Below are 115,343 nucleotides of genomic sequence, written 5' to 3'. Positions count from 1 at the left end.
GTTAGCCAGGAGCTTTTTTTTCATTGCCGCCATCTGGGTTAAGGTAAACGACGGATCGGCGAAAGCGATGGATGCCCCATTGTCGGGTAGAATCATTATTTCCATGTAGTGTTCATGCTGATCGGCAGCCCGCAACATTACTTCACTCAATAACTCGGCATCGTGATTGGCCACCAGTGGGATAAATTTCATGAAGGAGGCAAAAAAATGATCATGGCCGGACTCAGCACCTGGAATAAAATCTTTCATCGACCAGGCGCGTACCGTGTTGGCATAGATTTCCGGATGCTGGCTTAATTCCCTGGCAGGAATACCGCGGCAGGCTTCCGTAGTTTTGCTGATGGCAAAGGTCGCGGTATCAAGACAATAGTCGTGTTTAGCAGCCACAGCCAACATCGCTTCCGGATAAGCGCCGCCAGCGAGGTGGTAATGCAGTTCGCCGCCTTTGGGCATTGCTTTGAAAAAGGCATAAAGCGAATTGGGATCGTGCTTGATTGCATCAACATACTGATTGACATGAGCGAAGCAGGATGATTGATAAACCAGAAAAGACAATAGGGCATGGCGTAAAGACAACATAGGCAAGGCTAAAAAGGGTCAAAAGGTAATTATCTCATATGGAGGACAGAATGGCTATGCGCCTGTCTGTAGTACTCATCACCAGATGGCAGTTTTATAGAAATGCGGTTGGAGAGGCTGCCTTCCCTGGCGGCAACGTGATTTTACTTAGTTTGTTGACATAATCCCGGCTTCGATTAAAAAAATCATCAGTAAATAATTCAACCAACCGGCCTGATTTCACAGGCTGATCACAGTCATCGTACCGTAGGCGCTTGAGGATTCCCACGTTCAGCTTCTTCAAGGAGTATCATGGAGTGTTGATAGTCAGGAGAGTGCGCATTGATTTCGTCAATGACAGTCAACAGCTGTTTAAGCAGCTCATCATATTTTTTCAATTGGTTTTCAATCGCTTCCTTTTTGCCAGGGTATTCTTTTTTTTGTTTTTCTGAATGGGCAATTGCCTTCCTGATGAGAATGGATTGATCAATCGCCTGTTCGCGTGTGACATCCACATTTTTCATGAACGTCTCCAGCGTCAGCCGTTTTTTTGTAATTATTCCATTTTCCATGTATGACTCCAAAATTTAAAAATTGTACAATAATCAAGACTTGTGTGGTAATTTATTCGGTGAAAAGTGCTCTTGTTTTTTAATTTCCTTTAATCGCTCGCCAAAATAGGTATTCGGGTCGGGTCGCTCTTCACTCTGCAAATTCGCTTCAGCGCGAGCCACTTTGTAGTCTTCTTCGACCTGCTCTTTCACGGAGGGATTAAGCTTATCCAGCGCTTCTCTGATTTCAGTAAGCAGCACCACCCCTTCCGACTTCTGTTGCGCCCAACGAGACTTGATGGCTTCTGTTTGTTCAGTCAGTTCCTTTAATTCCTTATCGTGATCCAGGGATTCGTCCAGTTCATAAAGTGACTCCATGGGGGCGTACATGGCGCCCGATTTCATATCCAGATTAAATTCGACCTCGACTGGCTTGTCATCAATCAGCGCATGAACTGTCAGTGTAAATCCAGGATTAAAAAGCGCGCAATCACCAAGCTCTATTTTTTTAAATTGAATGCGGGTGTCCTGCAATGATTTTTCCACGATGAATCGTTCAAGGTAGGCCATTAATTCCCTGTACGTTGACGCCTGGTTTACCTGGGTGAAAAACGGGTAATGCATCCCTTGATTGATCACCTGGGGATCCTTTGAAACAAACTCAATCGTCTGATTCGTGTACTTAAATTGCTTTGGAGGCAGCTGAAGTACCGGCGGTTTCTCATTGCCCGTCTGATTATGGAAAAAGGCGGTTCCGGCGTATGTTAACGCCTGGTATACCTCAATTGAACGCGGCCTGTTCAATGTGCTGGATTCTTCTCCCTGGTAAAAATAATAAACCAGTCGATTTCTTGCATAGCGGCAATACTCCTGCAAGGCCTGTAAATCCTCATCCTCCCCAGGGAGAGACGCAATGTACTCAAATAAATCAAGAAGCTGTTTATAAATGATGAGACTGTTCTTTTTATTGGACGGATTCACTGCGCGGTAAGCGGTTAAAAATTCTGATAATTTTTTAACCTTTTCTTTGCTTTGGGCAGGGAGTCGCTCATTATCAACATACGCTGCCAGCACATCCGCTACGGCATCAAACTCGGTTTTTCTATTGGCGTCAATCTCTTCAGGCGGCATGGCGGCGTGAATCCTGACTTCAAGCTCATTTAAATAGTTATACAAACGCCCGTTTGAACCGCTGCCTAAATGGCGTTTGTGCTTTATGTCATCGCTGAGCAATTGTGATTTTGCTTGGTGAATAGCCTGTAAAATCTCGGCAGCGCTTAACGTGTCGTTATTTAAATCGAGCAGAAGCTTTGTGACAATGTCTTTGCGATCGCCGCTAACCCAGCTGCGTTTCCACCAATGATCACGGTAAGAGGTCAGCCATTCAATGGCTTGACCACGCATATTGGAAGGAGACTCGGCCCACCAGTGCGCGAAGGAGTCTTTTTTCCATTTGCCCGTGGATTCGGGTAGGAGCCGGAGGTTTTCTGCCATTATCACGGGCAGATACAATGTTTTCTGCTTTTCATGCTCGCCGCGATGGGCGGTCAAAATGACAAAATGTTCTTGCTGAGCCTTGGCCACGGCTTCAATATACTGGTCTGACCTGCTCCAGATCATTTGATTGATAAATTCTTCGCAGGCGTTGCTGAATCTGGCATAGCCCACCGAGTTACCTGAACGATAAGCTTTATAACGGAGATAAAGCATGGCCGCCATGATTGTTTGAACTTTATCCTTTAACGGAGCAGCCGCGTCGAGCGTGAATTTGCCGGCTAACTGCTGTTGATAGGCCGGGGTACTGAGCCATTCCAATTGTCGCCGAATCACGGCAGTGATTGCCTGACTTCTGGCGTCCTCAGCCACAGTCTTCAATTCTGTTGTCGAGTCGGCCTCTATGTCCATCATATCGGCGTAAACCGCTGCGGGTGCAACAGGGAACAATTGACCGTGAAGCTGGGTTCGCTTCACGTAATGCGTACCCAGAGGCGCATGTCGGATGGTAATCTGATCGATCAAGCCGATGTCATCCAGCGTCCTTTCTTCGGGGAGGTCAATGGTAATTTTGTTGTGTGTTGCCCATTTGAGCAAATGGGCTCTCAGCATGCCGTCTTGTTGCGCATACTCATTCCATTCTCTTGCAGCAAATTCAGCAAGACGGGTAATTTTCGCGGTATTTTTCCCTTGCAGAGCCGGGTTATGCTCCAATGTTTCCCAATAATTATCGATGTTGCCAAGGAGTACATTCCATTGCCCCAGTAATTGATTGATAATCGCCTTTTTGCTGGCTTTCGTAGCGGAGGTGGCATGAATCTGGGTGATAAAATTGAAGAACTCCTGATAAATGAGATCCTTAATGCCATCAAACGATTCGCGCAAATCCCGGTCTTCTGAACGCGGCTTATTGCGGATGTTGTTCAACAGGGCAATGGCTCTTTCCACTTCCTGAATTGTTTCTTTAAGGTTACGCAGTTTTTTCGGCGAATCCGCATAGACTTCTTTAAATTCGCTGCGACGAAGAATCATGCGCGTAAAACCGGGTTGCCCTTTACGAGCCGGCCGGCCGGATTTTTGCTGTAAAGCCCGCTCTAAATCTTCGGTGGAATGAGGAGCGGTATCCGCGCTGGTTTGAATGGCGTAAAGGCCATTGGCGTGAGTCGGTTTAATGTCGGTGCCGCGATCAAAAACCGACGAAATAGTAATGACGCCATCCAGCCCCGCTTTATCCTTAAATAGTTTTTCTTCGTCGTTTCGCTCCTTGGCAGTGGGTTTTTCACTGCTGTAAAAACGCTGCAGGAAATCAGGGTTTAGCTTATGTTTGTATTTTTCAGGGGCGGCTTCAATGGCGTCATGCAGCGCCTGATAAATTTTCTCGCCCTGTGTTTTATCAGGACACTGAATTAATACAGGACCGCATAACCCATCGGGCTGACTGCGAATATACCGCAAAACGTCTTTGACGATGAGTTGAATGTGCTCCTGCTCCTCCGCCTCCGGATCATCAAGGTATTTAGCCTGGGTGAGCAGGGGGTCTAAATGCCGCAGATTGGATTTGGTGAATTTTGGAATCCCGGCAAAGCGAAAGCCGTATTTGGCGTATTGCTCAATGATTTCTTTCTTCGACCCTGCCGTTCCGGTCATCCCCAGGATCCGTTGATAAGTGCTCATTAACAAGCGACTGTTTAACGAGGTCACGTAGGTTTTTTCAGGCTCAACCAGAAAATCGGGCTTGGTGCCATCGTCTATGGCATCACGGTACTTTTGGCGCAGGCGAACATGCAGAAACTGCTGGATGCCATTACTGAATTCGGCATCAATATTAGGCCGTCCACCGGTCAGAATACAGGCTTTGGAGACCTGACCGAACTTCGGATGCGCGAGGGTCACGACTCTAAATTTGGTTTCTTCCTGGTCGATTAAGTGTTTGGTTTTTCCAGCGGCGATCAACCAGCCTTCTAGGCGTTTCTGGTAAAGTTCAGGTTGTTCTTCGAGTTTTTTCAACTGCTGCTTTTCTTCTTTGGATTTGGCCGCATTTCTGAGCCAGGCTTTGGCCAGCGCTTGAAGATCGGCATCACTTCGGGGGATGGTCTGTGCATCAGTAAAATTAATTAAGGCTTCATAAATCCAGGTGTAGGGGCTTTTATACGGATCAGTGCTGGCATCAAGCGTCGTGGCGTAACGATAACGGGTGCTGTCATCCAGGGTGGAAAAATCCACTTCATCGGCGATCAAGGCACAATTGTCGGGGAACACTTTACCTTCCAGCTGCATCTTGGAGCGGTAGAGCGCCACATCGGACATGCTGGAGTAGTGTATGGCATTGGCCTGGTAATCATCAAAGCCGGATTTGGCCGTGATGAGTTTCACCGGCATGCCCAAGTAGTTAAAGAATGCGTGGTTTTCTTCCAATCCTTCAGATGCCAGGAAGCTGTTCGCTGTACAAATATCAACGGTTTTGCCTTCGAGATTGGCCAAGGCAGCCGCTAAGGCGGCGGTCATGGACTTCCCTTCACCGGTTTTAATTTCCCCAACTAGATTCTGACTGGTCTGCATGGAAAGCAGCAGATACATGATTTGGGTTGGTCGTGGCATGTTGCCTGTGGCGCGATACATCACTTCACGCAGCAAGGCGATGACTTCCAGTCTGGCCTTAAGACGCTGGTCATCCGTCGCTCCGCTGCCTTCTTTTAACCGACTTTTATAATAATCCAGAAGGTCATGAATCTCTTTATGAGACATGTCCTTGACGGCTTTAAGTTGAGCGGAGGTTTTGCCATTTTCAATGATTGGAATACCGAAGTCTTTGCCAATACCGTTAATGTACAAAAACCACTTCTGCAGCTGTTGACGCTGGCTAAGCAGCATCGGACGACCGTAGTTCATGTCCTGGAGATTGTTGAGGTAATTGATCACTTCACTGGCATCAAAGTGCTCATCCAGGGTTTTCGCCGTGTCGCGTTTGCCAAAAGGATCCAGATCATATTTTCTCTTAAGCGCGTCCATATCAGGCGATACGGATAAGGTAATCTGGGCCAGTTCCGAGAGCCTCGGGTAAGTGGGGGTACTGTAAAGAGCGCCGAGCTGTTTAAGGGTTTCCGCATCGACCTGTTTTAGCTGGTTTACCGTATCCACAAGGAGTTTCTGATCATACTTCGAATCCAGTTCGCCCTGCTCTTTTTCGGCAGCCCGCAAGGCGATGCTCATGATCAGGGCCATTTTAACCTGATCCAGGTCGTTGGCGGCTTCGATAAAGGCGGAGAAGTCAGCGGCCTTACTTTGGGTGAAAAAGGAGAAAACGGATTGTGTCAAAGCCGGATTGTTCAATCCTTCAACAAGATTAATGTTCTTGATGAGTCCTTTTAGCCCGATATCCTGGTTAGCAGCGAGAATATGCAGTTTCTGGATAAATAACTCACTGTTGTTGCTGCGAAGTTCAAGGATGGCCGTCAAATAATTAAGGATGTTATCCGGTTTTCGATGGCAATAGGCAAGCCCCAACTCACAGACGGCCTGTTTCTCCTGATCACTCCATGTTTTCTGTTTGTCAGGGTCAAATACCGTGTCAATGAGCGCGGCTATCGCCTTCAATGTCTGCTCTGAGGGATCATTAAACGCAAGGAATTGGCGGAGTAAGTTGGTTGGGAAGGGATCATTGGGATTAAAACCCGATACGAGCGCACCCGTGATTTTAGCAAGGTATACCAGCGGGTACTCTTTCAGTGACGGGCTTTCATCAAACGCAGCAATGACGGATCTTAAGTCCGAAGGCCAGGTTTTATGAATGCGCTGCAAATCGCCGAGGAGCTTGCTTAAGCTATCCAATTCGCCGGCGTAAAGCCCGATAAAGGCGTCAAAATCCGCTTTTTTAACCGGATGATTCATTTTGTTATTGATGATTTTGGCGAGGCGCGCACGCGTGGCCTCGTCTCTGATACCGACATTGGCTATGCCGTCATTGATGACGGTGTTGTAGACATTGGTCATGACGCCGGTGATTTTGCCTTTGACGACATCGCCAAGAAAACCTGAGAACTTGCCCATTTTGTTAAGGCCTTTGATTAAGGCGTGAGGGCCTTCGGGAGTGGCAAGCATCTTAAAGAAGCCTTCACCCAGTTCATTCTCGATAAGCCCCTTAAAACTTGCCAGTTCATTGAGGATCTCGCTCATGTATTTGGCGATGATCGTCTGTAAATTGCCACCGCTTTCAACGGGCGCTGCGATGACTTGCTCCAATTGAATCGTGCAATCTTTGGGCAGAGCTGCCTTGACGGTTTGTTCAAGCGTGCTGTATTCCGGTTTTTCTTTCGCCGCGACATCCCTGACAATGGCAATGAGTTGATCGAGGCTCGGCAGCGCCTTTGATTTCACATCAATATGGCCCAGCAGTTCCAACAGATCATGGGTTGTCTGATCGCCGTGTGTATTCAGGCATTGAGTAACCGCTTCATAAAGTTCTCTGATTTTCTTATCGGCGTTTTCTTCATCGAGGCCTTCATTGGTACAGACAGCAATCAGTCGGGTTGTGCTTACGCGTAGACTGCGGTGATCGGTGAGAACCTGAGCCTTCGCATCGGCAATTTTTTTCAACTCTCTGTTGTTAAGGCCTTCCAGTTCGCGCATAACCTCTTGAAAAAGCGAGAGTTCTATTGCGCGCGGGTTTTGACAGAGGAGGGTCAGTGTTTCAATGTAATCCTGCGCATCCTCATCATACGCTGCAACCAATTCCTGGATCATGCTGATGACCTGGGCCGGTTGCTTCGTGTTTTGGGCTTGTTTGGAAATGGTCACGATCTCCGCCAGGGTGGGCCTTATCGGAGACATGCGCATCCCACGCCAGGCATTGACCATCACCCGAATGTTCATCAACTGGAATGAGTTTTCATCTTTGGAAGTGTCTTTGTACAGGTTTATCCAGTTCACCAGGGTTTTGATATCGCTTTTTTGAAACTGTTTGCCGCGTTTACCGGTGCCAAACACGGCGATGAGCAATAAAAGCGATTCTTTGCCGTTGAAATAATTATTGTTTTGAATATTATCATCAATCAGCTCAAAGGCTTCCTGATACCGTTTAACTGGCGCACGATGGTTAAACGTGGCGATGTAACGTAAAAAAATGGCCAGTTGTTTAGCGCTGTCATCACCGACGGCCCCATCGGCTAAATTAGCGCCAATGTTGACTTTATCACAGCGATAAACAAAGCCTTTTTCTGAAAAACGGACATCCAGTTTCGCTTTCCCGGTGAAACTGCCCAGGTTGAGCGTCATGGACGGAGTGACCAGTTTATATCCTTCGTATCGTGAGGCATAAAAAGGACCGAGGCCATTCAGGGATAAACCGGGTAATGCTTCATAAAACTGCTCATTGATATCATGGGCATTCGGGAGGATGACTGACAGCAATCGATCCAGTGCGACGCGCATGTCGGCCACGCCGGTGAGGAACGGGCAGTATTCGGTTAAATGAAGGCCCGGGCTTACCTCTTCCAGCTGGCCACAGAAGTAGGAAAATCCCTCAGCCAGTTCTGCCAGATTGGCCCAGCGGGCGCCGGGATGGCGTTCCTGCTTCACATGGGTAAACCCGTCTTCTTCTGCCTGTTTAGGGTCGGGAGAATAGCCAATGTTGCTGGTATGCTGCTCCGTTAACGCCAGCCACCAGGTGGCCTGGGCTGTGGAAAAGGCCATTAATTTCTGGATGGCGGCTAAATTGTTTTCCTGAAGCAACTCATTGAGGTTTTGTGATGAATCAATAAAGCAGGCTTTGAAACTGGCAAAAAAGGCATCGCCCTTGATGGCTTTGAGTTCCTGAAGGGTGCTCAGTAACTGAAGAAGGCCGGGAACGCCCTTGTCAAAAAAGACCTCACTGAGCGCGTTGATGTTTTTTTCGGTAAGCGTGTTGCCAAACACGCCTTGCAGGAGCGCCTGTAGTTTACCAGCGGCCTCAGGGTCCTGTGCGGAAATGAAAGCCTGCAAAATGGTCAAACGCTGTTGGATGGACAGTTTAACCGTGTCGTCTTTGAGGTAGAAAAAGTGGCGAATGCAGTCTTCAAGCGAGGGACGCGGCGCTTTCAGTTTGGCAATCACCGCATCGTATAAATGTTTAGCCTGTTCATGGTTGATGAACTGCAAGGCATTTCCCGCCCAGTCGTTGGGCAAAAGCGGCTTTGAAAACTGAATGGTTAAGGGCGATTCATTGGGATTGATTGCAGCATCAAACGCGGAATAGGCGAGCACGACGTTGCCGTCTGCGTCGTTTTGCAGTTCAAACCCGCGAGGCAGATTATCAGGGTGTAAACCGTATTGCACATCCTGCAGGTGTTCAATCAGCATTCTCGCGGCCGACACACTGATTTTTTTGATGCCGTATTTAAAAAGACCTGCCTCTTCGCCGGTAATCATGTCCCAACACTGTTCGGGACTAAGATGGGGATGGCGGGCTTTAATGAACTCCTCGAGCTTGCCAATGGTGCCTCGGGTTAGTAACTCGTCAGCCCCGGTATAGATACTGAATAATTCGTCCTCAACCTCGTCTTCTTCCGGCAGGTTGTTGTCATCCAAGGACGTTTGCACCTGTTGTTGAACTTGCTGTTGCTGCTGTTGTTGCACCTGAATTTCGGTGGAGAGGGTGCCTAAATCACCCTGAAAAATGGCCTTGCCGATTTTGCCTAAGGTGACGTTCGGCACGTCTGCTCGAGCAGTTGTTTTTTCATGTTCCCTGGAAGAGAGCCCCCTTTTCTGGTTTTTCAAGCCGGCATTTTCAAGTTCTTCCAGTTTGTCTGCGATTTTTGATGGCGTTCTGTCCGGTGCAGAAAAGGTAATGACGGTGGCATAAGGGCCTGCGCTGATTAAATCAATTAAGGCTTGAACCGTTTCTGGTTTCAATGGCGCGAGTGAGGAGCTGACGATTTCCAGTCGTTGAATGCCTTCAGGCGGCATGCGCCTTAGGATATCGCTCAGGACATCAAGCAACGCGTCCTGGTCAATATGACTTAGATCGGTAATGGCGAAACTGAATTGCCTGAACGGGAGAAACGGGGTGGCGGATTGCAAATGATCGCGTAAAGCCGTGAGCATGCCCAGATCGGTAATCACATAGCCTAAGGCCTGGGCGTCGCGCATGCTGAATGTGTGGTAATCGAAAGCCCCGTCTTCAAAACGGCTTTGATTATTAGCGATGTATTCTAGCAACTTCACAAAGCCGGGGGTACCGAGTTGGAGGGCGTTTTTATCCGCTAACGACAGTGAGCCCACAAACCATTCAAATCGCCCCTGGGTTGGTTTATCAGGCGTTTGAAATAACATCGCTTCAAACAGAGCATCCCAAGGGAGCTTTTGTGCGCTGGGTTTTATATTAAAATGGGCCAATAAGGCATTGCGAGTGTTCACCAGCATTAAGTAATCGCTTAAAACCGGATCCTCGGCAACGAGTTCAATGCCAAGGGTTAATTTATCGATATTGTCCTTTATAAACTGCTGATTAAGCTTCTCAGTACCGGTCAGTGTAATTTGTTTAAGCGCTGCGTTATTGCCAATGGTTTCGAAAAGAACATCAAGGACCAGCTCAGCATTTTCCTGATCAGTGAGGATTTCTTCCAAATTCAGCGTCAGGTTACCCTGGGATTGGGCAACGGCTTTTATGGCGGGCAAATCCTTCAGTCTGGCTTTGTCTGTATTCAAAACCACCAAGGCTTCAAGGTGCTTGCTGTCTAATTTTCCTTTGGGGACGGGTTGTCTGCCCCGATTCAGGGCAAACGCCAGCAATTGGCCTTCCACCAGGACCGGTTTGACCCTGTACTGATCCGCATCCTGTTCCTCAAAATCACTTTCCGAAACCAGTGAAGTTAAGGCGGTTCTCATTTCCTGACTGATGAGCTGTTGACCCAATAAGGAGCGGTAGACGAAGTCGCGAAGGCTTGAGGCATCCTTGCACTCGGTGAATTCCTGATAAATCCCATGATTTTGAATGACGCCTGCATCGATGAGATCCTGAATGATTCCTCGTAATGCGCGGTATCCACAGGTAAACCCGTCACGTTGCTCCTGGGTGCCGGTCACGGTAATCTCAGGGTCTGTGCAATCAGGGAAGGCGGTATAAAATTTTACTGTGTCTTTGCTGGCGTAGCTGCCAATCTGGTTATGGTATTTCAAGGCATTTTTTAACGTAGCGGCAATTTTTTTCTTGGACGCCTCATGCAGTTGCAGTTCATCTGTGTATTTCACCCTGATTTTTACAGGCTTGTCGGTAGGGTCGACCTCCACGAGGATACGAGCCCAATGGTTTCCGCGGGAATCAATGCGGCTATGGCCATCTTCCCCCAGGTTAACAATCAAAGGGATGACGTAAGGTGTGAGTGGCTCGTCATGTTGATGTTGTTCCCTGGCAAAATGCAGCGCCAAGCCGAGATCGTCTTCGGTGAACGGGATGATGTGGCAGTCGGGAGTACCTAAAATCTTTAACTGACGCTGAATGTCCACATCCGTCAGCCATTCATCCTTCCTTAACCTGCCGGCAAGGAATTTTTCAAACAGACCAGGGTAATCGGCGCGTTCAGCATTGAAGTTCATGCGAATCGGGCGTTCGCTTTTCCACTGAAGCCACCGGGTTCTCGCAGCCAGCGTATCCAGGGTCAGGTTGTACGTGTCCCCCAGGTCGCCGGGTATTTTGTTGCTTTGCATGTGTTGGATAAACACATCATAAAAAATAGCAAAATCCGACAGATGAATGGCCAATGTTTGCTCATTCTCGACGGCCAGGGGGCTTAAGGGCAAATAATCGGCGTGTTCGGTGTCAAAGCGTTTTAGGCCTTCAATCAGCTTTGCGTCGGCGTAAATCAGGCCCGGATCGGCTTGATTCAAGATCTCCAATAAGGTTTTAATGGCATTATCAAGGGGATTGGCTGTATCCAGTTTTTTTAAATCGCGTGTTTTTTTTTCCAGCGTAGCGGGTGATAAGCGGGCGATCGTTGCCAGCTCCTCAGGCGATATTTTATTTTGAGCAATGGCTTGCTGCAATTGCACCATTCTCGAAATTAACAGGTGAGTGCGACTTTCTGTATCAGGCGTATCAAAAAACATGGCTTGACCAACTGATTTAATATTATCTAGTTACAAAATAGCATAAATACCTTACTTAAATATTAACAAAGCCGTTTAATTGTGTGATTTATAAACAATTGCGATTGAAAAGGGGCATGCATGGTTCCCAAAAATAGTCTTATTGAATAAAATTTGAACTAATGGTATAATTTCAGAATTTACATGTCAACGAGGCTTAAATGAAACTAATCATTCGATTTGCGCTTGAAGGAAAGGAAGGCACTATCGAGACAACCATTCAAAATAAAGAAGGGCTTGAGGCACGCGCTCGTTCTTTAATCGCCGCCGAATTAGGTCTGGATGAAAATCAATGCCAATTCACCCGTCTGGTGGGTAAGGAGTCTCTGGGTTACCAAAACGCTCAAAACGACGAAGTGTTTTTAAATTATGCCGTTGTGAACCTGGGTAAACAGGAGGAGGAGACTGAATCGGTGGGCCTGCAATCCTCGGAATCTCAGGAGTCAAGAATCACTACCGGTGCCTGGACCGATGGCGCGCCTTTAATGTCCGTGGGTTCAGAACCGGGTACGATTGAAGCGTCTGAAAACCCCAAGGGGCTTTATCGTTCAAAATCCACCCCGCCTTTCTTTGCTGGCAGGGGGCGATCAGGTTCCCCTTCTCCGACGGAAGAGGAGTCAGAGGAGCAGGTTTCGAAACCACACCCTAAATAACCCTCTAAAACCCGCGTTAAGCGGGTTTTTTATTTAAGCGTTTGTGCACATCCGCTTGTTCTTCGCCATACAATAACACACCGCCTATCACTGCCGAAGGCATGGTCAGTAGATTGAATAGAGGAATGAAATTAAAGACATTGATCATCAAGCCAAAGCCCAGTGATTTCATACGATTGTGCTGTAAACGCTGCTTCATGGCGGTAAAGGTGAGTAGATTATTATCCATGACAAAATCCTGATACTGCATGCTGAGCATCCAGGCATTGAAGGTAAACCAGATAAACGGGTAAAAAGGCTGGATAAAGGGTACGAAAAAAAGCGCCGCTGTTAACAGAAAGCGAGGCAGAAAATAACGCAGAAACTGCCCTTGCCGTTTAATGCTGCGCTTGGCCATGACCATGAAAGGCTGTGAAGGGACCTCGCTTTGAAAAAAATGCGTTTGTGCTTTTTCGGCCAATAACCCGTTAAAGGGTGCCGCAATCAGGTTACAAAGGGCGGTGAACAGCATCAAAAACAGTAAAAAAAAGCTCAGCACGACCAGAATAAAAAACACGGTACTTAAAAAACTCAACCAGGAAGGCAGTTTGTCCAGGTAGTAGTCGGCATAGGGAAGAAGGTAATGATAAAGAAGATAAAACAAGCCGGCAAACAAGAGCACATTAAACAGAACCGGCAGCACAACAAATCGGCGCAAGCCCGGAGTGGATAGCCGTTTTAAGCCTGCAATGAAATAAAGCATGCCTTTGATGAAATTGCCCATGGTTTTCCTGTGGCGTGATGTTAAGGATAGTTTACCGCAGTTCCTATTTGGTTGCAGGTCATTGCGCAGCAGCAAATGGCTCGTAAACTGAGCGTAAATTTACCGATGTGTTATAATTTTGGTTACCTTGTCAGTGGAGTTGTTCCATGTCGTATACTAAAAAATCGGCGGAAAGGTTAAATAAAATTCAAAACGGTTGGTTTCATGTCGATGGTAACATCTCAGATAGCGAAGATCCCCAAAAAAAAGCGAACCCTTTTTGGCAGTTTCGAGTAGCAATTAAACCGACCCATGAGAATGCAATAAAGGCCGCTGAAGCCTTAGGAAGACTTCACCAGTTTCAAAAAAATCCTTAAGGTATTTATCCCCGGTGAGGATAACCAGTTGTCCAGCTGGGACGGTACTATTGAGGGTGCTGATCGGGATCAGCGCGGTAAGGAAATTTGTGTTTACATGGATTATTCACCGAATAACCCAGCTGATTTTTATGAAAACGGCTATCCGAAGGCCGATTATTTAAAAAATTTAATGCTGGATATTTGGCATGCCCTTGAACAGGCAGGCGTGGAAATGGCCTATATTGCTCCTGGCCCCGGCGAGAAACAAGTGCTGGTGGAGGATGGAACACTCACGCCCTTTTCGTATAGCAGTAACAAGCCCTGGAAAGGGCGGCACGGTATTCTGCATTCGTCCGAATACAATCCTTTGAAATTTGATGACCCTCTTCAGGGTGTTACTCTTCTTGCTTCTGATTTGACAGAACATAAGATAAAACCTTTAAAAGCAGAAAATCGCATCCAACGTCTGGTTTATCAGCAACAACATCATCAAGAAGGATTGGCTCGTGCCAAGGCTGATTTAAATACTCCCTTTGAGAAAGATGATGTTTATGCTTCCATTGTTCAAAGATTAACGGAGTTGGTTGGCAAGAAAGGGGCAGTGACAGCAGAGGAGATCAAGGGTTTTATCGAGGTGCTTAAAGAGCCTAATGATAAAAGCCTTTACCATGAAGCATTTTATGCTCTGGGTGATTGTGGTAATAGGATTTTCAAGGATGCAGCCGCCAATTTGTTGAATAACCCCGCTGAGGCGCAGAAAACGTTAAATTCGTTATTTGAAACAATCCATACCGAAAAGAAAACGGCAGTTGCTGAAATGATGGCTGTTCTCCCCGCTACCTCAAGTATCAACCAAGCCGAGTTGGAAGAAAGGTTTGATCGCAATCCGGTTGCGTTTCATCGTCTTTATCAACGGTTTGTTTTATTGGCTCAGGAAAACGATACAATCCAGAGGGAGCAGCAATCGCTTGAACAATTTATCCAAAAAACCTTTCCCGCTTCTTATTCGAAACTGGATCAAGACGACTCACTGATTGCCGCCCGAAATCTGTTAAACGATTACACCAAGAATAACTCCGGACTGAGTCGGGCATTTACTTTCCACTGGTTTCGCCATCATACCAATGAAGTCAATCAAATTGTGGAAAAAATTGACAGCGGCGTTATTTCCAGCATTGATCAGTTGATTGGGGAACTGAAAGAGATAAAGTTGGCCAATGCCAAAGGCTCATTGTCTCGACGTATAGACTTTATTGTATTCCGACATGCCGAAGCCCAGGCGAACATAGCCCAGGCTGATCAGGCGGAAATTCATAATGCAGAGGTGGAAGAGCCAATTGATATTGTAGAGGATACACAGGCGTTTAGAATCTGAGATCACTCAGGTTTCTCATCGTTCCGCGGTGGGTTATCCCGGTAGGGAAGTCCCCGCAGTTCGACGAGTGGACCTGTTTCAGGGGTTAATTTTTAGCGACAGCCAATCCTTTAAGAATCGTTAAAGCCGCGTACAGTTGATAATCTTCATACAACAGGGTTTGATCATCCTTGTGGGAATTATCGACTTTTTCACTGGAATTATTATTTTGATTCAGCAGATGCCCATTCAGTTCAGCTTCGCTGAAGCTGGTTAAATCTTTGGCTTTACTGGATTTGGGCACAGCAATTTCTTCAATAATAATGTCGGGTGTAATGCCTTTTGCCTGGATAGACACCCCGGATGGTGTGTAATAAAGGGCGGTTGTTAATTTAATGGCCCGTTTTTCGTCCAGAGGCAACACCGTTTGCACCGATCCCTTACCAAAGCTTCTTGTCCCGACAATGATCGCGCGCTTGTTATCCTTCAAGGCACCGGCCACAATTTCTGAAGCGGAAGCCGACCCATTATTGATGAGCACAATCAGCGGCGCATTCTGCAAAATATCGCCAGGGTTGGCGAGGGCCGTGAATTTGGAGCCGGGCAGTCTGCCTTGCGTGTAGACGATCATTTCTTCGCTGCCTTTCTTGTCATTATCAATGAACGCATCGGAGACCTGAATCGCTGAATCCAGTAAACCGCCGGGGTTGTTGCGCAAGTCAAGGATCAAGCCTTTGAGTTTACCGCCGGATTGCTGTTTTAACTGGGCAATGGCTTTTTCCATGTCCTGAGCGGTCATCGCCTGGAATTGGGTTAAACGCACATAGCCATAACTGTCATCCAGCAATTTACTTTTAACGCTCTTGATGAGAATTTTTTCGCGAATCAACGAGAAAGTGAGCGGTTTATTCACACCTTTGCGCAGAATGGTCAAATCAATGGTTGTTCCTTCCTTGCCGCGCATCATGTTCACTGCATCCTGAAGGGTGATACCCTGCACGGATTTGGCGCCCAGTTTAATGATGTAGTCTCCTGCCTTGATGCCTGCTTTAAAGGCCGGGGTGTCGACAAGGGGAGTAACCACTTTGACAATGCCGTCTTCCATGGTGACTTCAATTCCAAGACCGCCAAATTCGCCGCTGGTTGATGTCTGCAATTCCTTGAAAGAGTCTTCATCCAGGTAGGTGGAATGGGGATCAAGCCCGCTCAACATTCCGCGGATGGCATTATCAAATAATTCCTTGTCATCGACGGGTTTCACATAATATTTTTTAATTTGGCCAATGGCATTGGAAAAACGTTGTACATCTTCCAATGGAATTCGCTTGTTTGGTTCCTCCTCCGTCGCGGCGAATCCGGGTAAAGGCAGAAAAGCTGTTGTGACTAATGTAAGTAATGCACCAGATAACAGGTTGCCACGCATTGTATTCTCCTTGGATAGTTGTGAGGCGCGGCGGGCGCCCACCTCTTCCCGCTTTGTATGAAGCAAGCAATATAGATGCCAGGGGGCAAGTTAAGAGAGCCAATCAAGCGGAGGAACAGCTTTACCACGTTGCCTTACCTCGAAGTATAGTCCGTTTTGTTTTAGTCCGCCGCTGTGGCCAACGGCGGCAATGGTCTCTCCCTGCATGACGTAAGTACCCTTGTGTTTAAACAGGGATTGGTTGTGTGCGTAAAGGGTCATAAAGCCTTGGCCATGGTCAATAATCATGAGCAAGCCATAGCCGTTAAGCCAATCGCTGAAAACGATTTTGCCGGGGTAGACGGCATGAACCGGTGTCCCTTCGCCGGCAAAAAATGTCACCCCCTGATTGAGCCGCTGCACCGCATTGCGGGCAACCTGTACCGGCCTCGGCAATTTATGCCGCATCACCGTAAAGGGTTGTTTGGGGCGGGCAATGCTTTCCGTGGCCAGGGTTTTCAACAGGCGTGAGAGATTGTCCTTGTTGCGCTGGTATTCGGTGAGCGTGTGCTGTTTGCTTTGAATGTCCTGGTTAATGGTGCGGATTACTTCCGTATGATAGCGTTTGTTTTGTTCAAGTTGTTGCTGATGGGCATGCAGTTTATGTTGAAGTGATTCTTGTTCAGCCAGTTCGGTTTTTAAATTATCCTGATTGATGGTCAGGTTTTTCTTGGTGGAGGCGATTTCATCAATCATGGCTTGACGCGAATGAACCAGGTACTGATAAAAGGTCAGCAAGCGGCTGACGGTGTAAGGATCATCCTGATTTAAAAGCCATTTAAGAGGCTGATATTCTCCCATCTTGTATCGTGTTCGAACATGCTGAGCCAAAAGCTGTTGCTGAGCGGCCAACTGTTTGTTCAATTCATTCACATGCGTTTGCAAGGCATGGATGCGCTGTTGTTTACTGGCCATGTTATTCTGGATGCTGCGAAGGTGCCTGACGTTTTCGCCGATTTGTTTTTCAGTGCCTTCCAGTTCCCGGGTTAATGTGCCGCGTTTGTCATGGGCGGTGGCTAAGGTTTGTTTAAGCTTATTGATTTGATTATCCAGCTGCTTGAGCCGGGATTTGGTCTGGGTCACGCGCGCATTTTCCGCCGTGCTTGAAAAAACAGGCAATAAAGCCAGTAAGGCGATGGCAAGGCGGCCACCTGTCGAATTAATGCGAATTGACATCGTCTTCCACCAGAAGTGCGCAGCCTGTCATGTCGGCGGGTTTGTCAATGCCCAGCAGGGCCAGGATTGTGGGCGCCACGTCAATCAGACTGCCTTTGTTTTGTTTAAAATGCCAATCCGCACCCACGTATAAAAAGGGCACCGGTTCGCTGGTGTGCGCCGTGTGGGCCTGATTGGTTCTCTTGTCAAACATGCATTCCGCGTTGCCATGATCGGCGGTGATTAACAAGGCGCCGCCCACTTCGGCAAGAATCTGCCACACATTGTGCATGCATTGATCCAGGCATTCAATGGCGCGAACGGTGGCCTGGAAGTCGCCAGTATGACCGACCATGTCGGCATTGGCGTAATTGCAGATGATGACATCGTAGGCATCGCTTTTAATGGCATCGATGAGTGTGCGTGTTAATTCCGGTGCGCTCATCTCCGGCACCAAATCGTAAGTGGCGACGGGCGGGGAGGGGATAAGAATCCGATCCTCGTTGCTAAACACCTGCTCATTGCCGCCATTAAAAAAGAACGTCACATGGGCGTATTTTTCCGTTTCGGCAATGCGAAGTTGAGTTAAACCCTGGCGGGATAACACTTCCCCAAGGGTGTTACGCAACGTGAGGGGGGGAAAGGCCGTCTCCGTTAAAAAATGCTTGGCATAACGGGTCATGGTGACAAAATGGGTCAGGACCGATTGTTCCTGACGAATAAACCCATCAAAGTCGTCATCAATGAATGCTTGCGTCAATTGCCTGGCCCGGTCAGCGCGGAAATTAAAAAAGAAAATGGAGTCGCCCGATTCAATGGCGCGGCCTTCACCGATGACCGTGGGCGGTATGAATTCATCGGTTTTCTTTTCATCATAAAAGCTCTGGATGGCTTTTTCGGCGGTGGTGAAACGGTAACTGCTTTTCGCTTCTGTAAGCATGCGGTACACCGGGGCAATGCGTTCCCAGCGTTTGTCCCTGTCCATCGCAAAATAACGGCCGCAGAGAGAGGCGATGGTGGCTACCGGTGCCTGTTCAAGCTCAGCATTTAAGGCAGCCAGGCTTTGCAGTGCGCTTTGCGGGGGCGTGTCGCGGCCATCTAAAAACAAATGCAGGTAAACCTGATTGAACTGGTGCTCGTGACAGAGGCGCAGGAAGGCAAACAGATGCTGCTCATGGCTGTGCACGCCGCCGGGCGATAACAATCCCATGACATGCAGCGCTTTGTTTTGTGCTTTCATGTCGTTAATGACGTCAATAAAAAGGGGGTTGCTGGCAAATTCCCCGCTGGCAATGGCTTCGTTGATGCGGGTAAAATCCTGATAAATGACCCGTCCAGCGCCGATGTGCATATGCCCTACTTCGGAATTGCCCATTTGCTGGTCAGGAAGTCCTACCTCATGCCCGGAAGCCTCAAGCAGAACATGCGGTCGAGTATGCCACCATTCATCCCATTGCGGCGTATTGGCTGCAGCGATAGCATTGTGGGCGTTGTTTTTCTGATAGCCCCAGCCGTCAAGAATCATCAGGACGAGTGGTTTCCTAGGTTGCATTATGGCTCCGTAAAGCAAGTGTTTGGATTTAGACTGCAAGCGCTATTATTACATTTACCCGGCCGATTGACGAGACTGTCCCCTCAGAAAGAATTCGCCCCTCTCTCCGCCGCTGCGAAAAGGAAATCACCCACTAAAACCAAGACAGCATTCGGACTATTTTTTTGACCCAGGGAGAGAAAAGTTTGGGCGCATAAAATTGACCTGCCAGACGCTTGCTGAGTTCATTGCGGGTGGGGTAGGGGATGATCGTGTCGGTAAACAGGCGTAGGGAACGTTGTTCCCGTACAGCCAGAATCCAGGGAAAAATCAGTTCACCCGCGTCCTCAGTGCACAGACTGACCCCGGATACCGTTCCCTTTTTTGTAACAATGACTTTAAGAAGGCCCTGGGTTTTACCGTCGGTGTTGGCGCGATCATTGGCTTTGAAATCCAGTTTAAGGATGCGGTAATGGTCGGGGCGTTGCAGGGCGTCTTGTTCGCTTAGGCCGACATGGGCGAGTTCGGGGTAGGTGTAGGTGACCCAGGGGATGGCGTTTTCCTGCAGGCGCACAGGCAATTTAAAGGCAATTTGCTTGAGCACCAAACCCGCATGATCATTGGCGACATGGGTAAACTGCAGTCGACCGGCGGCATCGCCGATGGCAAAAACACGCCGGTTACTGGTTCGAAGCATTCGATTAACGGCAATATGCCGGCCATCGCAGCGTATCCCCGCCGCCTCAAGACCCAATTCATCCACTGGCGTTATTCTGCCGGCCGCAACCAGAAGATGACTGCCGTTAAGCTCCAGGCTTTTCTGGTGATGTTGTGCAGCGATGCGGATGCCGGTGGCCTCATGGGTAATCCGGTGAATCTCAACGCCCTCATACAGGTGCACGCCGGTGTTCTCCATGGACTGACGGACAATGGCCGCGCATTCGGCGTCATCGCGGTTTAAAATGACTTGACTTTCCAGCAGGGAGACGTGGCTGCCCAGCATGGCGAAAGCCTGCGCCAGTTCGCAACCAATGGGTCCGCCGCCAATGACCAGCAAATGCCTGGGAAGTTCCGTTAGCTTAAACAGGGTTTCGTTGGTTAAATAAGGGACCTCATCAAGGCCGGGTATGGGCGGTATGGCGGGTGAGGAGCCGGTAGCAATGACGATGCGTTTGGCCTTAATCGCGTAATCTCCCGCCAGAATTGTTTTTTTATCGATAAAACGGGCCTGAGCCTGAATGACGTTTACGCCTAAGGATTCAAAACGTGCCACGGAATCATGCACGGCTAAGGTGTCAATGGTTTCATGGACATGGCGCATCACCTGGTGAAAGTCCAGTTGTTCTTGCGGACTTGAAACATGAAGAAGCCCCAGCGATTGGCTATGGCGCGCCTGCCAGAAATTTTTGGCGCAGGCGATTAAGGCTTTGGAGGGGACGCAGCCGTAATTCAGGCAATCGCCACCCATGAGGCCTTTTTCAATAAGAATAACATTCAAGCCCAACTGGCTTAAGCCCGCGGCAAGACTTAAACCGGCCGCACCGGCGCCAATGATGGCGGTGTCGCAATGCAATGGATTCATGGTTTCCGTTTTGCGTTGGGATAATGCTTTACCTTAGTTCATGGCACAGCGGCGGGTCAATGCGCGACTTCCTTCAGACAGTACTTAAAATTTTTGTTCAAAGCGGTTAGACTATTGCCTCAATCGAAGTCGTAGGAAGAAATGGTTTGAAGAGTAAATTACCGCAGCATATCGCCATTGTGATGGACGGTAATGGGCGTTGGGCTGAAAGTCGCGGCATGCTTCGTTTTGAAGGTCATAAAGCAGGAATCGCTACAGTTAAAACAGTCATCCGAGCCTGCCTGGAACATCAAATCCCTGTTTTGAGCCTGTTTGCCTTCAGCAGTGAAAACTGGTCGCGCCCCGAAAGCGAGGTGGCGTTTTTAATGCAGCTCTTCCTGACCACGCTTCGGCATGAAGTCCAGGAGTTACACCAGAAGGCCATCTGCCTGCGTTTTACCGGCAACCGGCAAGGCCTGCCGCCGGCGATTTGTGCTGAAATGGAGATTGCTGAACGCTTAACCAAAGACAACCAGGGTCTTATTTTAAATCTGGTCTTGAATTACGGCGGCAAATGGGAGATAACTCAGGCGGCTATACGAATGGCTGAACAGGTCAGTACCGGCAAGCTTCGCCTGGATGAAATCAATGAAACCACGCTCAACCAGCAGTTATGCACCCACGATTTACCGGAGCCTGACCTTTTTATCCGCACCAGCGGCGAGCGGCGCATCAGCAACTTCTTCCTGTGGCAGTTAGCCTACACGGAATTGTATTTTACCGACACCCTCTGGCCGGATTTTACAGCGGTGGAATTTGAAGAGGCCTTGCTCAGTTTTAAGCAACGTGAGCGCCGTTATGGAAAAACGTCACAACAGGTAAGTGAGAAAGAGTATGTTTAAGCAGCGATTAGTAACCACCCTGATTTTAGTTCCCGCCGTACTGGCCGCTATTTATTATTCCAACTTCTGGGTGTTTGCTGCAGCGGTATTCGTGCTGGTCATGGCCTGCGGTCTGGAATGGTTGCCGCTTATCCCCGTTGTGCATCTGCCTGTCAGGTTGTTCATTCTTGCAGGGTTATTGGTTTGTGCCTTATTAATTCACCTGGTTATCGGGTATTGGCTTATCGCTGGCTTAGCCCTTTGGTTTTTATTGATTTTTGCTGTCCTGTTGTTTCCCGCATCGCAACGTGTCTGGGGAAATCGACCGGTGGTCACCGGCCTCTGTTTTGCCCTGTTGCCCCTTTTTGGTCAAAGTCTGCTGAGTATTTATGAGCTTGAGGGTGGCAAAGAACTGATTTTTTATCTATTGTTTTTTGTATGGGCTGCCGATATCGGTGCCTATCTTGCAGGAAAACAGTGGGGAAAACACAAGCTTATTCCAGTGGTCAGTCCGGGAAAAACCCTGGAAGGCTTAGCCGGCGGCGCTGTGTTAGCCTCCGTGGTTGCTGTTTCAGGTTATTGGTATTTTCAACCCCATGCGCCGTTAATGTGGGTTCTCATTAATGTCCTGGTGTTTTTTATCGCGCTTTTAGGCGATTTGTTCATCAGCATCCTGAAACGACGCCAGCATGTTAAAGACACGGGACACTTAATCCCGGGCCATGGCGGGGTGCTCGATCGTCTGGACAGTCTGATCGCTGCTGCTCCTGCCTTTTATTTTGGTCTTGAATACCTGGTTTCGGGGACACTCAAATGGCTTATACATTAGTTTTCTTTATTTTAGCACTGTTGCTTTTAGTGACAGTGCATGAGTTTGGGCATTTTATAGTGGCCCGTTTATGCGGCGTTAAGGTGCTTCGATTCTCGTTTGGTTTCGGCAAAGTGCTGTTTCGCTGGCACGACAGGCGAGGGACAGAGTACGCCTGGTCTCTGCTGCCTTTGGGCGGCTACGTCAAGATGCTGGATGAAGGCGAAGGGGAGGTGCCTGCAGAAGAGCGTCACCTCGCCTTTAATAATAAATCAGTCTGGGCAAGGATTGCCATTGTCGCCGCCGGCCCTTTGTTTAATCTGATTTTTGCCTTTCTCGCCCTGTGGCTGGTCCTGGTTATCGGTATTTATTCACTGGCGCCCATGATCGAAGCCGTCAAGCCGGGTAGCCTCGCTCACAAGGCGGGACTCAACGCCCAACAGGAAATCATTGAGCTGAATGGCGAGTCTGTTCGAAGCTGGCGTGATTTCCAGTACCTGCTTCTGCCGCTAGTGGGCAGCGATGAAACCGTGTCCATGACCGTGAAACCCATGGCCGGCGGCGAACAGAAGACAGTAATGCTCCCCTTGAGCGAATGGCAACTCGATCCGCAAAAGCCGGATCCCCTTGCCAGTCTGGGGATTACCCCGTTTATCCCTACCATTCCGCCGATTGTGGGGGAGGTGATGGAGGATTCACCGGCTGCAAAAGCAGGCCTGACCTTAAACGATACCATCCAAACCGTTGATGGCAAGCCGCTGTCCGATTGGCTTGATCTGGTGGAGATTGTTAGAAACAACCCGGATCGGGTGCTGATGCTTGGTATTCTCCGTGACGGCAAGAGTGAGACCCTGGCACTTCGTACGGGCAGTAAAGACGTTAATGGCAGCCAGGAAGGCTACATCGGTGTCCGTTCGAAGAAAGTGGATTGGCCGAAAGAATGGCTGCGCGTGCAGCGGGAAGGCCCGATTGCGGCGCTGGGCACGGCCTTGCGTCAAACCGTGGATTTAACGGCTACGACGTTTTCCCTGATTGGCCGATTTGCCACAGGCAAGCTGGCTTTAAAAACCATCAGCGGCCCTGTCGGAATTGCCCAGGGTGCGGGTGAGTCGGCGCGTAGCGGTATTGCTTATTATTTGTCTTTCCTGGCTTTAGTCAGCATCAGCCTTGGCGTACTGAATTTATTACCGATTCCTATGTTGGATGGCGGTCATCTGCTGTATTATTTCATCGAAATCATTATCCGTCGCCCATTATCTGAAGGGATAAGAGCCGCTGGATTGTATGTCGGATTGGCCTTCCTTATTGCGTTGACGGTTCTGGCATTAACCAATGATATTTCGCGATTAACCAGTTGACGGAGATAAGCCCTTGATTCTGGCATACTCTTCCATCAGCCGGTTTTTTTGTGTCTCAGGAAAGGAACAGAAACGGGATTTAACTTGATCCACTGTTTGCTTGACAGCGCTTGTCAGTTCCTATAAAAGGATTGCAAATTTGAATTATTCCCGCCGGTTTGAAACCCGGCATTCGTTTTAGTTGTAGTGCTGGACGTAAAATAATAATGAATAAAGTCAGTAAAAAAATTTTTCTGGGCGTATGCTGTTCATCCCTTCTTACCTGGACAGCCGCCGTTAACGCCGCGAATGGGTTTGTAGTTCGCGACATCAAAGTCACCGGCCTTCAGCGCGTCAGTGTGGGAACAGTGCTTAATTATTTACCTGTGCAGGTGGGTGAAGAAGTCAGCGCCGCAAGCACCGGACAAATTATCCGCGCCTTGTATGATACCGGTTTTTTCCAGTCGGTTTCACTTGAGCGTCAGGGAAACACCTTAATTGTCAACGTCATTGAACGGGCCACCATTGGGTCCATTAACCTGACAGGCAACAAGGAAATCCCTTCTGACAAATTAAAAGAATTACTGAAACAAATGGGACTGGCCAAAGGGCGCGTTTTCCAGCGTTCCGCCCTTGAGCGTCTTGAAAAAGAACTGAAGCAGGCTTACAACGCCCGCGGGAAATACAACGCCCGCATTGATACCAAGGTTACAGCACTCACCGAAAACCGGGTGGCCATCACGATTAATGTGTCAGAAGGTCGTGTGGCGCGAATTAAAGAGATTAAGTTCATCGGCAACCATGATTTTTCAAGCAATGAACTCATGCCGGAATTGTCGCTGTCCACCAGCGGTATCTTTACCTATTTCACTAAAAAAGATCAGTATTCCAAAACCGCCATGGATGCCTCGCTTGAGTCCCTGCGCTCTTTTTACCTGGATCGTGGGTATTTGAAATTTAATGTGGTGTCCTCGCAGGTGATGTTGTCGCCGGATAAAAAAGATGTCTTTATCAATATCCACATTGAAGAAGGGCCGCAGTACCGCTTTGCGGGCTACGCGGTGATGGGTAAAACCGTATTGCCAAAAGAAAAAATCGATTCATTGATTCAGGTTAAGAAAGGCGATGTGTTTTCCCGTAAGAAAGTCACTGAAAGCATTTCCGCCATTGGTCTTGCTTTAGGGGATGTAGGGTTTGGCTTCCCGGCGATCAATGCCGAGCCGCGCCTGGATGAAGAAAACAAAACCGTGTTCATCACCTTTGTGGTCGAACCCGGTCGGCATGTGTATGTCCGCCGCATTAATTTCCATGGCAATACCAAGACGGCGGATTATGTGTTACGCAATGTTATTCGTCAGGATGAAGGATCGCTGCTCTCGCTGCATAACATTAAAGAATCCGAACGCCAGTTGCGTTTATTAGGGTATTTAAAAGACATTAACGTCAAGACTACCCCTGTACCGGGTGCCAATAACCAGGTTGATCTGGATGTGAACGTCGAGGAAGCCCCTTCAGCCGAAGCCACCGCTTCCATCGGGTATGGTACTAACGGGCCCACGTTCAATACCGCCTTTAATCAGCATAACTTCATGGGGACTGGCCGCTCCATGGGTATTGGTTTTAATGCGAGCTACTGGGGTCAGGATTATTCCCTTAACTATTACAACCCGTTTTATACCAAAACCGGTATAGGGCGCGGCTTTAATCTGTATTATCAGGTGGTTGATCCGCAAAAACTCGATGTCAGTGCCTACTCGTCGGATCGTTGGGGCGGGGATATCAATTACAACGTGCTGCTCAGCGAGAAAAGCAGCCTGCAGTTTGGTTATGGTTATCAGGACCTGAACATTAAATCCGTCGGGTTCGTCCAGCAGATTCAGAATTTCGTCGACCTTCATGGGCGTCATTTCCAGGAAATCCGTTTATCGGCAGGCTGGAATAGAAACAGTTACGATCAACTGCCATTCCCAACCAGCGGAATGAACCAACAGGCGACGGCCATGGTGGCTTTACCGGCAACCTCCTCGTCACTGTCTTATTACAAAACCAGTTACATGGCACACTTGTACCAGCCGCTGTTTAAAGGGTTTATCTTTTCAGTCCTGGGCAATGTCGGCTATGGTAACCAATTCGATAATCAAGGGTTGCCCTTCTTTGAAAACTATTATGCCGGGGGTATCGCGCAACCGGGGCAGGTTCGAGGTTACAGCAGTTACTCCCTCGGCCCTCAGGACAACACCGGAAATGCCATTGGAGCCAACTTCCTGGTCAACGGTACCGCCGCTTTGATTTTCCCATACCCGTTAAGCCGGGACAATGTGCGTACTTCCGTGTTTGTTGACGCGGGTAACGTGTTTGTCCGCGGAACGCCTGCAAACCTGGCGGGTTCCGATGCCGGCCCTCTGCGTTATTCGGCGGGTGTTTCACTGGAATGGCGCTCACCGTTTGGCCCTCTGGCCTTCAGTGTGGCGAAACCTTTGAATAAACAACCGGGTGATGATGAACAGGTCTTCCAGTTTACATTGTCCTCCGGTTTCTAAAAAACGAATGCTGGCCTCTTTGAGGGGTTATGGCAAGACGGATATAAAACCCCGATAATTCTTGCCATTTGCGTTGCGCAATTGTCGCAACCGCCTTTGAATTATGCTAGCATCATAGCCTTTCAACCAGGAGATAAATCATGAAGTGTGTTAGCGGGTTTTTAATGGCGTTGGTTTTCAGCTTGGGTGCTGCTAATGCCTTTGCCGATTGGTCAAAAATTGGTGTGGTTGATTTGCAGAAAATCATGCAGACCTCAACCCAAATGAAAGCTATCCAGCAAAAACTGGAAAAGGAATTCAAACCTCGCCGTGATAAATTAGTGGCCATGGAAGAAAGCCTTAAAAAAGACATGGAAAAATTCAAGCGTGAAAGCACAGTGATGAGCCAGGCTCAAAAGAAAGAGCTTGAGAAAAAGATTGTTGCTGCGCAACAAAATTTCGAACGTCAAGGCCAGCAATACCAGCAGGAATTGAGCACGGCTCATAATGAAGCCATGGAAGAGTTATACGGCAAAATCCGTAAAGCCATTACCAAAGTGGCTGAAACTGAAAAATACGATCTGATTCTTCAGAAAGATGCTGCGCCTTTCAGCGACAACAAGTTGGATATTACTGCCAGTGTCATGAAAAACATCGATTGATTTCGTGACCACAGCATATACCCTCAGGGAATTGGCTGACCTCTTGAGCGGCAATCTGCACGGTGATGCAGCGTTGCTGATTCAAGGGGTTTCTTCATTACTGAGGGCTCAAAAAAATCAAATTGCCTGTTTCGACAATGCCGCTCAGTCGGATTTATTATTAAGAACCCGCGCGGGGGCAGTGCTTCTCGCACCACAACAGGTTAGAGACTTTCCTTTCAGTTGCATATCGGTGCCTAATCCTTGGGAATCAATCCATTTAGTGGCCAATCTGTTTAAAATTAATCCAATTCAAAGACAAGGCATTCATCAATCTGCTATTATTTCACCCACCGCAGAGTTGACTGAGCCTCTTTTTATCGATGCGCACGCCAGGATCGGCGAGCGTGTGGTGATAGCACCCGGTGTCTGTGTCGGTGCCCATTGCGTGATCGAAAACGATGTCTTTATCGGGGCGCAGACAGTCATTGAGCCCGGTGCGGTAATCGGAGCCGGAACGGTAATCGGTGCGCAAACCTGTGTCGGCAGCGGTGTGGTGATTGGTGCTAACCCCTTTAACAATCTCAAGGATAAAGGGTATTGGCACACAAGCCACGCCCTCGGCGGCACAGTCATCGGCGATCGAGTCCTGATTGGTGCAAATACAGTCATTGCCCGCGGCTCATTGAGTGATACCTGCATTGGTGAAAATGTTTGTATCGATAATTTGGTACATGTTGCGCATGATGTTACTATTGGCGCTCACACAGCCATTGCCGGCTGTGCGGTTATCGGGGCTTTTGTACGCATAGGCAGCCATTGCGTGATTGGCGGGGCGAGCTGTATTGCGGCAAATGTCCATCTTGCCAACGAAGTGGTTATTACCGGAATGTCCACCGTCAGCAAAAGCCTGCAAAAGGCCGGCGTGTATTCTTCGGGCACCTTGGTGAGCGAACATCAGCGCTGGCGGCGCAATGCGGCTCGTTTTCGACGCCTGGACGACTACGTGGCGCGTTTGGCGAAATTGGAAAAAAAGGGGCAGGACGACTCCATGAGTTGAGTTGGATAAGAAAAGGAATCCTGCGAACATGGATTTAAGCTTAATCAATGTTCGTCGTTAGGAATAGAATTGAGTGAGATGATGCATGAATGAACCAATTGACATTATAAGAATTCTGGAACTTTTGCCTCACCGGTACCCGTTTATTCTGGTGGACAGAGTGCTTGACTACAAAACACTGGATTACCTGGTTGCGACAAAGAATGTCACCATTAACGAACCGTTCTTTATGGGGCATTTTCCCGGCAATCCGATCATGCCTGGTGTATTGATGCTGGAGGCTTTGGCTCAAGCCAGCGCTATTTTATCCAATTTATCAAGAACCCCCAAAGAGGGACATGAGTTTCTGTATTATTTTGCCGGAATTGACAATGCGAAATTCAAGCATGTGGTGACACCGGGCGATCAGCTTCGGCTTGAAGTGAAATTAGTAGGGCAAAAACGTGATTTTTGGCGTATGCATGGCGAAGCCTTTGTTGGCGACACATTGGCCTGCTCCGCCGATTTAATGAGTGCATCGAAGGAAGTAAAAAAGTGATAGATGAACGCGCAATGATTCACCCCTCAGCCAAAATCGCAGAAGGGGTATCGATAGGGCCTGGCAGCGTGATTGGTGCTGACGTAGAAATTGGTGAAGGAACCTGGATCGGACCCTATGTCGTGATTGAGGGCCCAACCCGGATAGGGAAGAACAACAAAATTTTTCAATTCGCTTCGGTCGGCGACGAACCTCAGGATGTGACTTATCAAGGGGAGGCGACTCGTCTTGAGATTGGCGATAACAATGTCATCCGTGAATACTGCATGATAAGCCGCGGCACGGTAAAAGGCGGCGGGGTAACCCGCATCGGCAATCATAATTTTCTGATGGCTTATTCGCATATCGGTCATGATTGCATGGTGGGTAATCACACCATCATGGTGAATCATGCCGCGCTGTCAGGGCACGTGATTGTCAATGATTACGCGATTATCGGTCCTTACGCAGCCGTTCATCAATTCTGTCTGATTGGTGCTTATGCCTTTATAGCCAGGGCTACGTATGTGACTAAAGACGTGTTGCCGTACGTCATGATTGCGGGACATACCACCTCCGCCTGCGGCATCAACACCGTGGGATTAAGGCGGCGTGGTTTTTCGTCTTCGGCTATTGATCATTTACGCCGTGCCTATAAAATAATTTTCCGTAAGGGACTGACTGTGCAGCAGGCTGTCGCCGAACTGGAAATGATGCAAATGGACTGTCCGGAAGTCATTCCCATGATTGATGCGTTGAATCAATCCACTCGAGGCATTGTTAGATAAGGAAAGTATTATGTGGGCTGCAATTGGAACTGTGGCTTGCGGCGGGGCCCTGGGCGCTGTTTCCCGCTTTGGCTCTGTGGCACTGATGGCAAAACTTTTTGGCAGCCATTACCCGGTAGGAACCTGGTTCGTTAACTGGCTTGGATCCTTTCTGGCTGGATTAATCATGATCCTGCTTTTGGAGCGCTTTGCAGTCACCGATTACTGGCGTTTGTTTCTGGTGGTCGGTTTCTTAGGCGGCTTCACTACGTTTTCCAGCTATTCCTGGGAAACCTGGGTATTGTTCGAAGGGGGGGAACACGTGGCCGCTCTGCTCAACATGGCGCTGAATAACGTCTGCGCTCTGGGGATGGCCTTTGTAGGGATAATCGTCGGTCGATGGATAGGAGGGATGGTTTGATGCAAGTCAAAGTCGTGCGGTTTTATTTAAGTGAAGATTCACCTCACCTTAAGCAGATTTATGATTACCTTCATGATCAAAAAGTCATGGGTGCGACCATGTTTCGCGGCGTGAAGGGCTTTGGCAGTTCAGGCAAGATGCGTGAAGCAAGATTGCTGGACATTCATTTCGATCTGCCCATAGTGATTGAGTTTGTGGAAGAGCCGGCAAAAGCCGATGAAATTCTTAACCATTTCAGTACGCTGCTGGAAGGCAATCGCATTTTGTCCTGGACTGCGGAAATGGGTGTGAGCTAGACAATAGGTAATGGAAAAAAATTATGTTAGATCCCCAACTGTTACGTGACGATGCGTTTGCCGTGGCTGAACAACTGGCCAGACGCGGTTTCAAATTCGACGCCCAAGCGTATAGGCAACTGGAAGAGCAGCGCAAAGCCCTGCAGGTGGCAACCCAGTCATTGCAGAATGAGCGCAACACGCGTTCAAAAGAGATTGGCGCGGCGGTCGCACGTGGGGAAAATATTGATGCCATGCGTGCCGAAGTCAATGAGTTAGGCCGCGAACTGGAACAAAAAAAGCAGGAACTGGAAACCCTTCTCAGGCAGATTGAACACATTGCCCTGTCCTTGCCTAACTTGCCGCACGACTCCGTCCCCGTTGGTGAGGATGAGACCGGAAATGTGGAAATCCGCCGCTGGGGGGAGATCCCTGCGTTTGATTTTGCTGTCAAATCCCATGATGAATTGGGCGAAGCCTTGGGACAAATGGATTTCGCGCTCGCGGTTAAGATAACCGGCAGCCGTTTTGTCGTCATGAAAAACCAGATTGCCAAACTGCATCGTGCCTTAATCCAATTCATGCTTGATATCCATACCCTTGAGCATGGCTACGAAGAAATTTACGTTCCCTATATTGTCAATGCCGACAGTTTGCTTGGAACCGGCCAATTGCCGAAATTTGAAAATGATTTATTTAAATTAAAAGGCGAAGACAATTATTACCTCACCTCCACGGCCGAGATCCCTGTAACCAACACGGTCCGGGATACCATCATTGCGCATGAAGCCCTGCCTCTGCGTCATGTTTGCCACTCGCCCTGTTTTCGCAGCGAAGCGGGATCTTATGGCAAGGACACCAAGGGGATGATACGCCAGCACCAGTTTGAGAAAGTGGAGCTGGTCTGGATTACCCAACCGGAACATTCGTTTGAAGCCTTGGAAACGCTGACGCGCCATGCTGAAACCATCCTGCAACGTTTGCGGCTGCCTTATCGCGTCATGGCTTTGTGTACGGGCGATATGGGTGCGGGTTCTGCCAAGACTTACGATTTGGAAGTCTGGTTACCAAGTCAAAACACCTACCGGGAAATTTCTTCCTGTTCGAACATGACCTCTTTTCAGGCGCGCCGCATGAAAGCACGCTATCGTCACCCTGACACTCAGGAAACTCAATGGGTTCATACCCTCAATGGTTCAGGTCTTGCTGTAGGGCGCACACTGGTTGCCATTATGGAAAATTACCAGGACAAAGACGGGAATATCCGCATTCCAGACGCTTTAAAACCTTACATGGGCGATGTGTCGCTGATTACTCTGAATTAACAGGAACCCGCAGCCTGACGCTGTGCCGGGGGATAGGAGCACTTAAATCATGGGACGATTGCAGGGTAAAACGGCCTTGGTGACCGGCGCAACCAAATCCATTGGCTTAGCCATCGCCGAAGCGTTCTGCAATGAGGGCGCTCAGGTGATTATCACCGGCAGGCTCCCACGTGAACAGGGCCTTGAGAAAGCGAAAGCCATCGGCGCTGCAGACTACCTCTGCCTTGACGTCACCCAGGAAGACGATTGGCACCAGGCCCAGTCTTACATTGAAAAGCACTATCAGACGCTTGACATTCTGGTGAATAATGCCGGCATCGATACAGCGCCTGGCAGTAAAACCCCGCAAGACATCGAAAGCATTTCGCTCAAAGACTGGCACGCTGTTCTTGCGGTGAACCTTGATGGCTTGTTTTTGGGGTGCAAGGCCATGCTGCCTTTGCTTAAACAAAGCGACAATGCCTCGATTATCAATCTTGGTTCACGTTCTGGCCGGGTCGGGGTTCCTTCCAATATTGCCTATGGCGCCAGCAAGGGGGCGAGCGATAATTTCACTAAAACCCTGGCTCTGCACTGTGCAAAAAAGGGGTACAAAATCCGTTGCAATGAAATTGTGCCGGCCGCCATTTTAACGGACATGTGGGATTTGGAATTCGGTCATGACGAGCATCGTCAACAACGCATAACCGAATACAGCCAGTCTATCCCCCTGAGGCGAATGGGAAAAGCAGAGGACGTGGCCCAGATGGCGGTATTTCTCGCCTCTGATGAATCATCCTATGTGACCGGAGCTCCTTTCTTAATTGACGGCGGCATCATGGCTTCTGCCGCATCGTATGGTTCCAATCCTTCACCGATGAATACCAAACCTTCCACTTCAGACACTCAATCGCCGCTGCTCGCGAATACCGTCTTTAAGCCGTCTCAGGTATGGAATGAGGAAGCATCGAAAAACGCTGCCATGGTTTGTTCTATCCAATAAAATGGGTAGCATCCCGCGCTTGTACGGGTGGCAGAGTGCGTTGGATTCTTAAGTCGTTGCAATCCCTTGTTAATCGTTATTCCGCTGGCTAACTCTTATAAAACCTCAATTTATAATGATCATGGTGTTTTTTATATGGTCTGTCGGTCTAATGACCAGGGCGAAAGGGGTTTATGCGGGTAGAGCTTGTCACAAAAGTTTCTCACTGAAATTCAAAAAACATCACGGACCATCAGGCACATGACTGGCGGCCGTTTATTTTCGTAAAATAATTAATCTAATAGTAAATAAATAGTTAATTTAGAAAGGCAATGATGCGGTTGTGTTATAATTTGATCATATTGATTTTTACGCCGCCATTTGGGTGGCTGAGGCAATTATGTCTGCATCCAAAAACGCCATACGCAAAGAGTTAGAAACATTAATTGCTACACAGTACACCCTGCCCCCCAAACAATTCGCGAAAGAAGAACTGGCCGTTAAGCAAACCGTTGAAAAACTGGTCCTTGTCATGAGTCAGCCGACCAGGCAGAAATCGCTTCTCGCCGACATCCCCATTGATTCAATTGAAAACATGACCCGGCGCGGGCATCTGAGCGTCGTGGTTCAGAAGCTGGATGATCATTTTCTCGTGGCTATCGAAGAGATCCTTAAAAAGGATGACATTACGATGGAGTATGGCGGCGAGACAATTGCTTTGTCTGAATTGTACAAGGGGTGTAAAAAAGCGCTCACCAAACAGGGTAAGGAGCCAAATTTTGAAGACGTGCTGCTGAGAATGTATTCCGTTGAAAGCCCCTTCTACATGAAATTAAATGCCATTGTCTCAGGTTATAATAATCCGCGAAGTACGACAGATGACGAAAAGAAAATAGCCTTTTTAATGAATATGGCTATCCACAAAGCCGGGGTGCTGAAACGACAATTTGAAGTTCATAAAACACCGGACGTATTGTACCGTGGGCAAAGTTTTGGATTGCCAAATTTTATTACTAAATTTTTACGGGTGAAGGAATTCCATGCCCGTGGGGAATTGGCCTCCTTACCTCCTGATAAGCTGGTGGAAGTTAATATTGCCGATATTGTCTGCAAAAAGAATGTAAGCATGTCATCGGAGTTAAACAGCGCGAAGGTTTTTGCCACCGAGAAGGGCATCGTTTTGCATGTTCAAAATCCGGAGCAGCTGTCTGACTTTTATGCGATTGCCAATGTGTCCGCCCACCCCAATGAGGCGGAGTTTTTATCGAGAATGCCCGATGACATTGCCATGATCCCGGTTGATATTGGGGTGGATCCTGAGAATAAAACCACGCACATTTATGTGATGTGCATCCATTCACAAAGCACGCAGTTGACTCATTCCACGCGTCTTCATGACATTAAAAAGGCACTTAAAGACTTCCTGACCAGGGAATTGAACGAACGCTATGGTTTTTTTGCTTCCTATCTGTATTCAAGAGCCTATACCCCGCAGCAAAAAGTAGTGCTTGGGCAATTGATAGAGGCAATAGAAGACGTGGAAAGAAACCCTATTCTTGATCTTAAACGACAGGATGAGTTTTTAGAAACGACGATTAAACTGCTTAAAAAACTCTATGAAACTAACCCGACCGATTATCAGAAAAAAGGGTTTGACACCATCAATGCCCTTCTCCAGGATTACAGCGCCGCCGTTGCCGATTTAAGCGTTGTTCATCAATTAACGGATGTGAAAGCCATCATTGCGAGTGAGCAGAAAAAACTCGATAAAAATAGAGAGGGTAAGCGATTATGGCTTGCCGGCCTAACCGCCGATGCGGATAAAAAGCGGCTGGAGCCGTTAAACAAGGATCTGGAGGTGTTGCTGCGACCGGATATCAGTGCGGTTGACATGAGGCAGGCGGCGAATAATATACTCCATTTACTCAATGCTGATCCTACCATCGGCACCCATTTCAAACCGCTGGAAGAGGGCATAAAAAGCATACTCACCTCGCTGGACAAAATAGAGGAGCAGCAGCAGATTCTCATTAAAAACCCGTCCTTGCTATTCAAAGATTGCCTGCGCTGCCTTGGTGTTGACCCGGTTCCCGAGGGTAAGCAAGAACAAAGTGAGATTGATTTGCTCATCGGCAGTACGATACAAAAGTTCTTTTGAGTGAAAATGAAAGGATAGAGTCTAAGGGGGTTGGGTATCAATAACCCGAACCCTCTAGAATGAATGGTCGGAGTGACAGGAATTGAACCTGCGACCCCTTCCTCCCGAAAAATATTTAATAGGCTCCCAATAAATAATTTATAAAAAATATATTATTTCAATATCTTATAAATAGACGCCCAACGTTTTATCGATAGATTACAGTCCATGATTTTTCGTTCGTTTCGTTAATTTCGCAAAATTCGAATACAGTGTTATACTCAAAGTAAGACATCAAAAGGGTACTGAAATGAATAATTGCGCAATGGAAATTAAGCCACCCAGCAGACAGGATAGGGGAATAGCTAAAAAATCCTTTCAGCAAATTAAAGACATGAGTAGAATTTCCAAAAAAAATGCAATATTAAATTTAAATGGTTTACAGGTCGAATTGCCACCTTCAGCCGTTAAATTAGTGTTTGCAATACTTAGTGAGATGGCACAAGGAAATTCACTCACTTTAATACCCTCCCATGCCCATTTAACTACTCAAGAAGCCGCTGATATGTTAAACGTCTCACGTCCTTACTTTGTTAAATTATTAGAAGAAGGCAAAATTCCATTTGAGAAAGTTGGCACCCGTCGTCGAGTTCTTGCAAGTGATGTGATGGCATTTATCGATAAATCATCAAGAGAGCGTGAGAAAGCTCTTCAAGAACTGGTGGATCAAGCGCAATTATTGAATATGGGATATTGATGAATGGGGCATTTTACTGTTTTGTATGATGCAAATGTCCTTTATCCCGCCCCTCTTCGTGATATTTTAATACAGTTGGCAACAACCAGATTATATAGAGCAAAGTGGTCTAATCGAATTCATGAGGAATGGATTAGAAATGTTTTAAAGAATCGTTCGGATATCTCTAGGGAGCAATTGGAAAGAATAAAGAAACTAATGGATAGTTCAGTTTTAGATTGTCTTGTTGAAAATTATGAGGACATTGAGGGAGGACTACAGCTTCCTGATTCAAATGATAAGCATATTTTAGCCGCTGCAATTGTATCTAGCTGTGACGTAATTGTTACTTTTAACATTAAAGATTTCCCATCGGAAGAATTAGATAAGTATGCCATTGAAACTCAACATCCAGATGATTTTTTAATGCACCTTACTAATTTGGATCTTGGTAAATTTTGTGTAGCCATAAAGACAACGAGGATGCGCCTTAAAAATCCCCCCAAAAACATTACTGAGTATTTAGAAATTTTATCTAATCAAGGGTTAACAAAAACTGTTTTATTCTTAGAGGATCACCGTTCACTTTTATAATTAATGCATTGTCCATGTGAGTGTTCTGTCAATCAAACAATTACAAACCTGCAAAAAGAAGATAAAACGTTGGCGTGAGCATCGGTTGATAATAAAGCATAGATATAGCTATCGCGTTTGACGTTAAAAATTGGTCATGGACACATTTCGTAACCTATGGACGAATATGGTCGGAGTGACAGGAATTGAACCTGCGACCCCTGCCTCCCGAAGGCAGTGCTCTACCAGTCTGAGCTACACTCCGATTAATGTTGACGTTGAATGGCAAACAGCGCCAAATCCGTTAAAGCCTCTTTATAAATTGAATTAGGCAGAATATGCAGTGCACTCAGTGCCTGATCGATTTCCTGCGCGGCGTATTGCTGGGTGTATTCAATGGCTTTGGTGGCTTTAATGGCCTCCAGAATACCGTCGAGATTACTGAGGCTGCCCTCGCGCAGGCTCTTTTCGATGAGCTGCTTTTGCGCTGGCGTCCCTTGCTTTAAAGCGTGAATCAACGGCATGGTGGCTTTACCATCCGCCAAATCATCGCCAATGTTCTTGCCAATTGTGTTGGCATCTGAGCAGTAATCCAGCGCATCATCAATGAGCTGGAAGGCATTGCCAAGATGAAGACCATAGGCATACAGACTTTTTTCAATGGTATCGCCTGCACCGCTCAACAGCGCGCCAATGGCGGCGGCGGCCGCGAACAGCAGGGCGGTTTTGCCGCGAATCACATCGAGGTAATCCTCAATGGAAATGGCGGCATTGTGACGGTTGACCAATTGTTTGACTTCTCCGCAACTGATCTTGTGCGACGTGTCGGCTAAAAGCCGGATAACCGGCCAACTGTTGACACTGACCATGAGTTGCACGGATTGGGTAAACAGATAATCACCGACTAGAATACTGGCCTTACTGCCCCAGATTTCATTCGCTGTTTCGCGGCCGCGGCGAAGGGTCGATTCATCCACCACATCGTCATGCAACAGGGTTGCCGTATGGAAAAACTCAATCATGGCTGCCAGGGTGATGTGCTCACGACCCTCATAGCCGCAGGCATGACTGGCTAATAATACCAGCAGAGGACGTAAACGCTTCCCGCCGCTTTGAACAATATGGGTCGACAGATCATCGATTAACCCAATCTGGGATTGGATTTTATCAATAATCAGATCATTGACCGCATTAAAATCGTCATTAACCAGGGCTCGTAAACGGTTTACCGTCATTCTGTGTCCTCAAGCATGTGCTGCGAGAATGCTAAGGCGCGTCAGGATCATTGTCAAGGTAAATGGGACATTCACTGCTATAAAAAATCTCAGGACGGGGAATTACGCGTCTTTACAGGCCGACTTTCTAATGGAGTTGGTGATACGAAAGGCATTCCCGCCGGCTTTCTTTGCCTCATACATGGCCGCGTCGGCTCTGGCGACTAATTGATCCGAATTATGGGAATCCACCGGGAAGGTTGCAAGACCAATGCTGATGGTGCATCGAACATCCTGGGCATTGATCTGAAACGGGGTGCTGAACTCCTGTAAAATCCTCTGGGCAATGGCTTTGGGCGTTTTATCTTCCATGTGATGGATGATGATGGCGATGAATTCGTCACCTCCCAGACGGGCAATGAAATCGTTTTCACGGAAACAGGTTTGCAGGCGTTTGGCGGCCTGAAGCAGCAGCGCATCGCCAGTCTCATGGCCGTTACGGTCATTGACCCCTTTAAACCCATCCAAATCCATGAAAAAAACCGTTAAATAGTGATGGGGCGGCATGGTTTCAATGTAATTTTGCAGAGTCGATTGAAAGTAGGACCGGTTGGGCAGGTTAGTCAGGGTGTCATAACGGGCAAGGTAATGAAATTTTTCCTTGTCAGCCTGCAGCATAAAGTTTTTCTCATACAGGAGTTGTTCGTAGTAGGCATTTTCCTTAAGCATGTTGAATAAGATGGTGATGACGATGACCAGGGAAAAAAGGTAATTAATTGAATTTAAAACAAAGACTTCATTAGCCGGAACCATGTAAAGAGGGGCTGGCTCGACAAAGAAAAAGAACACCACCACCCCCAGCGTCAGGGTGGAATAAATCACCAGTCCCGACCAGCTTAACGTAATGGCAGCCAGAATTGGGACAATATTAAGCCAGATGAGATAGGAACTGCCTACGCCGCCGATGAGGTAATTGGCCACGGCTGAAGCCAGCAGCACATTGGCCGTCAAAATGTGTCCGCAAAGCAGAATATTCTGGGTACGGTATAAAAGCCAAAGGTTAAGAAAACCAATGACATCGATGAAACTGATTAAAATCACAATCATCCAGAGTTTGCAGACGGCGTAAACGTAAATAATCAGCGATCCTAGAATAATGAGTTCTATCTCGACAGTGCGGATAAGGCGGAATTGTCTGCGATGATTGATAAGTCCATCAACATCCTTCTTCAACCAGGTATGCAATAGATCGAATAACCCCATGCCTTTCCTTTTCACGTACGCATGATTGCGGCATTTTAATCAAGTATAGATTATAAATAACACAATTTGCTCAATTGGTCTACAATTGATGTAACGACACACCTTCCGATGTTTGGAGTATTTCGTTAATGAAACCACAAAAAACCATTTGGGTCATTGGCCAGAATATCCCTGATTTCTCACTTCCAGTTGACTTTAAACGCGTTGATTCCATTCACGAACTACCAAAACAGGACGTTTATGCCCTCGTGATTTCCAAAGCCGCGGGGCAAAGCTTTTTGCCCGAACTGGCACAGCTGCGCGCCATGCCGGCTTATCGCTTTTTGCCCATTTTTTATAATGGCATTCCTGGGCAGGAAATCAGCGAACTCTTCGATGGCGCCTTTGATGAGCAGGTGATGCAGAAGGCGGAGGGCATATACCAGCGTCTGGCCCTCATCACCGAAGCCAATCTTGACACGGAAAGCGAGGAGATCATTTTGCTGGTGTATTTGTTTTCTCGCCCGGATTTTAAGCTTAAAGGGTATGTCAATCATCAATCGACGCATATCTTTGATTACCCCCTGTTGACGTTGTTGTTTAACAAAGGCGCGGATTTTGATGCCTGGCGTTTTTTGCAGGATCTGGTGATGCCGGATCTGCTGGCACCGGGTGCATTACTGGATGAAATTCAGACCTGCAATGCCTGCGATTCAGGCCTGCTAAATATCAAGCATACCTGCCCAAGCTGTCATTCCATTAATATCAAGCCGCAGAAATTTGTGCATTGTTATACCTGCGGCAAAATAGGGCCTGTGCCTGAATTTTTAAGGCAGGAGCGCTTGGTCTGCAGCCGCTGCAACACCCGCCTGCGCACCCTGGGAGTCGATTACGACAAACCGCTTGAAGACAAATTGTGTAATGATTGCGGACACTATTTTGCCGAACCGGAGGTCAATCTGGTGTGTCTCGTTTGCCATCGCACCTCCTCAAGCCGTGAACTGGCTTCTCGCCGTCTGTACGAATACACCCTCACCCGACGCGGAGAGTACCTGATACGCGGCATTGAGAAAGGCATTTACCGTAATTTCAATCATTTCTTCAAGGTCATCGATTACGCGGCTTTCATGGCCATTGTCGCCTGGCAGGCCAAGCTGGCTGAACGTTACCCGTCCCTGTATTTCAGCGTCATGACCATGCAGATTACCAATGCCGATCAGTTGCTCGAGGAACAGGGGGTGGTGAATACCGAAAAGCTGTTGGGCGAATTGTTCACCAATTTAAGAAAAATATTCCGCGAAAGCGATCTTTCCTCCCGAATTGAAGGGACGATGCTGTTCTTTCTGCCCATGGCGGATGACGAAGGCTGTACTATCCTGGTCGATCGCATCAAACTGTTTGTGAATCAATTGGCGAAGAACAATAATAATCGTGGCCTGGCTGTTGGACTCAGCTACATTACGTCCACGGAGATGATTAATGCCCAGCTGGAAGGCGAACTGGTCATTAGCGAGTTGCATGCCCGAATCATTGAAAGCAACGTCTGTTTGATTGGTTGTAAAACCGATTGAAAACCTTCTATACTGGACGAATGGTCAATATCGGAGCAAACAATGCCCCTTGGCAGTACACAGTACGGTCAGGCTTTCCCTGTTAATCATCCGGTCAGCGAATCCACCTTTTCCCTCACCCATACCCCCTACGTCGACGCACTCTATCCTGAAAAATTAAAGCTGTCTGATGTCGCGCAGGGAGGACGTACCGGCGATTGTTATTTTCTGTCGGTCCTGAATGCTATTCTGGCGCTGCCTCACGGCGAGGAATGGATACGGCGGCGAATGTTTGAGAAGGATGGGCAGATCCATGCGCTCTTTTTTCGACATGAAAAACCGGAATGGGTGGTGATTGAAAAATCCCTACCTCATTCTTTGGGGTTGTTGAGCAGTGGACCTGCCTGGGTCAGGTTTTGGGAAAAAGCCTACGTGGCCTTTAGCGGCGGAAATTACAAGGTGTTAAGCAGCGGTGACAGCCGCCAGGTGCTGAGGGCGCTTCTGGGGGATATGTCGATGGCGATAGCGACCACTGTTCAGTCGCGAAAGCCGCTTGCCGAATTGTATCAGTCTTCGATAGACGGGTGCTCTGGCTGCGACATTTATACTCTGATGTTTCTGCTGCGCCCCTATGATGCCCAAACCAGCGTCGGCAATGTGGTCAAGCAGGTATTTCATGACGATAAAACCCTCCTTAAGGGCTGGTGGGCCTGGGTTGCCAGCAATAGGGATAAATGGCGGCAGTTGCTTGCAAAAGAGAGCATTCTTTATCACGAAACACTGATTGATTTTATTGAAAAAGAAAAACAACGATCCGGCAACCCGCCGGTCGACGCCATTAGCGCCGTAGAGAGCTGGCTGGCCGCCTGGTGCATTTTACCCCGTAAAATGGGCTACAGTCAGGATGAGTTGAGACTGTATGATGAATTAAAACAGGCTTTCGACGATGAGAGTCCTGTGGTGGTCAGTCCTGGAGCCAATCCGCCTTCTGGAATTATCATTGAGCATACTTATGCGGTTGTGGGTGTACGCCAAAGCGAGTTAAGCCACCGAAAATTCGTTGTTTTAAGAAATCCCTACGCTGAAAATCGCTCTTGGTTTTTTAAATTATTTGCAGCCGGCGGCCGCGCCGCGCGGGAATGGAAAAATTCAGAAACCGGTGCTGTCGAATTTAAGATCAGCACCACGGAGCATTGCACATTTGAAATGGAGCTGCATGATTTCGCCCATGCTTTTTTCTACATCGACAAGGGGTTGCCGCTCAAGAGCGCACTGGATTTGCAAAATGACTGCGACGTGATGTCCTATGGCTATTAACCCCTGAAGCCAGGGGTTACGGGTTATACATTAAAACGAAAATGCATGACGTCGCCGTCAGCGACAATGTAATCCTTGCCTTCCAATCGCAGTTTGCCTGCCTCTTTCGCGCCCTGTTCGCCGCGATGGGCAATGAAGGCGTCATACGCGATGACTTCCGCACGGATAAAGCCTTTCTCAAAGTCCGTATGAATCACGCCTGCTGCCTGAGGAGCCGTGGCGCCTTTACGAACAGTCCAGGCTCGGACTTCCTTCACGCCGGCGGTGAAATAGGTTTGCAGGCCCAGTAAATCATAGCCGGCACGAATGACGCGATGGAGTCCCGGCTCGTTTAGGCCCAAATCCGCCATGAATTCCTCACGATCCGCGTCGTCCAGTTCCACCAGTTCGGCTTCCGTGGCCGCGCACAGGGCAACGACGCTGGCTTTTTCTTCAGCAGCCAGTTGTTTGACCTTGTCCAGCAGGGGATTGTTTTCATAGCCGTCGTCATTGACATTGGCAATGTAGAGTACCGGTTTGGCGGTGAGCAGGAAAAAACGACGCAGGATTGACCATTCGTCTTCGGTCAGCGACAAGGTTCTTACCGGTAAACCGGCATCCAGTTGTGCTTTGGCTTTTTCGAGGACCTGCTTTTCAAACAGGGCTTCCTTATTGCCGCTTCTACTGTTCTTCAACACTTTAATTAATGCCTTGTCGACGGTATCCATGTCGGCCAACGCCAGCTCGGTATTAATGACTTCGATATCGCTTAAAGGGTCAACGCGGCCTTCCACATGAACCACATCCGTGTTTTCAAAACAGCGTACGACATGGGCAATGGCATCGGTTTCGCGGATGTTGGCTAAAAACTGGTTGCCTAAGCCTTCACCGCTGGACGCCCCTTTGACCAGCCCGGCGATATCAACAAACTGCATGGTGGCAGGGAGTGTTTGCTGCGGTTTAACAATGTCGCTTAAGGCGTCAAGGCGGGGGTCAGGAACGGTGACGATACCCACATTCGGTTCAATGGTGCAGAAAGGGTAATTGGCTGCTTCGATGCCCGCTTTGGTCAACGCATTAAACAAGGTTGATTTGCCGACGTTCGGTAAACCAACAATTCCACATTTAAATCCCATGGGACAACTCCTAACCTGTCAAATTCAAAAAATACAGCGTATTGCTAGCGGTGTAATAAATTCATGGCGGCGCCAAAATGGCCCTTCATAATAGCAGGGATGACGGCCACTGCCTGTTCAATTGCATCAAAAATTAATTGCCTGTCCTTAGGGCTTGGTTTACCTAACACGTAGTTAAGAACCATGTCCTTATGACCGGGATGCCCTATGCCAATGCGCAAACGATGAAAATCACCGCTGCCGAGCTGAGCAATCATGTCGCGCAAGCCATTATGGCCTCCTGACCCTCCGCCGGTTTTTAACTTGCTGCGCCCCGCAGGCAAGTCCAACTCATCATGCACCACCAGAATTTCCTGGGGGGCAATGCGATAAAACTGGCTGATTTCACGTGCAGGCAAACCGCTGTGATTCATAAATGTCAAAGGCAAGGCCAGCTTGCAGGGATGGTCACCGATTTCCACCTGTGCCAGTTCGCAATGAAGTTTTTTTTCTGACTTAAACGACGCATTGTGGCGATGCGCCAGCGCGTCGACAAACCAGGCACCGGCATTGTGCCGGGTGTATTCATAGGCGGAGCCTGGATTACGCAAACCAATAATTAATTTTATGGTCATGGAAGTCTTTAAGAGAGTGATAAACAGTCATGTCTGCAAACCGCATCAACGGCCATGCGCTGAGATTGTCAAACGTGTCGCAAAAGTTATTCAAGCCTCCGGGGACAAGAGCCCCCGGAAAAGGCATGGTACGGATTATTCCGCGCCTTCCTCGCCTTCAGCGGCAGAGGTTTCTTCGGTCGCGCCGCCTCTCGGGGCATGGACGCTGACAACAGGCAGGTTATGACTGCCGTCTTTTAAATCGACAGTGAGCTGAACCCCTTTGGGAAGCTTTAAGTCAGCCAGATGCACCACATCATCCAGACTCACTTCGGTCATGTCTACTTCGATGAATTCAGGCAAATCTTTCACTTTGCAGCGGATTTCAAGCTGAGTCATGCTGTGGTTGATGATACCGCCGGCTTTTACGCCTTTGCAGGTGTCTTCATGAATGAAGTGGATGGGAACGTTTTTAACCAGTACGTCTTTTGCCGAAACGCGTTGCAGATCCATGTGCAGGATAACAGGTTTGTAAGGGTGGCGTTGCAGGTCTTTTAAAATGACATGCTCGACTTTGCCATCAACAACCAGATCAAACACGCTGGAATAAATGCTTTCGCTTTCCAGGGCCTTGACGACTTTATTGTGCAATAAATGAATGGCTTGAGGCTTTTTATCGCCGCCATACAGAATACCCGGCACTTTGTTTTCCAGTCGACGCAGGCGGCGGCTCGCACCTTTCCCCATGTCGACTCTTGCTTGTGCTTCCAGAACGATAGATGACATATAAAACTCCAAATTAAAGTAAATTCCCCGCTTAACCCGCGACCAGGGTAAATCCTGAAAGTACAGGATGGGGTGGCGTAGTATACAATAATTTAAAATCAACTTGAAGTCGCAGCGTTAATTTCATAGAATATGCAACTTTGTTGAACTTGTGAAAGCCAAAGAGGCCAGTGGAGATATAGTTATGTATGCGGTAATCAAGACCGGCGGTAAGCAATACCGCGTCAAAGAGGGTGACATTCTTAAACTGGAAATGCTGCCTGGTGATGTAGGTAGCGAGATCAGCTTCGCTGACGTGTTAATGCTCGCAGACGGCGATAAGTTTACTTATGGCGCGCCACTGGTGAAAAAAGCCGTTGTTAAAGCGGAAGTGCTCGATCACGGTCGTCACAAAAAAGTAAAGATTATCAAGTTTCGTCGTCGTAAGCACCACATGAAACAAATGGGTCATCGACAATATTATACGCAGGTCAAAATTACTGCGATTAGCAAGTAAGAGGGGAAACTAATGGCTCATAAAAAAGCAGGCGGTAGTACACGTAACGGCCGCGACTCGAATCCTAAGTACCTTGGTGTCAAGCGTTATGGCGGACAGCTCGTCAATGCGGGTGAAATCCTGGTACGTCAACGCGGTACCCGTTTCCATGCCGGTGAAGGCGTAGGTTGTGGTCGTGACCATACCTTGTATGCCCTGGTTGGCGGACGCGTTGAATTCATTATTCGTGGCGCCAAAAACCGCAAATTTGTCAAAATCGTTGCGGTAGAAAATTAATCCTGCACAGCTCCGTACATCAGACCAACCCGTTGGTCTGACTACTGAAGTCGTGTTTTAAGCCCCGCTATAAGGGGCTTTTTTCGTTTAAGAGATGATGTCACCATGAAATTTGTCGACGAAGCAATCATTAAAGTAGAAGCAGGAAATGGCGGCCATGGTTGCTTAAGCTTCAGGCGCGAAAAATTCGTTCCCAAAGGCGGTCCTGACGGCGGTGACGGCGGTGACGGCGGCAGTGTGTTTCTTGAAGCAAGCTCTGATTTAAATACCCTGGTGGATTTTCGCTATCAGCGTCACTACAAGGCCCAGAATGGCCAACCGGGTATGGGAGGTAACTGTACCGGTAAAAAAGGGGATGATTTAATCATTAAGGTCCCGGTCGGCACCATGGTCTTTGACATCGATACGCAGGAATTAATCGGGGATATCAAACAGGCAGGCGATCGTTTGTTGATAGCCCAGGGCGGTTTCCATGGCTTGGGGAATACCCGCTTTAAAAGCAGTGTGAATCGCGCGCCAAGACAAACAACCCAGGGCACTCCGGGTGAAGCGCGCCATTTACGACTGGAGTTACGCGTTCTGGCCGATGTAGGCCTTTTGGGGTTGCCCAATGCCGGCAAATCCACCTTGATTCGCGCCGTATCCAGCGCCAAGCCCAAGGTGGCGGATTATCCGTTTACCACCCTGCATCCGGGCTTAGGCGTAGTGGATGTTTCTTCCCACAAAAGTTTTGTCATGGCGGATATCCCCGGTCTGATTGAGGGTGCGGCGGAAGGAGCGGGTCTTGGGCATCGCTTCTTAAAGCATTTGTCACGCACTTGCATTTTGCTTCATGTGGTGGATATTGCACCGCTGGATGGCAGTGATCCAGTCGTTTCTGCTAAAGCGATCATCAATGAGCTGGCAGAATACGATCCGGAACTGGTGCATAAACCCCGTTGGCTGGTCTTAAATAAAATGGACATGCTCCCTGACGAGGAGACACGGCAGCAGGCCATTGACCAAGTGGTTAAAGGCCTGAATTGGGAGGGCAAGGTGTATACTGTTTCAGCCATTAAAGGCGACGGCACCAAACAGCTATGTTACGACCTCATGCAACTCATTGATGAGATGAAAGAGGCGGAAACTCAGCCACTCCGCGGCGATGTGGACGACTAGCGGGCTGCGATAGGGCAATTCCCGGCCTTCCTGCCCCTGTTTTTTTGCTGACGTGTAGGCAATTCTGACTTCTGTGGTGGTACCCGTGTCCTGCTGGTGCCAGTATGCCTCTAAACCGGTGATGTGAAAATGCAGCGGTTGCGGTGTCTGGCTGTTGAATTTCAGTAAGGGGTAATTCTCAGGCTGCTGCAACAGGCGTTGTAAAACCCCACCCGTGGCGTCATCCTGAATGGAAAGGCGTACGCTCCGGGCGAGGATCAGATCACGCAAGGCTTCGGATGCTTTTTTCTCGGTGGTGGCAATGGTGTGCGGTGCGACGATGGGTTCGATGATTTCCCTGACCTTTGCAACCAGTGATTCGCGGCATCGGACTTTGCACTCCACATAAGGGGTTTCGAGGCGGTAGCCGGTTTCACAATCCAGCGCCTGGACAGCCTCATCAATCTGTTGAGCAATTTGACTCTCCGCCACACCAAAGACACGCCATTTTAACAGGGTTTTATCGGTGTGCGCTGAGGCCTGCAAAAGAGGCAGCACATGCTGGTTGAACATGGGCAGGCATTCCCGGGGCGGGCCAGGAAGCAGAACCAGTAATTTGTTTTGCCAATAACAATAGCAGCCCAGAGCCGTGCCATTGGGGTTAGGGAGCAAGGTAGCCCCTGGAGGAAAAAGAGCCTGCTGCTGATTGCCGGGGCTTAAACTTAACGCACTGTGGCGCAGCCGTGTCTGAATGTGCTCCAGCGCCTCAGGGAATTTTTCCAAACCGACTCCCATCAGGCGGGCAAGGGCGTAACGGGTACGATCATCCGACGTGGGGCCAAGACCGCCTGTTATTAAAATAATATCATGGTGACTGGCGAGGTAACTTAAGGATTGATAAATCTGCGTTTCATCGTCGCCGCAGGTCATGTGCAGACCCAGAGCGAGGCCGTCGGCATGCAGGGCGTGAGCAATTTGCTGGCCATTGGTGTTGAGCGTATCCCCAATGACAATTTCATCGCCAGTGGCAAGCAGGGCTGCGGTCATTGAGCTTACTCCTTTTCGACTTCAACCTGGTGGATGGTAACCTGTTGCACAGGCATTTCAATTCCCTGCTCATCAAAAACCTGTTTGATTTTTTCCTGCAGGCTGTTTTTTATGGTTTGCAAATCGCCATTTTTAGCCCAGACCATCAATTTTAACTGCACGGCGTAATCGGCAAAATGTTCAATAATGACCGTGGGTTCAGGCTCTTTCAGCACATTATCGCAGGCTTCAGCCACTTCTTTAAGCAGTCGTTTGACTTGCTCAATGTTGCATTGATAGCTTACTCCCAACAGCACGTCGATACGGCGGGTCAGAAAATAACTTAAGTTAAAGATTTCCGATTTCATCATCGATTCGTTAGGAATACGAACCAGCGTATTGTCCGCCGTGCGTAATTTGGATGAAAGCAGATCAATGGATTCCACGGTTCCTCGAATGGTTTTCACTTCAATGGTGTCGCCGACTTTAAAGGGTCTTTCAAAGAGTAGAAAAATACCACTGATTAAATTGGATGCGGCGGTTTGCGAAGCAAAACTCACGGCCACCGTGAAAACACCGGCTGCACCCAGCAGTACGCTTAGATTGAAGCCAAGATGCTGCAGGCCAGTGACAAAGAACATGATAAAAATAATGTAAAACGTGGCGCGACGGACCAGTTGCGCATGATGGCGCGAAAAGCGTTGAGCAATAGGGATGGCAACAAAATGGCTCACCTTTTTTGCCAGGAAATAACCAAAAACGAAAAGCCCCAGCGAATAGGCGAGGCTGATTAATTTGGCGGAATGGATAAACGTCATACTCTTTCTCTAAACGGGTATTGCCGCCGGGGCAGGCAATGGTGAAATGGAACGGGAATCCTTGCCGATACCGGGATGATGAAGCAGGAAGTGTTGTAAATCTTCCGGCGTTCCTAATCCCCACATGGCGTCCACTGCATAGGCTTTAAATTTCATGCCTTCCGCGATGCCTTCGTTATACACCGGCGCCACATAAAATTCATTATTGACGCGGATGTTCTTAGCAATCATCTGGCGGGCATGGCGAACATAGTCTTTGCCGCGGGTCCAATAATAAATGCCGACCGTGGCCTGATTGGAAATGACTTCCTTTTCCCGCAGTTGGGTGACATTGCCCAATTCATCCACTCGGATATAGCTCCACTTTGGGTGGGTGCTTTCGAACGTGAGTATACCACCATCGACATGCGGTGCGTTCATGGCATGGAAAAAGGCGCCGCTTTCCCATTCCACGTATTGATCTGAATTGGCAATCAACAGTGGGGCGTCATTGTTAATGTAATCGGTAGCCAGCAGGGTACTGCAGCAGGCGCCCTCAGTAATGCCGTCGGTGATAAGGATGCGGCATCCAGGCGCAATAATTTTAAGCAATGACTCCAGATGGTAGGTTTCATAATGGTCGCGCCGGACAATAAAAATAAAATTGGCCTGAACATTGAGATTTTCGACAGCCAACTGGATCATCGGTTTATCGCCAATGCTGATAAGCGGCTTTGGAAAAGTAAAGCCGGCATTGACAAAACGGCTACCGGCGCCGGACATGGGAATGACCACATTCAGGCTATCATCATGCCATTTGGCGGATTGCACGCGGCGTTGCATGTCCTGATAAATTTTGCTGATGCACACTTCCGCCGGGCTTTTCACCGCGCAAAGGTTAGCGCCGGATGACAACGCGGCGGTACGGCCAACGTAGGAATCTTCAACAATCAGGGTTTCCTTGGGCAGTACTTTTTCTTTCATCATTGCAAGCCAATACATTTCAGGATGTGGCTTGGCGGACAGTACATCCTGATTGGAAATGAAATAATCAACGTATTGCATAAGTCCCATTTTCAGCAGGACCAGTTTGATGGTTTCACGAATGGAATTGGAGCAGACATAAATTTTTAAGCCATCCGCTTTAAGCCGCTGGAACAAGGCCGTGATTTGCGGATCAGGTGCAAGCATTTCATCAATGACCTGAAAAGTGAGGGCTTGTTTTTTATGCCAGATGGACTGATGAAAACTGACATCAAGCCCGCGTTGCTCGCTCAATAATTCCAGTTTTCGCTGCGTGCTTAAGCCGTCAAACAATTGCAGGTGATCTTTTTTACTGATGACATAACGCTCGCCCACTTCAGCCAGGGCGCGATTTAAGGCGACAAAGTGATGCTCGCGGGAATCAACCAGCACGCCATCCAAATCAAAAATCACCAGTTTGATATTCATTCTTATTACTCCATTACGTCTTTTTGGCGATCAAGGTAGGGAATCAGCTCCCGACAATGTTTCATTATTTGTTCATGGATCGGCGGCAGCGTCAGGTAGTCGCCGTAGAGCTGAGTCAGTATGGCTTCCGCCTGATTAATAATGTTGAACTCGGCGGATTCAAAGCGTGCCCGTTTTAAGGGGTAGATCGCCGTTAACGGCAGCAGATTGCTGTTGACGCAATCAAAACCATAGCCTGAATAAGGGCTTTTGCTGGCATTGGCTTGGCGGATAATCCCCTGAAGCAGCGAGTCGAGCCAGTGTTTGGGAATCAACTGACCGAGTAGTTCATAAAGGCGTGGATGCCCTCCCAGCGGCAGAGGGCAGTATTTATGGCGGCTTAGGCGCACTGTTTTTTTTGCAAGCCATTTGTAGAGTTTTCGTTTAACCGGATTGGCGGGCATGTGATCATAGACAAACACATCGATGAATATCCCCTGATGGTAAGGTTCATTCCCTCGTTCATGCCATTCAATGAAACGGCTGTCTTTATCGCGAATCTTTAAAGGGACGGCGAGATTATAATAACCCGGGTCCGTTTGTGCTGTTTGCAGCCACAGGTGCTCAGGAAGCAGTGCGGGAGCCAGGCGAAGGAATTGGTCATAGCTTTCGCGGGGCATGGAAATGTCCATGTCGTCATCCCAGGGAATGAAGCCCTGATGACGCACTGCACCCAGCAGCGTTCCCCCTTCCAGCCAGTAATCCAGTTCATGCTGCTGGCAAATGTCATCGACGACTTTCAGCATCTCCAGCATTTTTAATTGTGCCTGCCGCAATCGGCCATCCTGCTGAGCATTGTCCGCAGCGGCAGAGAACGTGACCCCGGGTTGATGCAGCATGAAAGTTCCTTATTCGAGCAAAGAAAAGAGTATACCTGTTATCAGGATGTCTGGGTATAGAACCCGGTTACCGACGTTGCTCAAGCGATTCGGTCAACTGCCTTAATTCATCCGCCTTGTCGCCAAATGGCTCAAGGGAGGCGAAGGCTAAGGAATAATGGTGTTTAATTAATGACTGCAACTCCGTTTTGCTGTGCAGGGCCGCGAAGGTCATTTTCTCGTTTTCCAAGTCGGAAGCCCGCCCCTTGCCATGGGTTTTTTCCGCGTACTGATCCAGGTAGTCATCCTGCATTTGAAAAACCAGACCCAGATGGGCTGCGAATTCACGAATGGCTTGAGCAGCGTCTGGTTTGACATCCGTTGCAGCAGCAAGCGGCATGGTGGCGCAGGCAAGAATCAGTTGACCGGTTTTGAGCGAATGGATAAAACGCAGACGTTGCTCATCGATCCCAGGCTGGCTTAACTCGCTTAAGTCAAGGCATTGGCCGCTGACCATGCCCGAGACGCCAGTGGCTTTCGTCAGGGCATTTGCCACGGCAACCACTTGCGTGGCAGGCAGGTAAGCCGGCAGTTTATTCAAAAGAATTTCAACCGCCATGCCCTGCAGGCCATCGCCTGCCAGGATCGCGGTTGCTTCGTCAAAGGCTTTGTGGCAGCTTGGTTTTCCGCGACGCATGTCGTCATCATCCATGGCCGGTAAATCATCATGAATCAGGGAGTAGGCATGCGTCAACTCAATCGCAGCCGCCAGGATGTCCAGGCAGGCGAGGTCGATTTTCAGCAATTGACCAATGAGATAAACCAACACCGGCCGTAAACGTTTTCCCCCGGGAAACAGAGCATAGGTAATGGCCTCTTTCAGGCGCGGGGCTGCGATATCATAGTCAGCCAGCAACTGTTTTAAGTACTCATCATGCCGATGGGCGTGGCGTTCTATGATTTTATTGCTCATCAGTGGCATCATCGACAGAAATTAAATGGTGGCTGGTCAGCATTTCAATTTTCTGCTCAGCCTGAGTCAATACTTCCTGGCATTGACGGGCCAAGGCAATGCCTTTTTCAAATTGCTTAAGCGAGTCTTCCAGGGACAATTCGCCTTTTTCAAGCTGCTGGACGATGGCTTCCAGCTCGCTGATTGATTGTTCAAACTGAACGGGTTGGGTCATGAGCAAAACCTTTGAGCAAAAGAGGGAGTATAGCTTTTTAGTTTAAAGTTTCAACGGGTTCTGTGAGAATCCCTGGCTCACAGCCCCGTTTCCCGAAACAGGTAGAGAATACTCTTTTTTATAACAGGGTGCATGAGCTGTAAAGCGCTGCGATTAAGCCGGGTACTTAAACCAGGCGGGCAATACCTTGTTTAGGTACACCATGAATTTCCATAAGCCAACCTGCGATTCCACGCTGCCGTAAGGATCCGCCTTGTGCTCGGGAAAGGCGATGCCTAAGCCGAACAGGCCGGGACCAATAATGCCGACATGGGGATTGTAGGGGGCTTGCTCGTAATCGCCGATGACTAAATTTTTTCGCCGTGAAAAGCCAACGGCATAAATCACCTGATTGCATTCGGGCAGGTAGCGGGCAAGGTTGGGTTCGCTGGTGTTGTAGCGGACTAAGTTGGCAGGCAGGGTACCGTCAATGTTTTCCCGGGCCCAGGCCGCTGTCTCGCCTTTAAGGCCGGTGTTGTCAAAAAGAATCCAGTCACCCATTTCCACGGCATAGCGGCAGGGGGAGCGATAAAAGTTGATTATTTTTTTAACACCAAGTTCCACCAGATGGCGCACGACAATAATGGCTGAATGCGATGAGCCGAAAACGCCGTAAGTGTGTTCCCTGTTAACCGCGTCGGCGAGTTTTGGTTTATCAATGGCTGTCTCAAAGGGCATGACATCGACGCCCGCATGGTTAAGGCTCGAGGGCACAGCACCTGTGGCGAGAATCACATTGTTGGCTTTAAATGTGTCCTTGCCGCTGTCCAGGGACCAGGTTCGTCGGGTTAAGGCCATGGCATGAACAGTGGCCTTGACGCTGTGCACATCGCGGCGCAGATGATCGCTAATCCATTGCAGCGGCTCAACAATGTATTTCAGGGTACAGGTCGACTCCGGAGGCAATTGATTCAAGCGAAAGTCCGGTGCATCATTGTAGCGAAAGGAGGCGGCATCGTTTAAGAAATCAATAAATCGTTTAACGCTGGTATTGCTGGACACATTGGACCACAATTGCCCCAGATCACCCACCTTAAACTCGGGGTCCAACCATAAAATACTGGCCGGCTTAATGCCGTGATCCAGCAATTTGCCGACCGCGGCAATGCCCGCAGGCCCAGCGCCAACGACAGCCCATTCAAAACGTGTCTTGCTCATGGTTACTTTTCCCGATGACCTGATTTGCTAATTTACACCACTTGAGAAAGAATACAAAAAATTTAACACGTTCAGGTTTCTTTAAAAGCAATGAAAACAAAAACCCGATTTGTATGCAATCACTGTGGGGCGGTGTTCTCGCAATGGGCTGGGCAATGCGCCCAGTGCGGTGTCTGGAACGGGGTGACGGAAGAAAGCCTCGCCTCAGGGGGACGCACCAGCAGGCTGGGTCATTATGCCAACCAGCGTTCCGCCGTCACGGCCGTGGAGGAGGTGGTGATGCATACCGAAGTCCGCATGGATTGCGGTTTATCAGAATTGAATCGGGTCTTAGGTGGCGGATTGGTGGATGGTTCAGTGGTGTTAATCGGCGGCGATCCGGGCATTGGTAAATCCACCCTGCTCATTCAGACGCTGGCCAATTTGTCGCAGGAGCACAACGTCCTTTATGTAACCGGCGAGGAATCCCTGCAGCAGGTCGCCATGCGGGCACGGCGTCTGCAATTGCCTCTGGCCGGTTTACGTCTTCTGGCTGAAACCCAGGTGGAAACCATCATTGACCATGCCAGAAAGGAAATGCCCCGCATTCTGGTGGTGGATTCGGTGCAGACCATCTTTACTGATTCCATTACTTCCGCACCCGGGGGGGTAAGCCAGGTACGCGAATCAGCAGCGCAATTGGTGCGTTTTGCCAAAATGACCAATACCGCTGTTTTTCTGGTTGGGCATGTGACGAAAGAGGGAGCATTGGCCGGGCCTCGGGTTCTGGAGCACATGGTCGATACCGTGCTTTATTTTGAAGGGCAGAGCGACAGCCGTTTCCGTGTGATCCGCGCCATTAAAAACCGCTTTGGCGCTGTCAACGAACTGGGTATTTTTGCCATGACTGATCGCGGATTGAAAGAAGTGGCCAATCCCTCAGCCATTTTCCTATCCCGCCAACCGGAAACAACACCGGGCAGTGCGGTCATGGTCACCTGGGAGGGATCGCGTCCCATGCTGGTGGAGGTTCAGGCGCTGGTGGACGAGGCGCATGGCCAACAGGCCAAACGCATCACCGCCGGCCTGGAACACAACCGCCTGGCCATTCTGCTGGCTGTGCTGCACCGCCATGGCGGCGTGGCGACGTTTGATCAGGATGTGTTTATTAATGTTGTCGGCGGGGTAAAGGTCACCGAAACCGGCAGTGATCTGGCCTTACTGGCGGCTGTGGTCTCCAGTTTACGCAACAAAGCGGTTGACCGTGAAACCATCGTTTTCGGGGAGGTGGGTTTAGCGGGTGAGATAAGGCCGGTGCAAAGCGGGCAGGAACGCCTGCGAGAGGCGGCGAAGCATGGGTTTAAACGCGCCATCATTCCATTGGCTAACGCGCCAAAACACCCCCTGTCCATGGAAGTGATTGCCGTGAAACACCTGCAGGAGGTCCTGGCGCAGTTGTAATCGCTAAAACGGGTCCGGTTAATGTTGATCGAAATAGTCGGGTGTGACCCCATAGATCGAACAGGCTAAGGTTTTGTTCGATTTATTTTCCCATTCTGGATTATTCAGAACATCAATGGCATTGTGATAACCGGTCTTTAAACGAAAATCGATGGCTGCGCGTGAGAAATTATAATCCTTAAACGAGTGCGAATAAGGGGTGCCGCTGTAAATGATATGAACCACACTGAAGCGTTTGCTGTGCCCCAAATCTAAAATTTTTTTCACTTCGGGATCCTGTTTGACTGATTCGGGCAGTTTACGGCCCAGGTATTCAATGGCCGCCTGTAAATTTTGCCGGCTGGTGTACACGTTGGTTAAACGGCGGGAGTGGCTGGCGTAACGGATGTCTTTCTGCCGTTCTTCCAGTTGATCCATGGTTTGTGGCAGACGCCCTTTGAGACTGAAGCAATCCACGACAAAGCAGAGGGTATCCTGTTCAGGCAACGCATCAAGGACGGTTACTAACGGGGTGTTGGCATAAATACCGCCATCCCAAAAATAATCCTCGCCAATTTTAATGGCAGGGAAACCCGGCGGCAGGGCACCGCTGGCCATGACGTGCGCAGGCGTGATTTCCATCTTCTGGTTGTTGAAAAATTCCATTTCACCCGACGTAATGTTGACCGCCCCAAGACAGAGCGTCACTTTTTTCTCATTGATGCGATCAAAATCAATGATTTTCTCCAGGGTGGTCTGCAACGGGCTCGTGTCGTAGTAGCTGAGATAGTCAGGGGTGTCTTTGGAGAGAAAATGGGGTGGAAATAAGCGGGGTGTAAAAAATCCTTCCAAGCCATGGAAAACAGAATGCCAGGCACCCATTTGATTGTACATGTGGTGAATGTATTCCACGTCCTGAAAATGAACCAGCCCGTCAAACCATAATTGAGGCATAATGGTTTCCCAGAATTCCATTAATTTGTCCACCTGCTGTTCTTTGGCATTTCCGGCAATGATGGCACTGTTAATGGCGCCAATGGAAACACCGGCAAGGAAATTGGGGCAGTAACCTCGCTCATGAATCGCTCTGAAGGCGCCGACCTGGTAAGCGCCTAACGCGCCGCCGCCCTGAAATACACAGGCGATTCGTTCATACGTCTGCTTGCTGCCTGTGGTTTTTTCAGGTTGGTTAATCAGGCAAAGCGCACTTTTATGATGGGGTGAGTGATTTTTTTTGCTATGCTTTTGCGCCATTGAGCTGCTCCAACGTCCGTGATTGTAGAAGTATAGCTTCAGACTGCAAGAAGTGTACCGATTACGCGTAAGGCTTAGAGCGTAATGATGTGGTGCTTAAGCAAAGCCTCAATCAAGGGTTGTACAGGCAAGCCCAGGATGGTGCTGTCGCTGCCTCTGACTTCACTGAATAACCATTTTCCCAGGCCTTCGTAATGATAGGCTCCGCAGCTTTGATAGGGTTGGTCTGCAAGCAGGTACGCTTCGATGCTACGATCGCTTAGGTTGCGCATGGTTAAAAAGGCAACATCCTGAGCTGCCCAGAGAATTTGCCCTTCTTTGGCAAGGCAACAGGCGGAAATTTGTTGGTGCGTTTTGCCTCTTAACCGCCGTAATTGCGTGACAGCCGTCTCATGATTCCCCGGCTTGTCGAACGGTTTGTCCCCGAGGACGCAAAGCTGATCGGCCCCAATGACAAAATGTTCCGGATGATCTTCGCTCACCAGAAGGGCTTTGCTGGCGGCAAGCGTCGCTGCCAGTTCCTTATGGGATGCCTGCGGAGACAGCTTTTTGATTTGCTCTTCGTCGCAATGCGATGGAATAACAGCAAATTGCAATCCAAGCGATTGAAGCAATTGTTGACGGGGCATTGAAGACGATGCCAGGATTAAAGGTTGTTGTGTCAGCAATTCAGACATAGGCAGCCACCGAAGCCATGAGTAAAAATCCAATAATGACGAAGCTGAAATCACGTAAATTGCAGCATCGTTCGACCATAACGCATTTTTCAAGGCCATGCAGAGTACCCAGGTAGAGAAACGTGCCGGCCGAGGCGGCAATCAGGATAGGGTCAATCAGGGAGTTGGTTTCAACCCCATGGCCAAAGTACCAGCCAAAAAAAATACCCACCGGCATCATCAGGCTGAAACTTAAAAAGAATAACAGACTTTTGTTAAATGCCAGCGAGCTTTTATTCAATTGCACGGCAATGGCGAAACTTTCGGCCCATTTATGAGTAATGATAGCCAAAAACAACATAATCACGAATGAATTATTGTGATTTAATCCTAAGGCGGCACCTAGCATCAGGGAATGAATGGATAACATGGCCCAGGCTAGAATGGCAAACGCGGGGTGATTGCTGTGATGGTGTTGATACAATTCTTTGCCTAAATGTTCAAACCACAGGAAAAACAGAAACACAAGGCCAGCAATGATGTAGGCGAAGGGGTAGTCATAACCCATGGTATGGAACAATAAATTGGCCTCTGGCAGCATGTGCATTAACGCGGCCCCCAGGAAAATACCGGTAGCCAGGGTTTCGCCAATGGGAAAATCAATGTGATCTTCCTGGCTTTTGCGTTTGAAAGGAAGCCAGCCGGCCAGCAGAATCACGACAAAGATTATCAGAGCAAAAATCAGCTTTAAGGTAGTGCCTGCATCCATTGTAATACCATTCCTCTACTGGACTTAAACCACATTGACGGGTTTTTGATTAAGGAAATGAATAATATTTTCACAGACAGTATTTAGCAAGCGTTTTCTTGCCGCAAGACTCGCCCAGGCGATGTGGGGCGTAATCAGGCAATTGGGAAGTGCCGTCAGCGGATTGTTCGCTTCCGGTGGTTCCTGAGTCAACACATCCAGGCAGGCCGCCGCTAAATGATTCTGCTTTAGGGCAAGCGCCAGAGCCTGTTCATCGATTAAGCCGCCGCGACCGGTATTGATAAGCAGGCTGCCTGCCTTCATCTTAAACAAGGTTTCACGGTTAATGACATGTCGTGTATTCGACGTCAAGGGACAATGCAGGCTTAACACATCGCTTTGCTGAAGCAGCGTTTCAAAATTCACCCAACGGACTGCCTTATCCTCAAAAGGGGTGGGCTTGTGAGCAATGACGCGCATACCAAATGCCTGTGCCATGACAGCAAGGCGTTGCGCCACCTTGCCATACCCCAGTGTTCCCAGTGTCATTCCTGCCAGTTCAGTAACCGGTTTTAGCCAGTAGGCAAAATAAGGGTGTTGTTGCCATTCCCCCCGGGCCACCGACTGGGCATGGACTTCGACGCCATTTGTGTAAGCCAGCAGTAAGGCCATGACATGTTGAGCGACGCTGTCGGTACTGTAATCGGGGACATTGGTGACGACGATGCCGCGTTCTTTGGCGGCTGCCACATCGATGTTGTCGACCCCGGTTGCGGTTTCACCGATGTAACGCAGGTGTGGCAGGCGTTCGAAATGCCAGTTGTTCAACCTGACTTTGTTGGTGATGATAATTGTCGCATCCCGGGCGCGTTCAATAATTTCATTCTCTGCTGTTTTGTCATACACAGTGAGATTGCCGAATGGGTGCATCTGTTCAAAAGTTAATCCATCGTTTATTAAAGGCTTCGCGTCAAGAATGACAATTTCAGGCCGATTCATAGGCAATGACCTCGTGATAGAGCAAGACTCTGATTTCTTTTATTTCAGGATGGCTGGCCAATGCGGCCCGCAGAGTGTCTGCCAGGGCGGATTGATCGTGGTTGGTTTCATCCACCATCAAGTCAATAATCAGGCGGCCGTCCAGATAGTGAAGCGTCCAGTCTTTAATGCCCGGATGCGCTTGTTGCCAGGGTTTAAGGATTTCTTTTTCCAATTGCCGGCGGTTACGCAGGTGCAGGGAAGGGCAGGAGATTTCATCGTCCTCGGGATCAATGTGTACGGTGACATCCTTCACGCGGGTCAATTGCTTCATCAGGGCATGATGCACGTGCTGGGCGATGTAATGGCCCTCGGACACGGAAATAAAAGGGTCAACCAGGACATGCACGTCAATGAATATGTCCCCCCCCATCAGGCGGCTGCGCAGCTGGTGAATCTTTTTAACCCCGTTCACCTGCTGAATATTTTTTTCAATTTTAGCCAGCATTTCCGCATCGACGGCGGTGTCCACCAGTTCCTTGACGCTGTTCCAGCCATAGGCGATGCCCATTTTAATGATCATAAGGCCGACAATAATTGCTGCGACGGCGTCGAGATAGGTAAATCCCCATAGACTGCCGACTAAACCCAGTGCGACCACCACCGAAGAGGCCGCATCGGAACGATGATGCCAGGCATTGGCAATAATCAGCGGCGACTCAATCAATTTGCCGACATGACGGGTGTAGTGAAAAAGTAATTCATTGGCGAAAATGGAGAACAGTGCAATGACCAGGGCAATCTTTCCGGGGATGGCTTTATCCGGATACATCAGTTCATTGACCGCGTCCCAGGCAATCCCGGCGCCAGCAAGAACCAGGAGCAGGGCCAATAAGAGCGTCGCCGCTGTCTCAATGCGCTGATGGCCATAGGGATGGGTCGTATCCGCCCCAAGACTGCCGTATTTGGAGGCGAAAAGCACCATCATGTCGGTGATTAAATCGGACAGGGAATGAATGCCATCCGCCACTAATGCATGCGAGTGAAAAAGTGCGCCGCCAATCAGTTTGATTATGCCAAGCAGGGCATTGATTAATGCGCCAATCAATGTCACCCGTTTAGCCTGCCAGTAACGATCATGGTTGAGCATCATTGTTCCTTGTGCTGCAAACGGCAATTCCGGTTGATAATATCCTGGGCAGTGGCTTAACGTGTTTAATTATCAAGGTCTTCGACATCCTGTACACAGGATTATCCACAGATTTTGTGGATAAAAACAAAGCCTGACTGGCGTCAAAAAAAGCCTGCGGGCCTTGCCCGGAGTGAGCCATGGGGGCAATAGTCAACGAAGAAACTGGGGTGTTGTGAAAAGAGTCAGTAGAGTTATCCACAGGGATTGTATTTGGGTGGGGCATAGCATCAGTTATATTAAACAAAGAAAATATGAAAAAACAGTCTTGACTCGCATTATTTTAAAATTTTTTACACGGCTGGAATTACGGTATGATTTCGCCGCTCAGGCCAACGCCTGTTAATAAAACCAAGGAGAGACATGAAATCGGATATTGACTTGATTCATCAACTGAACGTCGATGCCCTTAACAAGGCAATCCAAACCCTTGAAACGGTGACTTATGAGACCGTTTCCGAACTCATTCCCCGGCTGTTGCAGGAAGGAAAATTGAACCTTGATCATTCCATTTATGCGCCTGCTGATCCCGACGTGCTGGATGGACGTGGCATTGGCCGGTACATGCTTTACGATCATCCAGACGTTGATAATCCTTTCTCCATCTGGTTGTTTGTGCTTGCTCCGCGCCAGAAAACGAGCATTCATGATCACCTGTATCGGGGCACGGTGACGGTGCTCAGCGAGGCGGTGTCTGAAAAGTATTTCGAGCCGAGCGGTGAGAAAACAGCCAGGCTCATCGGGCGAAGTGATCGCTTTCGCTTCCATACCAATCACGATGAATTAAATGACGGCTTTGTCCATCAGCTGAAACGCCGAAAAGCATTGCGAGAAGGCATCAGCTGCACTTTGCATATTTATGAAATGCCGGCTTATAAAGTCAGCATGGATGGTGAGAAAAACGATAACCGAAACTTGAATCGTATTTATGGTAAGGAAAAAACACCAAAAAGCACGCGTCCATCTTATAGGGCAGAGCAGGCTGAGACAGAGTACGAGTACTTTGGGCCCTGAAGGAAACCTTAACCCTGCAAAAACTGTTCAAACTCACCCAACCAGCGACGAGCCACGGTTCGCGCTGTTTGGGGAGAGTGCGTAACCAGTTCCTTAGCCGCCTCAGCAATGAGGGGCAACAGGGTTTTATCGCGGCTGAGATTAGCCAGCTTAAACACCTGATAACCGGCCTGGCGAGCGCCTAATATCTCGCCGCCGCCGCGCAATTCCAAATCTTTTTCGGCGATGAGAAAGCCATCCGTGGATGCCCGCATAATCCGTAAACGTTCCGAACCCGTTGTTGAAAGCGGTGATTGATAGAGCAGCAGGCAGTGCGATTGCGCGCTCCCGCGTCCGACGCGGCCGCGTAATTGATGCAGTTGCGACAATCCCAGGCGTTCTGCGTTTTCAATGATCATCAAGCTGGCATTCGGGACATCAACACCCACTTCAATGACGGTGGTGGCAACCAGCAAGTCAAGCTCGCCCTGTTTAAATGCCGCCATGGTGGCTTCTTTTTCAACCGGTTTCATGCGGCCATGAACCAGACCGACGCGCACGTCGGGTAATTGCGCCTGCAAAACCGTTGCTGTTTCCGTGGCGGCCATGCATTGTAATTTTTCCGATTCTTCAATCAGGGTGCATACCCAGTATGCCTGACGGCCTTCGGCAATCGCGGACGCCAGCCGTGCAATGACAGCCTCGCGCTTATCCTGACTGATGACCGCCGTCGTTACCGGCGTACGTCCCGGGGGCAGTTCATCAATGACCGACAAATCAAGGTGGGCGAACTGGGTCATGGCCAATGTTCTTGGAATGGGCGTGGCCGTCATTAACAGTTGATGAGGGATGAGGTTTTGATGCTGTCCCTTTTGCTGCAATAACAACCGTTGCTCCACCCCGAAGCGATGCTGCTCATCAATAATCACTAAGCCCAGGCGGGCAAAGGCTACCTCCTCCTGAAACAACGCGTGAGTGCCAATGACAATACCGCATTGATGCTGCGCCAATTGGGCTAAAGCCTCGCGGCGCTGGCTGCTTTTCATACTTCCCGTTAACTGAACGCAGGCAATACCCAGGGGCGCAAACCAGGTGCGCAGAGTATTGGCGTGTTGTTCACTTAAAAGCTCCGTCGGTGCCATAAAAGCCGCCTGGTAGCCGGCATCAATCGCGGCAAGCGCCGCTAAAGCCGCGATGACGGTCTTACCCGAGCCGACATCGCCCTGAACCAAACGAAGCATGGGGCGAGGCTGGCTTAAATCGGTTTGAATTTCCTCCATGACCCGCCGTTGCGCCTGAGTGAGTGGAAACGGTAAGGTGTTGAGAAACTGCTTTACCCGGCCTTCTCCCGCAGCAATGACCGGGGCGGTCAGGGTATTGCGATGAAGTCTCGCAAACTGCATGCTGACGCGTTGTGCCAGGAGTTCATCAAAAATCAGCCGCTTCAGGGCGGGGTGCGAACCATCCTGCAGCGTTTCAAGCGAAATATCGGGCGGCGGACGATGCAGCAGGGGCATGGCCTTGTCAAAAGAGGGAAACTGATAGCGCGCCAACTCATCATCAGTCATCCACTCCAGCGCTTTTAATTCGTGCTCACAGGTCAGCAATGCGGTCTCGGCCAATTGACGCAGACGCGATTGACTTAAACCCTGGGTGGCGGGGTAGATGGGTGTTAAATGCTCCTCCACCGTAAAGTCATCCTCGCTTTTAAGCAGCTGGTACTCCGGGTGAATCATTTCATATTGATTGCCAAACAGGCGGATCTCACCAAAGGCCCGGAGCCATGGGCTTTCATTCAGGGCTTTCACCTGTTGTTTATTGAAATGGAAAAAACGCAGACGCAACAAGCCGGTTTTATCTTCAACATAACAATACAGCATCATTTTTTTGCCGTATTTGATTTCTGTTTTACAAACTCGCCCGGCTATGACACAGTAATCGTTTAAGCGTACATCCTGGATTGGCGTAATACGCGTTCTATCCTGATAACGAAAAGGCAAATGAAAAAGCAAATCGGCGACGGTATGAATACCGCAGCGCGCCAGTTTGGCGGCCAGGGCAGGTCCTATGCCGGCTAAGGTTTGACAGGATTGTGCGAGCAAGCGTTGATTCGTCATAATAAGGACAAATCATAACAGGAATGTACCCAGGGAGTGTAGCTCTTTTGGTGAGGAACCCAAGCGATGAACCGTGCAATTACTTTTGCTGCCATACTTGTTTCAGTCTGGATTGTCGGCTACCTGCTTATTGTCGGGCGCAGTCTCCTTATTCCTTTGGTGATTGCCATTTTTATCTGGCACCTGCTGAACACCGTCAACAACTTTATTCAGAATGCACGCCTCTGGCGCGGCCGTTGCCCGGGCTGGCTAAGCCGGATTTTATCCATTCTGGTGGTGCTGCTGCTCGGCAAGATCCTTGTTGATATCATTACCAATAATGTGAACGATGTGATTGAAGCCTCATCGCGCTACCAGGACAACCTACAGAATATCTTTAGAAGGATTGATCAGCAGTTCAATGTCAAAATGATGGCCAATCTGGATGCCTTCATTAAAGGGATCAGTGTGCAGGGCTTTTTAGTGAATGTTTACGGGGTTTTCAGTACCCTGATGGGCTCAGCCGTGCTGATTGCCCTGTATGTCGCGTTTTTATTTGTCGAACAGCATTATTTTAATCAAAAACTGGCTGCTATCCTGTCGCAGAATAACCATCGCGAGCTGGTGAATAACATTATCTCCCACATTGTTAAAGACACACAAACGTATTTGGGATTAAAAACCCTGCTCAGTATTATCACCGCCGTTGCCAGTTGGATTATTATGAAGCTGGTGGGACTTGATTTTGCCGAGTTCTGGGCTTTGCTTATTTTTTTCCTTAATTTCATTCCCAATATTGGCGCCATCATCGCGACCGCCTTTCCGGCGCTCCTGGCCCTTATTCAATTCGACAGCTGGGTGCCGTTTGTGATCATTACGTCAGGAATAGTCTCCATTCAATTCATCATCGGTAATCTGGTTGAACCCCGGTTTTTAAGTAAATCGCTGAACTTAAGTCCCTTGGTTATCCTCTTTGCCTTAGCGCTTTGGGGCGCCATCTGGGGTATCCTGGGGATGTTTCTCTCTGTGCCCATTACGGTGATGATGATGATTATCTTTGCCCATTTTGAAACCACGAGGCCTCTGGCTGTCATGCTGTCTCAGGATGGATATATCCAGAAGGCCTACGCCAAACTGGCTTGAACGGTGTCTTGAGGCGTCTTCCCCTCCCGGCGGGAAGGGGGAGGGGAAATCGAAAGCAGGCTGAGTCGCTAACCCTTAATGCGGTTCACTGATGACTTCAATCCTTTCATTGGGCTGTTCTTCTTTTGAAAGCTGACGGTACTCCGGCAACGTGGCCACCGCTAAAAATTCATTTAAAGCGCCCATGATTTTTTGTTGAACTTCATCATGCTCCGGAAATACGGCGGTAGCTGCTTCGTGCAAATAGGGTGCTCCGGTTTTTAACTGGCTGCTCTCCACCGTTTGAGGATGGCTTTCGATGTATTGATTTGAAGATTCAATGTACCGATTGACAAAATCATAAGCCGTCACATTGTCTGAGATTGATTTCAATTTATACAAATCCAGTTCATGCGGGTTGACCTGCTCATCGCCAGCGAATTTTTCGGTATCCAGGGCCATGATGGCATGCTCATCAAGCCATTGGCGGTGCGGTTCATAATCACCATAATCAGGCTCAGCGCTCCCCTCCTGCTTCATGAGTTTATAAACCCGGGTACCCATTCTGGCCTCGCGCTTGATGGTTTGATCGTTCACGCGGCTCATGTAGACCTTATGAGGACTGGTGGTACGGAATAACTTACCCGGGGTGGTTTGCCAGCCGGTGTATTCCAGTAATTTTTTAACCGTATCCTTCAGCAGTGATAATGGGGGGTATAGGTAAATAACGAGTGCGCTCATCGATTTAAATGAGTTGCTGTTAATTCGTCGTAATTGGATGTGCAGGTGTTTTTCGAAATGAGCATTCACTTCCTCTGCCACGGCCGCACCCATGCAGTTGCCCTGCAGTATAATCTTGTCCGGATGAATCCCGTTTTTTAAAAGCGCATTGACCTGGGCGATGCCGGCATTAACCAAATCCTTAAACTCCAGCACATGGCCTGTGCTTGAATTCATTCCCGGGGGATTAAAAGCATGGATGGTAGCCCCTGTGGCATGAGCCTGCTGGGCCATGTCTCTAAAATTACACTCGTAATATTCCAGACGGCCAAAAAAATTGACAATGTGCAGTCCCTCACCGGATTTTACCTTCGGGTTTTCCGGTGTAAAGCGGATCGAATCCAGCTTGCAGTGATTTTTTCTGTAATCGATACAGTCGACCGCGTGTCTTTGAATCGCCAAACCCTGAAACACGTCATGATAAGGGGCCTTGGAATTCTGGCGTTGGTTACTAAGAAAATCATCAAACGCATCCGCCTTGCCTTTACCATACCCTTTCTCTTTGTACCAGTCTTTGTGAGTGGTGGGAAACAATACGGTGGCAAGGAGTGTTTGAATTTTTCTTTTAAATGCGCTGGTCATCTGACATCCAACATTTACCTGTTTTGTTCATTATAAATAATGAACATTAAGCGAGAATTAAATGTAGTCTGTAAAATAATTATCTTTTTGGGGGCTTGTAAGCGGTATTGTTTCCCACGTTAATGGGCTATCCACAGTTGCATGCCGAGAAAACCCAGCGTTAACAGGATAGCCAGGATTGGTATCCCTATCGGGACAGAAAAAGAAGACGGTTTTTGCCGGTTGCCGAGCTTAATTGCAATCAGGGAAGCATGAACCAGCATGAAGACACACAGGATAATGGTGCTGGTTAATTTGGCGAGCGTAGCGATGGGCAAGGCATAGGCAAACAACAGAATCATCGCCACCACTAAAACTGTCGCATACACCGGGGTGTGGGTTTTTTCATACACGTGTGCGAAAACAGCCGGTGCATTATCCTGCTTGGCCATACCATAAATAAGCCGTGAAGCCATGATGATTTGTACAAGAATCCCATTCATGATGGCGATGAGTGCGATGAGGGTAAACAGCAGGGGAGAATGGCCCTGGTAAGTAATAATCTCAATCAGTGGCATATTACTTCTCGTCAAGAGCTCGGTCGGCAACGTAATGATGACCACAATTGCCACCAGCAGATACAAAAGCATAGCCCCGCCCAAAGCAATAAAAATACCCCTGGGTAAGTTTTTTTCAGGGTTAATGGTTTCCTCAGAAGTATTGACCATGTCTTCAAAGCCAATGTAGGCATAAAATGCAATGAACGCGCCGATAAGAATGCCCTGCATGGAGGATGGCCAGGTCCAATGGCTGTTTCCCAATGCTGCAAAGGCATGACGGCCATAAAAAATAATCAGCAGCAAGCCGCCGATTTCAATCAGGGTCATCACCATGATCACCGTGGCTGACTCGCGAATGCCCCACAGGGTCAGTGCCCCCAGCAACAGCACAAGCACAGTGACACTGAGGAGGGGAGAAACCGGCAACAACAAAACAAAATAACTGGCGAATCCCAGGGCGATGGTGGCGGCAGACGTGACGCCGGTTAATACCACCAGCCATCCAACCAAACCGGACAACCAGGCTTTTTTAAAGGCCTGCCGCACATAGAGCGCCGAGCCCGCGCTTTGGGGAAAACGGGCGCTTAATTCAGCATACGAAAAAGCGGTGAACAAGGCGAGAACGGAGGCGATAATGAAGGAAACCGGCGTAAAATTCCCTGCTTCTTTGGCCACTTCGCCGATTAGGGCATAAATCCCGGCACCAAGAATCGTTCCCAAACCATAAAAAGAAACCAGGGTCAGTGATAATGTTCGTTTTAAAGCCATGAGTATTCCTTACATCGATGGGCAAACACCAGGAGTATTGAATAATAGGATAATGTTCGGGAGAAAATGTCAATCACTGTTGCTTGCGCAATCGCAGAGCGAGTACCCGAAATCCTTTTGTACGACGCATTTGGCCACGCAAGGAAAATTTAATTCTTAATAAATCCTTAATAAAGCCACGCTAAAATCAGTTTTTTTTTAAAGACATCCCATGCCTTACATCTCACTCAGTATGCTCATGGATGAGACGCAAAAAACGGAAGGTTGGCAATTAAACGTCGCGATGGATCCCCTGACGTTAACCCCCGGTAGTGATTGCGACAAGCGGGAAGCGATTGCGGCCATTCTTAAAAAAATGACTAAAAAATACCGCGTTGACGCCCATGTCTTTGTGTTTGAGGAACAACCCCAGGGACCGTATGATGAGGCGTCCCATGGCCGCGCGCTGCAAGGGCTTCAGCGTGGTAAGGAAATTGTCTTAAGCCTGCCGAACCGGGATAAAGCGTTCACTAATCTGACCTATGAGCGTCTGCTACTGGAGCTCTGGTTTGAGCTCCATCAAGCCGGTGTCCCTTTGCAGGCGCGTTTCGTCCCCGGCACCTACTCCATTTCAGGCCCTGACGAACTACCCACCCCGTTTTCAGTGAGCAGGAGTGCCGCAGGGGATTTAAATGAGCGGCATGGCGAACTCTTTCGAGAGGCAATTCCGGTGCTGCCACCCTATCCTCTGACCACTTTAAAACTAACGCCATCTGCCCTCGCGATTTACCACCTGAACATGAATGCCCAGTCCGTGGCACAAAGTGAGCACGCATCATTCGTGAGTGAGTACTCAAAGGCCAGACGTCAATTGGCCAATGATTTTAAAACATTAAAACAAACCCTCTGGCCAAGGCCAAAACCCTTTCAGGCCATTCTTCACAACGAGCGTCTGGCTACCCATATCAAGCTATGCCAAGAGGACATCCATAACAAACTGGATTCCGAAGAAGAGTTGTTAACCCTCTATCCTGATGTCAAACGCCTGTTGATAGAGTACCCTCACGCGGCCGATAATGATTTTTCCCTTCACCCCGCTATCCTTGAGTTGCGAACGAAAAGGTTGTCTGCTGAGCAAATAGGGGATTGTCTTAAGCGATTAAAGGACGATTACCCGGCTGAACTTGCGGCCATTCAAGCGGATTATCGCCAACACACCAAGGGTAATAAGAGAAGCGCGCGTGCGATGGCGATCGACTGGTCTTTTTATTTTCCTGATGGCGGCAATGACGAAATAACCCAATTGATTGAGCATTTCCCTACGGCCATGCAAAGTCTGTATCGGCGGGCTGTCTGGCTGGAGCGGGAAAGACAAAGTCACGAGCAGTTTAAAAAACAATGGCTTAAGCGTCATTATTCCAGCTCCGCGCCCTACAGGCAGCTATCACAACTGGCTGAAGCCATTCAGCAATTAAGGCGTGACGGCGAAGTGAACCCTTCGGTTATCGAGCGTTTTTCAGCGCTGCATGCGAAAATAGAAGGGGAGTTATTTGCCCATCCATCCTGTAACCCCGCGGAAACGGCCTTTCCCATCGTGCTGGATCATTTTACAGACTTAGCCCGTTGCCTTCATTCAAAACCGAGACTGTCTCGTGAGGAAATAAGTCTATTTGCCTGTCAACTGGATGAGGATTTGTCGGCTAAGCGTCTGAGTATCGGTCTACGCGTGTGCATCGCGGGTTGCATTGGCGCCCTGCTTGGACTGGTGATAGGCTTTGCTTTGGGTGCCGCGCTCACGTGGTGGGGCGGGGGATTCGGCGCGATACCTGCGGCGATTGCCGGCATGACTGTGGCGGAAGGCCTGGTGATAGGATGCATGGGTGTTGCGACAGGGGTCGAGCTGGGTGCGGCTGCAGCGGCCATCGGTTTCTTCAGTGCCAAAGCGCAGGAAGACTCTGAGCAATTAATCGCTCGGCAAAAACTACGCAATAAACAAACACTGCTTGCTGAAATGGATGATGTCATTGACGCAATCAATGAGCAGGAAAAACCCTTTCAGGAGCCGCGGCGGTCAGACAACCGGGTTGTCGTATTTCAGTAAGTTACGGGTTTTCGCGGCTATAAATAAAAGCCTGGCTGTGATCCCCATACCAAATCTGCTCTTCGCTTAATGTGGTTTCAATGAATTCAATGGGGGCGCCGCATTCGTCGATCATGGCGACTTTAAATCCGGGAATGGGTTCATAGGGTTCGAGAATCACGCATCGTCCTTTAATCGCCTCGTTTAAATCAGGGACTTTAAACGCCACATGGGGTTTTGTCTGAATGAGGGGATGGAGGGGGCAACCCGGCTCAAAGCGATGGTATTGGATACGGTATTCGCTGTCTTCACCGCCGCTCGTGTACATTTTGAACCGCTCGCTGTAGCGTTCTCCGGGGCGAGGGAGGGTGGTGGGAATGCCCATGTGGTGGTATTCATGGGTTGTGGTTTTAACCATACTGTTTTCTCCAAATTCCGAACTGCTTATCCTACCACATTTTGTCCAGTTAAGGCCCCGGTGTTTCTGCGGATTGGGCTTTGCAACTGTTAGGAAAAAGCGCATAATAGCTGCTTTTTGACGAAAGAATTAAGCGCAATGAAAGAGACCGTGGAAAATTGGCTGGCATCGGCCATCGCAACATTGAAACACGCAGCGGTTATTCCGGCTGACGTGGACGTGGAAATCAAGATTGAGCGCACCAAAGACGCCGCTCATGGTGATTTTGCGACCAATCTGGCAATGATGCTGGCGAAACCCTGCCGCCAATCACCCCGGCAACTGGCCGAATTAATCATTGCCCACCTGCCCAAAGAGCCAGCCCTTGAGCGGGTTGAAATTGCAGGCCCCGGCTTTATCAACTTCTTCATGAAAAGCGATGCCTTATCGCAGGTGATTGGCGAGGTTCTTAAGCAGGGTGAAGCGTACGGTTCCAGTGATTTGGGGCAGGGTAAACAAGTGCTGATTGAATTTGTGTCAGCCAACCCCACAGGACCTTTGCATGTGGGCCATGGCCGCGGTGCGGCGTTTGGCGCCACGCTGGCTAACCTTCTGACTGTCGCCGGATATGACGTCAGCCGTGAATACTATGTCAATGACGCCGGGCGTCAGATGAATATTCTTGCTGTCAGCGTCTGGTTGCGTTATTTAAGTCTTGCCGGCGAAACCATCGTCTTTCCTGCGAATGGCTACCGCGGAGAGTATGTCAATGAAATTGCCGAGCAGGCCCTGGGTGACTATGGGATGACCTATTGTCAGGCGTGGTCTCAGGTGAGCCAGGGCCTCCCCCCAGATGAGCCTGAGGGCGGCGACAAAGAAATTTACATTGACGCTATCATTGAACGCGCACGTGAATTAATCGGTGAGGAAGGGTTTAAGCATTTCCATCAATTGGCCTTAAATTCGGTGTTGTGCGATATTAAAAGTGATCTGGCGGAATTCGGGGTTCGTTTTGACTGCTGGTTCTCCGAGCAATCCCTGCTTGATGACGGCGCAATCAATAAGGGCATTGAGGCGCTGAAAGCGGGCGGTCATACCTACCTGCAGGACGGGGCCCTGTGGTTTAAGGCCACGGCCTTTGGTGATGAAAAGGACAGAGTACTCATCAGGGCCAATGGTCAAACCACCTATTTTGCGTCCGACGTTGCTTACCATTGGAATAAGTACGATCGCGGTTTCGATCGCGTCATCGATATTTTTGGTGCGGATCATCACGGCTACGTGACCCGTGTCCGGGCTGCTGTGAATGCCCTAGGCCATGATGAAGACGCGCTGAATGTCCTGCTGGTGCAGTTTGCCATTCTTTATCGCGGCGGCGAACGGGTGCAGATGTCCACCCGCAGCGGTTCCTTTGTTACCCTGCGTGAATTGCGTGATGAAGTGGGCAATGACGCGGCGCGCTTTTTCTATGTCATGCGCAAACCGGAACAACACATGGATTTTGATTTGGATTTGGCCAAATCGCAATCCAGCGACAATCCGGTGTATTACATTCAATACGCGCATGCCCGCATCAGCAGCGTATTACGGCAGTTGCGCGAACGCGGTTTAAGTTGGGATGAAGCCATGGGTTTAAGCCATGTCAACGTCCTGCAAGAAACCCATGAGCAGGCATTGATGACGATGATTGGCCGTTACCCGGAGGTCATCAAGGCCGCTGCCGGCAGTTGTGAGCCGCATCAGGTGGCTTACTACCTGCGTGAGCTTGCCAATAACCTGCACAGTTATTACAATGCGGTGCAATTATTATGCGAAGACGAGGTGCAACGCGCTGCACGGCTTTGTTTATTAAAGGCGGTCCGTCAAGTGTTGCGTAATGGTTTACATTTGTTGGGTGTCTCAAGCCCTGAGAGCATGTGATGGCAAGGGATTATGGTAGAAAAGGAACTAATTCGAGACACAAAAGCAGTGCTCCCCGTCAATTCCTGTGGATTATTGCCTCTTTTTTAAGCGGTTATCTGGCGGCTACGGTGTTTGACGTGACCAGTTTATCCAACTGGATCAACAAAAACGTCCTGGCAGAACAGGAGAAGACGGCTGCCCCAGCGCCCGCGGTGGTTAAACACGACGAGCGTCCGAAACCCAAATTTGAATTTTATACTTTGTTGTCCAAGGACAACAGCGCACCGGTCATTAATCACTCCTCCACGACTGCCCCTGCCGCGGCCAAACCGATGACAGGCCCGGGCACAACCCCGACACAGACCGCTGCCGGTCAATCCGTAGGTCAGGCCGCTGTGCATGCGGGCCAGCCAGCCGTGGCCGTGGTGGAAAGCAAACCCGTACTGGATGCTAAACCTGCAGCGCCAATGGCACAGGCTCATGAATCCTATCTGGTGCAGGTGGCGGCGTTTAATCGACGTCAGGATGCCGAACGCCTCAAAGCATTATTGGTATTGAAAGGCTTCGATGTTTCCATTACCACGGTTGTTCAAAATAGAACCAATTGGTTTAGGGTGATTATCGGTCCTTTCCATTCCCGTTCAGAAGCTGAAAAAGCCCAGACCGATGTAGCGCGCACGGAACGCATCAAAGGAATCATTCGGAAATTCAACGTCTAGGCCACTGAACGTCTGGATTGAAAATAAAAATAACAACATTCCGGGGTTGACATGACTGTAACCTATCATTTTTCGTTGCCTGGCATTACCTGCGGCGCTTGCGTGAATTCAGTACAAGGACTATTGGAGGGTGAGAAAGCGCGCTTAAAATTGCTTTCCTGGGGAGTGGATTTAGGAACAAAACGAGGATTTGTGAGCGTACTGCAGGAGCAGGACGACAGCACGACTCGCAAGGAGTTAATCACCTTGCTCGACGTTTATGACATCACGGGCATCTCAGTAGAGCACCATCCTGATCCACAATCCCCTGTTATCGAAAAGAATCCGCAAGACATCCTGCTGCAACCATCCTCGTCCTACGGGGTTTCTCAAGCCGAAGACTTGGCGCCTGAGCTTTTGCCGCCGCCTTCCTTACCCCTCTACAAGCGCGTGTTGAAATGGCATTGGTTATGGGGTGTCATCGGCACTGTTTGCGGCATCGCCTTGATGATTGCCTGCATGGTGACTGGCGGACTGCCTCTGGCGGTGATGATTGCTTTGGGGGTTACCTCCGTGGTGCTGACCCTGATTCTTGGCGCATCCTCTTACTACCAGGCCGCGATGAAATTGGTGAAGGCCCGCACCTTAACCATGGACACCCTCTTTGCCATCAGTACGTTGACCATCATAGGGGTATCCATTGCCTCCTTTTTTGTGCCTTGGCTGCCCATGATGTTTGAAGCCGGGCTGCTGATTTTCGGCTTTCGTCACATTGGCCTTGCCATAGAAGAATCCATCAAAGACAAATTAGGTCTTGATCGCACCTATCAATCGGATTTGCCTCAACGCGTCCGTGTTTTAAAAGAAGGCAAGGAAGAGAGTGTCGATCTGTCACAGGTTGCGGTGGATGATATCCTTGTGATTCAACCCGGTGAAATCATCCCATTAGATGGTCTTTGTCTCTCGGATGACAACTGGATTGATGACAACATCATCAGCGGTGCGATCATGCCGCGCCGCCTGAGAAAAGGGGAGCATTTGTTATCGGGCATGCGCCTCCCCTTGAATGCTTCGCCTTTGGTTTTGCAGGTGAAAGCGGTCAAAAAAGAGTCTTACCTGGCTTGTCTGGATGAGCGAATTGCCAAAGCCTACATGGAAAAAGCGCCCATTGAAGAGATGGCGACCAACATTTTGCAGTATTTTATCCCTGCTGTGATTGGTCTTGCTCTTTTATCGGGCATTATTATCGCCTGCTTTTTTCCGCCCGCGCTTGCCATTCAATGCGCAGTGACGGTGCTTGTATCGGCCTGCCCCTGTACTTTGGGGTTGGTTGTCCCTTTGGCGTTGATGATTGGCAATCGCAAAGCGGCAGATCATGGCGTGCAATTTAAAAGCGGTAAAGCCTTGCAGGCGGCTGCAGGGATTGATGCGGTAGTCCTTGATTTAAATGGCACCTTGACTTTGGGGGAACCGAAGGTGACCCGCACCGGGTTGCTGGATGACGAGATCACGACTGCTGACTTGTATTCACTTTCTGCCGCATTGGAAAACCATTCCACCCATGCCTTTGCGAGAGCAATCTGTGATGACGCTCAGGAAAAATACGGTGAAAAGATCCCACATAACCTCGTTAAGCAGGTGGATGATTCTTACCATGCCGGGCTCAAAGGGGAAATTGCTGGCACGGAATACCTGATTGGCAATCAGGAATTGATGGAGCAGGAAGGGGTTAAATTCGCGCCGGATTTGGTGCAGAAGATCCCGTTGCAGGCAGGCGATAGCCTGGTGTTTCTAGCCACCAGGAAAAAAATATTGGGGTATTTTGTGCTCACCGACCCCCTTCGCTCCGATGCAAAACTAACCATCGATGCGTTAAAGGCAGCCGGTAAGACCCTCTTCATTAACACTGGCGCTTCCTTTGAGACAGCACGTCGTTATGCGGAGCGTCTGGGTATCCCTGAACAGAATATTCAAGCCGGTTGCGTGGGCGGTGAGGAAAAAGCGTTGTTTATTCAATCCCTGAAAAAGAAAAAATACAAGGTGGCCATGGTTGGGGATGGCGGGAATGACGGTCTGCCGCTGGCTTGCAGTGACATGGGTTTTGCGGTGCAGTCACGCTCAGGCCATCAAATGGCCTCTCAGAATGCGGGCGCCATCATCCAGAAAGGCGCGTTGCTTCCCATTGCCCATGGCTTGGCGATTGCCCGTCAGGCGGTCAGTAACATCAAGCAAAACCTGGGTTTCAGCTTAGCCTATAACATGGCAGCAGTGATTTTAACCGGCGGCCTTTTAGTGGCTTTGGGCATTACCCTCAACCCGGCTGTCGGTGTCGCCTTGATGATTCTTCAGACCTTGTTGATTCTGGGGAATGCCTATCGTTTCAAGCTGCAGCAATCGGATGCTGCACCGAAGGGCGTGGACAAGGCGGATTTTGGTCCCTGTTCATATACTCAGTGCCAATCCAGTTTACCGTTAAAACCGGGAGCTCATTTAGATGATCCGGGGGTTGATTTGGATACCGATCCTTTGCCTGTGGGGGAAAATCAGGATCTCATCCTTGAAAGTCAAAGCCAGTTTGCCCTTACCGGCTCACATTAACAAGGATATTGGCGGCATTTTTGACTGCATGGGGTTTGCTGACACTGACAGTCACCTGTTGGACAGCAAACTCCGCTTTCAGCAGGTTAGCCACGGAGTCGGCAACGGTTTCGATGAGTTTAAACGATTGCGATTCCACATGACGTGTGACCCGTTGACATAATTTATCGTAGTCAATGGTTTGGTTAATATCCTCCTGGCAATGGCTGAAATCAGCAGGAATGTGGATATCAATCAATAAACGCTGAGCAATGCGTTGTTCCCACTCATGGATGCCAATGCGGGTTGCAATGCTTAAACCCTTAATTTGCAGACTGTCCATGCCGTATCCTTAAAATGAACTAGCATAGCAGTCGGGCAGGGTGGCAGCAAGGTGTTGTGAGTGTGGATTGTCGGGTCAGTTTGGATTAAAATTGCCGATTCTGTGAAGCAGGGAGAGCAGCATGACGTTTAAGCTTACTTATTTTAAAACGGTTGATTTATCAGAACCCCAATGGGCTGAAAAAATCAGGGATAGGGTCAGCCGCCTGATTGACACGATTGAGACATTCGAAATTCCCGATGATCCGGTAATCGTTCATTATGTGGGCAAGGATTGGTTTAGAATCATGTCCGCACGATCCTTAAAAAGCATGCTGGATTACCAGCAACAACACCTGGACTATGTTCAAGATTACGCGAGAGACCATAGCGGTATTGCGTTGTCGTTGAGCCGGAAAACGGAATCGACCCCGCTTGAGCATCGATACAACCTTTTTTTGGCCTCGTTAATTCAGGCAAATTTAGAGTATCAGGCGATTTTTACGCTTTGCAAATCGTTTGAGGAAAAATGGAACTTTTATCGTGAGATTGATCCCCAATTTAAAGACAAGGCTTTATTTGGTTCCATTCGCGAGACTTTTTCCGCGAAAGAACAGGCTTATTTTGATAAGTTCGCCGCCTGTTTTACCCAGGACTCTCTGTCTGATTTTATTCCCATCACCTCCTATGTTGAAAACTTGCATTTTCAGCAAGTGACCCATTTTAAAAAGTGCAAGGACTACAAAGAATCAATGGGTAGTCGCAAGTACGATGAAATCTGTTGCCCGTCAACGCGGGCGGTAATCGATGGCAAAAAATCACTCCTTACCCGAGACGCGGCGGACAGCTTCGTCGCCATCTACATGGTTCTCGCCAGCATGGCGCGCGTTGAAACCGACGAAATACAGGCTTTTCTGGGAAAACAGGAATCGGATTACCTGCGATTAGGTGAACAAAAGTTATACCGGTATTTACAAAATCCTCGCCTTTTTGGATTTACTTCCGCGACAAGGGAACTTCTGCTTGAGATGGGGGTTGCGAAAATTAAACTGACCTTTAAAGGTGATTACACCCACCTTTGGTCATTACATGAAGCGACGCCCAAACAAAATGTGCTCAAGATGCTGATTGATTACAGTAAAATGGATTCGGCTTACCCCGCATTGGTACGGTTTTTTACAGCCCATACGCAACGCCATCATCATCCCCTGGTTAAACAGGCGGTTGACGCCCTGGTTAAGGGAGATAATATTCATAACGTCATGATGACGCTTGAAACGGAGGCAAGAAAACACCCTCTTTTCAATGAAGAAGGGTCGTTGATGCGGCGTTTGCGCTTTATCACGATGTACATCGGGTATGGAGCGGCCCCTCCTAAAAAGGAGCCAAAAGAAGAAATAACATTAACGGTGTAAAAAAACAGGTCCCATACTAACTGGTCAGTGCCGAGCGGAGAGTGTCTTCCGGCACGGATTCCTGTGGTTTCACGGCCGGATTGTGTTTGGAGCTTAAAAAGCCATGGGCAGCAAGCAGATTTTTTCTTTCACCAGCGGCGGGCTTCTGCCAGGATACTTTATCGGCGCGAACAGGGGGTTTCGGTTTTTCTCTTTCCGCTGCCTGGGACTCTTGTTGGGGCGCCTCATCGATAGCGGGTTTCGGGGCTTCTGTCTTGGCTGGAATGGTTTGAGTGGAATAGATTAGCCCGCCCACTCGCAGCTTTAAAACCAAAAAGAAGGCTTTAAAGGGTGTTAGTTTGACATAATCATCCTGAGACTCGGGATCGTTGATTGTCTTTTCATAATCAGCGGGATTTAATTGCTTGATGATCCAGGGATTTTTGCGGTAATAAATGTCATCCCCTTTCGCGATGAATAAAGGTTGGGGTTGAGGCTTACTTGAATCAATTTCCGGTAAAAAGGTTAAGCCGCCATAATTGTTCTGCTCCCGCATTGTACCGTCGTGAAGCAGCCTGGCAATGTCACCCAGGGAGTTATCCATGCCATTGATCAGCATGTTACTGTTTGCATCGTTATTGCGCTCAAAATAGGTCCCATCGCCATACACTTTACTGTCTTCGTGCAGCATGGCAAACGGTTCCTCGCCCGTTTTATCCTCCCCTTCAATCACTGGCGTAAACGGGTTGGTGGCGGTAATGCTGTCTGCATTGTCTTCATTGTGCATGTTATTGACCAGGATGCTGCCCAGCGATAGCATTTTGAATCGATCAGGTAACAGGGTCCGCAGCCGGCCCATGCGGCTTAAATGACCTGCGGCAAAGTGATCGGAATAAAAATGCATGGCAAAGAGATCACGGGCCACGGCCATGGCATGGTAACGCTGGCCCAGCTCCACAATCATCTCCTTATCCGATTTTTCTGAAAAACCGTATTTGCTTTTATTTTCGCGTATCTTACGAATATTTTCTGCTAACTTGCTGTGAAGTTGCTCTTCAGTAATCTGTCCCTCAGCTAATTGCCGGCACTGGTAGGCCAGGTTCGCCATGCGCAAAGCGGAGCGGTGGCCGACAATGTAGGCCCTGAGAGACCAGGGGGAGAAATGAGCTTCGTTATTCACTAATTTGTCGCCATACCCGGGTATGACCAGGGCATAAACAGCCTGTTGCAAAACACCGGGTAGAAAGCTCTTTTCTATGGCGTAAATGCGATCCACATTCGATTTTTTAACGTCTGGAGAGGCTAAATCCTCATAGGCTGCGCGGAAAGCCTGGTATTCCCGTTTTGAAACCGAATCGGTGATAACCTCACGATTATCGGTTCCCTGCGGCGTTTTTAACTGCAAACCCCACCCGGCTTTGGTGTAATAATCTCCGGCCAAAGCCACTATATCACCGGCGCTTAATTCCAAATCAAGGGGCATGGGAATCCCATCCACCTTGTGCATCATCCGCACTTTTAGGATTTGTTTTTCGTCAGGCGACAAATCTTTACTGCCTTGAAGGTAGGGATTTTCAAACGTTTGTATGCGAATTTGATCGCCTGCGGATTTATGCTCGTTCGTTTCCATCAATCACTCCAGGGGTTACAACTTTTTATAGAGTACCTGATAAAAATTAAGGTATCCTTAAACCCGGGACCGCGTTATCGTGTTTCGCAAAAGAAGCCCATGCCCGAACGGCAGTTACACTGGGCGATCGGGTCTCGGCATGAGGCTTAGAGGGGGCGTAAGCGTACCTGATGATGCCCGCCTGCGCGGGCGAGACATCAATCGGCAGCCCAGCCCCTTTTGCCATCCACACCCGCCTGTTTGACCACGAAGGTATTCCAGGCTTCTATCTTAAGAAGCTGATTAATGAGTTGTTTCTATTCAAATTTGAAATCATTGCGGCCTCCTTTTGGCAGATTCTATGTCTGAAAAAGGATAAAATGATAAGATGACTTTTTTATCCGACTGAGAATACCATGACTGATCGCCGCCAATCCCTGTTTTTACGCGCTCTAAAACGTGAGGCTGTTCCGCGAACACCCGTGTGGTTAATGCGTCAGGCGGGCCGTTATCTCCCTGAATACCGCAAGGTGCGTCAGGAAGCGGGTGATTTTTTAAGCTTGTGTAAAAATCCACAATTGGCCTGCGAGGTCACTTTGCAGCCCCTGCGTCGTTATGCGCTGGATGCGGCCATTTTGTTTTCCGATATTCTGACTATCCCGGATGCCATGGGTTTAGGGCTTTATTTTGCCGAAGGGGAAGGCCCCGGATTCCACAAGCCGTTGCGGACCACCCGCGACATAGAGGCTTTACCTCATCTCTCCATTGTCGATGAACTAAACTATGTAATGGAGGCCGTGCGTTTGATTCGTGCGGCAATGCCTGCCCATTTACCGCTGATTGGTTTTTCCGGAAGTCCCTGGACATTGGCCTGTTACATGGTTGAAGGAAAAGGAAGCCGGGATTACCGAGAAATGCTGAAGCTACTTTACAATCAGCCTTTAGCGGCCCACGCATTACTGGATAAGCTGGCGCTTGCCGTAACGGCTTATCTTCAAGAACAGATTCGCGCGGGTGTTGATGCCGTCATGCTGTTTGATACCTGGGGCGGCCTTTTGAGCACAGCCAATTACAAGCAATTTTCCCTTCATCCCATGGAAAAAATAGTCAGAGAAATTAAGCAGGCTTTCCCACACATTCCCATCATTCTCTTTACCAAAGGGGGGGGGCAATGGTTGGAGGACATGGCCATGACAGGATGCGATGCCTTAGGTCTGGATTGGACCTGTGATTTGCAGCGCGCCAGAGTGCGGGTGGGCAATCAGGTGGCTTTGCAGGGCAACCTTGACCCGGCCGTTTTACTGGCAAATGAAAGCGTTATCCGTGAAGAGGTCGGAAAAGTACTGGCTTCATTCGGTAAGGGTAACGGTCATGTCTTTAATCTCGGACATGGCATCACTCCGGATGTAACGCCTGAAAGCGTTGCGGCCATGATCGATGCGGTCCATGACTACAGTCCTCCGTATCATCAGGAGGACGTATGATCATCGAAAGCAAATTTAAACCGGCCTGGTGGTTAACGAATGGTCATGGGCAGACACTGTACCCGACGATGATGCGTCGTATCACCGCCCCGGTTGATGGTTCCGAGCGGATTGAATTGCCTGACGGTGATTTTATTGATTTGGCCTGGGCGGTGAATGGCCTGGCCGATGACACACCGCTGGTTATTTTGCTTCATGGTCTCGGGGGCAGTATTGAGTCGACGTATGCGGGTGGTTTGATGCGCGCCTTCAACCGGCATGGCTGGCGAGCCATGCTGATGCATTTTCGCGGCGCCAGTAAAGAACCGAATCGTCTTCCCCGTGCCTATCATTCAGGCGATACCGGCGATTTGGATTATTTATTGCGCTTATTGGCTGAACGTGAACCGAATACCTTAAAAGCGGTAGTCGGGGTTTCTCTGGGCGGAAACGTGTTATTGAAATGGCTGGGGGAGCAGGGAGGACAACAATTGGTGACTACCGCCGTGGCGGTTTCAGTACCTTTCCAGTTGCGGCTGGTTGCTGACAAAATGGGGCAGGGATTTTCCCGCATCTATCAATCCTACCTGTTGCGGCGTTTAAAAGGAGTTTTTCATCGCAAAATTGAATTCCTGAACCTTGATCTACCCAAGGAATTAATGAATGTTAATCAATGGCGTTGTTTCTGGACTTTTGATGAAAAAGTGACGGCACCGCTGCATGGTTTCGCACACGTGCATGCCTATTATCGTCAAGCCAGTTGCCATGCGTACCTAAGTAACATAGCCACACCCACCCTCATTATTCATGCCTTAGACGATCCCTTTATGACCCCAGACGTCGTTCCTGAGGAAAAGGACTTGTCAGACCAGATTACCCTGGAACTCAGCGAGCGTGGCGGCCATGTCGGCTTTATCAGCGGCAGCTTCATTGGTCAGCCTGTTTACTGGTTGGAGGAGCGCATCCCTGCCCACCTTCACCAGCAGTTCAGTAAGATTGGAACTGACGGCTCAGTTGAATAGCCATCTCCAGAGATTGTTCATAATTCAGACGAGGATCCACCAGACTGCGATAAGCATGTTTTAAATCGTCCTCGCTTAAACCCCGTGCACCGCCAATGCATTCGGTGACATTGTCGCCGGTTAATTCAAAATGGACGCCGCCCAGATAGCTGTTCATTTTCTGATGAATAGTGACGGCTTGCTGCAATTCAGAAAGAATATTGTCGAAACGGCGCGTTTTAATGCCGTCGGCCGTGGTTTCTGTGTTGCCATGCATGGGATCGCAGGACCAGGTGACGGGGAAGCCGCTTTCCTGAACGGCAGCAATCAGGGAAGGGAGCCGCTGTTCAATTTGATTGGCGCCTAAGCGGGTAATCAGCAGCAGACGGCCTTCTTCACGCTCAGGGTTGAGTTTTTGTAACAACTCCTGCAGCCAGTCTTTGGTGGCAGACGGTCCAATTTTAATGCCAATCGGGTTTTGAATGCCGCGTATGAATTCGACATGAGCGCTGTCCAGTTGTGCCGTGCGCATGCCAATCCAGGGCAGGTGCGTGGACAGGTTATACCACAGGCCATCCTGCGGTTTGCGGGTCAGTGCCTGCTCATAATGAAGGTGCAGAGCTTCATGCGAAGTATAGAAATCAACCTTATTCAGGCTGCTGTTGCGTAATCCATCAATGCTTTCAAGAAAATCAAGCGAATCCGCAATCGAGCGGACGATGGCATTGTATTCTTCCGCCTGAGGCGAATGCTCGACAAAACTTAAATCCCAGCGCTGCGGATGATGCAAATCAGCAAAGCCGCCGTTGAGCAGGGCGCGGATGTAATTCAGGGTCATGGCGGCACAGCTGTAACCCTTTAGCAACAGTTTAGGGTTGGGGATGCGGGAATGGGCGTTAAACTCAGGGGAGTTGACCAAATCGCCGCGGTAACTGGGTAGCGTCACGCCGTCGACGGTTTCAAAATCGGACGAACGCGGCTTCGCGTATTGTCCGGCAATACGGCCGACACGGATGATGGGCTTACGCATACCGTGGAGCAGCACAAGGCTCATCTGCAATAAAATTTTCAATTTATTGCCGATGACCTGAGAGCGGCAATCGTTAAATGATTCGGCACAGTCGCCGCCCTGTAAAATAAACGCCTGGCCCCGGCCAGCGCGTGCAATGGCCAGTTTCAGTCTTTTTATTTCGCCGCTGGTGACTAGAGGCGGCATTTGACTTAACTGCTCCACCACCCGTGACAGTTGAATTTCATCCGGGTAAGTGGCGGCCTGCTGGTATGAAAACTGCTGCCAGGAAACAGGAGACCAAGAACTCATAGTAAACCTTATGACTAGGCAAAAATCCAAGTATGCTGGGAATGAACAGATTGTGCAAGATACGGCAAATAATTCTCTGTTTTAAACCGCAGCTTCTTTTTGATTATTATTGCACAGGAACACTTGAATTTTCTATCGTCGCCCCCAATTTAAAGCGTCTGATTGATGCGAGGAGTGGCTGATGAGCGAAAATAAAACAAAAAACTGGCAAAAAATTAAAGAAGAGAGTGACGCATTGGACAATGACGATCGGTTTGAAGACGATGAGGATCTGACAGACGCTGAAGACCCCTCAGAGCATGTCGACGGTGCGCTGGAGCAACCCAGCATTGGCGGTCTTGAAGAAAAATTGCTGCTGGCTGAAAAGCAGGCCCATGAAAATTGGGAAAAATCAGTGCGGGCGATAGCTGAACTGGATAATGTCCGCCGCCGCGCGGAGCGCGATGTCGCCAATGCCCATCGGTATGGCCAGGAAAAACTGATTGCTTCCCTGCTGCCAATCCTGGATAGCCTGGAGCAAGCCTTGCAACTGGCGGACAAAGACGCCAATGCCGCCATGCACGAAGGCCTGCAATTGACGATGAAGCTCTTTCTGGACGTGCTGGATAAGCATGATGTCAAGCAACTGGACCCCCAGGGGGAACCCTTTAATCCGCAGGAACACGAAGCCATGTCCATGCAGGACGTGCCGGGAGTTGCCCCCAATTCAATTGTTGCGGTATTCCAGAAGGGTTACAAACTCAACGACCGCATCATCCGCCCGGCCCGGGTCATTGTCGCAAAACCGAGGCCGATTGATGAAAATGTGTAAACACGCTTGAAATTGTTAAATTTCACCCCATATCAGAGACATGATGAATACATTACTAGTGGAGCAAGAATAAAATGGCAAAAATTATCGGAATTGACTTAGGTACGACCAACTCCTGTGTGGCGATCATGGAAGGCAACAATACCCGCGTGATCGAAAACAGCGAAGGTCACCGCACCACCCCTTCTATTGTTGCTTACACGGATGACAATGAAACGCTGGTTGGTCAGGCCGCTAAACGCCAGGCAGTCACCAATCCTAAAAATACCCTGTTTGCCGTCAAGCGTCTGATTGGACGTCGTTTTGATGATCCAGTGGTTCAGAAAGACATTAAAATGGTTCCCTACCAAATCATCAAAGCCGACAATGGCGATGCTTGGGTACGCGTTAAGAACCAGGACAAGGCGCCGCCGCAGATTTCTGCGGAAGTGTTGCGCAAAATGAAGAAAACCGCAGAAGATTACCTCGGCGAAGAAGTCAAGGAAGCGGTGATTACTGTTCCGGCTTACTTCAATGACTCCCAGCGTCAAGCCACAAAAGATGCTGGCCGCATCGCCGGTCTCGAAGTGAAACGTATCATCAACGAACCCACAGCGGCTGCATTGGCTTACGGGATGGATAAAAAACGCGGTGACTCCGTCATTGCCGTTTATGACCTGGGCGGCGGTACGTTTGATATTTCCATCATTGAAATTGCTGAAGTCGATGGCGAGCACCAGTTTGAAGTCTTGTCCACGAATGGGGACACCTTCCTCGGCGGTGAAGACTTCGACCTCGCATTAATTGAATACCTGGCGGCTGAGTTCAAAAAGGACACCGGCATTGACCTGCATAACGATCCGCTGGCTCTGCAACGCCTTAAAGAAGCAGCTGAAAAAGCAAAAATCGAATTGTCATCCGCCCAGCAGACCGATGTTAACCTGCCTTATATTACGGCTGATGCGTCAGGACCTAAGCACCTCAACATTAAATTAACCCGTGCCAAACTGGAGTCTTTAGTTGAAAAACTGGTTGAGCGTACGATTGAGCCCTGCAAAACCGCATTGAAGGATGCCGGGTTGTCGGTTTCCCAAATCAACGAAGTCATTCTCGTCGGCGGTCAGACCCGCATGCCGCTGGTGCAAAAAACAGTGCAGGACTTTTTCGGCAAAGAGCCGCGTAAAGACGTAAACCCTGACGAAGCGGTGGCCGTCGGTGCGGCTATTCAGGCGGCGGTTCTTTCCGGCGACGTGAAAGACATTCTGTTGCTTGACGTCACGCCGCTGTCCTTAGGGATTGAAACCTTAGGCGGTGTCATGACTAAACTGATTGAGAAGAACACAACTATTCCTACCAAGGCCAATCAGGTTTTCTCCACTGCCGATGATAATCAGACCGCAGTAACCGTGCATGTTCTGCAAGGGGAACGTGAACAGGCTTCGGCGAACAAATCCTTAGGCCGCTTTGACTTAAATGACATTCCGCCTGCACCACGCGGTGTGCCGCAAATCGAAGTGACCTTTGACATTGACGCCAACGGTATTTTGAATGTATCCGCCAAAGACAAAGCCACCGGCAAGGCCCAATCCATCATCATTAAAGCCTCAAGCGGTTTAAGTGAAGCCGAAGTTGAAGCGATGGTGAAAGACGCCAAGGCGCATGCGGACGAAGACAAAAAATTCAAAGAACTGGCCGATGTCCGAAACCATGCCGACAGTTTAATTCACAGCAGTGAAAAATCCTTAAAAGATCTGGCAACAGAGCTGTCTGATGACGAAAAACGCGGCATTGAAACAGCCATTTCCGAATTGAAAGAAGCGGTCAAGGGCAATGACAAGGCTCACATCGAAGACAAATTGAAAGTTCTGACCGATGCTTCTGCGAAAATGGCCGAGCGCATTTATGCCAAGAAAGCCGCGGAAGGCCAGGCACAGGGCGCTCCTGCCGGTGCTGAGACTCACACGGAGGAAGCGTCTTCTGCCAAAGCCGATGAAGGGGTTGTCGATGCTGAATTCGAAGAGGTTCAGGACGACAAGAAATAACAGACAGCGTAAGGCGGTTTTAGCGGATACTGAAAGCTTGTCCGCTAAAGCCTGCCTGGCGCTGCTTAAGTAATGATTAAGGGGAGAGTGCCTGGGCACTCTTTTACTATTATTGTGCTATAGGTTTAAAGGTATAGCGTTATTATTGATGTGAGCAGTCATGGAACAACAGGATTACTACGAACTTCTCGGCGTGGGCCGTCATGCCGATGAAAGCGAAATCAAAAAGGCCTATCGCAAGCTGGCCATGAAATACCACCCTGATCGTAATTCCAATGACAAAGAGTCTGAAGAAAAATTCAAGGAAATTCAAAAAGCCTACGCTGTGCTGTCCGATCCGCAAAAACGAGCGGCTTATGATCAGTTTGGCCATGCCGGCGTTGATCCATCCATGCGCGGCGGATTTGGGGGTTTTGGCGGGTTTGGCGATGTGTTTGAAGACATTTTCGAGAACATTTTCTCCGGCGGGCGCGGACAGGGGCGGCAATCACGCGGCCAGCGCGGTGCGGATCTGCAATACAACCTGCAACTGACTCTCGAAGAAGCAGCAGCGGGCAAGCAGGTTGAAATTACCGTACCCCGTCATGCGGCCTGTGGTGTCTGTCATGGTTCCGGAGCCAAACCCGGCTCCAGCCCCAAAAATTGCGAAACCTGCGGCGGTGTAGGCCAGGTGCGTATCCAACAGGGTTTCTTTTCCATTCAACAAACCTGTCCCAGCTGTCATGGCGAAGGTCGGGTAATCACCGATCCCTGTGGCAACTGCCATGGCCAGGGCCGCGTACGGGAAAGTAAAAAACTCACGGTTAAAATTCCGGCCGGCGTCGACAATGGCGACAGAGTGCGGTTAAGCGGTGAAGGTGAGGCCGGTATTCATGGCGGCGGCAGCGGCGACCTGTATGTTCAAATCGGCGTCAAGGCGCATCCCATTTTTGAACGCAGCGACAGCGATCTCCATTGTGAAGTGCCGATAAGCTTTGCCACAGCAGCGCTGGGCGGCTCTATCGAAGTGCCCACACTGGAAGGGCGGGTTACCCTTAAGATTCCTGCCGAGACACAAACCGGCAAAGTGTTTCGTTTAAGGGGCAAAGGAATTAAATCGGTAAGAGGCCAGGGGGTCGGCGATTTGCTTTGCCGGGTGGTGGTGGAAACGCCGGTGAACTTATCCCGCGAACAGAAGGATTTGTTAACCCAGTTGCAGGAATCCTTAGACAGCAGTAAAAAAACCCATTCGCCGCGTTTAAGCTCCTGGTTCGACGGTGTAAAAAAATTCTTCGAAGACATGAAATTTTAACACGAGTACGTTACAATCCGTTAATTTTACTGCCAGTAACTGTCTGCTCTGGGCCATTTCAACCGAAATGGGCTCAGAGTCAAAGAGCCCTTTAGTGAAGAGTATCTCCATGTTTAATAAACCAGCAATTTTAGCGCTAGCCGATGGAACAGTATTTCGAGGGGTTTCCGTGGGTGCACACGGGGATTGTGTCGGTGAACTGGTTTTCAATACGTCGATGACTGGCTACCAGGAAATGCTAACCGATCCATCCTATGCCAGGCAGATTATTACGCTGACGACGGCGCATGTCGGGAATACCGGCTGTAATGAAGAGGACATGGAATCTTCACGAATCTGGGCGGCGGGTCTTGTCATGCGTCACTGTTCGCTGATCCCGAGCAATTACCGTGCGTCACAGTCCTTGCCCGACTGGCTTAAGAAGCAGGGTGTCGTGGCCATCGCCGGCATCGATACCCGCCAGTTGACCCTTCTATTGCGCGAGAAAGGAGCAATAGGGGCCTGTATCAGCACGCAGGATGATGAAGAAGCGGCTATTCGTAAGGCGCAGCAGTTCGGCGGTCTTGACGGTATGGATCTTGCCTGTGAGGTGTCCCGCCAGACGATTGAACGCTGGCATGACGGCCGCGGCGAATGGGGACAAAAATCCAGGCCTTCTCATTTTCATGTGGTCGCTTATGATTTTGGCGTGAAATACAATATCCTGCGTATCCTGCATGAAAAAGGCTGCCATATCACCCTCGTGCCGGCGACTACCTCGGCCAAAGAAGCCCTGGCTTTAAATCCTGACGGTATCTTTTTATCCAATGGTCCGGGCGATCCGTTTGCCTGTGATTATGCCATTGCCGCCACGCGTGAATTTTTAGAAAAAGGCATCCCCCTCTTCGGCATTTGCCTGGGTTTTCAAATCCTGGCCTTAGCGGCTGGGGCTAAAACCGTTAAAATGAAATTTGGTCACCATGGCGCCAATCATCCAGTGATTGACACACGGCCACCCCGCCGGGTATTCATCACCAGTCAGAACCATGGCTTTACGGTGGAAGAAGCCAGTTTACCGGATTGCCTTGAAATAACGCACCGCTCACTGTTTGATAACAGCTTACAGGGTATCCGACACAAGACTAAACCCGCTCTGGCTTTTCAGGGGCATCCGGAAGCAAGTCCAGGCCCGCATGAAATTGAAATCATTTTCGATGAATTTGTCACTATGATGGATTCAAATCATAAAACCAATTTAGGGAGAACAGGTAGTGAGTAATTTTCACGTTTTTACTTCGGAATCCGTTTCAGAAGGCCATCCGGATAAGATTGCCGATCAGATTTCCGATGCGATTTTAGATGCCATTTTAGCAAAAGATCCCAAAGCACGTGTGGCCTGCGAAACCATGGTCAAGACCGGTATGGTGTTAGTCGGCGGCGAAATCACAACCACCGCCTGGGTGGATGTGGAAGACATCACCCGCGGCGTTATTCGCGACATCGGGTACAACAGTTCGGAGATGGGGTTTGACTGGGCGTCCTGTGCGGTGTTAAGCGCAATTGGCAAACAGTCTCCCGACATTGCTCAGGGTGTGGACAATCAGGAAACCAAAATACTGGGTGCAGGGGATCAAGGCCTGATGTTCGGTTATGCCAGCCGTGAAACCGATGTGTACATGCCGGCTCCTATCGCCTACTCCCACCGCTTGATGGCAAAGCAGGCGCAGATGCGCAAAGAAGGGAAATTACCCTGGCTGCGTCCTGATGCCAAATGCCAGCTGACCATGCGCTATGAGCAGGGCAAACCGGTGGCCATCGATACCATCGTCTTTTCCACTCAGCATGCTCCCGACATCAGTCACAAGGAATTATGCGAAGCCGTTCGTGAGGAAATCATCAAGCCGATTTTACCGGCTGCCTGGTTAACGCCATCTACTCGTTATTTCATTAATCCCACAGGCCGTTTCGTAATCGGCGGACCGTTAGGTGATTGTGGTTTGACCGGACGAAAAATCATTGTGGATACTTATGGCGGCATGGCACGTCATGGCGGCGGGTGTTTTTCCGGTAAAGATCCGTCCAAAGTGGATCGTTCTGCCGCTTATGCAGCTCGTCATGTGGCTAAAAACCTGGTGGCTGCAGGCATTGCTGACAAGTGCGAAATTCAGGTTTCTTATGCGATCGGCGTAGCGGAGCCCACCTCCATCAGCATCGACACCTACAATACCGGCCGTTTATCGGATGACACCATCATTGATTTAATCAATACGCACTTCGATTTAACGCCGCAGGGAATTATTGATCATCACGATTTGCTGCGTCCGATTTATCGGCAGACAGCTGCGTACGGTCACTACGGCCGAAATGATCTTCCCTGGGAGCGTCTGGACAAAGTCGATGCCCTTAAAAGAGCACTGTAATTAAGCAACGGCCTGTTGCCCTGGCAACAGGCTTTCTAAGTCGTGAGAAAGGATAATCACATGAAACACATCGATGCATTGAGTACGCCTCGTGTTGGTCAGGATTTTAAAGTGGCTGATATTTCCTTAGCCGCCTGGGGCCGTAAAGAAATCGCCATTGCTGAAACCGAAATGCCGGGTTTGATGGCCTTACGTCAGGAATTTGCCAAAACCCAACCCCTTAAGGGCGCACGGATTGCCGGCTGCCTGCACATGACTATTCAGACCGCCGTGTTAATCGAAACCCTGATTGCTTTGGGCGCAGAGGTTCGATGGTCCTCCTGTAATATCTTTTCCACCCAGGATCAGGCGGCTGCGGCAATTGCGGCAAGCGGCGTGCCGGTGTTTGCCTGGAAGGGAGAAACGGAAGAAGAATACTGGTGGTGCGTGGAGCAAACCATCCGCGGGCCTGATGGTTGGGAACCGAATCTCCTGCTGGATGACGGCGGCGATTTGACCCAGATGATGCACGAAAAATACCCCAATCTGTTAAAAAATGTGCGAGGCGTTTCAGAGGAAACCACAACCGGCGTGGCCCGTCTGTACGAAATGGCTAAACAGCATCAGCTCAAAATTCCAGCCATCAATGTCAATAATGCGGTAACCAAGTCAAAATTCGACAATCTATACGGCTGCCGTGAATCGCTGCTGGATGGATTAAAGCGCGCCACGGATGTCATGATTGCCGGCAAAGTGGCCATTATCTTAGGTTACGGGGATGTGGGCAAGGGGTGTGCACAAGCCTTGAAAGGCCAGGGGGCAACCGTCTACATCAGTGAAATTGATCCCATCTGCGCATTGCAGGCGGCCATGGAAGGGTATCGAGTGGTTACGCTGGATGATGTCGCTCACGAAGTCGATATTGTTGTCAGTGCCACAGGCAATTACCACGTGGTGACCCATGACCATCTGTTGCGGATGCGCAATCAGGCCATTGTCTGTAATATTGGTCATTTTGATTCCGAAATTGACATACAAAGCCTGCGCCAATACCGTTGGGAGAATATAAAACCTCAGGTGGATCATGTCATATTTCCAGACGGCAAGCGTCTGATTATTTTGGCGGAAGGTCGGTTGGTCAACTTGGGTTGTGCGACCGGACACCCCAGTTTTGTCATGTCCACGTCGTTCACCAATCAGGTTTTAGCTCAAATTGAATTATTTCAGCACAGCGACCATTACGAGCATCAGGTGTACGTGTTACCCAAACACCTGGATGAAAAAGTCGCTCGCCTGCACTTGGACCGTATTGGTGCTAAATTAACACAATTGACCCGTGAGCAGGCCGATTACATCGGTGTCTCAGTGGATGGGCCGTACAAGCCGGATCATTACCGGTATTAATTCATTTCCCCTCCCTTTGGCGATGTTCGAAGGGAGTTTTTCCTGCCTGAATACAGACCGGTTATTTAACCGAATACCACGTAATTAATGCTCTTGTTGTCAAAAACAAACTCCTGCATACTGAACACCTTATTGACGCAAGGAGATGGACAAATGCGGTATCAAACAGGACTTATCGGATGCACCCTGCTGGCTCTGGCTCACGGGGCATGTGCTTCACCCGAAGCCCATGATGTGCGGGTCATTATCAAATACAAACATCCCATGGCGTTGACCAGCCTGCAAAAGCAGTTAACCCAGCAATTGCATGTGCCTGTAAAAACCTTAACGCCCATGGCGAATGGCGCTTATGTGCTGTCCATCCCGGCAACCGAACTAAAACAGGCCAACTCCCAGGGTGATGCAACGGATTGGGTATTGGCAACGCTTCGCCACAATCCTGAGATCCAATATGCCGTCAAAGACCGGGTGGGCCATTTTAAACCCATGAATCAACCGACTGACAACGACTACATTCCATTATCCCACGAACTGCAGTGGGATGAGTTCTCAGCGCCAGCTGGGGTCATGCTGGAATCAGCCGCTGGCAAACGCGACGGTGCCTGGGCCTATACGACGGGTGAGGCGCACTTCCCTGTGGTGGTTGCTGTTTTAGATACCGGGGTGGCTTTAAATCCCAGCCTCGTGGATAACCTGACCAAAGACGATGGCGGTGCGGTGTGGGGATGGAATTTCGCCGGCAACAACCGTGATGTACGTGATGAAACGCGTTCTTACCATGGCACGCATGTCGCAGGGACAATAGCCGGTTACGGTGAGGTCATGAATGGCATAGGCGTTCATCTGAAAGTACTGCCGGTGAAAATACCGGATGCCAGCGGCATGTTTTATGAAAGCCAGGTGGTGAATGCCATTTATTGGTCAGTCGGCGGTGATGTGCCTGGTGTACCGCATAATCCTTACCCTGCCAAAGTATTGAATATGAGCTTTGGCGTGGATGAGGGACCTGGCAAAGAGATCGATCACTGCGATGAAGCCTTGCAGGAAGCCTTGTCTTTCGCCCGAAAACAAGGGGCTGTGGTTGCGGCAGCCGCAGGCAATGACAACCGTTGGGAGCATTACAATGCGCCGGCGGTCTGTAATCACACCATGAAGGTTGCCTCGACCGGACCTGAAGGTTTGCGTGCCTATTATTCCAATTACGGCCCGGGCATCACTTACGCGGCGCCAGGCGGTGACGCACGTTACGGCAAGACGGGCTCCATTCTGTCAACGGTGAATCCTGGTGGCGGCTATCAGGGTTCGGGATTCGATTTCTATCAAGGCACCAGCATGGCTTCCCCGCATGCAGCGGGTATTGCCGCGTTGATTTACGCAGTTAAAAACAGCGACATCACACCGGAACAGGTAGAACAGCTTCTCTTTACCACCACCCATGCTTTTGGCGAAAGCCGTGATGCCAACAAGTCGTGCGTCGGCAAAAAGCCTTGCGGCCACGGTATCCTGGATGCGCATCAGGCCATAAAAGCCGCATTAGCCAATTACGATGTGGTCTTTACAGCTCCCAGCGGACAGAACCTTGGGTTGGTTTCCTGTGCCCGAGGGGCCATGCAGGCTCAACAAAAAACGCTAATCACCGCGAAAGCTCAGTGGCAACAACTGGAAGCCACTTGCCAGGATGAAGGCGATTACCACTTACCCAGAGTGGAGCAGAATGGCGAGCAGATTGTGGCTGTGTATGGCAAAACCCGTTATCAATTGAATAAATCATCCTTCAAACGCTGCGAGGTCATCGGTTTCGATGGCGTGGGTTGCTATTTCTAAGTAACCAGTGCCTTGCACATCACCTAGTCATGTCATGCCCGCACTAGGCGGGCATCCATGAGCAGGGGACGAACCTTTTCCTTTCGCTTCAACTATCCGAATACCTGTCATGCCCGCGTAAGGCGGGCATCCATGGGTGTGGCACTATGCTTTATATTTTGCCGCTTCGGCTTCTTTAACGATCGGTTGATGATGGACTTTCACTGCGACTGCAGTGTTCGCAGGTTGGCGTTGTGACAGTAGACAGTAGGCAAAGGGAACGACATACAGAGAGAAAAATGTACCCACGCTCATGCCGCCCAGGATGACAATACCCAATTGACGCCGGCTTTCCGCGCCGGCGCCAAAAGCCAGAGCCAAAGGCAGTGCGCCGAGCAGCATGGCCATGGTGGTCATCAGGATAGGACGTAAGCGGGCCTCGGCACTGTTTAACACCGCGGTTAATTTATCCTGGCCCTGTTGCAGCTGTTGATTGGCAAATTCAGTGATCATGATGCCATGTTTGGTGACAAGGCCTATCAAGGTTACCATGCCGATGTTGGTGTAAATCGACAGGCTTTCACCGCAGAGGAAAAGAATCAGGGCAGCACCGGCCAGTGAGAGGGGAACGCTCAACAAAACGATTAAGGGGTCGGTAAAACTTTCAAATTGCGCGGCCAACACCAGATAAATGAACAAAAGCGCCAGTAAAAAGGCCGACAGACTGCTTCCTGATGATTCAAGGTAATCTTTAATGGCGCCGGTAAAGTGGTATTGAATATCGTCAGGGAGATACTCTTTAAGCAGATGTTCCACCTTTGAAACAACCGTGCTGACATGGGCATTGGGTGTCAGTTCCGCGGTGATGATGGCAGAACGCTGTCGATTTAAATGCGGCAGGCTGTCAGGACCAATGCTGTTGTTGACCTCAACCAGGGTCGACAACGGGATCATGCGGCCACGCCCGCTTTGCACGTAGAGTTTATTCAGGATAGCAATGTCACTGCGCTGCGCCTGCTGCAATTGCAGAATCACTTTATAAGCCTGACCATCGTAATTAAAATTAACCGGGTTGTTACCGCCAAGCATGGTCGAAAGTAATTCGGCGATGTCAGCAAGATTCACTTCCAGGTCTGCGGCCAACTGACGGTTAATGGTAATGTCCACCTGCTCGCTGTCCAACGCCAGATTATTTTTGACATGGCGCAACAGGGGATCGTGGGATAAGCGTTTAACCAAACCCGCACTGACTTCATTGAGCCGTAAATACGAGGTGTTGCTGACTAAGGCTAAACTAAATTGACTGTTACCGCTGCTGCGATGGCCTAAGGGATTAGGGCTGACGGGAAAAACATTAATGCCGGGGATTTTCTGCATTTTATCGCTTAAATCCTGGCTGATTTCCTTTTGTGAGCGTGAACGCTTACTCCACGGGGCCAATTTCAGCAGTGTAAAGGCAGAGGCGGGTTTAATGGAAACCATGTAAGCCACTTTTTCAGGAATGGATTCATAAATGGCTTCAAGCTCGCGGGTATAATAATCGGTGTACGAGGTACTGGAATTGGTTGGCGAACTGACAGGCCCGATAATATAAGCCTGATCTTCAACCGGTGCAATTTCTGCTCCAAGCGATTGATAAGACAAAGCCCCTGCGCCGGCCAAAACCAGTAATGACAAAACCAGACCAACGGGTTTTTGCAAGGTGGTTTTCAGGTTGCGTTGATACGTCGTGCCGAGGCGTGCGAATTGTTTATCCAGCCATTTCTGGTAGGTGGAACTCCCTTTCTTCATTAGCCTTGAACACATCATCGGAGAGAGGCTTAAGGCAATAATGCCGGAGTAAATTACGGTCAGGGCCAGGGTAAAGCCGAATTGCAGGAATAATTTCCCGGTAAATCCGGAAACAAAACCCATGGGGGCATAAACGGTGCCCAGGGTGAGGGTCATGGCGATGACGGCAAACAGGATTTCATTGCTGCCCTGGATGGCTGCCTGCATCGCTGGCAGCCCAGCCTCCATATGACGGTGGCAGTTTTCAAGAATGACAATGGCATCATCGACGACCAGGCCAATGGCCAGTACCATTGCCAGTAGGGTCAGTGAATTTAATTCAAATCCCAGCCAATACATGGGCCAGAAGGTGCAGGCAAGGCAGATGGGAATGGTAATGATGGGAATGAGCGAAGCCCTTAGGGAGCCTAGAAATAAAAACACGACAAAGCCGACAAACAGAGCAGCCTCGATGAAGGTTTTATAGACCTGATGGATTGATTCTTTAATAAAGTGGGTTGAGTCAAAAATAACCTCAGCTTGAAATCCGACAGGCAAGGTTGGGCGAAGGCTCTTCAGCTCGTGATTAACGGCTTTAACCACTTCGACCGGGTTGGCGGTGGATTGCGCGAGAATGGCCAAGCCCACGGCCGGTTTACCATTAACCCGAAGCAGGTTGTCTTCAGTCTCGCTGCCTACCTTGACAATAGCCACTTCACCCAGACGAATCAGCTGGGTGTTGCGTTTGGCAATCACCAGATCAGCAAAATGTTTGACGTTTTGAATTCGAGCATGGGTGACCACCGTGTAATAGCGATTTTTGCTTTTGATTTGACCGCTTGGGACATCGATGTTCTGCTGGGTCAGCGTCTTTTTAATGTCCGCCACGGTAATCCCACGCGCGGCCATTTTGACCGGATCCAGGGCGATTTTTACGGCGTAATCGCGTGCGCCGTGATAAACCACCTCGCCGACACCCTGAATTTCCTGCAATTGCGGCTTGATATTACGGGTGATGTAGTCGGTCAATTCCAGTGCGTTTTTATTGGGGTCATGAAAAGCAATAACCACCACTGGGTTGGCGTCATCATCGTTTTTGCTGACTGTTGGCGCTTCACTGCCCAAGGGGAGGCGAGGCTGAAGCGCCGACATTTTATTACGGATTTCATTCACGGCCTCATTAATGTCCACACCCAATTGAAATTCGACATTGACGCGGCTTTTGCTGAGCAGGCTGGTTGAACGAATGAGATCAACCCCTGGCACACTGGTGAGAATATTCTCGATAGGGATGGTGATTTCCTTTTCAATCAGATCCGGACTCGCCCCGTCAAATGTGGTCATGATGGTCACCACGGGTTTGTCAATGTTGGGCAAATGACGGACGGGCAATTGGTTAAAGTGCAATAAACCAGTAATAACCAGCAGTAAAGTCAGGACAATGGTGAAGACAGGGCGCCTGATGCAGCGCTCGGGAAAAGTCACGGGGCACCATGGGCAACAGCGACCACGCGGCTTCCTTCTTTAAGCTTGTGTTGTCCGCGAATAATGACGACATCATCCGGGTTTAAACCGCTGTTAATTTCGGTGAGGGCCTTGTAGTGAGCCCCGGTTTGCACGCGAAGGGCGACTGCCCGGCCTTCACGAAGGACAAAAACGCGTTGGCCGTTGATGGTGGGGATAAGGCTTTCTTCCGGGACAAAAAGACGTTTTTTTTCCTGGCCTAACTGATGGCTGACACGGACGAAAAGGCCGGCTGACAGGAGCTGCCTGTCGTTGTCAATCAAGGCTTCGACAGCAAGGGTGCGAGTTTCTTTGTCAATGGCCGGTGCAATGTAGTTAACGACTCCCTTAAAACTGTGTTTAGGGAAGGCTTCCGAAAAAACCCGCACCTGTTGCCCCAATTTCAAACGGGTTAAAAACCGTTCGGGCAGGCTGTATTCAATACGCAGCTGTTGATTGGCAATGAGGCGCACGAGGGGTTGTCCGACATTCACGTACTGGCCGACACTGACTTTTCTGGAGCCGAGGGTGCCTGAAAAGGGTGCTTTCAAACGGAGTTTTGCCAATTGCGCCTCTTTCACCTTGACGCGGTTTTGCTTGTCTTTTAAGTCAGCGAGAACCTGATCCTGGGCTTGTTCGGAGGCCAGTCCGCGCCTGGCGAGTTCGGTGGTTCGTTTGTAATTGGTTTCGCTCAGTTCAAGATTGGCTTTTGCAGTCGCCAGTTCGCTTTTAAGAACCGTATCATCGAGTTGGATGAGCAGCGTCCCTTTTTTAACCTCCGTGCCCGGTTTGAAATGAATGGCGGTAATCTGCCCGGCCAGTTCAGAACTGATGTCGATGTTGTCAACACTGGCTAAGGAGCCCAGGGTTTCAAATTCTTCAGCAAACACCTTTTCTTTAACGCGGGACACTTCCACGGTAATGGGCTTAACCCGTGCGACCGCAGGCTGTTCGGCTTCCATCGGGTTAAAATAGAAATAGACGGCGCCTGCCAGGGTCATGAAGCAGAAGATAAGAAGTGTGAACCGGAGTTTCATGCCAGGCACCGAGGATTAGATGGAGAAAAATTATAAAGCAATTTGCATCATTATTCAAAATGCGGCGGGTGATGCTGTCCTGGTGTCAGGGGAGGTCAGTTGGGCGCGGCTCTCTGCCGCAACCCGGATGAGGCTTAGGCTTTGGCGCTGTCGTCTTCGACGAGCCATTGACTTAAGGTATCAATGATTTTTCGTGCCTGCTCGTTGCTTGAAATATTGAATTTGGATTTCATCCAATACTGATTGTTGCGCTTTTGATAGCGGCGGATGGAATATTTAACCGGTCCATACGCCTTTTGGGTATTATCCCAATCCTGGTAGCGAAACAGGATGGTGGTCCATGCTCCTTTGGAAAGAATTTCCTTGCCCAGTTCTTTCGTGGTCTCGATGCCGTCATCAGCAAAGGCAATGGTTATTTCATCAATACTTTCAGCCATTCATACTATCCCGATAAAATTTAATCGATGGATTGTAATTTGCCATCCACAAATGTCAAGGTAATGGGCGGTTGATATTGGCCGGGCTGATAAATCCATATCTGTGGTTTTTGGGCCGTGGCAACGGGTTGATTGATGTAGGTATTGTTGACTAAAGAGGGATTGCCGCAGGAACCATAGACCCTTCCCACGGGATCGCCGACCTGAATGCTGGTCCCGCCGCAGATGGAAAACGCATTGGTGTCGGAGCCGTTTAATTTCACACCGTACACTTTATTGTCGACCACATCGACCTGCAATTGGGCGCCGCTGTTTGTTCCAACGGGCAATGACCAGACGCCATAAAAGGCGGTGCTGGAACCCTGATTGTTAAAAAACAATTGCTGAACCTGCACTTTCTGCATGATGGGATTATTGGATTCCTGTTTGCTTAACGGTTCGCCGCAGGCAGCCCTCACCTGATCCTCGGACATGCCGACATTGATGTAGCCGGCTTTCTGAGGGCAATAAATCGATTGAGCAGCAAAGCCCTGGAATGAAAACAGCAGTAATCCAATGGTCGTTAGTGCAGGTTTCATGGCAGCCCTCAACAGCGTATTCTTTGTTTCAAGTATAGCTGCTCCCCATTAAAAAAGGAGGCTGCCCTATCCTAAAGAATCGGTAAAGGCATGGAGGCGCTGATGAACAGGGTAATGACCTTGATGATAATCATGATGATAATGGGTGAGAAATCAAAACCGGAAATGTCAGGGATGATCCTCCGTCCCAACGCCAGTAAAGGATTGGTCATCACCGCCAGCACTTCCCCTGCCGGATGATGCCATTGCGGGTTGATCCAGCTCATGAGCGCCCGGATAAGCACCATAAAAAACAAAAGATTAAGCGGCTGTACGACAAGATCGGCGGCGGTAAAAAGAAGCAGATAGGAAAAGGGCATGATGGCGCCATAGACGATGAGGCCTATCAAAAAGAATTTAATCAATTCCACGGCAATGACAAACAGCAGTGTAATCCAGTCATAGCGTTTGGGGGCTGGCTGCTTTCTGTAGACCAGACGCTCCACCGGGCCGATGATTGGATTGAGCAATCCGTTGATTCCCTGGCTTATGGGATGCAGGGCGCTGATGCGGAAATAGCGTAAAAAAATACGTGCCCATAACAGTAACAGGATTAATGAAAAAAACAGACTGACAAGGTAATACCCTACGGTTACAAGGCCTGTCATACAATCTCCTCAAAGGGGATAACGTTAAGGCAGGGCGAATGCCTAAAAAAGCCCTGCTTGAAAATGGCGTTCATTTTTTGGCTTTTTTCAGGCAGTGTCAATAGAACCCAATGCGTTTGCGCGATTAAATGCCGCAGTGACGGCTGAATCAATCAACGGGACAAATCCTTTCGCCTGCAGGACATCAAGGGCCGCTGCCGTGGTGCCGGCAGGCGAGGTGACTTTTTCTCGCAGCGCCTTTGCCGACAGCCCGCTTTCTTTAAGCAGGACGGCGGCGCCCTGAACGGTTTGAGAGACAAAATCAGTCGCCTGCGCCTCCTCTATCCCAAGTTTGGTGGCCGCAGCAACCAGGGCTTCAATCAATAAAAAGACATAGGCCGGTCCGCTGCCTGAGACTGCCGTAAAGGCATTAAGCTGCGTTTCATTAACCCAGGTATAAATTCCTGCACTCTGAAAAAGCGTAGCGACCTGCTGTTTTTGTTCGTCGGTTAAGGCTTCATTCGCTGCCAGCGGTGTCGCCCCAAGCCTCACGGCATGCGGTAAATTGGGCATGCAGCGGATGATGGCCTGTTCTTTGTTGCAAAACGATTGGATAAACGAAAGACTTACGCCCGCTGCCACGGAAATAACGACCGCCTTTGGCGGAATGAAAGGGCCAATTTCGCGGAGCACGTCGGCCATTTTGGCCGGTTTCACCGTCAGAAACAGGATATCTGTGCCGGCTATTGCAGCCTTGTTGTCGCGGTAGCATGACAGTGAACCGATTTGACCGGGTTCAAGCGAGGGAGAGGCGGCCCGGAACATCAGGGTTTTGTCTTTTTCAAAACCCTGAATTAAAGCCCGTGCCATGTTCCCGTAGCCAATAAAAGCAATGTTCATTCATTCTTTCCTGTTTTGGGGCGTTCGCCAAAAATGGCCCGGCCAATGCGGACTAAAGTACTGCCGGCACGTATGGCGGCTTTTAAATCATCACTCATGCCCATCGATAAGGTATCCATCTGCAAGTGCAGGCGTTGATTGGTTTCCTGAAGCAAGGTGGCGAGCCGCTGGAAGCTGGCATACTGTTCCTCTTCAGCGGCCAGTGGTCGGGGAATGGCCATAAATCCACGGACACGCAGGCTCGGCAAGTGATGTATGCGTTCAATCAAGCCAGCAGCTTTCGCAGGCTCAATGCCGGATTTGCTGTCTTCTCTGTCGAGATTAATCTGGATGCAGACATTGAGCGGCGGCCTATCGAGTGGCCGCGCCTGCGACAGAAGGCAGGCGATTTTTTCTCTCTCAACGCTGTGAACCCAGTCAAAATGGCTGGCGATGTCCTTCGCTTTATTGCTTTGCAGGGGGCCAATGTAATGCCAGGTCAGCGGCAGATGCTTAAGGGCATTGAGTTTCTCGCGGGCTTCCTGCCAGTAATTTTCGCCGATGTCGCTCACGCCGGCTGCAAAGGCTTCCTGGATTGCACTGGCGGGCTGTCCCTTGCTGACCGCCAGTATACAAATCTCCCGCGGGTCGCGTTGATAGACCCTGGCTGTGTCAGCGACCTGCTGCTGAATAAGGTGTAGGCGTTCGGCAATCGTCATGGTGTCGTCAAGAGCTGCATTCATTTAAAATGCTAACGATATCAAAGAGGCTTTATCCCTACAATCATTGCCCGACGGCGGTTAGTGAGCTACTCTATGAAATAGTATGATTCAGCAACGTGATGACAGGGATTGATATGGATATTGCCGAGTTGTTAGCGTTTTCAGTTAAAAATAATTCCTCGGATCTGCATTTATCAGCAGGATTGCCCCCGATGATTCGCGTCGACGGCGATTTGCGACGGATTAACGTGCCGGCTCTGGAGCATAAAGATGTCATTAAAATCATTTATGACATCATGAATGACAAGCAGCGCAAGGAATTCGAGGAGCACCTTGAAACCGACTTTTCATTTGAAATTCTCAACCTTGCCCGTTTCAGGGTGAACGCGTTTACCCAGTCACGCGGTGCCGGTGCGGTATTCAGGACCATTCCTTCCAAAATTTTAAGCATGGAAGATTTGGGATTGCCGCCGGTCTTTGCCGAAATGGCCAGTTACCCCAAAGGGCTGGTGTTGGTCACAGGACCGACTGGCTCGGGGAAGAGTACCACGCTCGCGGCGGTCATCGATTACATCAATTCCAGCCGCTACGAGCACATCCTGACGGTTGAGGATCCCATTGAATTCGTTCACAACAGCAAGAAATGCCTGGTCAACCAGCGGGAAGTGCACCGCGATACCCACAGTTTCAATGCGGCCCTGCGTTCAGCCCTGCGTGAAGACCCCGACATCATCCTGGTGGGGGAGTTGCGGGATTTGGAAACCATTCGTCTGGCCATGACTGCGGCAGAAACCGGACATCTGGTTTTTGGCACCCTGCACACCAACTCGGCCACCAAAACCATCAACCGGATCATTGACGTCTTCCCTGGCGAAGAAAAATCCATGATTCGCTCGATGTTATCTGAGTCGCTAATGGCCGTGGTGGCGCAAAGCCTGTTGAAAAAAGTGGGGGGAGGCCGGGTGGCGGCGCTGGAAATCATGATTTGCAATTCAGCCATCCGCAACTTGATTCGCGAAGACAAGGTGGCGCAGATGTATTCTTCCATCCAGACAGGGCAGGCCAAGGGCATGCAGACGCTCGATCAGCATTTGACTCAGCTTGTCCATGATAACCTGATTGCCAAACACACCGCGCGGGACGTGGCGATTAATAAAACCTTATTCTAGTTTTGCTGGCCCGCAATAGTGCCCCCTCTCTCGCAGGCGGGAGAGGGATGGAGAGAGGGCTGTTAATAAATAAGGACCCCGGGCTCGGGATGCGCCTGATTGTCAGGCTTTAAGACCGGCTTCCTTTTGAAGCTGAATTAATTGCGAAATCCCGCCTTCGGCCAGAGACAGCATGTCGTTGAGTTGCTGGCGGGAGAAACTTTTATCTTCGGCGGTGCCTTGTATTTCAATGAATTCACCGGCTTCATTCATCACCACGTTCATGTCGGTCTCTGCCAGTACGTCTTCCGCGTAATCCAAATCGAGCACGGCCTGGCCGCGGTAGACACCCACGGAGACGGCTGCGATGTAATGGAAGGCAGGCATTTTACGCAGCTTCTCACGGGCGACCATCCAGTCGACCGCGTCTTTCATGGCAACGCAGGCTCCCGTAATCGCTGCTGTACGCGTGCCGCCATCGGCCTGGAGCACATCACAATCGATGGTCAGGGTGTTTTCGCCAAGTACTTTTAAATCCATGCAGGCCCTTAACGAGCGGCCAATCAGGCGTTGAATTTCCAGGGTGCGTCCTCCCTGGCGGCCCTTACTGGCTTCACGTTCGGTACGGCTGTGGGTTGCGCGGGGCAGCATGCCGTATTCGGCAGTAATCCAGCCCTGATTTTTACCTTTTAAAAAACGGGGCACGCCCTCGACGACGGATGCGGTGCACAGTACGCGGGTTTGGCCAAATTCCACCAGCACAGAGCCTTCGGCATGTTGGGTATATTGGCGGGTAATTTTGATGGGGCGTAACTGATTGACTTCGCGATTACTGGGGCGCATGGGTTATCCTCGCTAAAAATGGGCAAGTATACTCTTTTCCAGGCAATCATGCACCTGGGCTTGCATTTGTACAAATTTCGTTTATAGTCGCCCCACCTTAGTCAATCCGGGTTATCTATGACTCAAAGCATGACTGCCTTTGCTCGAGCTCAGGCTCAGGTCGAGGCGACAACACTGTGTTGGGAAATTCGTTCGGTGAATCATCGCTACCAGGAAATTTCGTTCAGACTGCCTGAGATTTTTCGTTTCCTTGAAAATGATCTGCGCCATGTGCTGCGCCAGCAGTGCAGCCGCGGTAAATTCGAATGCCAGCTCAAATTGACGGAGAGTGACACGCAGGCGCAGTCGATTGCCATTAATCAGGCCTTGCTGGACTCGCTGCTGGCCGTGGGCAATCAACTCGCTGCTCAAAAACACCTGGCCAATGATTTAACCCTGGCGTCGCTGTTGAATTGGCCTGGCGTCGTGCAGGTGGCTCAACCGGATGCAGAGAATCTGGCCACTCAGGTCAAACAATTATTTCAGCAGGCGGTCACGGCACTCACAACCGCCCGAATGGCGGAGGGGCAGGCTTTGGAGCATTACCTGCAGTTGCGGGTTAAAAAAATGCAGGACGAAGTTGATAAGGCACGCATGGCTGTCAGCGTGTCGCTGGATGATGCCCGCGACAAATTATTAACCCGGCTGCATGCGCTGCAGCTTGATGTTGATCACGGCCGTGTCGAGCAGGAAATTGCCCTCCTGCTGACGCGCATGGATGTCAGTGAAGAACTTGACCGCTTAACCACGCATCTGCTGGAAGTTGCGCGCGTATTGGGTAATACTGAAGCATCGGGTCGACGACTTGATTTCCTGATGCAGGAATTAAATCGAGAAGCCAATACGCTGGGTTCGAAATCGGATTCCATCGCATTAACCCAGTGTGCGATTGAAATGAAGGTATTGATTGAACAAATGCGAGAGCAAATTCAAAACATAGAGTAAATAAAAATGGCCAATTTATTGCTGGGAAATATTTTCATCGTCGCCGCTCCTTCGGGTGGCGGCAAAACCAGTCTAGTCAAACACCTGATTAGCTCCCTGGAAGACATCGAAGTATCCATCTCGCACACGACGCGAGCCAAGCGCCCGGGTGAAAAGGAAGGTGTGGATTATTTCTTTGTGGATGAAAAGCGTTTCCTCGAGATGGTCAATGACAACGATTTTGTTGAGCACGCGCAGGTCTTTAACCATTATTACGGGACATCGGTGGCGCAAATCAATGCTCGTTTGAGCGCCGGCATCGATGTGGTTCTCGATATCGACTGGCAGGGGGCGCAGCAAATCCGCCGCATTTTCCCGCAGGCCATCAGCATTTTCGTGGTTCCACCGTCCCTTGATGTGTTGAAACAGCGCCTGCAGGAACGAAAGCAGGACAAGGAAGACGTTATCGCGGATCGCATGCACAGAGCCCAGGATGAGTTAAGTCATTTCTCCGAATTTGATTACCTGATTGTCAATGATGAATTCGAAAAGGCGGCCTCGGATCTCCAGGCCATAGTCAAAGCCAATCGTCTGACTTTGCAGCGCCAGTCGGCTAAAGTAGGAAAATTACTTTCTTTCCTGCTCTCATAGCAGTAAAATAGAATGTTTTAGCTAAAAAGTAGGCAGCACTAACGGGTTGCCGTTTCAATTCTGGAGGGGAGTTTTGTATGGCACGTGTAACGGTAGAAGATTGTTTAGAGCACGTAGCAAATCGTTTTGAATTGGTCATGGTGGCTACAAAACGTGCACGCCAAATCGCAGTCCGCGGCGAGCAGCCAATGGTGGATTGGGAAAATGACAAACCCACTGTGGTTGCCTTAAGAGAAATCGCTGCCGGATTAGTCACGCCTGAGATTCTCGAAAAAGACTAATAAGCCGATTTCTGCCGCCCTGTATCCGGTTTCGTGTCTTCGCGAAACCCTGGGACCTGCTTAATCATCCCAAAATCAGGAATTATCATCAGGATGGCTTTTATTGTCTTGATGATTCAGGCATTGATGTCGATACTTATAAATAGAGTACAATTTTTAATAATAAAATTGGTTTAAGGCTTTCGATGTGTTGGCAATATCGCTTGAATTATAACCAGGGAGCTGCGGCTCGCCTAAATAATGGCCGTCATCAAAGCGAGGGGAGTAAGGCGTGAGCTACTTTAAGGAGCTGGATGAAGAGCTTAAATGCTATCTTGAGCAACCCTACATAGAAAAATGCTATCAAGCCTATCTGGTGGCTGAAAAAGCACACCAGGGCCAAATGCGTCGTTCTGGCGAGCCTTACATTACCCATCCGGTTGCGGCGGCCCTCATTCTTGCCCGAATGCGTCTTGATTATCAGACCATCATGGCCACCCTGCTGCATGACGTCGTTGAAGACACGTCCATCAGCAAAGACGATTTAACCCAGCAATTTGGAGAAGACGTCACCGCACTGGTCGATGGCGTGACCAAATTGACCAAGATCAAATTTGAATCCCGGGCGGAGGCTCAGGCAGAAAACTTCCGTAAAATGGTGCTTGCCATGGTGAAGGACATCCGCGTCATCATCGTCAAACTGGCCGACCGTTTCCATAACATGCACACGTTAGGCGCCATGCCGCGCTTAAAACGACGCCGCATCGCCATTGAAACCCTGGAAATCTATGCCCCGATTGCCAACCGCCTGGGGATGCATGCGCTGTATACTGGCCTTGAAGATTTGGGGTTTCAGGCGTTGTATCCCATGCGCTACCGCGCCATCAAGTCTGCGGTGGAAAAATCACGCGGTAACCGCCGCGAATTGACCCAGCGCATCGAACACGATTTGCAGAAAGCCCTGCAGGATTTGAATATTCCTTATGAGCATGTGTTTGGCCGCCAGAAGCACTTGTACAGCATTTACCGAAAAATGAAACAGAAAAAGGCGTCGTTTACCGAAATCACCGATGTGTTTGCTTTCCGGGTGATTACAGAAGACATTGACTCCTGCTATCGGGTGCTCGGTGCGTTGCACCGCACTTACAAACCCGTGCCTCAACGGTTTAAAGATTACATCGGCATTCCCAAGGCCAACGGTTATCAATCCCTGCACACGACGCTTTTTGGCCCCTATGGCGTTCCTCTGGAAGTGCAGATTCGTACCCGCGACATGGATAAAGTGGCCGAAAACGGGGTTGCGGCACACTGGATTTACAAATCCTCCGGGCTTGAAATCAACGAAGCCCAGTTACGGGCGCGGGAATGGGTGCAGCGTTTGCTGGAGATGCAGCGCAGCACGGGGAATTCCCTGGAATTCATCGAAAACGTTAAAATTGATTTGTTTCCGGATGAAATTTATGTCTTTACGCCCAAAGGCCATATCATGGAATTGCCCAAAGGGGCGACACCGGTCGATTTTGCCTACACCGTTCATTCCGGAGTGGGTAACAGCTGCGTGGCGGCCAAAGTTAACCGCCGATTGGTGCCGTTGAGCATCCCACTGTCCAATGGTCAAACGGTAGAGATTATCACCGCCCCGGGCGCGCATCCCAACCCAGCCTGGTTAAATTTTGTTGTAACCGGCAAAGCACGCAGTAATATTCGTCATTTTCTGAAAAGCCAGCAGCATGCGGAATCCATTGTCCTGGGTAAACGATTGCTGGATCAGGCATTGAACGAACTGGGCAGTGCGTTATCCAAGGTACCGCCTGAATCCATTCAGGCTTTATTGCAGGATCTCAATTACAAATCAGCCGATGAGCTGTATTACGCGGTGGGCATCGGCAATCAAATGCCCATGGTCATTGCCAAACGCTTAGTCATTACTCAGGAAAACCCTGACCTTGAAAAAACCACCCAGGGCGGACCGTTAGCCATTAAAGGCACCGAGGGGATGGTGATTCATTTCGCCGATTGCTGCCAGCCCATTCCCGGCGACAGTATTGTTGGACGTTTCCAGCAGGGTCGGGGTATCATTGTTCATGCCAGTGATTGCCCGCAGGTCAATCATGTCCGAAGCCATCCTGAGCAATTCATTTCCTTGCGCTGGGATGAGCAGGTGCAGGGCGAGTATTGGGTCGATATCACGGTGGATGTGGCTAACCAGCGCGGTGTACTCGCGGCCTTGGCCACGGCCATTGCGGAGGCGGAGTCCAACATTGGCAACATTAATGTCGACCCAAGGGATGGCCGGCATAATGCGGTCACGTTTTCCATCAGTGTCCGTGATCGAACCCATTTAGCCAGAGTCATGCGGCGCCTGCGGGCCAATAAAGTGGTCATGCGCCTTTACCGTAAGAAACAGGGGGAATAATTCATGCAAGCGATTCACAGTGAGGTAGCTCCAGCAGCGATTGGAACGTACAGCCAGGCCGTCCGTTGCGGCGATACCGTGTATTTATCCGGGCAAATTCCGTTAGATCCGAAGACCATGCAGCTTTGCAGTGATGAAATCAGGCTGCAGATTAATCAGGTTCTTGACAATTTAACAGCCGTGTGTGAAGCGGCCGGCGGCACCTTGGCCAATGTGGTCAAACTGAACGTGTACCTGACGGATTTGAACCATTTTCCATTGGTCAACGAAGCAATGACCCGTTATTTTGCAGAACCGTTCCCGGCGCGGGCGGCCATTGGTGTCGCGGCACTGCCGCGGGGTGCTCAGGTCGAAATTGACGGCATTTTGGTTTTACCCCGGAAATAAGCGAGTCACTGGCGTGGAAGACAATTCATACGCCCGCACCGGGCGTAAGATGTTCATTATTGCCTGGCTGATTTTATTCGGCCTGCTGTTTGCTTTTTTCTACGTTTACGACCAGCACGATCCTGCCCGCTATGAGATTGACCGGGGCACATTGACCATTAAGAGTGACCGGCAGGGGCACTACCGCGTCAAGGGGTTTATTAATAATAAGGCTGTCGAGTTCATGGTGGATACGGGTGCAAGCCTCGTCGCCATTCCTAAAACAGTAGCCGACGAGCTTCACCTTCAGGGACGTTATCCCATTACGCTCAATACCGCCAGCGGCGAAGTCACCGGCCTGTTAACGCGGCTGGATCGGTTATCTTTTGGTCCTTTTGAATTAAAAAACATTAAAGCGGTGATTTTACCCGATGAGCAGGATGAGATGGTGCTGTTGGGAATGAATGTGTTGTCGCTTTTTAATTTATCGCAGAAAGACAGGCAATTGATCATCGAAAAATAGGGTTTACACAATCAGGTCAACAGGTTTTTTATGAGTATAGTCTCGCTTCACGGTGTCAGTTTAAACATTGCCGGTAATTCGTTGCTTAACGAGGTGGATTGGCAGATTCAGGCCCAGGATCGCATCGCGCTGGTGGGCCGCAATGGCGCCGGCAAATCAACCCTGCTTCGCCTGCTGCAGGGCCAGTTGCAACCGGACAAAGGCCAGATTAACCGCTTGGGCGGTTTGCGTGTGGCCGGATTGACGCAGGAAGTCCCTGTTCATGAGAACGAATCGGTTTATCATTTTCTGGTGAAGGGGCTTGGCGAAGTCGGTGAGGTACTTGATGAATTCCACCGCCTGTCACAGGGTAATGATCTGACGCGTCTCGCCCAATGTCAGCTTCGCATGGACACGCTGCACGCCTGGGATATCCTGCCCCGGGTTGAAATGATGGCTACCCGCATCGGCATTGATGCCAATGCACGCATGGACAAGCTCTCCGGCGGAATGAAACGGCGAGCGCTGCTCGCCGCGGCGCTGATTGCCGCACCGGATTTGCTCCTGCTCGATGAACCGACCAACCACCTTGACGTCAATGCCATTGAATGGCTGGAATCTTACCTTAAATCGTATCAGGGCAGCTTACTGGTGGTAACCCACGACCGTGAATTTTTAGGCCAGGTGGCTAGCCGCATTGTCGAAGTCGACCGCGGCAACCTGTATACCCATGACTGCGATTACGAAACTTACCTTGATCGACGCGAAGCCATGCGCCTGACGGAAGAAAAACACAATGAACTTTTCGACAAGCGTCTCAGCGAAGAAGAAGCCTGGATTCGCACCGGCATTAAGGCCCGGCGGACGCGTAATGAAGGGCGGGTGAGGGCGCTCAAGGCCATGCGCGAGGAGTACAAGGCCAGGCGTGCCCAACTGGGTAAAGTGCAATCCGTGGCGCTTGATGTCGCCCGTTCGGGTTTTTTAGTGATCGAGGCAAACCAGGTCAACTTAACTCTGGGCGATAAAACACTGCTTAAGAATTTTTCCCTGCTGCTGACCCGTGGCGACAAGGTTGGCATTATCGGCCCTAACGGCTGCGGTAAAACCACGCTGATCCGCACGCTGCTCGGCGAATTGCAGCCTGACAGCGGCACGGTTCGGCAGGGTACATCCCTGGAGGTCGCCTATTTTGACCAATTACGCCGCCAGCTCAATGAAAATGAAACCGTGATGGCCAATGTCGGTGATGGGGCGGATTACGTCACCATCAATGGCAAGCAAAAGCACGTGGCCACCTACCTGCGTGAATTTTTATTTCCGCCGGAGCGGTTCAATCAACAGGTTTCCACGTTGTCCGGGGGCGAACGCAACCGCCTGCTGCTGGCTAAATTGTTCGCCAAACCGGTGAATCTACTGGTCATGGACGAGCCGACCAACGATTTGGACATTGAAACACTGGAACTCATCGAAACCATGCTGGTGGATTATCCGGGTACCTTGCTATTGATCAGCCACGACAGGGCATTCATCAATCAGGTGGTCACCAGCGTACTGGTTTATGAAGACGAAGGGGTATTTAACGAGTACGTGGGTGGGTATGAGGATTACCGCCGTCAGAAAAAGCAGCAGCGCGAAACCAGTACTCCGACAAAGACTATTAAACGCACGGCCAGTTCGGTTAAACTGAGTTTTAATGAGCAAAGGGAGTTGGCGCAATTGCCGCAAAAAATCGAACAGTTGGAAGAAAAGATAAACGAATTGCAATTGGTCATGGCCAATCCTGATTTTTATCAACGGGATGCGCAGGCCATCAGTCAATTCACACAGGAACTCGCTAAAGACGAAGCCGAGTTGGCTGTGCTTTATGCGCGTTGGGAAGCGCTGGAAGAAAAAGGGTAACGGCATGTTATTAACCATTGCACTGGTTGTACTGTGTTCGTCCATCGTGGTGTTTTTTTCCCAGGAATTCAGCGAGGTCATTAAAAAATTTTTTAAAATCCCAGGCATGACGCTGTTCCTCCCCACCGCGCTGGCTTCCTTTTTAGTGGTTTATTACGAACCCTGGGTTCTGTGGGCACTGCTGAAATTAAAAGCGGTTCTCTATGTGTTGACTGAAGGGATTCAGGATATTCTGCCGTTTACTACCGCTGATTGGCTGGTTGCACAGATTCTTTTGCTGACTGCCTTGACGATCCTTCCCGTACTGCTGATTGATTTGTGGTCAGTAAAGAAAACCTATGAGCGTTTTAAACACCCCTACTTATTGAGCACAGTCATCTGGATAGTCACTGCTTTCGCACTGGTGATGGAACTGCCAGCTGTTTAACCCCCTTCAGCTAACCTCAATGCGTTTGCATCTCACCCAAACGCCAGGGATAGCCCTTGCGGCATTTGTAATAGGCTCGAGCGATCTGCTTGCCGCGCGGGTAAAAGCCATAAAAATTGGCCTGATAGTCTTCGCAGGGCACGTGACTGAAGAAGCAACCGCGTTTAGCCTGCCAGATGTAGCCCGTGCGGGCGCAGGTGAGCGTGCGGCCGTCAAAGCAAATGTATTGCGGCAGGCCCGCCGGTTTGACATCCACCACGGTTTTAGACGCGCCGCAGGCAAAGCCTAAGGCAGGAAATAAGATAATGAGACAGACGAGCGGTCTTAACATCCGATGTTATCCATTCGCTTGCTATACTAATTAACATAGAATAAATTGGCGGCAATTCCAAATGATTTAATGAGTTCGCCCGATTTGGTTAAGGTAAACTTAAGGAATTAGGTTTACAATAAAGAGATTGGATACCCGGAGTATTTTTCATGGCAAAGAATCAACAGTTTGCAGCGCTTCTCAATGGTCTTAACGATAATCCTCATTTAGCGAATAATCCCGGGTATAAAGCCGCCCTTGATGCGATATTGAGGACCGATCATACCAATGCCAATGCCTTGAGGGCCGCACTTTTCGCACATAAGAATGTATGGATTGCGATTAGCAATGGTGCATTGGTAGATGGTGACTTTCCTGCAAATGATGTTGGGAATGTTAACTTTGATGCAACTGACAATACTGCAGGTCAGCGATTCATCGATCTTTATCAACTCGCCGCCCAAAAGCGGGCCGAACTGGCACTATTGGAAGCAAATGAGGCCACACTCAATGCCATTATTACTTCCAATAACCAACAAGCGGTTCGGCAACAATTCGCTATTGCGCCATTAGATGCACTTGTGGGCGGTACCGCCCAATGGCATGGCGGGTTTCAACCCAATAACCCAAACCACATCACTGACAATGCCGCTGATGCTATTAAGGCGGCGGCAAAACGGACGTTGTTGATTCAGAAAATCAAAGCGGCACCGGGTACTGTGCAAACCTTGGCACAGCTTGAAAATTTATTGGCTGCCCGTAATCACGATGGTAATTTCCGTACCGCCGCCCAACATTTGGGCATAGCGGATGCGAATGTTAGGAATGCCTTGACGGGTAATCTTCTGGCGAACGGTCAACTCGAAAAAGTGGCTTTAAGAAAAGCCTTTGAACTCAGAGTTCAACATCACTTCACGGCTGACTTTAATCCTATCGCTAACGCGTTTAATGCGCTGGATCAGCAGACAGCGACTTTTAACCCATTTCCTCAAGGTGTATTTAACGGTGTATACCACAATAAATTTAACCAGCAGGATGAGGATGCCAACTGGGCGAAAGGGGTTTTAGGGGCGAGATACCTTAAGGAAGCCTTGGCTGTTCATGACGATGCAAATAATCTTATCCGCATAGCCGCTGCCGCAGCAAACCCACCGGTTGGGACATTACAGGGTGCCATCACCCCTCTGTTTGATGCAAATGGACGTTATGTGACTCATGCCGTCACGGAGGCCAATGCCAAAGAATTACGTCAGATTGCCGCGCTTCAGGCTTTAAAATTGAACATTGCCGCGTGTGGCGATGTCAAGGCTTTAAAGGCCTTGGCCGATGTACGCGACATCGGAAGCCTTCGTTCCGTCCTTGACAAATACCCCGCCTTGGGTTTTTCTGGCCCTGGTAATCTTAACGCTCGAGAAGCCCTGGTTGAGCCTGCCCTGCTGCGCTCTATCCTGGGGGCCGCCCATGTCCGCGCCCATCTCCCTTCGGCCTCAACGGAGCATTTAAAAAGGCTGGTTGCTCAGGCCAATTTTGCCACTCAGTACAAACAATATTTAATGTCTGCCACAGAACCTCCTCTGGTGGGACAGGCCCTTGATGACTATTTCAATAACCCGGCTAATGTGACAAAAAGTCGTGAAGAGGCATTGGTTTCATTACTTAGAGCGAATGTACGGAGCCTGGATGATAATGAAATCAATGATATTGTAACTGCTCAAAACCCTCAAAACTTGCTAGACGCTTTCAAAATAAATAAATTAATAGGTGTTGGGAGCACGGATGCTGATGATTTAATTAACAATGGTCCTCCACTTGCTTTCCTACATGGGTTGATGGGATTAGCCAAAGCAGAGCAAATTGCAAGAGCGGCTAAGAACACAAATTTTGATCAACCCAATCAGTTGGGTGGACTTATTAGCTTCATTAATACTCTTAGTATAAACGGTCAGCCAAACAATACACAGACGGTGCTACGGGCCCTGTCTCCGTCTGATCAAAATAATTTCCGCAAGCAACTCATCGAAATCCTGATTGATAGGTACCCCCTTGCTAATCCAGGGCACGCCCCAATAGCTCATTTAAATGATCTAATTCAAGCCAGAGACACCAATGATGTTAAAATCAAACTCGCCAACATGGGGGTTACCGCCAATCTGGATTGGATGGATGACAGCCTCGCTGCCGATTTACAGAGAAAAGCCGCGGCACGTGCAGCCACTGGGCATATCAATGCTCACTCAGCCTTTCCTGCCGAAGCACATCCCCACCTGCAGGCATTCATTTCTCAGTTAAGCCTGGATAAGCAAAAGGCCATTTTAGCCAAACCGGAGGTGCTCGCTGCCTTAATGAAAGCGCAAAGCATCGACGAAATTCGCCGGGTAGTGGGGACGACGAACAGCAGCGCGGGTGATTTGATTGCCGAAAATCAGCGATTATCCAAATTAAGTAAACTGTTTAACCCCGAATTGGCTAAGATTTTAGCCAGCATTAAACCGCCTCTGGCTGTCAATGACGCGCAGATTAATGCGCTCAATCAGACGTTGTTGACTCAAAATAACATCTTTGATGCGAATAACAATGTCTATAGGAACTTGGTCGGCACACTAAGGATGACGTTTAATCCTCAGGATAAAGCGGCATTTAATCAGGCGTTTGGGCTCAATGCGCAGGGGCTTAATATCACGAATGATCCTATTCGGCAAGCCATGGCAACTCAGCATACGCGTAATGGTCACCTGGTGGCAAGGCATGGCATTATATCCCATATGCATAACGCGACTGCAGCGGACATTAAAGAAAAAGCCGCGATTGAAATTGCCCTGCGCTTAAGTAAGACGCAGCCTTTCGACCAACATGAGATTCAAAATTTTAGGGATTTTTTTGAAAATGCAGCCTCGCTTAATGATGTCATTACCGGTATACCCGGAAATAACACGATAAATACCAATTTGGGAAATACAGGCTGGCAAAAACAAATCACCCCTGAGATGTTTGACGCCTACAAACAGGTTAAGAAACAGCAGGCCTGGTTGGATAGGGGGAATTACAACGCCCCAGGCGGCACCAAGCAGACCGAGCAGACCGAGATCCAGGCATTAAAAACCAAACTGAAATCGATAACCGACATTGACGACGATTACCTGCAGGAGATTAAGCACCTGGGTAGTTTAACTGAAATGCAATGGTTAAGCCCCGAATTCGAAGTGGCGGCACGTCAGGCGTACAATGAGTTACATCCCAAATTTAAAACCTTTGCCCGCGATTGTGACATTATTCTTGAAGAGTTCCGAAGACAGCAAAAGATTTATGAGGATAAACTCAATTCCCTGCCGGATACGTCAACCCTGAATCAGCCCAATGAACGTCAGCAAAAAAAGGATATTGAAAATTTCCGTGCGCAATTAAAAGAGGAATTGGCGTTGATTAAAGCGGGCATCAACCTTTATGAAAAGGCCAGTCTGGCGTTGAATGGTGATCCTTCGGCTACGAACGAATTAGCCCGCAAGGGGTTAATTCAACATCTGGAGGATTGCAAGCAGGGCACCAATGTGATCTTCGCTACCTCCGACATGAGATACAATGACTTTCCGGTGGATGAGAAAGAGCAGCATTTTGCTCAGGGCTATCAACCCGGTCCCGGACAACAGGCAGCGCCAGACCGTTCAGCGATCTCCACGGAGGCACCGAGAACTTACACCGTTAAAAAACTTGAACCGGGCATGTGCCGTGAATACGTGCTTTCTGGTACCAGACAAGAAACCTACGGCAGAGGGCAAACCCGGACAGTGGCCGATACCGGGACCTTTATTGAAGAAGTCCATGCCGGCCATCTGGAGCCCAAAACGGTTAAGAAGAAAACCGAGGTTAATCCGCAGGCGACCATTACTGTGTCTAAATTCCCTAAAGACGACGAAAATCAAATTAAATACGCCATGGCCATGGCCTCGCAATTGCTGGCTCACCTGGATCATGCGCCAACCAAAGACAGACCTCTCGTCATTACCGGCTCCAACCCCGAGGAATTAAGGCATTTATGGACGGCCCTGATGGTGTTGGGTAAAAACAACCCCAAGATGAAGTTCAGCCAGGATGCGATTAAAGTGGCCTCCACCGCGTTTGATCCTGACAGTGAACTGGGTAAAGTGTTTGGACTTAAAAGCGATGCGCTCTACAATACGTACATGGCGCATCCAGCCATTAAACAAATGGTGGGCTTGATAAAAACCTTCACCGAATCCAAAGAAGCGGAAAAGAGTACCACCAAAGACGTCACCAAAAAAATTGCCAGCATGCTGCAGCAATTTAAGACGGAAGGGAAGGAAGCCTTGGATAATCTTGAGCGCGATTTGAATACCAACCGAGGTCCTACGCTCGGGTAAACCTAAACACAGGACACCATGAAGAATAATAACCTACCAATCGGGGTGTTTGATTCAGGGATGGGCGGTCTCACGGTTTTGCGTGCCTTAAAAAGCACGCTGCCGCAGGAATCGTTCATTTATCTCGGGGATACGGCGAGGCTGCCCTATGGGACGAAAAGTCCTGATACGGTGCAGCAGTATGCGTCACAGATGGCCAAGGTGCTGGTTGAACGGCGCATTAAGGCCTTGGTAATTGCCTGCAACACCGCAACCACCGCAGCTTTGCCTCATCTGCAAGTCATGTTGCCGGACATTCCGGTGCTTGGCGTGGTGCAGCCCGGCGCCAGTGCGGTCATCGCCGCGACGAAAAACCAGCAGGTGGCGGTTTTAGCCACCGAAACCACCATCGCTTCCAAAGCCTATCAACGTTTAATCAACGAGCAATTGCCCGAGGCGGTCATTACCGCCAGAGCCTGCAGCGTGTTAGTGGCTTTGGCTGAAGAAGGCATGGTGGATAATGCGGTGGCCAAAGAAGCCCTGCGCCATTACCTTGCTGATTTTAATGTGCAGGACACCCTGTTGTTAGGCTGTACGCATTTTCCCGTGTTTAAACCCTTGCTGGGCAGGTTGCTGCCGGAAACAGTCACCATTGTTGACTCCGCAGAGGCCACGGCTAAGCGTCTAAAGCAGGTCCTCAGCGAGGCTGGCTTGCAGACTCAGGGCAATGGCCGTCAAATCAATTACCTAGTCACCGACTCGGTGGCCCGATTCCAACAGGTCGGGGAGATTTTTTTAGGCGAAGCGCTTCAAACAGAATCCATCGAACTCGTCGACGCCTGCCCCTAGCTGTTTTCACTGGGTTCAATCTGTTTGCCTCGCGCTGAACGGTGCCGCGCCAGCTTTTCAACATCAATGTAACGATCGGTCGTGGCGCTGGAACTGTGTCCTGCATCGTCCCGCACGTGTTCGCGCGGACGGATTTTAACGTCTTCTGAAATCCCCGTATGCCTTAACCAGTGGACGGTCGCTGAGGCCAGATGTTCCGCCTCTTCCATTTGATTGCTGGCCTGTAAATCCAGGGCCGCCAAATCAAAGCAGTGCTGCACCAGACGACGCAAGGGGGCGGTGTCGCTCATTGGGCCATTGCCGCGCAATTTGGGAATCAGCGGCGAATTGTCGGCCGGGGAGGGCAGGGCCGATAAACCTAAAAAACGACGCCATCGCGACAGGCTTTGCAGCATGGCATCGCTGACGGCAATCTGGCGCTCTTTATTGCCTTTACCGACGGTTGTAAACCACCAGTTGCCGTGGTTATCCCTGGCAAAATCATTCATGGTGGGAATCCAGCGATCGCTGGCAGCCAACTCCGAAATACGCAGGTACAGACCAAAAAGCAGGCTTAAGATAAAAAAAGTCCGCTCATGCTTTTCTGGATGCTCATTGGCTAGTTTTTCGGCGGCTCGAAGCACGGCTTCCCACTGGATTAAGCTTAAACGGCGGATAGGGGCGTTTTGCTGGCGTTTGCGGATGTACTTGCTCTTCTGGCGGATGAGCGCCACGGGATTTGCAATTAAATACTCTTCTGCAATCAAAAAATTAAACAGGGTACTTAAAATGGCAAAAATTTCCTGAATGGCGCCCTGGGAGAGCGTAAACTGGTCAACAGTGGGGCGATGACCCTGTTTAAACGCCGCCTTGCTGACGGTAACCACAAACGGACGCCATTCAGGATTAGGCTGCCTTAAGCCTTCTTTTTCAAGGTAGCGGGGGACTTTTTTGACGCTAATCCAGTTCTCGGGCGGATTCTGGCAGAAACGGATGAACTGGTCGATGTCCTCGCGTTTCAATTGTTTAAGCGTGGCTTTGCGGACATGCCAGGTCCATTGCAGCAAACGCTCCGCTTCCCGCCGATAACTGTTAAAGGTGCCCTGACTGCCGGTGTAGCTTTTTAAAAACTGCAGCGTGTAATAAAAATCAGGTTGAACGTCGGCATGGGGAAGCACAGCATGCTCGTGGTTTTTATGCAGGTGATCCAGGTTGTCAAACAGGGGTAGCAGCGGGGTTTTCATAATCATCACCAGTCTTTTTAAAGCTTATGCTACTGAGAAACCAGGGGCTTCGCAAACGGTAGAATCACGCATCCAAAATAGAAAGGGCTTTATTCGACCAGGCATGATAAAATAAATGCCCAGGTTATTGATTTTACGTTTTGCTGCTAGTATTATCTGCGCTCTGTCCTAGGACGGGTTACGGGGTGTAGCGCAGTCTGGTAGCGCGCCTGCTTTGGGAGCAGGATGTCGGGGGTTCGAATCCCTCCACCCCGACCATTTAATGCGCCCGTAGCTCATCTGGATAGAGCATCGGCCTTCTAAGCCGAGGGTAGCAGGTTCGAATCCTGCCGGGCGTGCCAGCCTAGTGCAGATTCAAGAATATGTCGTTATGGTGAGCGTAGCTCAGTTGGTAGAGCCCCGGGTTGTGATCCCGGTTGTCGTGGGTTCGAGTCCCATCGTTCACCCCATTTAAATCAAGCCAAATACAATTCATGTCGAGATTCACAGAGAGTCTTTACAAGACTCACGTACTGTCCGATAATTCCACCCTGTTTTGCGAAAGTGGCGGAACTGGTAGACGCGCTGGATTTAGGTTCCAGTGGGGTAACCCGTGAGAGTTCGAGTCTCTCCTTTCGCACCATATTCATGTAAATTCATCAAGAGGTGACTAGATGCAAGTTTCTGTAGAAACCTTAAACGGTTTGGAACGCAAAGTAACGGTTTCGGTACCTACCGAACGAGTTGAAGAAGAGGTAGGCCAACGTCTGCGCGAGCTTGCCCGTAAAGCCAAAGTTGCTGGCTTTCGCCCCGGCAAAGTGCCCATGAATGTGGTAAAAAACCGCTTTTCTGACAGTGTTCGTGAAGAAGTCGCCCGTGAAATGGTTCAATCCACCCTGTATGAGGCCCTGCAAAAGAACGAACTGGTGCCGGCAGGCCAGCCCATGGTCGAGCCTGAACAGCTCGAAGCGGGCAAAGATTTTCGCTACACTGCGACGTTTGAAGTATTCCCGGTCATTGACATCACTGAATTGAACCAGGATGAAATTGAAGCCATCGAAGCGCAAGTCAAAGACGCCGATGTGGACAACATGCTGGAAAAACTGCGCGAACAGAATAAAGAGTGGCAGGAAGTGTCCCGCGCTGTGGCAAAAGGCGACAAAGTGGTCATTGATTTCGAAGGTTTTCTGGGTGATGAACCTTTTGAAGGCGGCAGTGCAAAAGACTATGAATTAGTTCTTGGTTCCGGATCCATGATTCCTGGATTTGAAGACGGGATTGAGGGCATGAAGCCAGGTAAACCCACCGACATCAAGGTGTCTTTCCCTGCCGATTACGGTCACAACGAGTTGGCCGGAAAAGAAGCCACTTTCAAAATCACTGTGAACAAGGTCTTTGAAGGTCAATTGCCTGAATTGAATGACGCTTTCGCGGAGAAATTCAACATTAAGGAAGGCGGCATTGACGCGCTCAAAAAAGACATTAAAGACAACATGACGCGTGAACTCGAACGCCGTGTCAGCGCCATGAACCGCGAAAAAATCTTTGATAAATTATTGTCTGCCAATCCGTTTGATTTGCCTGTGGCGTTAATTGACAATGAAATTGCCCACTTAAAGCATGAAATGTATCACCGCTTATTTGGCCACGAACACCATGACAATGAAAAAATCCCTGATTTCCCGCGTGCGCTGTTCGAAGAACAGGCCAAGCGTCGTGTGCATCTCGGACTTTTATTCTCCGAATACGTCAAAAAGCATGAACTCACTACGGAAAAAGAGCGTGTGGATGCTATGATTGATAAATTTGCCAGTGCTTATGAAAATCCGGACGAACTGCGCAGCTGGTACAAAGCCAGCAAAGAACGTCTGGGCGAAGTCGAAGCCCTGGTCATGGAAGAAGTCGTTGCCGAAAAGATCAGTGAAAATGCAAAAATGGTTAAAAAACAACTGTCTTACGACGACGTCATGAACCCCAAAAAGGATACTGAGAAGAAAGGAGAGTAAGGATGCCGGGCTATTCAGACGATGTAATCAGAAATGCCAGCGGCTTAGTGCCGATGGTGATTGAGCAAACCTCGCGAGGGGAGCGCTCCTATGACATTTACTCCAGATTATTAAAAGAGCGCATTATCTTCCTTCTGGGTGAAGTCGAAGACCACATGGCTAATCTGGTTGTAGCTCAGCTTCTGTTCCTTGAATCAGAAAATCCGGATAAGGACATTTCCTTGTACATTAACTCCCCTGGCGGGGTGGTGACTGCGGGTTTGGCCATTTATGACACCATGCA

95 protein-coding genes and 5 tRNA genes (2 of these 100 cut by a window edge) are annotated in these 115,343 nt (G+C 49.5%); 57 read left to right on the top strand and 43 right to left on the bottom strand.

What is annotated here, in order from left to right; genetic code table 11:
- The 3 genes from DYE45_RS11770 to DYE45_RS11760 all read right to left on the bottom strand — a co-directional run.
- A protein-coding gene (locus DYE45_RS11770) for an adenosine deaminase family protein (protein WP_108293009.1) crosses the window boundary here: on the bottom strand, positions 1-579 show its 5' portion. It extends 897 nt beyond the left edge of the window; only the first 579 of its 1,476 coding nucleotides appear in the window; its start codon is at positions 577-579; the stop codon falls past the left edge of the window.
- 236 nt (positions 580-815) lie between these two features.
- Entirely contained in the window at positions 816-1,130 is a 315-nt protein-coding gene (locus DYE45_RS11765) for a hypothetical protein (RefSeq protein WP_108293011.1), read from the bottom strand.
- A 33-nt stretch (positions 1,131-1,163) separates the two neighbouring features.
- Positions 1,164-11,681: a preprotein translocase subunit SecA gene (locus tag DYE45_RS11760; RefSeq protein ID WP_115300935.1), complete on the bottom strand. Its 10,518-nt coding sequence runs from the start codon at positions 11,679-11,681 to the stop codon at positions 1,164-1,166.
- A 200-nt stretch (positions 11,682-11,881) separates the two neighbouring features.
- Here DYE45_RS11760 and DYE45_RS11755 point away from each other — a divergent pair, with 200 nt between their 5' ends.
- A complete protein-coding gene (locus tag DYE45_RS11755; protein ID WP_115300934.1) occupies positions 11,882-12,373 on the top strand; it encodes a hypothetical protein in 492 nt (163 codons plus the stop codon).
- 16 nt (positions 12,374-12,389) lie between these two features.
- Here DYE45_RS11755 and cysZ read toward each other — a convergent pair whose 3' ends face one another.
- Positions 12,390-13,136 (bottom strand): sulfate transporter CysZ, encoded by a 747-nt coding sequence (gene cysZ / locus DYE45_RS11750; protein WP_115300933.1) that lies wholly within the window; start codon positions 13,134-13,136, stop codon positions 12,390-12,392.
- A 146-nt stretch (positions 13,137-13,282) separates the two neighbouring features.
- On the opposite strand from cysZ, the gene DYE45_RS11745 reads away from it, so the two are divergent.
- Positions 13,283-13,492 (top strand): hypothetical protein, encoded by a 210-nt coding sequence (locus DYE45_RS11745; RefSeq protein WP_115300932.1) that lies wholly within the window; start codon positions 13,283-13,285, stop codon positions 13,490-13,492.
- Between the two features lie 28 nt (positions 13,493-13,520).
- Positions 13,521-14,849 (top strand): DUF5617 domain-containing protein, encoded by a 1,329-nt coding sequence (locus DYE45_RS11740; protein WP_115300931.1) that lies wholly within the window; start codon positions 13,521-13,523, stop codon positions 14,847-14,849.
- A gap of 85 nt (positions 14,850-14,934) precedes the next feature.
- On the opposite strand, the gene DYE45_RS11735 is transcribed toward DYE45_RS11740, so the two are convergent.
- The 4 genes from DYE45_RS11735 to DYE45_RS11720 all read right to left on the bottom strand — a co-directional run bounded on the left by DYE45_RS11735 (position 14,935) and on the right by DYE45_RS11720 (position 20,558).
- Positions 14,935-16,251 (bottom strand): S41 family peptidase, encoded by a 1,317-nt coding sequence (locus DYE45_RS11735; RefSeq protein WP_108293021.1) that lies wholly within the window; start codon positions 16,249-16,251, stop codon positions 14,935-14,937.
- A 90-nt stretch (positions 16,252-16,341) separates the two neighbouring features.
- A complete protein-coding gene (locus tag DYE45_RS11730; RefSeq protein WP_115300930.1) occupies positions 16,342-17,466 on the bottom strand; it encodes a murein hydrolase activator EnvC family protein in 1,125 nt (374 codons plus the stop codon).
- Positions 17,450-18,997 (bottom strand): 2,3-bisphosphoglycerate-independent phosphoglycerate mutase, encoded by a 1,548-nt coding sequence (gene gpmI, locus DYE45_RS11725; protein ID WP_108293025.1) that lies wholly within the window; start codon positions 18,995-18,997, stop codon positions 17,450-17,452. The genes DYE45_RS11730 and gpmI overlap by 17 nt, the downstream gene beginning before the upstream one ends.
- A 133-nt stretch (positions 18,998-19,130) precedes the next feature.
- Positions 19,131-20,558, bottom strand: a complete 1,428-nt coding sequence (locus DYE45_RS11720; RefSeq protein ID WP_108293027.1) for a dihydrolipoyl dehydrogenase family protein — start codon at positions 20,556-20,558, stop codon at positions 19,131-19,133.
- 146 nt (positions 20,559-20,704) lie between these two features.
- Between DYE45_RS11720 and uppS the strand changes: the two genes are divergently transcribed.
- From uppS to DYE45_RS11645, 15 genes are all read left to right on the top strand, one after another.
- Positions 20,705-21,439: an undecaprenyl pyrophosphate synthase gene (uppS, locus tag DYE45_RS11715; protein WP_108293029.1), complete on the top strand. Its 735-nt coding sequence runs from the start codon at positions 20,705-20,707 to the stop codon at positions 21,437-21,439.
- The gene (locus DYE45_RS11710) at positions 21,432-22,247 is read left to right on the top strand and encodes a phosphatidate cytidylyltransferase (RefSeq protein ID WP_108293031.1); all 816 of its coding nucleotides are present in this window, start codon (positions 21,432-21,434) and stop codon (positions 22,245-22,247) included. The genes uppS and DYE45_RS11710 overlap by 8 nt, the downstream gene beginning before the upstream one ends.
- Positions 22,232-23,584, top strand: coding sequence for an RIP metalloprotease RseP (gene rseP / locus DYE45_RS11705; protein WP_108293033.1), 1,353 nt, complete (start codon positions 22,232-22,234; stop codon positions 23,582-23,584). The genes DYE45_RS11710 and rseP overlap by 16 nt, the downstream gene beginning before the upstream one ends.
- Before the next feature lie 206 nt (positions 23,585-23,790).
- Complete coding sequence (bamA, locus tag DYE45_RS11700) at positions 23,791-26,103, top strand: outer membrane protein assembly factor BamA (RefSeq protein ID WP_108293035.1); 2,313 nt, start codon at positions 23,791-23,793, stop codon at positions 26,101-26,103.
- 140 nt (positions 26,104-26,243) lie between these two features.
- Complete coding sequence (locus DYE45_RS11695) at positions 26,244-26,744, top strand: OmpH/Skp family outer membrane protein (RefSeq protein ID WP_108293037.1); 501 nt, start codon at positions 26,244-26,246, stop codon at positions 26,742-26,744.
- A 4-nt stretch (positions 26,745-26,748) separates the two neighbouring features.
- Positions 26,749-27,783, top strand: a complete 1,035-nt coding sequence (lpxD, locus tag DYE45_RS11690) for a UDP-3-O-(3-hydroxymyristoyl)glucosamine N-acyltransferase (protein ID WP_108293039.1) — start codon at positions 26,749-26,751, stop codon at positions 27,781-27,783.
- Between the two features lie 85 nt (positions 27,784-27,868).
- On the top strand, positions 27,869-28,321 hold the full coding sequence (gene fabZ, locus DYE45_RS11685) for a 3-hydroxyacyl-ACP dehydratase FabZ (RefSeq protein WP_058530985.1): 453 nt from the start codon (positions 27,869-27,871) through the stop codon (positions 28,319-28,321).
- A complete protein-coding gene (gene lpxA, locus DYE45_RS11680) occupies positions 28,318-29,088 on the top strand; it encodes an acyl-ACP--UDP-N-acetylglucosamine O-acyltransferase (RefSeq protein ID WP_108293041.1) in 771 nt (256 codons plus the stop codon). Before fabZ ends, lpxA begins: the two co-directional genes overlap by 4 nt.
- Before the next feature lie 10 nt (positions 29,089-29,098).
- Complete coding sequence (gene crcB / locus DYE45_RS11675; protein ID WP_242602617.1) at positions 29,099-29,488, top strand: fluoride efflux transporter CrcB; 390 nt, start codon at positions 29,099-29,101, stop codon at positions 29,486-29,488.
- The gene (locus tag DYE45_RS11670) at positions 29,488-29,784 is read left to right on the top strand and encodes a DUF190 domain-containing protein (RefSeq protein ID WP_160160731.1); all 297 of its coding nucleotides are present in this window, start codon (positions 29,488-29,490) and stop codon (positions 29,782-29,784) included. Before crcB ends, DYE45_RS11670 begins: the two co-directional genes overlap by 1 nt.
- A 23-nt stretch (positions 29,785-29,807) precedes the next feature.
- Positions 29,808-31,088, top strand: a complete 1,281-nt coding sequence (serS, locus tag DYE45_RS11665; RefSeq protein ID WP_108293045.1) for a serine--tRNA ligase — start codon at positions 29,808-29,810, stop codon at positions 31,086-31,088.
- Positions 31,089-31,137: 49 nt separating this feature from the next.
- The gene (locus DYE45_RS11660; protein WP_108293047.1) at positions 31,138-32,070 is read left to right on the top strand and encodes an SDR family NAD(P)-dependent oxidoreductase; all 933 of its coding nucleotides are present in this window, start codon (positions 31,138-31,140) and stop codon (positions 32,068-32,070) included.
- Between the two features lie 379 nt (positions 32,071-32,449).
- A complete protein-coding gene (locus DYE45_RS11655) occupies positions 32,450-34,207 on the top strand; it encodes a hypothetical protein (protein WP_108293049.1) in 1,758 nt (585 codons plus the stop codon).
- Between the two features lie 289 nt (positions 34,208-34,496).
- Positions 34,497-34,943: a helix-turn-helix domain-containing protein gene (locus tag DYE45_RS11650; RefSeq protein ID WP_108293051.1), complete on the top strand. Its 447-nt coding sequence runs from the start codon at positions 34,497-34,499 to the stop codon at positions 34,941-34,943.
- A gap of 3 nt (positions 34,944-34,946) precedes the next feature.
- Entirely contained in the window at positions 34,947-35,516 is a 570-nt protein-coding gene (locus tag DYE45_RS11645) for a PIN domain-containing protein (protein WP_108293053.1), read from the top strand.
- Between the two features lie 167 nt (positions 35,517-35,683).
- Here DYE45_RS11645 and DYE45_RS11640 read toward each other — a convergent pair.
- The 3 genes from DYE45_RS11640 to DYE45_RS14915 all read right to left on the bottom strand — a co-directional run bounded on the left by DYE45_RS11640 (position 35,684) and on the right by DYE45_RS14915 (position 37,972).
- Positions 35,684-35,760, bottom strand: a tRNA-Pro gene (locus DYE45_RS11640).
- Between the two features lies 1 nt (position 35,761).
- Complete coding sequence (locus tag DYE45_RS11635) at positions 35,762-36,730, bottom strand: polyprenyl synthetase family protein (RefSeq protein WP_108293055.1); 969 nt, start codon at positions 36,728-36,730, stop codon at positions 35,762-35,764.
- Positions 36,731-36,832: 102 nt separating this feature from the next.
- On the bottom strand, positions 36,833-37,972 hold the full coding sequence (locus DYE45_RS14915; RefSeq protein WP_242602618.1) for a GGDEF domain-containing protein: 1,140 nt from the start codon (positions 37,970-37,972) through the stop codon (positions 36,833-36,835).
- Positions 37,973-38,100: 128 nt separating this feature from the next.
- On the opposite strand from DYE45_RS14915, the gene DYE45_RS11625 reads away from it, so the two are divergent.
- Both DYE45_RS11625 and DYE45_RS11620 read left to right on the top strand, forming a co-directional pair.
- Complete coding sequence (locus tag DYE45_RS11625; protein WP_108293057.1) at positions 38,101-39,522, top strand: TackOD1 domain-containing metal-binding protein; 1,422 nt, start codon at positions 38,101-38,103, stop codon at positions 39,520-39,522.
- Between the two features lie 42 nt (positions 39,523-39,564).
- Positions 39,565-40,818 carry a C2 family cysteine protease gene (locus DYE45_RS11620; RefSeq protein WP_108293059.1) on the top strand — a complete coding sequence of 418 codons (1,254 nt, stop codon included), beginning with the start codon at positions 39,565-39,567 and terminating at the stop codon, positions 40,816-40,818.
- A 23-nt stretch (positions 40,819-40,841) separates the two neighbouring features.
- Here the strand turns inward: DYE45_RS11620 and ychF are convergent, their stop codons facing one another.
- The 3 genes from ychF to DYE45_RS11605 all read right to left on the bottom strand — a co-directional run bounded on the left by ychF (position 40,842) and on the right by DYE45_RS11605 (position 43,312).
- On the bottom strand, positions 40,842-41,933 hold the full coding sequence (ychF, locus tag DYE45_RS11615) for a redox-regulated ATPase YchF (RefSeq protein WP_108293061.1): 1,092 nt from the start codon (positions 41,931-41,933) through the stop codon (positions 40,842-40,844).
- Between the two features lie 44 nt (positions 41,934-41,977).
- On the bottom strand, positions 41,978-42,547 hold the full coding sequence (pth, locus tag DYE45_RS11610; RefSeq protein WP_108293063.1) for an aminoacyl-tRNA hydrolase: 570 nt from the start codon (positions 42,545-42,547) through the stop codon (positions 41,978-41,980).
- Positions 42,548-42,682: 135 nt separating this feature from the next.
- The gene (locus tag DYE45_RS11605) at positions 42,683-43,312 is read right to left on the bottom strand and encodes a 50S ribosomal protein L25/general stress protein Ctc (RefSeq protein ID WP_108293065.1); all 630 of its coding nucleotides are present in this window, start codon (positions 43,310-43,312) and stop codon (positions 42,683-42,685) included.
- A 184-nt stretch (positions 43,313-43,496) separates the two neighbouring features.
- Here DYE45_RS11605 and rplU point away from each other — a divergent pair, with 184 nt between their 5' ends.
- The 3 genes from rplU (at position 43,497) to cgtA (ending at position 45,242) form a co-directional block, all read left to right on the top strand.
- A complete protein-coding gene (rplU, locus tag DYE45_RS11600; protein ID WP_058526811.1) occupies positions 43,497-43,808 on the top strand; it encodes a 50S ribosomal protein L21 in 312 nt (103 codons plus the stop codon).
- Between the two features lie 12 nt (positions 43,809-43,820).
- Positions 43,821-44,084: a 50S ribosomal protein L27 gene (rpmA, locus tag DYE45_RS11595; protein WP_058526810.1), complete on the top strand. Its 264-nt coding sequence runs from the start codon at positions 43,821-43,823 to the stop codon at positions 44,082-44,084.
- A 105-nt stretch (positions 44,085-44,189) separates the two neighbouring features.
- The gene (cgtA, locus tag DYE45_RS11590) at positions 44,190-45,242 is read left to right on the top strand and encodes an Obg family GTPase CgtA (RefSeq protein WP_108293067.1); all 1,053 of its coding nucleotides are present in this window, start codon (positions 44,190-44,192) and stop codon (positions 45,240-45,242) included.
- Here the strand turns inward: cgtA and DYE45_RS11585 are convergent.
- The 7 genes from DYE45_RS11585 to DYE45_RS11555 form a co-directional block, all read right to left on the bottom strand.
- Positions 45,162-46,268 (bottom strand): competence/damage-inducible protein A, encoded by a 1,107-nt coding sequence (locus tag DYE45_RS11585; RefSeq protein WP_108293069.1) that lies wholly within the window; start codon positions 46,266-46,268, stop codon positions 45,162-45,164. The two genes, cgtA and DYE45_RS11585, sit on opposite strands and share 81 nt — an antisense overlap.
- A 5-nt stretch (positions 46,269-46,273) precedes the next feature.
- Positions 46,274-47,065, bottom strand: coding sequence for a mechanosensitive ion channel family protein (locus DYE45_RS11580; RefSeq protein WP_108293071.1), 792 nt, complete (start codon positions 47,063-47,065; stop codon positions 46,274-46,276).
- 9 nt (positions 47,066-47,074) lie between these two features.
- The gene (locus DYE45_RS11575; RefSeq protein WP_108293073.1) at positions 47,075-48,496 is read right to left on the bottom strand and encodes an HAD-IA family hydrolase; all 1,422 of its coding nucleotides are present in this window, start codon (positions 48,494-48,496) and stop codon (positions 47,075-47,077) included.
- A 5-nt stretch (positions 48,497-48,501) separates the two neighbouring features.
- Positions 48,502-49,374 carry a LicD family protein gene (locus DYE45_RS11570; RefSeq protein WP_108293075.1) on the bottom strand — a complete coding sequence of 291 codons (873 nt, stop codon included), beginning with the start codon at positions 49,372-49,374 and terminating at the stop codon, positions 48,502-48,504.
- 67 nt (positions 49,375-49,441) lie between these two features.
- Positions 49,442-50,326 carry a polyprenyl synthetase family protein gene (locus DYE45_RS11565; RefSeq protein ID WP_108293077.1) on the bottom strand — a complete coding sequence of 295 codons (885 nt, stop codon included), beginning with the start codon at positions 50,324-50,326 and terminating at the stop codon, positions 49,442-49,444.
- Positions 50,316-50,540 (bottom strand): exodeoxyribonuclease VII small subunit, encoded by a 225-nt coding sequence (locus tag DYE45_RS11560; protein WP_108293079.1) that lies wholly within the window; start codon positions 50,538-50,540, stop codon positions 50,316-50,318. The genes DYE45_RS11565 and DYE45_RS11560 overlap by 11 nt, the downstream gene beginning before the upstream one ends.
- Positions 50,541-50,693: 153 nt before the next feature.
- Entirely contained in the window at positions 50,694-51,737 is a 1,044-nt protein-coding gene (locus tag DYE45_RS11555) for an FAD-dependent oxidoreductase (RefSeq protein WP_108293081.1), read from the bottom strand.
- A gap of 90 nt (positions 51,738-51,827) precedes the next feature.
- Here DYE45_RS11555 and radA point away from each other — a divergent pair, with 90 nt between their 5' ends.
- Positions 51,828-53,177, top strand: coding sequence for a DNA repair protein RadA (gene radA / locus DYE45_RS11550; RefSeq protein ID WP_108293083.1), 1,350 nt, complete (start codon positions 51,828-51,830; stop codon positions 53,175-53,177).
- An 18-nt stretch (positions 53,178-53,195) separates the two neighbouring features.
- On the opposite strand, the gene DYE45_RS11545 is transcribed toward radA, so the two are convergent.
- From DYE45_RS11545 to DYE45_RS11525, 5 genes are all read right to left on the bottom strand, one after another.
- Positions 53,196-54,410 carry a patatin-like phospholipase family protein gene (locus DYE45_RS11545; RefSeq protein WP_108293085.1) on the bottom strand — a complete coding sequence of 405 codons (1,215 nt, stop codon included), beginning with the start codon at positions 54,408-54,410 and terminating at the stop codon, positions 53,196-53,198.
- A gap of 74 nt (positions 54,411-54,484) precedes the next feature.
- Positions 54,485-55,087 carry a Maf family protein gene (locus DYE45_RS11540; protein ID WP_108293087.1) on the bottom strand — a complete coding sequence of 201 codons (603 nt, stop codon included), beginning with the start codon at positions 55,085-55,087 and terminating at the stop codon, positions 54,485-54,487.
- The gene (locus DYE45_RS11535; RefSeq protein WP_115300929.1) at positions 55,080-55,835 is read right to left on the bottom strand and encodes a ZIP family metal transporter; all 756 of its coding nucleotides are present in this window, start codon (positions 55,833-55,835) and stop codon (positions 55,080-55,082) included. Before DYE45_RS11535 ends, DYE45_RS11540 begins: the two co-directional genes overlap by 8 nt.
- A 24-nt stretch (positions 55,836-55,859) precedes the next feature.
- Positions 55,860-56,813, bottom strand: coding sequence for a D-2-hydroxyacid dehydrogenase (locus DYE45_RS11530; RefSeq protein ID WP_108293089.1), 954 nt, complete (start codon positions 56,811-56,813; stop codon positions 55,860-55,862).
- Positions 56,800-57,942 carry a cation diffusion facilitator family transporter gene (locus DYE45_RS11525; RefSeq protein ID WP_108293091.1) on the bottom strand — a complete coding sequence of 381 codons (1,143 nt, stop codon included), beginning with the start codon at positions 57,940-57,942 and terminating at the stop codon, positions 56,800-56,802. Before DYE45_RS11525 ends, DYE45_RS11530 begins: the two co-directional genes overlap by 14 nt.
- Before the next feature lie 402 nt (positions 57,943-58,344).
- Between DYE45_RS11525 and DYE45_RS11520 the strand changes: the two genes are divergently transcribed.
- Positions 58,345-58,995 carry a cupin domain-containing protein gene (locus tag DYE45_RS11520; protein WP_174703688.1) on the top strand — a complete coding sequence of 217 codons (651 nt, stop codon included), beginning with the start codon at positions 58,345-58,347 and terminating at the stop codon, positions 58,993-58,995.
- A gap of 8 nt (positions 58,996-59,003) precedes the next feature.
- Here DYE45_RS11520 and recG read toward each other — a convergent pair whose 3' ends face one another.
- Positions 59,004-61,076 (bottom strand): ATP-dependent DNA helicase RecG, encoded by a 2,073-nt coding sequence (gene recG, locus DYE45_RS11515; RefSeq protein ID WP_108293113.1) that lies wholly within the window; start codon positions 61,074-61,076, stop codon positions 59,004-59,006.
- 81 nt (positions 61,077-61,157) lie between these two features.
- On the opposite strand from recG, the gene DYE45_RS11510 reads away from it, so the two are divergent.
- Positions 61,158-62,213, top strand: coding sequence for an AI-2E family transporter (locus tag DYE45_RS11510; protein WP_108293093.1), 1,056 nt, complete (start codon positions 61,158-61,160; stop codon positions 62,211-62,213).
- A gap of 75 nt (positions 62,214-62,288) precedes the next feature.
- Here the strand turns inward: DYE45_RS11510 and sdbB are convergent, their stop codons facing one another.
- Together sdbB and DYE45_RS11500 are read right to left on the bottom strand one after the other, a co-directional pair.
- Positions 62,289-63,554: a Dot/Icm T4SS effector alpha/beta hydrolase gene (gene sdbB, locus DYE45_RS11505; protein ID WP_108293095.1), complete on the bottom strand. Its 1,266-nt coding sequence runs from the start codon at positions 63,552-63,554 to the stop codon at positions 62,289-62,291.
- Positions 63,555-63,673: 119 nt separating this feature from the next.
- Positions 63,674-64,861: an APC family permease gene (locus tag DYE45_RS11500; protein ID WP_108293097.1), complete on the bottom strand. Its 1,188-nt coding sequence runs from the start codon at positions 64,859-64,861 to the stop codon at positions 63,674-63,676.
- Positions 64,862-65,072: 211 nt separating this feature from the next.
- On the opposite strand from DYE45_RS11500, the gene DYE45_RS11495 reads away from it, so the two are divergent.
- Positions 65,073-66,941 (top strand): hypothetical protein, encoded by a 1,869-nt coding sequence (locus DYE45_RS11495; protein ID WP_108290725.1) that lies wholly within the window; start codon positions 65,073-65,075, stop codon positions 66,939-66,941.
- Between the two features lies 1 nt (position 66,942).
- On the opposite strand, the gene DYE45_RS11490 is transcribed toward DYE45_RS11495, so the two are convergent.
- On the bottom strand, positions 66,943-67,338 hold the full coding sequence (locus DYE45_RS11490) for a hypothetical protein (RefSeq protein WP_108290723.1): 396 nt from the start codon (positions 67,336-67,338) through the stop codon (positions 66,943-66,945).
- Between the two features lie 138 nt (positions 67,339-67,476).
- On the opposite strand from DYE45_RS11490, the gene argS reads away from it, so the two are divergent.
- The 3 genes from argS to DYE45_RS11475 are packed head-to-tail and all read left to right on the top strand — an operon-like array spanning position 67,477 to position 72,515.
- Entirely contained in the window at positions 67,477-69,237 is a 1,761-nt protein-coding gene (argS, locus tag DYE45_RS11485; protein WP_108290721.1) for an arginine--tRNA ligase, read from the top strand.
- Positions 69,237-69,938, top strand: a complete 702-nt coding sequence (locus DYE45_RS11480) for an SPOR domain-containing protein (protein WP_108290719.1) — start codon at positions 69,237-69,239, stop codon at positions 69,936-69,938. The genes argS and DYE45_RS11480 overlap by 1 nt, the downstream gene beginning before the upstream one ends.
- 51 nt (positions 69,939-69,989) lie before the next feature.
- Positions 69,990-72,515: a heavy metal translocating P-type ATPase gene (locus DYE45_RS11475; protein ID WP_115300928.1), complete on the top strand. Its 2,526-nt coding sequence runs from the start codon at positions 69,990-69,992 to the stop codon at positions 72,513-72,515.
- Here DYE45_RS11475 and folB read toward each other — a convergent pair.
- Complete coding sequence (folB, locus tag DYE45_RS11470; RefSeq protein WP_108290715.1) at positions 72,499-72,837, bottom strand: dihydroneopterin aldolase; 339 nt, start codon at positions 72,835-72,837, stop codon at positions 72,499-72,501. The two genes, DYE45_RS11475 and folB, sit on opposite strands and share 17 nt — an antisense overlap.
- Positions 72,838-72,958: 121 nt before the next feature.
- Between folB and DYE45_RS11465 the strand changes: the two genes are divergently transcribed.
- Entirely contained in the window at positions 72,959-74,230 is a 1,272-nt protein-coding gene (locus DYE45_RS11465; protein ID WP_115300927.1) for a DUF5617 domain-containing protein, read from the top strand.
- A gap of 16 nt (positions 74,231-74,246) precedes the next feature.
- On the opposite strand, the gene DYE45_RS11460 is transcribed toward DYE45_RS11465, so the two are convergent.
- Complete coding sequence (locus DYE45_RS11460; protein ID WP_108290711.1) at positions 74,247-75,839, bottom strand: hypothetical protein; 1,593 nt, start codon at positions 75,837-75,839, stop codon at positions 74,247-74,249.
- Positions 75,840-76,234: 395 nt separating this feature from the next.
- Here DYE45_RS11460 and hemE point away from each other — a divergent pair, with 395 nt between their 5' ends.
- Complete coding sequence (gene hemE, locus DYE45_RS11450; protein WP_108290709.1) at positions 76,235-77,302, top strand: uroporphyrinogen decarboxylase; 1,068 nt, start codon at positions 76,235-76,237, stop codon at positions 77,300-77,302.
- Positions 77,299-78,303, top strand: coding sequence for a hydrolase (locus DYE45_RS11445; protein WP_115300926.1), 1,005 nt, complete (start codon positions 77,299-77,301; stop codon positions 78,301-78,303). The genes hemE and DYE45_RS11445 overlap by 4 nt, the downstream gene beginning before the upstream one ends.
- On the opposite strand, the gene DYE45_RS11440 is transcribed toward DYE45_RS11445, so the two are convergent.
- Positions 78,269-79,603, bottom strand: coding sequence for a 3-deoxy-7-phosphoheptulonate synthase class II (locus tag DYE45_RS11440; protein ID WP_108290705.1), 1,335 nt, complete (start codon positions 79,601-79,603; stop codon positions 78,269-78,271). The genes DYE45_RS11445 and DYE45_RS11440 overlap by 35 nt on opposite strands.
- A 181-nt stretch (positions 79,604-79,784) precedes the next feature.
- Here DYE45_RS11440 and grpE point away from each other — a divergent pair, with 181 nt between their 5' ends.
- The 7 genes from grpE to DYE45_RS11405 all read left to right on the top strand — a co-directional run bounded on the left by grpE (position 79,785) and on the right by DYE45_RS11405 (position 89,332).
- Positions 79,785-80,414: a nucleotide exchange factor GrpE gene (gene grpE / locus DYE45_RS11435; protein ID WP_108290703.1), complete on the top strand. Its 630-nt coding sequence runs from the start codon at positions 79,785-79,787 to the stop codon at positions 80,412-80,414.
- 74 nt (positions 80,415-80,488) lie between these two features.
- Entirely contained in the window at positions 80,489-82,435 is a 1,947-nt protein-coding gene (gene dnaK / locus DYE45_RS11430; RefSeq protein ID WP_108290701.1) for a molecular chaperone DnaK, read from the top strand.
- A gap of 160 nt (positions 82,436-82,595) precedes the next feature.
- Positions 82,596-83,726: a molecular chaperone DnaJ gene (gene dnaJ / locus DYE45_RS11425; protein WP_108290699.1), complete on the top strand. Its 1,131-nt coding sequence runs from the start codon at positions 82,596-82,598 to the stop codon at positions 83,724-83,726.
- A gap of 109 nt (positions 83,727-83,835) precedes the next feature.
- Positions 83,836-84,984: a glutamine-hydrolyzing carbamoyl-phosphate synthase small subunit gene (gene carA, locus DYE45_RS11420; protein WP_108290697.1), complete on the top strand. Its 1,149-nt coding sequence runs from the start codon at positions 83,836-83,838 to the stop codon at positions 84,982-84,984.
- Entirely contained in the window at positions 84,977-86,125 is a 1,149-nt protein-coding gene (metK, locus tag DYE45_RS11415) for a methionine adenosyltransferase (RefSeq protein ID WP_108290695.1), read from the top strand. The genes carA and metK overlap by 8 nt, the downstream gene beginning before the upstream one ends.
- Positions 86,126-86,185: 60 nt before the next feature.
- Entirely contained in the window at positions 86,186-87,508 is a 1,323-nt protein-coding gene (ahcY, locus tag DYE45_RS11410) for an adenosylhomocysteinase (RefSeq protein WP_115300925.1), read from the top strand.
- Between the two features lie 153 nt (positions 87,509-87,661).
- Positions 87,662-89,332, top strand: coding sequence for a S8 family serine peptidase (locus DYE45_RS11405; protein WP_108290691.1), 1,671 nt, complete (start codon positions 87,662-87,664; stop codon positions 89,330-89,332).
- Positions 89,333-89,476: 144 nt separating this feature from the next.
- Here the strand turns inward: DYE45_RS11405 and DYE45_RS11400 are convergent, their stop codons facing one another.
- From DYE45_RS11400 to DYE45_RS11370, 7 genes are all read right to left on the bottom strand, one after another.
- Entirely contained in the window at positions 89,477-92,566 is a 3,090-nt protein-coding gene (locus DYE45_RS11400) for an efflux RND transporter permease subunit (RefSeq protein WP_115300924.1), read from the bottom strand.
- Positions 92,563-93,621: an efflux RND transporter periplasmic adaptor subunit gene (locus DYE45_RS11395; protein ID WP_108290687.1), complete on the bottom strand. Its 1,059-nt coding sequence runs from the start codon at positions 93,619-93,621 to the stop codon at positions 92,563-92,565. Before DYE45_RS11395 ends, DYE45_RS11400 begins: the two co-directional genes overlap by 4 nt.
- 134 nt (positions 93,622-93,755) lie before the next feature.
- Positions 93,756-94,058 (bottom strand): hypothetical protein, encoded by a 303-nt coding sequence (locus DYE45_RS11390; protein ID WP_108290685.1) that lies wholly within the window; start codon positions 94,056-94,058, stop codon positions 93,756-93,758.
- Between the two features lie 20 nt (positions 94,059-94,078).
- Positions 94,079-94,636: a DUF2845 domain-containing protein gene (locus DYE45_RS11385; RefSeq protein WP_108290683.1), complete on the bottom strand. Its 558-nt coding sequence runs from the start codon at positions 94,634-94,636 to the stop codon at positions 94,079-94,081.
- A 71-nt stretch (positions 94,637-94,707) separates the two neighbouring features.
- Positions 94,708-95,283, bottom strand: coding sequence for a YggT family protein (locus tag DYE45_RS11380; protein WP_108290681.1), 576 nt, complete (start codon positions 95,281-95,283; stop codon positions 94,708-94,710).
- Between the two features lie 87 nt (positions 95,284-95,370).
- On the bottom strand, positions 95,371-96,162 hold the full coding sequence (gene proC, locus DYE45_RS11375) for a pyrroline-5-carboxylate reductase (RefSeq protein ID WP_108290679.1): 792 nt from the start codon (positions 96,160-96,162) through the stop codon (positions 95,371-95,373).
- Entirely contained in the window at positions 96,159-96,860 is a 702-nt protein-coding gene (locus DYE45_RS11370) for a YggS family pyridoxal phosphate-dependent enzyme (protein ID WP_058531549.1), read from the bottom strand. The genes proC and DYE45_RS11370 overlap by 4 nt, the downstream gene beginning before the upstream one ends.
- Before the next feature lie 137 nt (positions 96,861-96,997).
- On the opposite strand from DYE45_RS11370, the gene DYE45_RS11365 reads away from it, so the two are divergent.
- Positions 96,998-98,032 carry a type IV pilus twitching motility protein PilT gene (locus tag DYE45_RS11365; RefSeq protein ID WP_058531040.1) on the top strand — a complete coding sequence of 345 codons (1,035 nt, stop codon included), beginning with the start codon at positions 96,998-97,000 and terminating at the stop codon, positions 98,030-98,032.
- A 102-nt stretch (positions 98,033-98,134) separates the two neighbouring features.
- On the opposite strand, the gene rph is transcribed toward DYE45_RS11365, so the two are convergent.
- On the bottom strand, positions 98,135-98,854 hold the full coding sequence (gene rph, locus DYE45_RS11360) for a ribonuclease PH (protein ID WP_108290677.1): 720 nt from the start codon (positions 98,852-98,854) through the stop codon (positions 98,135-98,137).
- A gap of 117 nt (positions 98,855-98,971) precedes the next feature.
- On the opposite strand from rph, the gene DYE45_RS11355 reads away from it, so the two are divergent.
- The 8 genes from DYE45_RS11355 (at position 98,972) to DYE45_RS11320 (ending at position 106,338) form a co-directional block, all read left to right on the top strand.
- Positions 98,972-99,838, top strand: a complete 867-nt coding sequence (locus DYE45_RS11355) for a YicC/YloC family endoribonuclease (RefSeq protein WP_108290675.1) — start codon at positions 98,972-98,974, stop codon at positions 99,836-99,838.
- Positions 99,839-99,844: 6 nt separating this feature from the next.
- Complete coding sequence (gene gmk / locus DYE45_RS11350; RefSeq protein ID WP_108290673.1) at positions 99,845-100,468, top strand: guanylate kinase; 624 nt, start codon at positions 99,845-99,847, stop codon at positions 100,466-100,468.
- Positions 100,469-100,545: 77 nt separating this feature from the next.
- Positions 100,546-100,749 carry a DNA-directed RNA polymerase subunit omega gene (gene rpoZ / locus DYE45_RS11345; RefSeq protein WP_058525884.1) on the top strand — a complete coding sequence of 68 codons (204 nt, stop codon included), beginning with the start codon at positions 100,546-100,548 and terminating at the stop codon, positions 100,747-100,749.
- Between the two features lie 271 nt (positions 100,750-101,020).
- On the top strand, positions 101,021-103,144 hold the full coding sequence (gene spoT / locus DYE45_RS11340) for a bifunctional GTP diphosphokinase/guanosine-3',5'-bis pyrophosphate 3'-pyrophosphohydrolase (RefSeq protein WP_108290671.1): 2,124 nt from the start codon (positions 101,021-101,023) through the stop codon (positions 103,142-103,144).
- Positions 103,145-103,147: 3 nt separating this feature from the next.
- Complete coding sequence (locus DYE45_RS11335) at positions 103,148-103,531, top strand: RidA family protein (RefSeq protein ID WP_108290669.1); 384 nt, start codon at positions 103,148-103,150, stop codon at positions 103,529-103,531.
- 13 nt (positions 103,532-103,544) lie between these two features.
- Complete coding sequence (locus DYE45_RS11330; protein ID WP_108290667.1) at positions 103,545-104,033, top strand: retropepsin-like aspartic protease family protein; 489 nt, start codon at positions 103,545-103,547, stop codon at positions 104,031-104,033.
- Positions 104,034-104,063: 30 nt separating this feature from the next.
- The gene (locus DYE45_RS11325; RefSeq protein ID WP_115300923.1) at positions 104,064-105,911 is read left to right on the top strand and encodes an ATP-binding cassette domain-containing protein; all 1,848 of its coding nucleotides are present in this window, start codon (positions 104,064-104,066) and stop codon (positions 105,909-105,911) included.
- A gap of 4 nt (positions 105,912-105,915) precedes the next feature.
- Complete coding sequence (locus tag DYE45_RS11320; RefSeq protein WP_115300922.1) at positions 105,916-106,338, top strand: hypothetical protein; 423 nt, start codon at positions 105,916-105,918, stop codon at positions 106,336-106,338.
- A gap of 16 nt (positions 106,339-106,354) precedes the next feature.
- Here DYE45_RS11320 and DYE45_RS11315 read toward each other — a convergent pair whose 3' ends face one another.
- Positions 106,355-106,669, bottom strand: coding sequence for a hypothetical protein (locus DYE45_RS11315; RefSeq protein WP_108290661.1), 315 nt, complete (start codon positions 106,667-106,669; stop codon positions 106,355-106,357).
- A gap of 149 nt (positions 106,670-106,818) precedes the next feature.
- On the opposite strand from DYE45_RS11315, the gene DYE45_RS11310 reads away from it, so the two are divergent.
- Together DYE45_RS11310 and murI are read left to right on the top strand one after the other, a co-directional pair.
- A complete protein-coding gene (locus DYE45_RS11310) occupies positions 106,819-111,024 on the top strand; it encodes a hypothetical protein (protein ID WP_115300921.1) in 4,206 nt (1,401 codons plus the stop codon).
- Positions 111,025-111,042: 18 nt separating this feature from the next.
- A complete protein-coding gene (murI, locus tag DYE45_RS11305; RefSeq protein ID WP_108290657.1) occupies positions 111,043-111,852 on the top strand; it encodes a glutamate racemase in 810 nt (269 codons plus the stop codon).
- Here murI and DYE45_RS11300 read toward each other — a convergent pair.
- Positions 111,849-113,081, bottom strand: coding sequence for a tyrosine-type recombinase/integrase (locus DYE45_RS11300; RefSeq protein ID WP_108290655.1), 1,233 nt, complete (start codon positions 113,079-113,081; stop codon positions 111,849-111,851). The two genes, murI and DYE45_RS11300, sit on opposite strands and share 4 nt — an antisense overlap.
- Positions 113,082-113,256: 175 nt before the next feature.
- On the opposite strand from DYE45_RS11300, the gene DYE45_RS11295 reads away from it, so the two are divergent.
- From DYE45_RS11295 to clpP, 6 genes are all read left to right on the top strand, one after another.
- Positions 113,257-113,333 (top strand) — tRNA-Pro (locus DYE45_RS11295).
- 6 nt (positions 113,334-113,339) lie between these two features.
- Positions 113,340-113,416: transfer RNA gene (locus tag DYE45_RS11290), tRNA-Arg, on the top strand.
- Positions 113,417-113,448: 32 nt separating this feature from the next.
- A tRNA-His gene (locus DYE45_RS11285) sits at positions 113,449-113,524 on the top strand.
- A gap of 88 nt (positions 113,525-113,612) precedes the next feature.
- Positions 113,613-113,697, top strand: a tRNA-Leu gene (locus tag DYE45_RS11280).
- Between the two features lie 31 nt (positions 113,698-113,728).
- Positions 113,729-115,060, top strand: a complete 1,332-nt coding sequence (tig, locus tag DYE45_RS11275; RefSeq protein WP_108290653.1) for a trigger factor — start codon at positions 113,729-113,731, stop codon at positions 115,058-115,060.
- A 2-nt stretch (positions 115,061-115,062) separates the two neighbouring features.
- Positions 115,063-115,343, top strand: partial view of an ATP-dependent Clp endopeptidase proteolytic subunit ClpP gene (gene clpP / locus DYE45_RS11270; RefSeq protein ID WP_058531055.1) — the 5' portion only. Its footprint extends 358 nt past the window's final position; the window shows 281 of its 639 coding nt (coding positions 1-281); its start codon is at positions 115,063-115,065; its stop codon lies off the right edge, out of view.

It is taken from the genome of Legionella taurinensis, from assembly GCF_900452865.1.
Classification (GTDB): Bacteria; Pseudomonadota; Gammaproteobacteria; order Legionellales; family Legionellaceae; genus Legionella_C; species Legionella_C taurinensis.
This window is presented reverse-complemented; position numbering and strand designations above follow the sequence as displayed.

Excerpts from the sequence above, each read along its gene's own strand:
- DYE45_RS11765 (WP_108293011.1), bottom strand. The coding sequence starts at position 1,130 with ATGGAAAATGGAATAATTACAAAAAAACGGCTGACGCTGGAGACGTTC.
- DYE45_RS11760 (WP_115300935.1), bottom strand. The coding sequence starts at position 11,681 with ATGTTTTTTGATACGCCTGATACAGAAAGTCGCACTCACCTGTTAATT.
- DYE45_RS11755 (WP_115300934.1), top strand. The coding sequence starts at position 11,882 with ATGAAACTAATCATTCGATTTGCGCTTGAAGGAAAGGAAGGCACTATC.
- cysZ (WP_115300933.1), bottom strand. The coding sequence starts at position 13,136 with ATGGGCAATTTCATCAAAGGCATGCTTTATTTCATTGCAGGCTTAAAA.
- DYE45_RS11745 (WP_115300932.1), top strand. The coding sequence starts at position 13,283 with ATGTCGTATACTAAAAAATCGGCGGAAAGGTTAAATAAAATTCAAAAC.
- DYE45_RS11735 (WP_108293021.1), bottom strand. The coding sequence starts at position 16,251 with ATGCGTGGCAACCTGTTATCTGGTGCATTACTTACATTAGTCACAACA.
- DYE45_RS11730 (WP_115300930.1), bottom strand. The coding sequence starts at position 17,466 with ATGTCAATTCGCATTAATTCGACAGGTGGCCGCCTTGCCATCGCCTTA.
- gpmI (WP_108293025.1), bottom strand. The coding sequence starts at position 18,997 with ATGCAACCTAGGAAACCACTCGTCCTGATGATTCTTGACGGCTGGGGC.
- DYE45_RS11720 (WP_108293027.1), bottom strand. The coding sequence starts at position 20,558 with ATGAATCCATTGCATTGCGACACCGCCATCATTGGCGCCGGTGCGGCC.
- DYE45_RS11710 (WP_108293031.1), top strand. The coding sequence starts at position 21,432 with ATGTTTAAGCAGCGATTAGTAACCACCCTGATTTTAGTTCCCGCCGTA.
- rseP (WP_108293033.1), top strand. The coding sequence starts at position 22,232 with ATGGCTTATACATTAGTTTTCTTTATTTTAGCACTGTTGCTTTTAGTG.
- bamA (WP_108293035.1), top strand. The coding sequence starts at position 23,791 with ATGAATAAAGTCAGTAAAAAAATTTTTCTGGGCGTATGCTGTTCATCC.
- DYE45_RS11695 (WP_108293037.1), top strand. The coding sequence starts at position 26,244 with ATGAAGTGTGTTAGCGGGTTTTTAATGGCGTTGGTTTTCAGCTTGGGT.
- fabZ (WP_058530985.1), top strand. The coding sequence starts at position 27,869 with ATGAATGAACCAATTGACATTATAAGAATTCTGGAACTTTTGCCTCAC.
- crcB (WP_242602617.1), top strand. The coding sequence starts at position 29,099 with ATGTGGGCTGCAATTGGAACTGTGGCTTGCGGCGGGGCCCTGGGCGCT.
- DYE45_RS11670 (WP_160160731.1), top strand. The coding sequence starts at position 29,488 with ATGCAAGTCAAAGTCGTGCGGTTTTATTTAAGTGAAGATTCACCTCAC.
- serS (WP_108293045.1), top strand. The coding sequence starts at position 29,808 with ATGTTAGATCCCCAACTGTTACGTGACGATGCGTTTGCCGTGGCTGAA.
- DYE45_RS11660 (WP_108293047.1), top strand. The coding sequence starts at position 31,138 with ATGGGACGATTGCAGGGTAAAACGGCCTTGGTGACCGGCGCAACCAAA.
- DYE45_RS11655 (WP_108293049.1), top strand. The coding sequence starts at position 32,450 with ATGTCTGCATCCAAAAACGCCATACGCAAAGAGTTAGAAACATTAATT.
- DYE45_RS11650 (WP_108293051.1), top strand. The coding sequence starts at position 34,497 with ATGAATAATTGCGCAATGGAAATTAAGCCACCCAGCAGACAGGATAGG.
- DYE45_RS11645 (WP_108293053.1), top strand. The coding sequence starts at position 34,947 with ATGGGGCATTTTACTGTTTTGTATGATGCAAATGTCCTTTATCCCGCC.
- DYE45_RS11635 (WP_108293055.1), bottom strand. The coding sequence starts at position 36,730 with ATGACGGTAAACCGTTTACGAGCCCTGGTTAATGACGATTTTAATGCG.
- DYE45_RS14915 (WP_242602618.1), bottom strand. The coding sequence starts at position 37,972 with ATGGGGTTATTCGATCTATTGCATACCTGGTTGAAGAAGGATGTTGAT.
- DYE45_RS11625 (WP_108293057.1), top strand. The coding sequence starts at position 38,101 with ATGAAACCACAAAAAACCATTTGGGTCATTGGCCAGAATATCCCTGAT.
- DYE45_RS11620 (WP_108293059.1), top strand. The coding sequence starts at position 39,565 with ATGCCCCTTGGCAGTACACAGTACGGTCAGGCTTTCCCTGTTAATCAT.
- ychF (WP_108293061.1), bottom strand. The coding sequence starts at position 41,933 with ATGGGATTTAAATGTGGAATTGTTGGTTTACCGAACGTCGGCAAATCA.
- pth (WP_108293063.1), bottom strand. The coding sequence starts at position 42,547 with ATGACCATAAAATTAATTATTGGTTTGCGTAATCCAGGCTCCGCCTAT.
- DYE45_RS11605 (WP_108293065.1), bottom strand. The coding sequence starts at position 43,312 with ATGTCATCTATCGTTCTGGAAGCACAAGCAAGAGTCGACATGGGGAAA.
- rplU (WP_058526811.1), top strand. The coding sequence starts at position 43,497 with ATGTATGCGGTAATCAAGACCGGCGGTAAGCAATACCGCGTCAAAGAG.
- rpmA (WP_058526810.1), top strand. The coding sequence starts at position 43,821 with ATGGCTCATAAAAAAGCAGGCGGTAGTACACGTAACGGCCGCGACTCG.
- cgtA (WP_108293067.1), top strand. The coding sequence starts at position 44,190 with ATGAAATTTGTCGACGAAGCAATCATTAAAGTAGAAGCAGGAAATGGC.
- DYE45_RS11585 (WP_108293069.1), bottom strand. The coding sequence starts at position 46,268 with ATGACCGCAGCCCTGCTTGCCACTGGCGATGAAATTGTCATTGGGGAT.
- DYE45_RS11580 (WP_108293071.1), bottom strand. The coding sequence starts at position 47,065 with ATGACGTTTATCCATTCCGCCAAATTAATCAGCCTCGCCTATTCGCTG.
- DYE45_RS11575 (WP_108293073.1), bottom strand. The coding sequence starts at position 48,496 with ATGAATATCAAACTGGTGATTTTTGATTTGGATGGCGTGCTGGTTGAT.
- DYE45_RS11570 (WP_108293075.1), bottom strand. The coding sequence starts at position 49,374 with ATGCTGCATCAACCCGGGGTCACGTTCTCTGCCGCTGCGGACAATGCT.
- DYE45_RS11565 (WP_108293077.1), bottom strand. The coding sequence starts at position 50,326 with ATGAGCAATAAAATCATAGAACGCCACGCCCATCGGCATGATGAGTAC.
- DYE45_RS11560 (WP_108293079.1), bottom strand. The coding sequence starts at position 50,540 with ATGACCCAACCCGTTCAGTTTGAACAATCAATCAGCGAGCTGGAAGCC.
- DYE45_RS11555 (WP_108293081.1), bottom strand. The coding sequence starts at position 51,737 with ATGAGCAAGACACGTTTTGAATGGGCTGTCGTTGGCGCTGGGCCTGCG.
- radA (WP_108293083.1), top strand. The coding sequence starts at position 51,828 with ATGAAAACAAAAACCCGATTTGTATGCAATCACTGTGGGGCGGTGTTC.
- DYE45_RS11545 (WP_108293085.1), bottom strand. The coding sequence starts at position 54,410 with ATGGCGCAAAAGCATAGCAAAAAAAATCACTCACCCCATCATAAAAGT.
- DYE45_RS11540 (WP_108293087.1), bottom strand. The coding sequence starts at position 55,087 with ATGTCTGAATTGCTGACACAACAACCTTTAATCCTGGCATCGTCTTCA.
- DYE45_RS11535 (WP_115300929.1), bottom strand. The coding sequence starts at position 55,835 with ATGGATGCAGGCACTACCTTAAAGCTGATTTTTGCTCTGATAATCTTT.
- DYE45_RS11530 (WP_108293089.1), bottom strand. The coding sequence starts at position 56,813 with ATGAATCGGCCTGAAATTGTCATTCTTGACGCGAAGCCTTTAATAAAC.
- DYE45_RS11525 (WP_108293091.1), bottom strand. The coding sequence starts at position 57,942 with ATGCTCAACCATGATCGTTACTGGCAGGCTAAACGGGTGACATTGATT.
- DYE45_RS11520 (WP_174703688.1), top strand. The coding sequence starts at position 58,345 with ATGAAATCGGATATTGACTTGATTCATCAACTGAACGTCGATGCCCTT.
- DYE45_RS11510 (WP_108293093.1), top strand. The coding sequence starts at position 61,158 with ATGAACCGTGCAATTACTTTTGCTGCCATACTTGTTTCAGTCTGGATT.
- sdbB (WP_108293095.1), bottom strand. The coding sequence starts at position 63,554 with ATGACCAGCGCATTTAAAAGAAAAATTCAAACACTCCTTGCCACCGTA.
- DYE45_RS11500 (WP_108293097.1), bottom strand. The coding sequence starts at position 64,861 with ATGGCTTTAAAACGAACATTATCACTGACCCTGGTTTCTTTTTATGGT.
- DYE45_RS11495 (WP_108290725.1), top strand. The coding sequence starts at position 65,073 with ATGCCTTACATCTCACTCAGTATGCTCATGGATGAGACGCAAAAAACG.
- DYE45_RS11490 (WP_108290723.1), bottom strand. The coding sequence starts at position 67,338 with ATGGTTAAAACCACAACCCATGAATACCACCACATGGGCATTCCCACC.
- argS (WP_108290721.1), top strand. The coding sequence starts at position 67,477 with ATGAAAGAGACCGTGGAAAATTGGCTGGCATCGGCCATCGCAACATTG.
- DYE45_RS11480 (WP_108290719.1), top strand. The coding sequence starts at position 69,237 with ATGGCAAGGGATTATGGTAGAAAAGGAACTAATTCGAGACACAAAAGC.
- DYE45_RS11475 (WP_115300928.1), top strand. The coding sequence starts at position 69,990 with ATGACTGTAACCTATCATTTTTCGTTGCCTGGCATTACCTGCGGCGCT.
- folB (WP_108290715.1), bottom strand. The coding sequence starts at position 72,837 with ATGGACAGTCTGCAAATTAAGGGTTTAAGCATTGCAACCCGCATTGGC.
- DYE45_RS11465 (WP_115300927.1), top strand. The coding sequence starts at position 72,959 with ATGACGTTTAAGCTTACTTATTTTAAAACGGTTGATTTATCAGAACCC.
- DYE45_RS11460 (WP_108290711.1), bottom strand. The coding sequence starts at position 75,839 with ATGGAAACGAACGAGCATAAATCCGCAGGCGATCAAATTCGCATACAA.
- hemE (WP_108290709.1), top strand. The coding sequence starts at position 76,235 with ATGACTGATCGCCGCCAATCCCTGTTTTTACGCGCTCTAAAACGTGAG.
- DYE45_RS11445 (WP_115300926.1), top strand. The coding sequence starts at position 77,299 with ATGATCATCGAAAGCAAATTTAAACCGGCCTGGTGGTTAACGAATGGT.
- DYE45_RS11440 (WP_108290705.1), bottom strand. The coding sequence starts at position 79,603 with ATGAGTTCTTGGTCTCCTGTTTCCTGGCAGCAGTTTTCATACCAGCAG.
- grpE (WP_108290703.1), top strand. The coding sequence starts at position 79,785 with ATGAGCGAAAATAAAACAAAAAACTGGCAAAAAATTAAAGAAGAGAGT.
- dnaK (WP_108290701.1), top strand. The coding sequence starts at position 80,489 with ATGGCAAAAATTATCGGAATTGACTTAGGTACGACCAACTCCTGTGTG.
- dnaJ (WP_108290699.1), top strand. The coding sequence starts at position 82,596 with ATGGAACAACAGGATTACTACGAACTTCTCGGCGTGGGCCGTCATGCC.
- carA (WP_108290697.1), top strand. The coding sequence starts at position 83,836 with ATGTTTAATAAACCAGCAATTTTAGCGCTAGCCGATGGAACAGTATTT.
- ahcY (WP_115300925.1), top strand. The coding sequence starts at position 86,186 with ATGAAACACATCGATGCATTGAGTACGCCTCGTGTTGGTCAGGATTTT.
- DYE45_RS11405 (WP_108290691.1), top strand. The coding sequence starts at position 87,662 with ATGCGGTATCAAACAGGACTTATCGGATGCACCCTGCTGGCTCTGGCT.
- DYE45_RS11395 (WP_108290687.1), bottom strand. The coding sequence starts at position 93,621 with ATGAAACTCCGGTTCACACTTCTTATCTTCTGCTTCATGACCCTGGCA.
- DYE45_RS11390 (WP_108290685.1), bottom strand. The coding sequence starts at position 94,058 with ATGGCTGAAAGTATTGATGAAATAACCATTGCCTTTGCTGATGACGGC.
- DYE45_RS11385 (WP_108290683.1), bottom strand. The coding sequence starts at position 94,636 with ATGAAACCTGCACTAACGACCATTGGATTACTGCTGTTTTCATTCCAG.
- DYE45_RS11380 (WP_108290681.1), bottom strand. The coding sequence starts at position 95,283 with ATGACAGGCCTTGTAACCGTAGGGTATTACCTTGTCAGTCTGTTTTTT.
- proC (WP_108290679.1), bottom strand. The coding sequence starts at position 96,162 with ATGAACATTGCTTTTATTGGCTACGGGAACATGGCACGGGCTTTAATT.
- DYE45_RS11370 (WP_058531549.1), bottom strand. The coding sequence starts at position 96,860 with ATGACGATTGCCGAACGCCTACACCTTATTCAGCAGCAGGTCGCTGAC.
- DYE45_RS11365 (WP_058531040.1), top strand. The coding sequence starts at position 96,998 with ATGGATATTGCCGAGTTGTTAGCGTTTTCAGTTAAAAATAATTCCTCG.
- rph (WP_108290677.1), bottom strand. The coding sequence starts at position 98,854 with ATGCGCCCCAGTAATCGCGAAGTCAATCAGTTACGCCCCATCAAAATT.
- DYE45_RS11355 (WP_108290675.1), top strand. The coding sequence starts at position 98,972 with ATGACTCAAAGCATGACTGCCTTTGCTCGAGCTCAGGCTCAGGTCGAG.
- gmk (WP_108290673.1), top strand. The coding sequence starts at position 99,845 with ATGGCCAATTTATTGCTGGGAAATATTTTCATCGTCGCCGCTCCTTCG.
- rpoZ (WP_058525884.1), top strand. The coding sequence starts at position 100,546 with ATGGCACGTGTAACGGTAGAAGATTGTTTAGAGCACGTAGCAAATCGT.
- DYE45_RS11335 (WP_108290669.1), top strand. The coding sequence starts at position 103,148 with ATGCAAGCGATTCACAGTGAGGTAGCTCCAGCAGCGATTGGAACGTAC.
- DYE45_RS11325 (WP_115300923.1), top strand. The coding sequence starts at position 104,064 with ATGAGTATAGTCTCGCTTCACGGTGTCAGTTTAAACATTGCCGGTAAT.
- DYE45_RS11320 (WP_115300922.1), top strand. The coding sequence starts at position 105,916 with ATGTTATTAACCATTGCACTGGTTGTACTGTGTTCGTCCATCGTGGTG.
- DYE45_RS11315 (WP_108290661.1), bottom strand. The coding sequence starts at position 106,669 with ATGTTAAGACCGCTCGTCTGTCTCATTATCTTATTTCCTGCCTTAGGC.
- DYE45_RS11310 (WP_115300921.1), top strand. The coding sequence starts at position 106,819 with ATGGCAAAGAATCAACAGTTTGCAGCGCTTCTCAATGGTCTTAACGAT.
- murI (WP_108290657.1), top strand. The coding sequence starts at position 111,043 with ATGAAGAATAATAACCTACCAATCGGGGTGTTTGATTCAGGGATGGGC.
- DYE45_RS11300 (WP_108290655.1), bottom strand. The coding sequence starts at position 113,081 with ATGATTATGAAAACCCCGCTGCTACCCCTGTTTGACAACCTGGATCAC.
- tig (WP_108290653.1), top strand. The coding sequence starts at position 113,729 with ATGCAAGTTTCTGTAGAAACCTTAAACGGTTTGGAACGCAAAGTAACG.